A 113,162-nucleotide genomic window follows, 5' to 3' on the forward strand; every position below is an offset into this window, starting at 1 on the left:
CCATCTTGTCCTTGTCGTCCTTGACGGACGTCAGGAGCGCGGCCATGTACTCGGTCGGGTAGTTGGCCTTGAGGTAGGCGGTCCAGTAGGTGATGACGCCGTATGCCGCGGAGTGCGACTTGTTGAACGCGTAGTCGGCGAACGGGACGAGGATCTCCCAGAGCGTCTTGACCGCGTCCTTGGGATACCCGCGCTCGAGCATGCCGGCCTCGAAGCCCTCGAACTGGGCGTCGAGCTCGGCCTTCTTCTTCTTGCCCATGACCCGGCGCATGTTGTCGGCGGCGCCCAGCGAGTAGCCCGCCAGGACCTGGGCGATCGCCATCACCTGCTCCTGGTAGACGATCAGGCCGTAGGTCTCCCCCAGCACCGGCTCGAGCGCCTCGGCGAGCGCCGGGTGGATCGGCTCGATCGGCTGGCGCCCGTTCTTGCGGTGGGCGTACTTGTTGTGGGAGTCGGCACCCATCGGGCCGGGTCGGTAGAGCGCACTGACCGCGGTGATGTCGGCGAACTTGTCGGGCAGCATCGAGCGCAGCAGCGCGCGCATGCCCCCACCATCGAGCTGGAACACGCCCAGGGTGTCGCCCCGGCCCATCAGCTCGTAGGTGGCCCGGTCGTCGAACGGGAGCTCCTCGAGGACGACGACCTCGTCCTTGTTGGCCTTGATGTTGGCCAGCGCGTCCTCGAGGATGCGCAGGTTGGACAGGCCCAGGAAGTCCATCTTGACCAGGCCGAGCGACTCGCACATCGGGTAGTCGAACTGGGTGATCACCGCGCCGTCCTGCGGGCGGGCCATGATCGGCACGATGTCGATCAGCGGCTCGCTGGACATGATCACGCCGGCGGCGTGCACACCCCAGTTGCGGATCTGGCCCTCGAGCCCGACCGCCGTCTGGTAGATCGTGCGCACGTCGGCGTCGGACTCGTAGAGCGCCCGGAACTCGCCACCGTCGTTGTAGCGCTTGTGCTCGGGGTTGAAGATCTCCTTGAGCGGCACGCCCTTGCCCATGACGTCGGGCGGCATCGCCTTGGTGATCTTGTCGCCGATCGCGAAGCCGTGGTCGAGCACGCGCGCGGCGTCCTTGATCGCAGCCTTGGCCTTGAGCCGGCCGAAGGTGGCGATCTGCGCGACGCGCTCGGCGCCGTACTTCTCCGAGACGTACTGGATGACCTCGCCGCGGCGGGCATCGTCGAAGTCGATGTCGAAGTCGGGCATCGAGGGACGCTCGGGGTTGAGGAAGCGCTCGAAGAACAGGCCGTGCTCGAGGGGGCACAGGTCGGTGATGCTGAGCGCGTACGCCGCGATGGAGCCCGCACCCGAGCCACGGCCCGGGCCCACGCGGATGCCGTTGCGCTTGGACCACTGGATGAAGTCGGCGACCACGAGGTAGTAGCCGCAGTAGCCCTTCTGGGAGACGACCGAGAGCTCCATCTCGACCCGGTCCTTGACCTCCTGGGTCAGCTTGTCGCCGGGGTAGCGCGCCTCGATGCCGCGCCAGACCTCCTTGCGGAACCAGGACTCCTCGGTCTCGCCCTCGGGGATGTCGGCGCGGGCCATGTAGCCGCCGGTCGACTCGGTGAACTCGACCGAGCAGCGCTCGGCGATCGCGACGGTGTTGTCGCAGGCCTCGGGCATGCCGAACTTCCCGGCCCACAGCTCGCGCATCTCGGCGGCGGACTTGATGTAGTAGCCGCCGCCGTCGAACTTGAGCCGGTTGGTGTCGGAGAGCCGCTTGCCGGAGGCGACGCAGATGAGGGCGTCGTGGGCGTCGGCGTCCTCGGGGTTGTTGTAGTGGGAGTCGTTGGTGGCGATCGGCGGGATGCCGAGCTCCTTGCCGAGGCGCAGCAGGTCGTCGCGGACCCGCTTCTCGATGGAGATGCCATGGTCCATCAACTCCAGGAACACCGACTCCTTGCCGTAGATGTCCTGCAGCTCGGCCGCCTCGCGGACCGCCTCGTCCCACTGGCCCAGCCGCAGCCGGGTCTGGATCGCGCCGCTCGGGCAGCCGGTGGAGACGATGATGCCCTTGCTGTGCTCGGCGAGGATCTCCTTGTCCATGCGGGGCTTGAAGTAGTAGCCCTCGAGGCTGGACCGGGACGAGAGCCGGAACAGGTTGTGCATGCCCTCGGTGGACTCGGCCCACATCGTCATGTGGGTGTAGGCACCACCACCGGCGACGTCGTCGCCACCCTCCTCGGCGGCGTCGCCCTTGCCCCACCGCACCCGGCGCCGCTCGCCGCGCGGCGTGCCCGGGGTGATGTAGGCCTCGATGCCGATGATGGGCTGGACGCCGTACTTCTTCGCCTTGGAGTAGAAGTCGTAGGCGCCGTGGAGGTTGCCGTGATCGGTCATCGCGATCGCCGGCATGCCGAGGTCGTTGACGCGGGTGAACAACCCGTCGAGCAGCGAGGCTCCGTCGAGCATGGAGTACTCGGTGTGGACGTGCAGGTGGACGAAGTCCCCGGCGTCAGCAGCCATCGGTGGTTCGGCTCTCCTCAGGGTCAAGGGGCGGTCGCTCGGGGAAGAGGACCAGCCTACGTGACGGTCGCGCCGACTCTAGGACGACCCTCCGACAGATCCGGCCGGCCACTCCATGCGCAGGTCGGGTGCCCGTTCCTCGTTCCCGGAGCCGTCGGTGTGCTCGCGCTCGACCAGTCCGCGGGCGGCGTAGAAGGCCCGCGCAGGGGTGTTCTGCTCGAAGACCCACAGGCTGAACCCGTCGCCCAGTCGAGCCTTCACCAGGTCGAGCAGGGCACCGCCGACGCCGGTGCCCTGGTGGGCCGGGTCGACGTAGAGGTCGTTGAGCCAGGTCCGGGTGAACCGGGCGTAGCCGACGACCTGGCCGGCCGTCTCGGCGACCCAGTTCTCGGCCGTGCCGAAGTTCGCGGCGAGGTAGGCGCGGACCTCCTCGGGGCTGTGGATCCCGGGTGGCATCGCGGCCACGGCGCGGGCAGCGACCTGCACCGCGGCGATCCGCGGTACGTCGTCCGGCACCGCCGGGCGGAGCAGGAGGCCCGGGTCCGGGGACTCAGTGGGCGTCACGGATGACCTCGAGCGCGTGCGCGAGGTCGTCGGGGTACGACGACTCGTACTCGACGTACGCGTTCGTCTCGGGGTGCTCGAAGCCGAGCTTCACGGCGTGCAGCCACTGCCGCTCGAGACCGACCCGGCGGGCGAGCACCGGGTCGGCGCCATAGGTGAGGTCGCCGACGCAGGGATGCTTGAGCGCGCTCATGTGCACCCGGATCTGGTGGGTGCGCCCGGTCTCGAGGTGGATCTCGAGGAGGCTGGCGAAGCGGTGCGCCTCGAGCGTCTCGTAGTGGGTGACGCTGTGCCGGCCGTCCTCCATCACCGCGAACTTGTAGTCGAACCTCGGGTGCCGGCCGATCGGCGCGTCGACGGTGCCCTCGAGCGGGTCCGGGTGCCCCTGGACCAGCGCGTGGTAGGTCTTGTCGACCGTGCGGCGGCGGAAGGCGTTCTTGAGGACCGAGTAGGCGTGCTCGGACTTGGCGATCACCATCACCCCCGAGGTGCCGACGTCGAGGCGCTGGACGATGCCCTCACGCTCCTTCGCGCCGGAGGTGGAGATCCGGAAGCCGGCTCCGGCGAGGTGGCCCACCACGGTCGGCCCGCGCCAGCCCGGGGACGGGTGCACCGCGACGCCGACCGGCTTGTCGATCACGACGATCGCGTCGTCGTCGTGGATGATCTTGATCCCCTCGACCAGCTCCGGCACGACCTCGAGCGGGTCGGCCTCGGCCGGGATGGACACGTCGAGCACCGAGCCGCCGAGGACCCGCTCGCTCTTGCCGCTGACCGGAGCGCCGTCGAGGACGACCAGGTCCTGGGCGATCAGCTCGGCCGCGCGGGTTCGCGAGACGCCGAACAGCTGCGCCATCGCGACGTCGACCCGCTCGCCGTCGAGGCTGTCGGGCACCGGCAGGCTGCGGTGGTCGACTGTCGTCACGACTCCTCCTGGGTCTCGGGCGTCGCGGCCTTCTCGGCCTTGCTGCCGTCGAGGCTCACGCCCCGCAGCACCTGGAGCAGGATCAGGCCGACGCCGACGTTGATGCAGATGTCGGCGACGTTGAAGACCGGCCAGTTCGGCAGCATCAGGAAGTCGACGACGTGGCCCTTGAACGGCCCGGGCTCGCGAACCATCCGGTCGACCAGGTTGCCGTCGATGCCGGCCAGCAGCAGGCCCAGGCCGACGGCCCAGACCTTGCTGACCGCCCTGCGGCTGACCCACAGCACCACGAGGGTCGCGACGCAGGCCAGGCAGGTGATGGCGAGCGTGAACCGGGTGCCGAGGCTGAACGCCGCGCCGGGGTTGTAGGTCAGGTGCAGCTTCAGCAGCTCGCCGACGACCTCGCGGTCGGGCTCGCCTGCCAGGTGGCGCACCGCCAGCACCTTCGCGACCTGGTCGATCGCGACCATGGTCACGGCGACCGTGGCGAAGATCAGCCAGCTGCTCGGCTTGGCCAGCAGGCGCTCGTTGGTATGGCCGGGCCCGTCGTCGCGGTGGTCTACCGGCGTTCCTCGCGCTGCTTGCATGTCATGCACAGTGTGGCACGCGGAAACGCCATCAGCCGCATCTTGCCGATGGGGTTGCCGCACGACTCGCACACGCCGTACGTGCCGTCGTCGATGCGGGCCAGGGCCCGGTCGATCTGGGCGACCTTCTCGCGCTCGTGGTTGAGGACGGTGAGCTCGTGGTCACGCTCGAAGCTCGTCGCGCCGAGGTCGGCCTGGTCCTGGCCGGCGCCGTCGCCGGAGTCGCGCAGCAGCCCGCTGAGGTCGGCCTCCTGCTCCTCGAGGATCGTGGCGCTCGCCTCGCGCTGCTCGTGGAGCTCGGCCAGCACCTCGGCCAGCTCGGCGGCCGACCATGCCTCCTCGTGGTCGAGGACGACCAGGGACGCGGGGGTGGCCTTGCGTGCGGCTGCCTTCGTGGCCGGGGCCGACTTCTTCGCGGGTGCTGCCTTCTTCACCGGTGCTGCCTTCTTCGCTGGGGCTGGAGCGGCCTTCTTGGCGGGAGCCGCCTTCTTCGCGGGGGCCGGGGCTACCTTCTTGGCCACGGACGTCTTCTTCGCAGGAGCGGGTGCCGCCTTCTTGGCGGGAGCGGCCTTCTTGGCCGGAGCCGCCTTCTTGGCGGGAGCCGCCTTCTTCGCGGGGGCCGCGGCTGCCTTCTTGGCCGGGGCCGTCTTCTTGGCCGGGGCCGTCTTCTTGGCCGGGGCCGTCTTCTTGGCCGGAGCCGCCTTCTTGGCCGGAGCGGCGTTCTTCGCGGGGGCTGCCTTCTTGGCGGCCGCGGGTGCCGCCTTCGTGGCGGCGCTCTTCTTCGCCAGGACGTCGGTGCTCGCCGTGGCCTTCCGTGGGCGGATGATCTTCCGGGCGGCGGAAGCGGCCTGACCGGCCAACGACTTCTTCGTGCTGCGGGCCATTGAAGGACTCCTCGAAAGGCGGCGACCCACGCGCCAGCGAGCGGTGGGCGTGCTGCGGAGGGTAGCGGGTACGACGAAACCGTCCAAGGAGGCGCGCAGGGAGCGAGACCGGCCCGCAACGACGAACCGGCCGGCCCGCTGTGCGGGCCGACCGGTCCGGTCGAGCTGTCAGGAAGGTCGAGCCGAGCGGCTCAGGCCTCTTCCTCGCCGAGGATGGAGCGCAGCCGCTTGGGAGCGGGGGCCTCCTCGACCGGCGCCAGGGTGTCACCCGGCGTCTGCAGCGACTCGAGCTGCTGGGTGAAGTAGCTCTTGAGGCGCGAGCGGTACTCACGCTCGAAGGAGCGCAGCGTCTCGACCTCGGCGGAGAGCTTGTCGCGCTCCTTCTCGAGGTCGCCGAAGAGCTGGGTACGACGCTCGGCGGTCTCGGCGTCGAGCATCTCGGCGCGGGTGCGGGCGTCGGACTCGAGGCGGTCGGCCTTGACCTTGGCCTCGGAGGCCAGGCGCTCGGACTTGGTCCGGGCCTCGCCGACGATCTTGTCGGCCTCGTTCTTGGCGTCCTCGACGAGCTCGTCGGCGTTGCGCGTGGCGATCTCGAGCAGGCGGGCGGCGGCGTTGGACGCCTCCGGCACGGTCTCGACACGGATCGTCTCGACGCCACCGGCGACCGGGGCGGGCGCGGCGACGGGGGCCGCGACGACGGGCTCGACCGGAGCAGGGGCCACGACGGGAGCGGGAGCCGGGGGCTCGGGCAGGATCTCGGGCACCGGCGCCAGCTGGGTCGGAGCGTCGAAGGACGCGGACGACGACCCGGCCTGCGCGGCCGCGAGCTTCGCGCGGAGGTCGTCGTTCTCCTGGGTCAGCCGAGCGAGCTCAGCCTCGACCTCGTCCAGGAACTGGTCGACCTCGCCCATGTCGTAGCCCTCGCGCAGCCGAACCGGCGTAAAGCGCTTGTTGCTCACGTCCTCTGGCGTCAGGGGCATGGACCTCACCAATCTTTAAGAAGAATCTCGACGGTATGTCTTCACGAACCATAGCGCCTGCGCGGGCGAAGGCGGCATCCGCGGCCCGCCACTGGCGTCACAGGAGTACCAGAGCAGCCCTCAGAGCAACAGCGTGGAGCGGTTCACCGACAGCAGCACGTAGGCCAGGATCATGACCAGGATGAAGCTGATGTCGAGGGCGAAGTTGCCGATCCGGATCGGCTTGATCACGCGGCGCAGCCCGTTGATCGGCGGGTCGGTCACGCTGTAGGCCAGCTCCAGGAAGACCAGCACCGGGCCGCGGGGCTCCCAGCTCCGCGCGAACACCTGCACCCAGTCCGTGATGAAGCGCACCCACAGGAACGCGATGAAGGCGAACAGCACGCCCTCGATGATCCAGCCGACGATCGTCACGTCATCAAACCTATCGGGTCGATCGAACGCGGCGAGCCGCTGGATGGCTTCTCACCACGCCTGCTGCGCCACCTCGTCGCAGGCCACGGCGGGAACGTCGGACGAGGAGGCGCAGGGAGCGAGGAACGAGCGACCGGAGCCGAGGAGGTCGGCGCTTTCCGCCGTGCCGCCGTGTTGCCGCCAGGGCGACGCAACCATCCACCGAACTCGACCGCGTGGCCGGCAGCGTGGCGCGAGGAACGAGCGACACGCTCGGCCCAAAGAGGCTAGCTCTGGTTGAAGAAGCCGTCGGCGGCGATGGCCTGCTTGTCCTCGGCGGCGACGGTGACGTTCGGCGGCGAGAGCAGGAACACCTTGTTGGTGACCCGCTCGATGCTGCCGCGGGTCGCGAAGATCAGGCCGGCGGCGAAGTCGACGAGACGCTTGGCGTCGGCGTCGTCCATCTCGGTGAGGTTCATGATCACCGGGATGCCCTCGCGGTACTCCTCGCCGATCGAGCGCGCCTCGTTGTAGGTGGTCGGGTGCAGGGTCGTGATCCGGGAGAGCTCCGCGACGACCGGCTGCGGCGCGACCGCGACGGGGCGGCGACGCTCCTCGAGGTCGGCGACGCTGCCCGAGGTGCTGCTCGTGACGTTGGACGGCACCGCGCGGACGGGACGCTCCTGGCGGGGCTCGCGGACCTCGCGGCCGCGGGTCCGGTCGGTCGCCTCGTCGGCGTACTCGTCGTAGCCGGCCTCGTCATAGCCGGTGTCCTCCAGCAGGCCGAGGTACTCACCGATCCTGCGCATCGCACCGCTCATGACTGTTGCCTCCGTGATCCGCGTCCCCGGCAGGGGACGTCTGGTGGTGTTGTGGACATTACTGGACCGCAGGCCTCGTTCCGAGGACCGCGGAGCCAATGCGTACGTGTGTCGCGCCGACGGTGATCGCCGCCTCCAGGTCACCGCTCATCCCGGCCGACAGGACCGTCGCGTCGGGATGACGGGACAGGAAGTCGGCGCGGATCCCGGCCAGCCGGGCGAAGGCCAGCGCGGGGTCGTCGTCGAGCGGCGCGACGGCCATCAGCCCCCGCAACCGCAGCTCCGGGGTGCGGGCGACCTCGTCGGCGAGCGACGCGAGGGTCGCGGGGTCCGCACCGGCCCGGTGGTCGCGGCCCGGCGGGTCGAGGCTGACCTGGAGCAGGACGTCGACGACGCGGCCGGCGTCGGCGGCACCGCGCGCCAGCCGCGGGACCAGCGCGGCCCGGTCGACCGACTCGACGACGTCGGCGTACCGCGCGACGGCAGCGGCCTTGTTGGACTGCAGGCCGCCGATGAAGTGCCAGCGCAGGCCGAGGTCGGCGCACTCGGACGCCTTGGCCTCCGCCTCCTGGTGACGGTTCTCCCCCACGTCGGTGACGCCGAGGCCGGCGAGCAGCCGGACGTCGGAGGCCGGGAAGAACTTGGTGACCACGACCAGGGAGACCTCCTCGGCGCTGCGGCCCGCATCGGCGGCGGCGCGGGCGATCCGGTCGTGGACGGCGGCCAGGTTGGTGCGCAGCTCGTCTGCGCGCTGCGTGGTCACGACAGCCACACCAGTCCCGCGAAGCGGCCGGCGGCCGCGCCGTCGCGCCGGTAGGAGTGGAAGCGGTCGTCCTCGAGGGTGCAGCCGGGCACCGCGGTGACCGCCACGCCGGCGGCGCTCAGCTGGGCGGCGACGCCGGCCCCGAGGTCGAGGCCGGGGGTGCCCCAGCTGGTCTCGGCGTACGTCGCCGGCACCCGGGCCGCGACCTCGTCGCGCAGGGTGGCAGGAACCTCGTAGCACCGGCCGCAGATGTGGGGTCCGACCCAGGCGTGCAGGTCGGCGGCGCCGAGCTCCCGCATCCGCTCGACGGTGCGGGTGACGACGTCGAGCTCGACGCCGCGGCGACCGGCGTGGGCGACGCCCACGACGCCGGCACCCGGGTCGGCGAGGACGACCGGGACGCAGTCGGCGACCCGGACCATCAGCGCGAGCCCGCGCGCGGCGGTGACGAGACCGTCGGCCTCCGGCCCGCTGTCGTCGGCGTGCTCCACGGCGACGACGCCGTCGCCGTGGACCTGGTGCGCCCAGGCGACGGGTACGCCGATCGCCTCGGCCAGCCCGGCGAGCGCGGCGGCGAAGCCGTCGCCGCCGGCCAGGTCGATCGAGGCGTCCGTGAACGCGACCTCGACCCGGCCGCCGCTGCTGCGGGCCGGGTCGAGGTCGGTCGTCTCACGAAGGGCGAACACGGTCACTTCAGGAAGTCGGGCACGTCCAGGTCGTCGCCGTCGTCGAACTGCATCGGCGCCGGGGTGGTGCGGGCACCGACCGGCTGCGGCTCGGCGGGCGTCGCGGGCGCGGCGCTCTCGCGGGTCTGCGCGGGCTGGGCCTGCTGAGCCGCCTGGGAGGGGGCCTGGGACTGGGCGGGCGCGGTGCGAGCCGGGGCCGAGGTGGCCGGCGCCTGCTGGGCCGGGCGGCGTACGGCGGTCTCGTCGCGACGCTTGGGCAGGCCACCGTCGAAGCCGGCGGCGATGACGGTCACCCGGACCTCGTCACCGAGGGCGTCGTCGATGATCGTGCCGAAGATGATGTTGGCGTCCTCGTGCACCGCGTCGGCCACCATCGCCGCGGCCTCGTTGATCTCGAAGATGCCGAGGTCGGAGCCACCGGCGATCGAGAGCAGGACACCGTGGGCACCGTCGATCGAGGCCTCCAGCAGCGGGCTGCTGATCGCCATCTCGGCGGCAGCGAGCGCGCGGTCCTCGCCACGGGCCGAGCCGATGCCCATGAGCGCGGAGCCGGCGTTGCTCATGACCGCCTTGACGTCGGCGAAGTCGACGTTGATCAGGCCGGGCGTGGTGATCAGGTCCGTGATGCCGGAGACACCCTGCAGCAGCACCTGGTCGGCCTGCTTGAACGCGTCGAGCATGGACACGTTGCGGTCCGAGATCTGCAGCAGCCGGTCGTTCGGGATGACGATGAGGGTGTCGACCTCCTCGCGGAGACGCTCGATGCCCTCGTCGGCGGACTTCTTGCGGCGGGCGCCCTCGAAGGTGAACGGACGGGTCACCACACCGATGGTCAGCGCGCCGAGCGAGCGGGCGATCCGGGCGACGACCGGGGCACCACCGGTACCGGTGCCACCACCCTCGCCCGCGGTCACGAAGACCATGTCGGCGCCCTTGAGCACCTCCTCGATCTCCTCCGCGTGGTCCTCGGCAGCCTTGCCGCCGACGTCGGGGTTCGCACCCGCGCCGAGACCGCGGGTGAGCTCGCGGCCGATGTCGAGCTTCACGTCGGCGTCGCTCATCAGCAGCGCCTGCGCGTCGGTGTTGATGGCGATGAACTCGACGCCCTTGAGGCCGACCTCGATCATCCGGTTGACGGCGTTGACGCCGCCCCCGCCGATCCCGACGACCTTGATGATGGCCAGGTAGTTCTGTGCAGCTGCCACTTGCGGCTCCACCTCTCCGGTGTTGCGATGCGTTGGTATGTGTCCGTTCACCGACGTCGGCGGCCGGACCGCTTCCCCGTGGCCAGCCGGCGTGTCGTCACAACCCTTACCCTCAGCCTGAGGGTTATAGTTATGTCAACCTCGTCGTGGTCACGACAGTAGGGACGCCGCAGGGCGCGATGGCGCAGACACGCCGAGCCCCCCTGTCGGAATCACCGCTGACGAGGTGATTCCTGCAGCGTGCTCAGCTGGTGGTGGGGGCGCCGGGGACCGAGACGTCGTACACCTGCGCCTTGCGGTTGAGGAGCGAGAGCAGCACGGCGGCCTTGTCCTCGGCCTGGTCCGCGCTCCCCCAGCGCACCAGCCGTCCGTCCCGCAGGTGCAGGTCGATCTCGTCGACGCTGCGGACCTCGACGTAGTCGACGAGCTCGGTGATCGCGGGGTCGAGCACGACGACCACGGCCGCACCCTCGGCGAGGGCGTCCCCGTCGGCGCCGGGACCGACCTTGACGCGGGGCAGGCCGTCGGGGGCCTTGGCGAGGTGGCCGAAGGCGACGCCGGTGGCGTCGAGGTTGGTGAGCCGGTCGCCACGGTCGAGGACGGCGACGGGGGTGCGCTCGACGATGTCGATGCGGACGTCGTGGGGCCAGGTGCGCGAGACGTCGACCGACTTGACGGTGGCCAGGGACTTCAGGCGCACCTCGATCGCGTGCAGGTCGACGGTCGCCAGCGGCCCGCCGAGCGGGACGTCGGCGGTGGCGAGCACCTGCTTCTCGGACAGCTGCGCGTTGCCGACCACCTGGACGGAGTCGGCCCGCAGCCAGGAGGAGAAGTAGATCGCGTAGACGCCGAAGGCGACGGCGCCGACGAGCAGCACGGCGGCCAGGACGTAGCGCCAGGTGAGCCAGCGGCGGGCGCGCTGGCGGCGGGCGAAGGCGCGACGCATCCGGTCCTGCGGGGTCGGCCCCTTGCCCCTACCCCTCGCCATCGCCCCGCCTGCGGTCGGCCGCTTCGAGCGCGGCGACGACCTGCGGCGCGAGGGCGGTCACGTCGCCGGCGCCGAGGGTGAGGACCAGGTCACCGGGGCGGGCCAGTCCCACCAGGGTGGGTACGACGGCAGCCCGGTCCGGCACGTTCCGGACGCGGCCGGGGGCGAGCGGGACCGCGCGGGCCACCAGCGCACCGGTGACGTCGGGGTCGGGGTCCTCGCGGGCGACGTACACGTCCATCACGACGACCTCGTCGGCGGCGCCGAGCTCGCGGCCCATCTCCTCGCCGAAGATCCGGGTGCGGGAGACCAGGTGCGGCTGGAAGCACACGATCAGCCGGCCGTCGCCGACCAGCGAGCGGGCGGCCTCGAGGTCGCCGCGGATCTCGCTGGGGTGGTGGGCGTAGGAGTCGTAGACCCGGACTCCCCCGGCCGTGCCGACCGGCTCCATCCGCCGCTTGGCCCCCTGGTGCTTCGCGAGCCCGCGGATGAGCACGGCAGGCTCGAGGCCGAGCTCGAGGCCGACGGCGAGGGCGAGCAGCGCGTCCTGGGCGTAGTGGCGCCCCGGGACGGCGAGCTCCACGGTGCCGAGGTCGGCACCGTCGCTGGTCACCCGGAACCGGGTGCGGCCGCCCTCGATGACGAGGTCGTGGCCGCGCAGCCGGGCGTCGTCGGAGAAGCCGACGGTGCGGGTGGCGAGGTCGGCGCGGTCGGTGAGGGCGACCGGGGCGCGGGAGGCGAACTCGGCGAAGGCGGCCTCGTAGGCCTCCTCGGTGCCCCAGTGGTCGAGGTGGTCGGCGTCGACGTTGGTGATCACGCCGATCCGCGGGGTGTAGACGAGGAAGGCGCCGTCGGACTCGTCGGCCTCGACGACGGCGACCTCACCGGTGCCGTAGGCCGCGTTGGTGCCGAGCGCCTCGACCTCGGCGCCGATCGCGAAGGTGAGGTCGACGCCGGCCTCGCGCAGGGCCATCACCGTCATCGCGGTGGTGGTGGTCTTGCCGTGGGTGCCGGCGATGGCGACGACGTCCTTGCCGAGCAGCACGGACTGGAGCCCGGCCGAGCGCGGCCACAGCCGCAGGCCGCGCGCGAGCGCGGCGACGATCTCGGGGTTGTCCTCGCGGGCGGCGGTGGTCGCGACGACGGTGTCGACGCCGTCGAGGTGGGCCGCGTCGTGGCCGACGTGGACGGTGATGCCCTCGGCGCGCAGCGCCTGCACGACGGCCGAGTCGTTGGCATCGCTGCCGCTGACGACCACGCCGGCCTGGTGCATCAGCCGGGCGATGCCCGACAGCCCGGCGCCGCCGATGCCGACGAGGTGGACGTGACCCAGCCGGTCGGCCGGCAGGATCTCGTCGGGGACGGGGATCTTCACCTGGTGGCTCCGGCCACGTCGGCGATGATCCGGGCCAGCCGGTCGTCCGCGTCACGGGGCACGAGGTCGGCCGCCGCGGCCCCCATCCGGGCCAGCCGGTCGGTGTCGGTGGCCAGCGCGGGAACCGTGTCGGCGACGTAGTCGGCGGTGAAGGACGCGTCGTCGACCAGCAGCGCTCCGCCGGCCTCGACCACGGGACGCGCGTTGAGCGCCTGCTCGCCGTTGCCGATCGGCAGCGGCACGAAGATCGCGGGCACGCCGCTCGCCGCGGCCTCGACGACGCTCGAGGCGCCGGAGCGGCACACCATGACGTCGGCGGCGGCGAGGGCCAGGTCCATCCGCTCCACGAACGGCAGCACGACGTACGGGACCCCGGTCGGGACCGGCTCGGTCCAGCCCGGGTCGCTCGCGCCGTTGGGCCCGATCACGTGGAGCACCTGGACGCCCGCCGAGCCGAGGGCGGCCGCGGCGCCGCTGACGGCCTGGTTGAGCCGGCGCGCCCCCTGGGAGCCGCCGGTGACGACGAGCGTCGGCAGGTCGGGGTCGAGCCCGAAGAACGCGCGGGCCTCCGACCGCAGGGCCGGGCGGTCGAGGGTGGAGATCATCCGGCGGATCGGCAGGCCGACGTACTCACCGCCCTTGAGCGGGGTGTCGGGGAAGCTGACCGCGACCCGGTCGGCGATGCGGGCGCCGACCTTGTTGGCGATCCCGGGCAGCGCGTTCTGCTCGTGGACGACGAGGGGCAGCCTGCGGCGCCGCGCGGCGACGTAGGCCGGCATCGACACGTAGCCGCCGTAGCCGACGACCACGTCGGGGCGTACGTCGTCGACCACCTCGAGCGCGGCCTTGACGGCACCGCGCAGCCGCGCGGGCACGAGGGCCAGGTCCTTGCCGGGCTTGCGCGGCAGCGGGACGGGCGGGACCAGGCGCAGCGGGTAGCCGGCCGCGGGCACCACCTTGTTCTCCAGGCCACGCGGCGTGCCGAGGCAGGTGATCTCGGCGTCCGGGTCGAGTCGGCGCAGGGCGTCGGCGGTCGCGAGCAACGGAGAGGTGTGCCCCGCCGTACCCCCGCCGGCCAGAAGAATCCTCACTCGGCAGAACCTATCGCGCTGCCACTCAGGCGCTCAGACCGGCCGAACGGGCCCGGCGCCGCTGGGCGAGCGCACGCGCGGCGGCGGGCTCGCGGCGGGCGAACCCGATGACCAGGCCGAGCGCGCTCAGCGTCGGCAACAGGCTCGAGCCGCCGTAGGAGACGAGGGGCAGCGGGATGCCGATGACCGGCAGCAGGGCGAGCACCATGCCGACGTTGATGATCATCTGGCACAGCAGCCACACCACGATGCCGAAGGTGCAGTAGCGCACGAAGGGCTGCTTGGTCTCGCGCGCGACCCGGACGCCGGCGTAGGCCAGGACCAGGAACAGGCCGATGACGAGCAGGGTGCCGACCAGGCCGAGCTCCTCGCCGAGCACGGCGAAGATGAAGTCGGTGTGGGCCTCGGGCAGCTGGCCCCACTTCTGCTGGCTGGCGCCGATGCCCTCGCCGAGGACGCCGCCGCTGGCCATGGCGTACAGGCCGTGGGCCGGCTGCCAGCCGGTGCCGTGGTAGTCCTTGAACGGGTCGGCGAAGTTGGCGATGCGCGCCAGGCGGGTCGGGGAGGTCGCGGCCAGGCCGAGGGCGGCGACGGTGACGACGGCGAAGACCATGCCGAACAGACGGCCCGGGGCGCCGACCACCCAGAGCATCGCGACGAGCAGCGCGAAGAAGACGAGGGCGGTGCCGAGGTCCTTGCCGAGGACGACGAGTCCGGTCGCGAGCACCATGCCCGGCACCACCGGCACCAGCATCTGGTGCAGGTTGCCGAGCCGGCGCTCCTTGTTGGCGTAGATGTGGCTGGCCCAGATGATCAGCGAGAACTTGGCGATCTCGGAGGGCTGGATCTGGATCGGGCCGAGCACCAGCCAGTTCGTGTTGCCGTTGACCTCGCGCCCGGCGAAGCCGGTCAGGACCAGCAGCACGAGCGAGACCGAGAACGCCGGGTAGGCCAGGCCGCGGACCCACTTGACCGAGACCCGCGAGGCGATGAACGCGCACGGGACACCGATGAGCACCCACATCATCTGGCGGCGCACGATCGTGTAGGAGTCGCCGGTCTCGCGGTAGGCCCGCACGCTCGACGCGCTCAGCACCATGATCAGGCCGATCACCAGCAGCAGCGCGGTGGCGCCGAGGAGCAGGTAGTACGTCGTCAGCGGGCGGTCGAGCGCGTCCTTGAGGGCGCTCAGCCAGCCCGGCCGGCGGGTCCGGGCACGCACCAGTCCGAAGCGGATCCGCTCGGGCCCGGTCGCGGGAGAGTGGGCGGTGGTGATGTCTCTCCCCCTTGCTCCTGCTGTGCTGCGCTCAGCCCCTGACGTGGTCCTGCACCGCCGCGGCGAATGCGTCGCCCCGCGCGGCGTAGTCGGCGAACTGGTCCATCGAGGCACATCCCGGCGCCAGCAGCACGGTGTCGCCCGGCTGGGCGACCTCGGCTGCAGCGGCGACGACGCGCCTCATCAGGTCGAGCTCTCCGAGGGCTCCAGTCTCAGGGGTGTCCACCTCGATCACCGGCACATCGGGTGCGTGTCGCGAAAGCGCCTGCGCGATCACCGAGCGGTCCCGGCCGATCAGCACGGCCGCACGCAGCCGGCCGCCGACGGCGGTGACCAGGTCGTCGAAGGCCGCCCCCTTGGCCAGCCCGCCGGCGACCCACACGACCGGCTCGAAGGCGGCCAGCGAGGACGCGGCGGCGTGCGGGTTGGTGGCCTTGGAGTCGTCGACCCAGGTGATGTCGTCGTGCTCGGCGACGACCGCGATCCGGTGGCCGTCGGGGCGGAAGGACCGCAGCCCGTCGCGCACGGCGGACTGGCTGATGCCGTGCGCCCGCGCGAGTGCCGCGGCAGCCAGGGCGTTGGCCACGAAGTGCGGAGCCGTCGAGGCGAGGTCGTCGAGCGTGCACAGCTCGGCGGCACTGGTGGAGCGCTCCTCGATGAAGGCGCGGTCGACGAGGATGTCCTCGACCACGCCGAGCATCCCGACGGCGGGGGTGCCGAGGGTGAAGCCGATCGCGCGGGCACCCTCGACGACGTCGGCCTCGCGGACGAGCTCCTCCGTGGCGGGGTCGGCGGCGTTGTAGACGCAGGCGCGCTGGACGTTGGTGTAGATCCGGCCCTTGTCGCGGGCGTAGTCGTCCATCGAGTCGTACCAGTCGAGGTGGTCCTCGGCGACGTTGAGGACCGCTGCGCTCTCGGCCGACATCGAGTCGGTGTAGTGCAGCTGGAAGCTGGACAGCTCGACCGCGATGACGTCGTACGGCTCGGGGTCCATGACCGCCTCGGTCAGCGGCAGCCCGACGTTGCCGGCCGCGACGCTGCGCAGGCCCGCGGCGCGCAGGATGCTGTCGAGCATCTGCACCGTGGTGGTCTTGCCGTTGGTGCCGGTGATGCACAGCCAGGGAGCGGGGTTCTCGGGGTCGCGCAGCCGCCAGGCCAGCTCGACCTCCCCCCAGACCGGGATCCCGCGCTCGCGTGCGGCCACGATGATCGGTGCGTCGGGGCGGAAGCCCGGCGACACGACGAGGACGTCGGCCTCCTCGGGCAGGGTCGCGGTCGCCCCCTCGTGCACCTCGATGCGGGCGCCGAGCACCTCGAGCAGCTCGGCGCGCTCGAGGATCCTCGGGCTCACGGACTCGGCGACGGCGTGCACGGACGCGCCGAGGTGGAGCAGGTTGTCGACGGCCGCGGCGCCGCTGGTGCCGAACCCGGCGACGACGGCGCGCACGCCCTCCCAGGAGTCGGTGCGGCCGAGGGTGGAGACGTCAGGCATCAGAGACGAGAGACCCATTCGGCGTAGAAGATGCCGAGGCCGGTGGCGACGAAGAGACCGGTGATGATCCAGAACCGGATCACGACGGTCACCTGCTCCCAGCCGAGCATCTCGAAGTGGTGGTGGATCGGCGCCATCCGGAAGATCCGGCGGCCCTTGGTGAGCTTGAAGAAGCCGACCTGCATCATCACCGAGACCGTCTCGAGGACGAACAGGCCGCCGAGGACGACGAGCAGCAGCTCGGTGCGGGTCAGGATCGCGAAGCCGGCCAGCGCGCTGCCGAGCGCCAGCGAGCCGGTGTCGCCCATGAAGATCTTGGCCGGCGAGGCGTTCCACCACAGGAAGCCGAAGCAGGCCCCGGTGATCGCCGCGGCGATGATCGCCAGGTCGAGCGGGTCGCGGACGTTGTAGCAGGTGGCGCTCGGCTCCTCCTGGCAGAACTGGTTGCTCTGCCAGATGTTCACCAGCGTGTAGGCCCCGAAGACCATGACCGAGGCGCCGGCAGCCAGCCCGTCGAGGCCGTCGGTGAGGTTGACCGCGTTGCTGAAGCCGGCCACGAACAGCCAGATCAGCACGATCGCCAGGACCATCGGCAGCACGAACCAGTCCAGCTCGCGCAGGAAGGAGACCTTCTCGCTGGCCGGGGTGCGCCCGTGCGAGTCCTCGAGCATCGGCGAGAGGGCGAGCCAGCCGAAGACCAGCGCGATCACCGTCTGGCCGGCCATCTTGGCCTTGCTGCGCAGGCCGAGGCTGCGCTGCTTGTAGATCTTGATGAAGTCGTCGAGGAAGCCGACCAGCCCCATCCCGACGAACAGGAAGAGCAGCAGCAGTGCCGACGCGCTCGGCGCGGTCAGCGTGATCAGCTTGGCCGCGAAGTAGCCGATGACCGCGGCCAGGATGATGACCACCCCGCCCATGGTCGGCGTGCCCCGCTTGGTGTGGTGGCTGGTCGGACCGTCCTCGCGGATCTCCTGGCCGTAGCCCAGCTTGGTGAACGCGTTGATCGCCACCCGGGTGCCGAGCAGCGAGATCAGCAGGGCGATGCCACCGCCGAGCAGGATCGCTCTCACGCCGTCGTCTCCTCGGTGCTACTCATCAAGATCGCCTCTGCCACCACTTCCAAGGCGGCGCCGCGCGACGCCTTGACGAGGACGACGTCCTCCGCCCCGGCATTCTGCCGCACCCAGGCCGTTGCTTCGTCACGGCCGGCCGTGACGATCACCTCACCGGCCCCGGCCCGCGCGCCCTCGGCGATCGCGGAGGCGGCCTCGCCGACCACCACGACCACGTCGACACCCAGCCGGGCGGCGTCGGCGCCGACGGCTCGGTGGCCCGCGTCGTGCTCGCCGCCGAGCTCGCGCATCTCGCCCAGCACGGCGACCGTACGACGCCCGCGCGGGCCACCGACGGCCACGAGGGCCTCGAGGGCGGCCCGCATCGAGTCGGGGTTGGCGTTGTAGGAGTCGTTGATCACGGTCAGCCCGTCGGCGCGGTGGTGGACCTCCATCCGCCAGCGCGACGCGGAGGTCGCCTCCCCCAGGGCCCGGGCGACCTCGGCCAGGGCGAAGCCGGCGGCCATCGCCATCGCGGCGGCGGCGGTGGCGTTGGCGACCTGGTGGAGACCGGTCTGGAGCAGCTGGACGGGCGCGGACCGGTCGTCGTGCTCGAGGACGAAGCCGGGGCGGCCGAGATCGTCGAGGTGGACGTCACGCGAGCGCAGGTCGCCGGACTCGCCGAAGGTGACGACCCGGGCGCGGGTGCGGGGCGCCATGGCGGCGACCAGCGGGTCGTCGGCGTTGAGGATCGCGGTGCCGTCGGCCGGGAGCGCCTCGACCAGCTCGCCCTTGGCCCGCGCGATCTGGTCGCGTCCGCCGAACTCGCCGACGTGGGCCGTGCCGACGTTGAGCACGGCCGCGATCGACGGCGGCGCGATGTCGCACAGGTAGGACAGGTGGCCCACGCCGCGGGCGCCCATCTCGACGACCAGGAAGCGGGTGCCGGCGTCGGCACGCAGCACCGTGAGGGGCACGCCGAGCTCGTTGTTGTTGTTGGCGGCGGTCGCGACGACCGCGGCCTCGCCGGCGAGGGTGCGGAGCACGGCGGCGAGGTAGTCCTTGGTGCCGGTCTTGCCCTGCGAGCCGGTCATCGCCAGCACGGTGACGTCGAGCCGGTCGAGGACGTGGCGGGCGAGACGGCCCAGCGCGGCCACCGGGTCCGCCACGACGACGGTCGGCGCGGTCGTCGGGCGGCTGCCGAGCACCGCGTGGGCACCGTCGGCGTAGTCGTGGCCGTCGACCCGCTCCCCCACGACGGCGACGAACAGGCCGTCGGCGAGGGGCGTGCGGCTGTCGACGTACGCCGGGGCGGAGACGGTGACGTCGTCGCCGTGCAGGGTGCCGCCGACGACCTCGGCGATCACCGAGAGCGGGAGCGGGATCACGCGTCGCCCCCGGCCGGCAGCTCCGCGAGCAGCTCCCGGACCACCTCGCGGTCGTCGAACGGGTGGACGACGCCGGCGACCTCCTGGCCGGCCTCGTGGCCCTTGCCGGCGACCAGGACGACGTCGCCCGGGCCGGCACCGCGCAGCGCGGTCGCGATCGCCTCCCGGCGGTCACCGATCTCGAGGACCTCCGCACGGCCGATGCGGGCGCCACCGAGCACCTCGGCCCGGATCGCGGCCGGGTCCTCGGAGCGCGGGTTGTCGTCGGTGACGACGACCAGGTCGGCGAGCTCGGCGGCGATCGCGCCCATCACGGGGCGCTTGCCCCGGTCGCGGTCACCCCCAGCGCCGATCACGACGACCAGCCTGCCACGGGTCACGGGCCGCAGCGTCCGCAGCACGGCGTCGACCGCGTCGGGCTTGTGGGCGTAGTCGACCACGACGGTCAGGTCGCGGCCCGTCTCGATCCGCTCGAGGCGACCGGGTACGCCGCCCGCGCGGCCGATCCCGTCGGCCACCTGCTGCGGGTCGAAGCCCGCCTCGGCCGCGGCGGCGATCGCGGCCAGCGCGTTGGCGACGTTGAACTCGCCCGCCAGCGGGACGGATGCGCTCACGGTGAGGCCGCCAGGACCGTGGACGGTGAACGCCGAGCCGTCGGGGCGCTGGTCGACGTCGGAGACGGTCCAGTCGGCGGCGGTGCCGACGGCGTAGGTGCGAACCGGGACGGGCGCCTCCACGGCGAGCCGGCGGCCGTGCTCGTCGTCGACGCAGACCAGCCCGAGCCGCGCGTGCTCGGGGGTGAAGAGCCGCGCCTTGGCGGCGAAGTAGTCCTCGACGTCGGCGTGGAAGTCGAGGTGGTCGCGCCCGAGGTTGGTGAACACGGCGACGTCGAAGACGACCCCGTCGACCCGGCCCATCACCAGGGCGTGGCTGGAGACCTCCATCGCGCAGGCCGTGACGTCGAGCTCGCCCATCCGGGCGAACAGGCCGTGCAGGTCGGGCGCCTCCGGCGTGGTCAGCGCGGTCTTCACCTCCTCGCCGGCGATCCGGGTGCCGACGGTGCCGATCACGGCACTGCGCACGCCGGCCGCGAGCAGCCCGCCGTCGAGCAGCCGGGTCACCGTCGTCTTGCCCTGGGTGCCGGTGACGCCGATGGTGCGCAGCGCGGCCGCCGGGTCGCCGTAGACCAGGGCGGCGACGGCGCCCAGCACGCGGCGCGGGTCGTCGACGACGAGCGCCGGGAGCCCGGTCGCGGCGGCGAGGTCGGCCCCCTCGGCGTCGGTGAGCAGCGCGACCGCGCCGGACGCCGCAGCCTGCTCGGAGAAGGTCGCGCCGTGGGCGCGGGAGCCGGGCAGGGCGGCGTACAGGTCACCGGGCTGGACCCGGCGCGAGTCGAGGGTCATCCCCCGCAGCTCGACACCGGGATGGGACGCAGCGAGTCCCAGCGCCCGGGCGACGTCGTCGAGGGACGTCAGCGGCGGGTGGGCGGGGCGGGTGGCGGAGGCGCTCACCACTCGACCGGCGTCTGGTTGGGCTCGGCGCCGGTGGGGGCGACGCCGTAACGACGCAGGGCGTGGCTCATCAGCTTGGCGAACGCCGGACCGCCGACGCTGCCACCGCCGCTGCCCTCGCGCGGGTTGTGCACCACGACGTAGATCGTGAACCGCGGCGCATCGGCGGGGGCGAATCCGGCGAAGGACACGGTGAGGCTGCCGTCGTAGACACCGTTGACGACCCGCTGCGCGGTGCCGGTCTTGCCCGCGACGCGGTAGCCGGGGACCTGCGCCTTCGGCGCGACACCGGCGTCCGGGTCGACGACCCGCTCCATCATCAGCATGGTCTCGTGGGCGGCGTCGGCGCTGATCACCCGCCGGCTGGTGGCGACGTCGGTGCCGACCTCCGTGCCGGCGTCGGTGCGGGCCTCGCCCTTGACCAGGCTCGGGGCCACCCGGACACCGCCGTTGGCGATGGTGTTGACCGCGGTGATCATCTGCACCGCGTTGACCGACAGCGACTGCCCGAACGCGATGCGGTCGCCGACCTGGGAGGTCCAGGCGGCACCCTGCGGCAGGATGCCGCGGGTCTCGCCGTTGAGGCCGATGACGGTGCGCGAGCCGAGCCCGAACCGGGTGAGGTAGCCGCGCAGCTGACCGGGCTTGAACTGGTCGGCGGCGAGCACGGTGCCGACGTTCGACGACTTGGCCAGGATGCCGGCCAGGGTGAGCTTGATGGTGCCGTGGTCCCAGTAGTCGCCGATCGGGCGGTCCTGGCGGTGCAGCTGGCCGGGGACCTTGAAGCGCTGCTCCTTGAACGCCAGGCCCGAATCGACCAGGGAGCTGATGGTCAGCACCTTCTCGACCGACCCGGGCTCGTAGACGTCGGTGAGCGCGGAGGACTTGTAGAGCTCCTTGGGGTACCTCGCCGGGTCGGAGGCGTCGTACGTCGGGTAGTCGGCCAGCGCCAGCAGCTCACCGGTCCTGGTGTCCATGATCACGGCCATGCCGGACTCGCCGCCCGACTTCTGCACCGTCTGCTGGAGCACCCGCTGCGTGTAGTACTGCAGGTCGCGGTCGATGGTCAGCGTCAGGTTCTTGCCGTCGACCGCCGGGGTCACGGTGTTGTCGCCGAGAGGGATCTGGTTGCCGGCGCCGACCTCGTAGCGGGCCTCGCCGTCCTTGCCGGACAGGTAGGTGTTGAAGGAGTCCTCGAGCCCGGCGAGGCCGATGATCGCGGCGTCCTTGCCCTTCTTGCCGTTCTCGCCGAGGAAGCCGACGAGGTTCGCTGCCACCGTGTGGTTCGGGTAGACCCGCAGCGGGTCGCGCTCGGTCATCAGGCCGGCGAAGGGACGGCCCTTGTCGTCCTTGAACTTCTCCTGGACGTCGGCGACGACCTTCTCGGCCTTGCTGGCCGGCACCTGGCGGGCGATGTACTGGAACCGGCTGTCCTCGACCCGCAGCCTGCGCAGGGTCTCGAAGTAGTCGACGCCGAGCCGCTCGGACAGGATCGTGGCCAGCTCCGGCGCCACCGGGGCGGTCACCTTCGGGTCCGCCACGACCATCCGGCCGTCGACCGTGTCGGCCATCGGCTGGCCGTTGCGGTCGAGGATCTCGCCGCGGGTCGCGGGCAGTGCCACGACCCGCTGCCCCTCGGCGGCCGCCATCTTGGCGTAGGACCGCGGGTCGACGCCCTGCAGCTGGACCAGCCGCGCGGCGAACACCGAGAGCACCATCGCGATGAGCAGGAACCCGATCCGCATCCGGCGGTTCGGGGCGCCGCGCACGACCTCTGCGGTGCGGCGCCGAAGGCGGCTGGGGGTGGGGCGGCTCACGCGTTCCAACCTAGGCCGCAAGGGTCACTGAACCGTGGCGGGCACGCCGTCAGTGGTCGGCTTCACCTTGACCGGCGGCGGGTCGAGCTCGGCCGGGCGCTTGGGGCCGGGCGGCTGCAACGGGAGCCTGTCCGCGCCCGTGGCCGGCTGCGGGTCGCCGCTGATCTTGTCGGAGCCGAGGTGGATGACGCCGGCGCCGGTGGTGGGCATCACCATGCCGAGCCGCTCGGCCGCGGCGGCGACGTGGGCCGGGTCGTTGAGCGCCTGGATGTCCATCTCGAGCGCCTCCTGCTGCGCCCCGAGGTCGGTGGCCTGGTTGCGCAGCGCGGTCTCCCGGAAGGAGGCCTGCTGCATGGAGGTGTTGAACATCAGCAGGCCGACGACGCCGCCGAGCAGGATCACGCTGACGAACGTCACGAACGGCACCCGCGGCGCGCGGGTTCGCCGCCGTGGGACGACGGTCAGCCGGGCGCGCTCGAGGGCGGCCTGGGCGACCCGCGGCGCGACGTACGGGAGCCGGTTGCGGAGCGGTGCGGTGGAGGACATGTCTATTCGGCTCCCTTGCCAGACGACGTGCTCGGACGGGTGTTCGCGCGGATGCGCTCGATGGCGCGGAGTCGGACGGAGGCGGCGCGAGGGTTCTCCTCGACCTCCGAGGGCGTGGCCTGCTCGGCCCCCCGGGTGACCAGCCGGTAGGACGGCTCGGCACCCTCGGGCACGAACGGCAGGTCGTCGGGCACGTCGAGTCGGGTCGCGGCGGCGAAGGTCCGCTTGACCAGCCGGTCCTCGAGCGAGTGGTAGGACTCGACGACCACACGCCCGCCGACTCCGATCACGTCGACGGCGGCGGGCATCGCGCGCTGCAGCACCCGCAGCTCGTCGTTGACCTCCATCCGCAGCGCCTGGAAGGTGCGCTTCGCGGGGTGGCCTCCGGTGCGGCGGGCGGGCGCCGGGATGACGTCGTAGAGCAGCTCGACGAGCCGGGCCGAGCTGCTGAACGGCTCCACCTGGCGCTCGCGGACGACGGCGTCGGCGATGCGGCGCGCCATCTTCTCCTCGCCGTAGTCCCTGAGGACCCGGGCGAGATCGGCTGCGCTGTAGGTGTTAAGGACGTCGGCCGCGGTCGGACCGGTGTCGCCCATCCGCATGTCGAGGGGCGCGTCGACGGCGTACGCGAAGCCGCGCTCCGGCAGGTCGAGCTGCATCGAGGAGACACCGAGGTCGAAGAGCACCGCGTCGACCCCTCCGTCACGCGGCAGGCCCTGGTCGGCGACGACGTCGGCGATCTCGTCGTACACCGCCTGCACGCCGGTGAACCGGTCGCCGTACGGTGCCAGCCGCTCGCGGCTCATCGCGAGCGCCTGCGGGTCGCGGTCGATGCCGATCACGCGGGCCTGCGGGAGCCGCTCGAGGACGGCCTCGCTGTGGCCGCCGAGGCCGAGGGTGCAGTCGACGAGCACGGCGCCGTCGTGGTCGAGCGCGGGTGCGAGGAGTGCGACGACCCGGTCCAGCAGGACGGGGACGTGGCGGGGACTACGCCCTCCTGTCTCACTCATGCGGACCCCTCGACCCTGGGAATTGGCTCTGCGAACTGGTGCTGCCGGTAAATGCGGCGGATCCGCAGAGCCAGGTCCCGGCCCGCTCCCGCCCCGGTGTTCGGGGTGCCGTCTGGTGCCGGGGAAGGTGCCCCAGAAGGCGGGGTTCGGCAGGTCGCCTGTGGCCGGGGAAGGTGCTACAGGTGGCTGCCTGGGGAGCGGGAACGGGCTGAGACCTCGTCCTGCGGATCCGCTGTGCTGTTGTCAGGTGCTGCGTCGGACGAGCTAGTCGTCGTCCTCGTCGAGGTCGGCGAACTCCTCCAGGGCCTCGAGCTGGAACTCGCGCCAGGCGGCGGGGTTCCAGATCTCCAGGCGGTCCCGGACTCCGATCACGACGACGTCGCGCTCGAGTCCGGCGTACTCACGCAGGTGTGCCGGGATGCCGATCCGGCCCTGCTTGTCGGGGGTGCTCTCGTCGCCGCCGGCGAAGAGGACCCGGGCGTAGCGCCGGGCGGCGCGGTTGGTCATCGGCCGGGCGGCTTGCCGCTCGGCCTCCTCGGCGAAGACGTCGGTCGGCCAGACGACGAGGCACTTGTCCTGTCCCTGTGTGACCACGAGGCCCTCCGCCAGTCGATCCCTGAACTTCGCCGGGAGGAAGAGACGGCCCTTGTCGTCGAGCTTCGGGGTGTAGGTGCCCATGAAGAGCATCCGGGCCACCCCCAGCCGTCCCACCGGACTCCGCCGTCCTCCACTTTCCCCCACAGTACTCCACTTTCCCCCACCGTCAACCACCGACGCACCACTTCGCAGGGCGTTTCGCACCACCACGCGCGCTGAATGCGCAGGTCAGCGCGCTGGGAGCGCCGGTGGAGCGGAGTGGAGGAGAAGTGGAGCGCCGGTGGGGAGGCGCTGCGCGCCGGGAGTCGAGCGCCGGGAGTGCTGCCGCTCTTCCCACGGCGGCCGTAGGGTTGCTCCACCGCAGCGAGGTGGCTGCTGGAGAGAGGGAGAACAGCCGTGGAGTCGCCGAGCACCGATGTCGACACCGTTGCGCGCGTGGCCGGCAGGATCCAGGCCAACGTGGAGAAGGTGATCGAGGGCAAGGGAGAGGTCGTCTCGGCCGCGATCGTGGTCCTGCTGGCCGAGGGTCACCTGCTCCTCGAGGACGTCCCGGGCGTCGGCAAGACCATGCTGAGCAAGGCCCTGGCCCGCAGCATCGACTCCACCGTGCGCCGCGTGCAGTTCACGCCCGACCTGCTGCCGTCCGACATCACGGGTGTCTCGGTCTACAACCAGTCGACGAGGGAGTTCGAGTTCCGCCCGGGCGGGGTGTTCGCCAACATCGTCATCGGCGACGAGATCAACCGTGCCTCGCCCAAGACCCAGTCCGCGCTGCTGGAGTGCATGGGCGAACGCCAGGTGACCGTCGACAACGTCACCTACCACCTGGAGTCGCCCTTCATGGTCATCGCGACCCAGAACCCGGTCGAGATGGAGGGCACCTATCCGCTGCCCGAGGCGCAGCGCGACCGCTTCATGGCGCGGGTCTCGATCGGGTACCCGGTCCCCGCCGCGGAGATCGCGATGCTCGCCAACCACGGCGCGGTCAGCCCGCTCGACGACCTGGAGCCCGTGACCGACAGCGCCGAGATCCGCAAGATGTGCGCGATCGTCAGCCACGTGCACGTCTCGGACACCGTGCAGCGGTACGCCGTCGCGCTGACGGCCGCCACCCGGCACAGCCCCGAGCTGGTGCTCGGCGCCTCGCCGCGGGCGACGCTCCACCTGGTGCGCGCGGCCAAGGCCCGCGCCGCCCTGCACCGCCGCGACTACGTCCTGCCCGACGACCTGCGCGCGCTGGTCCAGCCGGTGCTCGCGCACCGGCTCCTGCCCAGCGCCGAGGCGGCGATCGGCGGGCGCAACGTGGCGGCGATCCTCGAGGGCATCGCCGCGCAGGTCCCGGTGCCCGAGCCGACCTCCTGACGAGGGACACGGTCAGCCCATGCGCCGGCACCTCTCCTCCCTGACCCTCCGCGGACGCGCCTTCGTCGCGGCAGGGGCGACCGCGGTCGTGTGCGCCGTCGGCTTCGACCAGCCGGCACTGACCCGGGTCGGGGTGCTGGTGCTGGCCCTCCCCCTGCTGGCCACCTTCGTGGTCAGCCGCCGCAAGCACGACCCGACGGTCGCGCGCACGGTCTGGCCCCGACTGCTCCGTGCCGGCGAGACCGCGCGGATCGACCTCACCATCGCCAGCGAGCGCAAGCGCTCCGACGGCGCCCTGCTGGTCGAGGACACCCTGCCCTACGCCCTCGGCGGCCGAGCGCGGTTCGTGCTGCAGGGCCTCGGCGGAGCGTGGGAGCGCACGGTGTCGTACCCGGTGCGCTCCGACATCCGGGGCCGGTACGTCGTCGGGCCGGTCGTCGCGCGGCTGGCCGACCCGTTCGGCCTGGTCGAGCGGCGCCGGCCGATCGGCGGGACCGCCCAGCTGACGGTGACCCCGCGCGTCGTCCCTCTCCCCGCGGTGCCGCTGACCGGCGGCTGGCAGGGCGCCGGCGAGCACCGTCCCCAGGCCTTCGCGTCCGGGTCCGCCGAGGACGTCAGCGTGCGCGAGTACCGGCGCGGAGACGACCTGCGCCGGGTGCACTGGCGCAGCTCCGCGCGCATCGGCGAGCTGATGGTGCGCCGCGAGGAGCAGCCGTGGGAGGCGCACGCCACCGTCCTGCTCGACAACCGGCGTCTCGCCCATCGCGGCCAGGGCCCGGCGTCCAGCCTCGAGGCGGCCGTGATCGCGGCCGCGTCGGTGGCGATGCACCTGGAGCAGCACGGATACGCCGTCCAGCTCTGCACCGCCGACGGGATCGGAGGCGGGGCTGCGGGCGACCCCACGCTCGGCGCGGAGCGCGCGCTCGAGCACCTCGCCGTCGTCGAGATGGCGCATCGCTCGACGCTCGACGTGACCTGGTCCGGCGAGCAGGCCCGCGGCGGCGTCGTCGTCGCCGTGCTCGGCGGCTTCCTGCCCGAGGACAACGCAGCCCTGCGCCGGATCCGGCACGACGCCGGCGCAGCCCTGGCCCTGGTGCTCGACGTCGACCAGTGGTCCCCCAGCCGCGCCGGGCTCGGTGCCGCCGCGGTGGCACCCGTGACGTCGCTGGCCTGGCGCGCCACCGCCCTCGGCCCGCGCGACCACCTCGACGTCGCCTGGCGCGAGCTCGGCCGGGCCCCCGTGCGCGGAGGTGCCCGCGCATGACCAGCGCCAGCCCGACGATCACCGACCGGCGGGGCCCGTTCGGGCCGGTGCTGCTGCTCGGCGTGGTCGCCGTGCTCACGACGTGGGCCGCCCTGACCGCGTGGCGCGGCTTCGTCGAGGCGCCCGGCAGCTACCTGCGCCCGCTCGCCGTCCTGGCCGGACTGCTGGCCCTGAGCGGAGCGACGCTGCGCTGGTCCGGCGCTCCCCGCGCGGTGACCGCCGTCGTCCAGGTCCTGCTGGCCACCGTGTTCGTGTCCCACCAGATCACCGGGTCGCTGGTCCCGGTCGGCGGCACCGCCGCCGAGATCTGGCAGTCGCTGGAGGCGTCGGTGCGCACCTCCCGCCAGTACGCCGCCCCGATCGGTGACCGCGTCGCCCCGGTGTGGCCGCTGCTCGTCGTCGCCGGGGCCGCCGTCCTCGTCCTGGTCGAGACCCTCGCCTGCACCCTGCGCCGCGTCCCCGCCGCGGGTCTCGGCCTGCTCGCCGTCTACGCGCTCCCCAGCGGCGTGCTCGACGGCGGACCGGACGCCACCAGCTTCCTCGGCGCCGCCGCCGGCTTCCTGGTCCTGCTCCACCTCGAGTCGCGCGAGCACCTGCTGCGCTGGGGCCGCACGGTCGGGCCCCAGCAGGACTCCGTGTGGCGCGGCAACCCGCTGCGCGAGGCGATGCGCGCCGGGGCCGGGCGGATCGGGGTCACCGCGACCGCGCTCGCGCTCGTCGTACCGCTGTTCCTGCCGTCGGTCGGCGTGAACGTGCTCGACCTCGGCACCGGCAAGGGCAACGGCGACATCCGGATCCGCAAGCCGATCGCCGACATGCGCCGTGACCTCGAGCGCGGTGCGGACGTGCCGCTCGTCGAGGTGCGCACCGACGACCCTGCGCCGTCCTACCTGCGCATCTCGGTGCTCAACCGCTACACCGGCGACGAGTGGAGCAGCGGTGACCGCGACGTCGCGCGCGCCGACCGGGCCAACGGGGCGGTCCCGCTGCCCGCCGGCCTCTCCGACGACGTACCGCGCACCACCTACGGCTACGACGTGTCGGTCACCGACGACCTCGACTCGACCTGGCTGCCCACGCAGTACCCCGTCGCCGAGGTCGACGCCCCCGGCGACTGGCGCTTCGACCCCTCGACGATGGACTTCCTGGCCGCCGACAACGACCTGGACACCCGCGACATCAGCTACACGATGAAGGGCGTCAGCCTCGACTTCGGAACCGACCGCGCGTTCTTCCGCGACTCCCGGACCGGCGACGTGTCCGAGGAGGTCCTCCACGTCCCCAGCACGCTGCCCCCGCTGGTGCGCACCCTGGCCCGCGACGTGACGTCCGGGGCCACGACGGACTACGAGCGGGCGTTGCTCCTGCAACGCTGGTTCCGCCAGGACGGCGGGTTCACCTACGACCTGCAGAAGGCCCCGAAGGGCACCGGCAACCAGACCCTCGAGGGCTTCCTGGCCCGCAACGGCCGGGTGGGCTACTGCGAGCAGTTCGCCTCCGCGATGGCCGTGATGGCAAGGGTGCTCGGCATCCCTGCCCGGGTGGCGGTCGGCTTCCTCCAGCCCGACCCGGCGGGTGACGACACCTGGGTCTACAGCAGCCACGACCTGCACGCCTGGCCCGAGCTCTACTTCGCCGGGTCCGGCTGGGTGCGCTTCGAGCCGACCCCGTCCGGCCGGGTCCAGCAGGTGCCCGCCTACACCCGGGTCCCCGTCGACGGCGGCAGCGACGACCCGCGGGGCGGCCCGAGCGCTGCGACCTCCGCCCCCTCCGGCGCCACCGGCACCGCCGCACCCAGCGCCGGTCCGAACCGGCGCCCCGAGATCGACCGCGACCCCGGCACCGCATCGGCCGGCAGTCGCCGGAGCCTGCCGCTGCCGCTGCTGATCGGCAGCGCGGTCGTGCTCGTGCTGCTGCTCGCCGGCCTCGCCGCCATCGGCGGCCCCACCACCGCCCGGACCCGCGGCCGCCGCAGCCGACTCGCCGGGACGCCCGACGACGTCTGGCACGAGGTCCGCGCCACGGCGGTCGACCTCGGCCTGCCCTGGCCCGCCGGCCGCTCCCCCCGCGAGGCCGGTGCCTTCCTGCTCGACCACCTCGCCACCCCGACCGATCGTCCGGACGAACGCCCGCGGACCGGGCCCGACGCCGCCCCCGAGGCCGCCGACGCCCTGGAGCGGCTGGTCCTGGCCGTCGAACGATCCCGGTACGCACGCCCCGGCGCGGTGGCCACGCTCGAGCACACGTCCGTCGCCGAGGACGGCGCCCTGGTCGTCGCCGCGCTGGAGGCCGGCGTCACGCCTCAGGCACGGCGACGCGCACGGTGGCTGCCGATGTCGGTCTGGCGGCGCTAGTCCCGACGCGGCGTCGGGACGGGCGGGCTCGGGCGGTGCCGGTGGACTCGGCTCAGAAACCGCCGCGGTCGCGGCGGCGACGCCAGCGGGCCTGGAGGGTCTCCATGAAGCTGGAGGAGCGGCCGTGGCCGCGGCCGTGGTGGCCGCGGCGACCGCCGTCGACGACGCCGAACCCGGACGGGTGCGCCGAGATGTTGGGGGCGGCTCCGCTGCGCTGGCCACGGATCGAGCCGAGCAGGATGGTTGCCGAGGCGAGCATGATCAGGAAGCCGGCGACGCCGACGGGCCAGTAGCCGCTGACGGCCCCGCCCATCATCACGGCGATGCCGCCGGCGAAGACCACGCCGGCGAGGATGGCGCGGCGGCGGGCTGCCTGGCGGAGGGTCGTGCCCCGGAGGGTGGACGCGAACTTCGGGTCCTCCTCGCTGAGGGCGCGCTCCATCTGCTCCAGCAGTCGCAACTCCTCTTCCGAGAGTGGCACCGAATCCTCCGACACGTGTGAGGCGGTTCGCCCGCCCGATGACTCTTTCTCCAAGTGTAGGCAGGCATCTCCAGCGGTGGTAGGCCGTCCCCCGAAATTGTCCGGTCGGCATCCGGGACGGTCACGACGGACCACGGGACCGACCATGCCGCGATCGGCTCACAGCAGGCTGGCCCGGCGTACGGCGGCACTGCCGAAGCGGTCGACGGCGCGGTCGACGGCGCGGTCGGCGTCGGGCCACCCGGGGTCGCGCTCACCGAGGGCCAGCTGGCGGCTGTCGGCCGGGCGCAGGCGGCGCAGGCCCTCGACCCGGACACCGACCAGGCGGACCGCAGGCGGGCGTGGGCCGCGGGCGTCGAGGAGGCCGTCGAGGAGGGGCACCGCGACGGCGTACACCTCCTGGGTGACGTCGGTCGGCTCGCGCAGGGTGCGGGAGCGCTGGACGGTGGTGAAGTCGGCGAAGCGGACCGTGACGGTGACCGTGCGGCCGGTGCGGCCGGCGCCGCGGACCCGGGCGGCGACCCGGGCCGTCAGCCGGAGCAGCTCACGGTGCAGCTGCGCCCGATCGCGTACGTCGACCGCCAGGGTGTGCTGCGATCCCATGCTGCCCTCGGGCTCGCCCTCCCCGAACCCGAAGACACCGGCACCACCGGGCACCAGCTCGGTGCGGTCGCTCCCCCACACCAGTGCGTGCAGGTGGCCACCGAGGTGGTGGCCCAGCATCCGCCGCAGCAGGTCGACCTCGATGGCGGCGACGTCGCCGACGGTGACCAGGCCGAGGCGGTGGAGCCGTTGGCGGGTGGCCTCGCCGACGCCGTAGAGGACTCCGACGTCGAGCGGGTGGACCTCGGCCACGAAGCGGTCGGGCGGGATCACCCGGACGCCGTCGGGCTTGGCCTGCCGGCTGGCGAGCTTGGCGACCGAGATGGAGGCGGCGATGCCGACCGAGCAGGTGATGCCGTGCTCGGCGCGGATCCGCGAGCGCAGCCGCTCGGCGATGACCTCGGGCGGCCCGAACAGCCGGACCGCGCCGCGCACGTCGAGGAAGGCCTCGTCGAGCGAGGTGACCTCGACCAGTGGGGTGACGGTGCGGAAGGTCTCCATGATCGCCTTCGAGACCGGCGTGAGCAGACCGAAGTCGGGCGGCATCGTGACGGCGTCGGGGCACAGGCGTGCGGCCTCGGCGCCGGACATCCCGGAGCGGATGCCGAAGCGGCGCGCGGGGTAGTTGGCGGACAGCACGACCCCGCGGTGCCCGCCGCCCACCACGACCGGGACGTGGTGGAGCTCGGGGCGGTCGCGGATCATCACGGACGCGTAGAACGCGTCCATGTCGACGTGCAGGATCGGGCAGGTGACGCTCACGACCCGCCCCCGGGCCGCGGGGGTCGGGTCCGCCGGGCGTCAGGAGGCGGAGTGCGCCAGGACGTGGAGCTGGGTGGCCAGCGGGAGGTACTCCGGGCGCTGGGCGACCGCACGCTCGAGGTCGACGAGGGCCGCGGCGGCACCGGGCTCCTGGTCGACCAGGGCCGCGGGCACCAGGTCGGCGAAGACCCGCACGGCGTGGACCGAGACCGCGCCGAAGCCGTGGTCGGCGAGCAGGTCGCGGACCTCGTCGACGGTGAATCGGCGACCGGTGCGGGTGTCGACGGGCTGCTGGTCGTCGAGCAGCTCGCGGGCCTGCTGGAAGTGGCCCGCCATGGCCCGGGTGATGACGGCGGCATGGCGCTGGCCGACGACGAGGCTGAGCAGGCCGTCCGGCCGGAGCACCTCGGCGATCCGCTCCAGCGCGAGGGACGGGTCGACCACCTCGAGCACGCCGTGGCACAGCACGACGTCGGCGCTGCCGGCGCCGACGACCTCGACGAGGTCGGCGACGTCGCCCTGCAGCCCGGAGACCTCGAGGTCGACCTCCCGCGCCCGGCGGGCCAGCGCCGCCAGGGCGTCGGGGCTGGGGTCGACCACACGCACCCGGTGGCCCGACTCCGCGAGCCGGACGGCGAAGCCGCCGGTGCCGCCACCGAGGTCCACCACGTCGCGGGGTCCACCCGCGAGCGCGGACTCGAGGGCGTCCCACACGACCGCGGTGCGGACCGATCCACGCTGCTCGCGAGAGGCCATGGCCCGAACACTAGTGGTCACCTCCCGGCGGCTCGGCCAGGCACTCCGTCAGCCGACGGCCAGGCCGGCGAGCTGCTCGCCGAGCGGGACGTGCGGGGTGAGGCCGAGCGACTGCTCGACGAGGGCGAGGAAGCGGTCCGCGTCGCGGACCAGGTCGTCGGCCTCGCGCTCGGTGGCGGCGCGGGTCGAGCCGGCCTCGGCCGCAGCGCGCTTGGCGGCGCCGGCCGCGAAGAAGGAGGCCCACTCAGCCAGCTCGGGTGCGACCTCGGCCAGCAGCACCCACGCGTTGCGCTGGGCGCGTCGGCGACCGGCCTCCGGTCGGGCCCGGGCGGCCAGCAGCGCGGCGGCGGCCCGAAGCGCGGCCACGTGGGCGCAGGCGTAGCGGGTGGCCACGTCACGGGCGGCGACCGCCTCGCTCAGCGATTCTGCCGACCGGATCAGGTAGTTGTGGGTGGTCGCCGGCAGCGTGTGCGGGCTGACCGTGAGAGGGGCGAACTGCTGGGCCACGGCGTCTTCTCCTCCGGATCTGTTCGAACAGGTGTTCGAATGATCCGAAGGTACACCGGGGGTCCGACACAGCTCAAGAGGAAGCGCGGCGCACGTACTCCCGGCTCTGGGGGTGCCACAGGAAGACCAGGGTCACGGCGCTGATCACGGCTGCGGCGATCGCCATGCCGTCGACCATCGTCGGCGGGTCGGTGCGCACGGTCCCGACCGCGACCACGATCACGCCGGCGACGATCGCGGCCAGGGAGTGCCGAGCCCAGTTGTAGCCGACCCGGAACAGCGCGATCAGCGTGAGCGACAAGACCGCGGTGACGCCGTACAGGACCAGGATCACGGGGACGAACTCGACCGGCCGGACCGTGCTGTCCCCCACCTGCATCGGCGACCAGACGCTGCCGAGGTCCTCGCGCTGGGTGACGACGAGCACGCAGACCAGCAGGCCGGCCGCGACCAGGGACCACAGCAGCCAGCACGCGATCACGACCGCGGGCGGCCGGGGCGTGACCTCGTCCGGCTGCGCGGCCTCCTGAGCGGCCTGCTGCTCGGCGTCGGTCTCGGGCATGGTTCCTCCAGTCCGTGGTGGGGTCGTGCTCGGTAGGGTCACCCCCATGTCGGCCGAGCATCCCTCGATCACCCGGTTCCGCGACGAGCACCAGCGCCGGGGCGGAACCGGCGAGATCGTCATTCTGCCCGACTCGGTCCACACGGCCGCACTGGCCGCCGAGGCCCTGGGCTGCGAGGTGGGGGCGATCGCCAACAGTCTCCTCTTCGACGCCGAAGGTACGCCGCTGCTCATCCTGACCTCCGGCGCGCACCGGGTCGACACCGCGCTCGTGCAGACCACGATCGGCGGACCGACGCTGCGCCGCGCCGAGCCGGAGTTCGTCCGCGAGCACACCGGCCAGGTGATCGGCGGGGTCTCCCCCATCGGCCACCCCGCGCCGGTGCGGACCTACCTCGACCCGTGGCTGCAGCGCCACGAGGTGGTCTGGGCGGCGGCCGGGCACCCGGCGGCGGTCTTCTCCACGACCTACGACGAGCTGCTCGCGCTGACCGGCGCCGAGCCCCTCGCCGTCGCGAAGGACTGAGGCGTGCGCATCGTCGTCGTCGGCGGCGGTCTCGGCGGCATGGCCGCGGCCGCCCGACTGGCCAAGCTGGGCCACGAGGTCGCGCTGCTGGAGGCGTCCGGCCGGCTCGGCGGGGCGCTCGCGCCGGTCGAGCAGGACGGGTACCGGTGGGACGCGGGGCCCACGAGCACGCTGCTGCCCGCCGCCCTGCGCGACCTGTTCCGCAAGTCCGGGCGTGCGCTGGAGAAGGAGCTGGAGTCCGACCTCGAGCCGCTGCCGGTGCTGCGCGAGCACCGGTTCGCCGATCGGACCTCGGTGCTGCTGCCCGGCGGCTCCCGGGCCGGCCAGATCGCGGCGTTCGACGCGCTCGGCCCCGGCCTCGGCGAGACGTGGGCCACCCACGTCGACGTCTACGGACCGGTGTGGGACGTGCTGCGCCGCCACTACGTCGAGGTCCCCTGGGACCCGCGCACCAAGGGCGCGGTCCCCAAGGAGCTGGACTCGATGTTCAACATCCGCGAGACGCTCCACAAGCGGCTGCGGCACGCGTTCCGCGACGAGCGGCTGGCCCTGGTCGCCGGGCACCCCGCGGTCGCCGAGGGGCACGACCTGCGCAACGTGCCGTCCTGGGTGGGCGTCACCGCCTACCTCGAGCAGTGCTTCGGCGGCTGGCAGGTGCCGGGCGGGATGGGGCGGGTCGTCGAGCTGCTGACCGCGCGCCTGGAGACCCGCGGCGTGCGGGTGCGCACCGGGCTCGAGGTCGAGGACCTGGTCCTGCGGGAGGGCCGCGCGGTCGCCGTGCGCACGGCGGTGGGTGACGCCGACGCCGACGCCGTCGTGGTCGCGATCGACCCGCGCCGGCTGCCCGTCCTGGCTCCGCACGTCGAGCGCACCATGCCCGCGATCCCGCCGGTCGTGTCGCACGTCGGGCTGGCCGGCGACGTACCCGACCTCCCGCACGAGCTGGTCATCCACGAGGAGCCGCTCCTGACCGTGCGTCCGGGCGGCAGCGCACCCGAGGGCGGCGCCGCGTGGACGATCCACGGCCGCGGCAAGATCGCCGAGGACCTCCTCGACGCCCTCGCGCGCCACAGGCTCGACGTCCGCGAGAACGTCGTGACCCGGGTCGACCTGTCGCCGCGCGACCAGGTGGAGCAGTGGCGCGGCTCGCCGATGGGCGTGCTGTGGCAGGGCCGCGGCACGGTCCGGCGCCGGATCGGTCCGGGCACCCCCGTCCCCGGTGTGTACGCCGCCGGCGCCCACACCGCTCCGGGCGCGGGCGTGCCGTTCGTGACCCAGTCGGCCGCGCTGGTCGCGCAGCTGATCGGCCCGGCCTGACCCGAGCGGCCGGCGTCAGACCGTGATCTGCAGCGCCTCGAAGATCTCGAGCGTCGCCTTGGACCGGTTCAGCGTGTAGAAGTGCAGGCCGGGCGCACCGCCGGCGAGCAGCTCGTCGCACAGCTCCGCGGCGATCCGGATGCCCTCGGCGCGCACGGCGGCCGGGTCGCCGTCGTACGCACTGATCCGCTCGACGACGTCCTCCGGGACGCTGGTGCCGATCAGCTCGCCCTGGCGGCGGATGGCGGCCAGGTTCAGGATCGGCATGATGCCCGGCAGGATCGGGATGTCGACGCCGCGGGCACGGACCCGCTCGACCAGGTCGAAGTAGTCGGACGCCCGGAAGAACATCTGGGTGACCGCGAACTCGGCGCCGGCCCTCGCCTTGGCGACGAGCACGTCGGCGTCGGCGTCGAGCGACTCCGCGGAGGGGTGACCCTCGGGGAAGGCGGCGATGCCGATCCGGAAGTCGCCGCGGGAACGGGCCAGCTCGACCAGCTCGACGGCGTAGTTGAGGCCGCCCTCGGTCGGGGTCCAGTCGGCGCGCGGACCCTCGTGCGGGTCGCCGCGCAGCGCCATGACGTGGCTCACGCCCTCGGCGACATAGGAGTCGAGGATGCCCTCGAGCTCGGCCCGGGTGTGGCCGACGCAGGTCAGGTGGGCCATCGGGACCAGGGAGGTCTCACGGGCGATCCGCCCGGTGATCGCGACCGTCTTGTCGCGCGTGCTGCCACCGGCGCCGTACGTCACGGACACGAAGGTCGGGCGGTAGGGCTCGAGCGCCCGGATCGCGTCCCACAGCTGCGCCTCACCCGCCTCGTCCTTGGGAGGGAAGAACTCGAAGGAGAACGAATGGCCGCCCTCACGGATGATCTCGCCGAGGGAGCGCCCAGCACCGGTGGTCATGTGCCGCAGTGTAGGTGGCCGGAGCGGGCCGGGGTCGGGCATCTCGTCAATCGCAGGTGTCACTAGGCTCACTCGGGTGACACAGCAGGCGTGGGACCCGACCCCCTTCCGGACCGAGGTCCAGGCCACCCTGGACGCCTTCCTCGCCGACCAGGCCACCCGGCTCGCGCCGCTCGGCGGGGACGCCGCGCGGCTGCTGTCCGAGGCGCGGGTCACCGTGTCGGGCGGCAAGCGGTTCCGGGCGGCGTTCTGCCACTGGGGGTACGCCGCGCTCGCAGGGGCGCCGGCCGGCGCCGACGCCGAGGCCGTGCGACGGGCCGCCGCCGCCCTCGAGCTGCTGCACGCGAGCGCGCTGGTCCACGACGACCTGATGGACGCCTCCGACACCCGCCGCGGCCGCTCCGCGACCCACCGCACGTTCGAGCGGGCGCACCGCGCCGACGGCTGGCGCGGCGACCCCGAGCAGTACGGCGCCGCCGCGGCGATCCTGCTCGGCGACCTGCTGCTGTCGTGGTCCGACGAGCTGCTGCGCCGCTGCGGCCTGGGCTGGGACCGGGTCGGCCCGGCCCTCGACGTGTTCGACCTGTGCCGCTCCGAGGTGATCGCCGGGCAGTTCCTGGACGTCTCGGTCCAGGCCCGCGGCCGCGCCGACGTCGCCCAGGCGATGACGGTGCTGCGCTACAAGTCGGCGAAGTACTCGATCGAGCGCCCGATCCACGTCGGCGCCGCGCTCGCCGGGGCCGACGCGGCCACCCTCGACCAGCTCAGCGCCTTCGGCCTGCCGCTCGGCGAGGCGTTCCAGCTGCGCGACGACGTGCTCGGTGTCTTCGGCGACCCGGCCACCACCGGCAAGCCCGCGGGCGACGACCTCGTCGAGGGCAAGCGGACCGTGCTGGTCGCGCTGGCGCTCGACCACGCCTCCCCCGCCGAGGCCGAGCGCCTCGACGCAGCGCTCGGCACCGCCCTGTCCGACACGGAGATCGCCGAGCTGCGCGCGATCATCGACGGCTGCGGCGCGCGCGCCGAGGTCGAGTCGATGATCGACGACCTCGCCCGGCAGGCCGTCGAGGCCCTGCACCGCGGCCAGGCCGACGCCGGCTGGGACGCCGAGGCCTGCCGGGTGCTCGAGCAGCTGGCCGCCGCGGCGACCCGCCGCGCGCACTGACACCGGTCCGGGCCAGCTGCTCCCTGTGAACCCGATCGACCGGCTCCCCGCGTCCCGCCCTGCCCGGGTGCTCGCCCTGGACGGGCTCCGGGGTGTGGCCGTGCTCGCCGTGGTGGGCTACCACCTGTTCCCGCACCGACTGCCGGGCGGCTTCCTCGGCGTCGACATGTTCTTCGTCCTGTCGGGCTTCCTCATCACCGCCCACCTGGTGCGCGACGCGGACGCCTCGGGACGCCCGCGCCTCGCGCAGTTCTGGGTGCGTCGAGCCCGCCGGATCCTGCCTGCACTGCTCGCGGTGCTGCTGGCGGTGACCGCGACCGCCGGGCTGCTCGGCGGCGCCCTGGAGGTGAGGCTGCGGCAGCAGGTGCTGGCGGCGCTGACGTTCAGCAGCAACTGGTACCAGGCCGGAGTGCCCTCGTCGTACGCCGACCGGTTCGAGGCGCCGGTGCTGCAGCACCTGTGGTCCCTGGCCGTCGAGGAGCAGTTCTACCTGCTGTGGCCGCTGCTGCTGTGGCTCCTGCTCACCCTCACCCGGCGCACCGGATCGCAGCGGCGCGGCCAGGCGGTCGCGCTCCTCGCCGTGCTCAGCGTCGCCGCGATGGCCGCCGGACACGTCGGCGGCGCGTCGCTCAACCGTCTCTACTTCGGCACGGACACGCACGGCTTCGCGCTGCTGGTCGGCTCGGCCGCGGCCCTGTGGACGGTCGAGGTGCGGCTGCGGACGGCGGTCGCGGCGGCGACCGGCACCCTGCTCGCGATCGCGGCGCTGCCCTGGGCCTCCCCGCTCACCTACCTCGGCGGCACGGCGGCCGTCGCGGGCGCCACGGCGCTCGTCGTGCTCCACGTCACGGCCGACTCACGGCGCCCCGACTGTGGCCGGTCGCCGGTCGCGATCGCACTGTCCGCTCGGTGGCTGCGCTGGGCCGGGGAGCGCAGCTTCGGCATCTACCTGTGGCACTGGCCGGTGATCGTGGTCCTGCTGCAGGTGGCGCCCGGCGTGCCGCTCGCCGTGGCCGCCGTACCGATCACCCTTGCGCTCGCAGCGCTGTCGTGGCGCCATCTCGAGCAGCCGGTGCAGCGGGTCGGCTACCGGGCGTCGGCCCAACGGGTGGCGGCGCTCGGGCGGCGCAGCGGACTGGTCGGGGTCGCCGTCAGCACCGTCGTCGCCGCGCTCGTCTCGGCCTCCGTCACCGCCGGGATCGGCAACTCCCGCGACCACAGTGCCCTGCAGGTGAGCCTCGACTCCGGCCGGGCCGCGATCGAGGCACACCGCGCGGCACCACCCGCCCCCGCGCCGGCACCCGGGCCGGCGCCGGGACCGGGACCGGCATCGTCGCCCTGGGCCGTGCCCGCGCCGAACGACGGCCGCGACCTCACCGTCATCGGCGACTCGGTCACCGTCGCCGCGGCGCCGGCGCTCTACGACCTGCTCCCGCAGGCCGACATCCGCGCCCGCGTGGGGATGCAGATGTGGAGCCTGGAGAAGCGGATCCGCGACCTGCGCAGGGCCGGCACCCTGCGACCGGTGGTCGTGATCGCGCTGGGCACCAACGGCGACTTCGCGGCGCACCAGCTCGCCGACGCCATCGGGGCCGCCGGGCCGGGACACCGGTTCGTCCTGGTCACGGCGAGCGGACCGCGATCGTGGATCGGTCCGGCGAACGCCAAGCTCCGCCACTACGTCCGCACGCACGAGAACGCCCGGATCGCCGACTGGGCCGCCCTTCGCTCCCGGGTCCCGGACTTCGCCGGCGACCGCATCCACCCCGGACCGCGGGGTGGAGCCGTGCTCGCCCGGCTGGTGTCCCGGACGGCCGCGTCGTTCTACACGTCCTGACCGGTCCGGGCTCAGGCCAGCAGGGGTACGGCGTCCGCGGGCCCGACTCCCCGGAGCAGCACCTCGACGGGGGGACCTGCCTCGCCCCGGTCCCCGAGGACCTCCACGACCAGCCCGAACCAGCGCGGCTCGGCACGGGCGAAGCCCGACCAGGCGTCCCAGAGCAGCACGGTCGGGCCGGCCAGGTCGCGCAGGCAGTCGTTGAGGGCGTCCAGGTTGGCGCCGTAGTGGTCGGGGAACCCGAGGGCGCTGCCGATCGCCCGGAGCACGTCGGCGCGGGCGTCGAGGGCCGCGCCGTCGACGTAGCCGAAGCCCCAGCCTGCGTGCTCGGCCGCGTGCTGCACGTCGGCGACGTCGAGCGCCGACTCCCACCGGTGCACACCGGGCGCCTGGCGCCCGGCCAGGACGGCTGCGAGACCGCTCACCCCGTCACCTCCGGATCCTCTCGAACGACTCGTAGTGGTCCGCGGTCCAGTACAGCTCGCCACGGTCGCCGGCGATGATCCGGCGCGCGCCGCGGTGGTCGAGGCCGGGGGTGTCGACGGTGTACTCCCGGTAGTAGCCCCGCGGCCGGTCCGGCAGCACGCCCTCGAAATTGCCGAAGGTGGAGCCGTCCTTGCCGGGGTAGCGGAACGGCCCGCCCGCATCGATCAGCTCGACCGTCTCGGCCGCCTCGGGCGGCAGGTCGGCCAGGTCGACGTACGCGATGCCGTCCTCGTCGCGCGGCGCCGACGGGCTCGGCCGCGCCGAGCGGGTGGACGTCGCCGTGGACGTGGGGCTCGGCGTGGGCGTGGCGCTCGCCGACGAGGTGACGCTGTCGCCCGCCCGCGACGGCTCGGCGTCGTCACCGCCGCGCGACTGCAGCCACCACACGGCGACCAGCAGGACGACGGTGATCGCCGTCGAGACGACCCGGGTCGTCCGGCGGTCCATCCTCGGCACGCGCAGCCTCAGAAGGCGAGCGCCTGGGCGCGGCGCTTGACCTCGGAGCCGCGGTTCTCGAGCAGCGCGTCGATCGGACGACCCGGCAGGTCGGCGTCGAGGAAGATCCAGGCGATGCACTCGCGGTCGTCGAAGCCGTTGTCGTGGAGCACGGTGAGCAGGCCGGGGAGACCCTTGACCGGCTCGCCGTGGACGAGGAAGAGCGCCGGGATCGCCTGCCGCTGCCCGGGGGCGGGCACGGCGGCGGCCAGCTGGTGGTCGCGCACCATCGTGCGCACCTTGGCCGGCGTGACCCCGATCAGGTCGGCGGCCTGGTCCCAGTCCAGCCAGTCCTCGACGAGGGCGGCGAGGTCGTGGTCGGCCAGTCGCGGTTCGCTCATGGGGCCATCTTCCCCCACGCGCGTGGGGAACGCCCGTCGGCGTGGCTTCGGGCGGGCGTGGCGCCTCCCCGTACGATGGTCGCTCCGGTCACCTTCCCCGGCCGGTCCAGCAGAACATGCACAGGAGGGTCGCTGTGCACGAAGACCAGCGCGCCCGCGGCGGCCACGCCGCGCGCCCCGGCGACCCCTCGTCCGGCCCCGCTGCGCCGTCGGCGTCCTCGAAGCGGGTGGAGGACCACCAGTTCGGCCGCCTGCTCGACGGCCGCTACCGGATCGGCATCCGGATCGCCCGCGGCGGCATGGCCAGCGTCTACGAGGCCCTCGACACGCGCCTCGACCGCACGGTGGCCGTCAAGATCATGCACCCCGGCCTCGGGGACTCGACCACGCACGACGACGACTCGTTCGCGCGACGCTTCGTCAGCGAGGCCCGGGCCGCGGCCCGCATCTCCCACCCGCACGTGGTGGCCGTCTTCGACCAGGGCCGCGACGAGAGCGACGGGACCGTCTACCTCGTCATGGAGTACGTCCCGGGCCACACCCTGCGCGACACCATCACCAAGGACGCCCCGATGTCTCCCGAGCGGGCGCTGGCCCTGCTCGACCCGGTGCTGTCCGCGCTCGGCGCCGCCCACCGCGCGGGCCTGATCCACCGCGACGTGAAGCCCGAGAACGTCCTGATCGCCACCGATCCCCATTCCGGGGCGAGCCGGGTCAAGGTCGCCGACTTCGGCCTGGCCAAGGCGGTCAGCGCCGACACCCAGCACACCGCGACCAACGGCGTGCTCATCGGCACCGTCTCCTACCTCGCCCCCGAGCTGGTGGTCGAGCAGCGGGCCGACGCGCGCGCCGACGTGTACGCCGCCGGCGTGATCTTGTTCGAGCTGCTGACCGGCACCAAGCCCCACACCGGCGAGACCCCGATCGCGGTGGCCTACCGCCACGTCCACGAGGACGTCCCGGCGCCGTCGAGCGTCGTGCCCGGCATCCCCGACTACGTCGACGCCCTCACCGCTCGGGCCACCACCCGCGACCCCAGCCTGCGCCCGGCCGACGCGACGGTGCTGCTGCACCACGTGCGCCGCGTCGTGCAGGCGCTCCACGACGGGGTGCGCTCCGACCCCGAGCTGGTCGCCGACCTGCTGCCCGCCGCCCGCGCCGTGGCGCCGGCGGAGGCCACCGACGTCGGCGGCGACACCACGCCCGAGCCGGTGTCCTCGCTGTGGGACGGCATGCCCGACCTGGTCTCCCCGGGGGCCTCGCCGGACCACGAGCGCACCTCGGTCATCGTCGAGCGCCCCCGACCGCCCGTCCCGGTCGCTCCCCTGCCGCCCCCGCCGGCACCCCCGAAGCAGCCCCGGCTCCCGCGCGAACGCAGGCCGGGCCGGGCCAAGGGCATCGCGGTGGCGCTGGTGCTCGTCCTCCTCGCGGCCGCGGTCGGCACCACCGCCTGGTGGGTCGGCTGGGGCCGCTACACGACCACCCCCGGCGTGATCGGGCTGGAGCAGGCCGCGGCCACCGCGAAGCTCGACAAGGCCGGTCTGGGTGCCGAGGTCGAGGAGGTCTACTCCGAGAGCGTCGCCAAGGGCGTGGTCATCACGACCGACCCGCGGCCCGGGGCGAAGATCCTGCCCGACGGCGAGGTCACCCTCACCGTCTCGCGCGGCAAGGAGCGGTACGACGTCCCGGACCTCGCCGGCAAGACCGTCGACGAGGCGACCGCGGCCCTGCGCGAGGTCAAGTTCGTCGCCGGCCAGCCCGTCGAGGAGTGGTCGGAGACCGTCGAGGCCGGCCGCGTGATCCGGTCCACGCCGGCGTTCGGGACCCCCGAGGCGCAGGGCCTGCCGGTCGGCACCTCGGTCACGTTGGTCGTCTCGAAGGGCCGCAAGCCGCTCAAGGTCCGCAGCTTCGTCGGCAAGGACGCCGACAAGGCGAAGCGGGTGCTGGGCAAGAAGGGCCTCGACGTCGAGGTCGTCGACGAGAAGTACAGCGACGACGTCGCCGAGGGCGACGTGATCAGCCAGACCCCCGAGTCCGGCACCCTCTACAAGGGCGACAAGGTCGAGCTGGTCGTCTCGAAGGGACCGGAGCTGGTCGTGGTGCCGGCGGTGCGGCTCAAGTCGACCGACGATGCGATCGCCATGCTCGAGGACCTCGGCCTCGTGGTCCGGGTCGAGCACGCCGACATCTACATCAACGGATCGGTCGCGTGGAGCACCGAGCCCGGCGGCGGCGCCAAGGTGCGCAAGGGCAGCACGGTCGTCCTCTATGTCGTCTGACCGCTCCGCGGTCGCCGGCAGCACCTCCCGTCGTACCGCCCTCCTGGCGACGCTCGCCCTGCTCGCGATGACCGCGTGCTGGGGCTCGACCTTCTTCCTGATCAAGGACCTGCTCGAGCGGGTGCCCACCGTCGACTTCCTGGCGGTGCGCTTCCTCCTCGCCGGTGGCGTGATGCTGCTGGTCGCGCCACGGGCGGTCGCGCGGCTCGCGCCCGACGTGCGCCGCCGGGCGCTGGTGCTCGGCGCGCTCTACGGCGTCGGCCAGATCCTGCAGACCGCGGGGCTCGCGCACACGCCGGCCAGCGTGTCCGGCTTCATCACCGGCCTGTACGTCGTCGCGACGCCGCTGTTCGCGGCCCTGGTCCTGAAGACCCGGATCACCCCCGCCACCTGGGGCGCGGTCGTGCTCGCCACGACGGGGCTTGGCGTGCTCACCCTCGACGGCCTCTCGATCGGGTACGGCGAGGCGATCACGCTCGTCGCCGCGCTGCTGTACGCCGCGCACATCGTCGCCCTCGGCGCCTGGTCGCGTCCCGTCGACGCCCTCGGCATGTCGATCCTGCAGATCCTGGTCATCGCCGCGATCTGCCTGGTCGCCGCGCTGGTCTCGGGCGAGCCGGGCATCGTGCTGCCCGAGCGGGGTGGCGACTGGCTGAACCTGGTCTACATGGCCCTGTTCGCCGGCGCCGCGGCACTGCTCGCCCAGACCTGGGCGCAGGCGCACCTTCCCGCGACCCGCAGCGCGATCATCATGAGCATGGAGCCGGTGTTCGCGGCGTTCTTCGCGGTGCTGCTCGGTGGCGAGTCGGTGACCGGGCGGATGCTCTGCGGCGGGTTGCTCGTCCTCGCCGCGATGCTCGTCGTCGAGCTGGTCCCGCGCCGTCATGTCGAGGGCGAGGTCACGCACCTGGCGGTGTGAGAGCGGCGTAGGGCGGCGTGAGGGTGGCCAGAGCCGCTGGGCAGGCGCACCATGGGGGGTGGGGGGACCAACCCTTGGGAGATGAACATGGCCGGTCACATCATCCACGTGCACAGCACGATCCCCGCCCCACCCGCCCAGGTGTGGGACGTCATCACCGACGTCGCCCACGCACCCGACGTGCTGCGCAGCGTCAGCGAGAGCGAGGTGCTCACCGAGGGCGAGTACGACGTCGGCACCACCTGGCGCGAGCGACGGACCCTGTTCGGGCACCACGGGCCCGAGCAGATCCAGGTCGTCGAGTCGGAGCCGGAGCGTCGTACCGTCGTGGAGGCGGAGGTCGGCAACGACATCATCCGCACCGCCTACCGCCTGACGCCGTCGGGTCCGGAGGCGACCGGGACCCGGCTGGCGATGACCACGACGGTCGAGATGAGCCACCGCTCGGTGCTCAGCCGGGCGATGTGGGCGATGTTCGGGGGCTTCAGCTACGACCGCACCCGCAAGGTGCTCGAGCACGACCTGGAGGACATCGAGGCGGAGGCCTGCCGACGCGCGAAGGCCGGCTGAGCGCACGGCCGATGACCGGGTGCTGACACCTCACCACTTCGTCGGGGTACGGTGAGCCCCGCGATGACCACCCCGACGGACTGCACCAGCTGCGGGCACGTGCTCGGGGTCGGCCGGTTCTGCACGAACTGCGGGCAGCCCGTTCCCGGCCGGCACCCGGAGGCGGCGCCCGCCACGAGCGCGCCCGTCGTACCCCCGCCGACCGGCCAGCTGCCACCTGCCGCGCGCTACCCGTTGTACGCCGACGCCCCGGCGTCGCCGCCCGGGCCCCCGCCGGCGGCACCTCCTGCGGTGACGACCCAGCTGGCGCCCCCGGTGCCGGCGTTCGCACCGCCGAGCGCCCCCGGCTCGCCCGCGCGGGCCGGCACGCCGTGGCTGCCGTGGCTGCTCGGGATCGTGGTCCTCGCGCTGGTCGCCGGCATCGGCACCTTCCTGCTGGTCAGCGGCGGCGGTGACGACCCCGACGCGAGCGACCGCTCGGCCCGGGGGCAGGGCACGGACGGCGCCGGACCGGTCACGCCGCCGAGCGCCGGCGCCTCCGGCGAGCCGCTGCCCGACAGCACCGGCACCGGCGGCCCGGTGGAGCCGCCCGCCACCGCCGACCTGCGCGACCTGACCTCGACGGCGAAGGCGGAGGTCCCGGCGACCGCGCCCGCGTCGCGCGACCGGCAGAACCACCCGGTCACCTACGTCGCGGGCAACATGCTCGACGGCAGGCCACGCACCGCGTGGCGGATGCCCGGGGACGGCACCGGCGCGACGCTGGTGTTCGACCTCGGCCGCGACGTCGTGCTGACCGAGGTCGGCCTGGTCAACGGCTATGCGAAGGTCGACGGCACCGACAACTGGTACCGCGGCAACCGGCGCATCCTCGCGGTGCAGTGGGAGTTCGACGACGGCACCCGGATCACCCAGGACCTCCGCGACCGGCAGGGCGTCCAGCTCCAGCCGGTCGGCCCGGTGGCGACGCGACGCGTCATGCTGCACCTGGTCGAGGTGAGCGCGCCCGGCAAGGGCCCGAACGGCCGGGACTTCACCGCGATCAGCGACGTGCGCTTGCGCGGGGCACCTGCCTGATCCTCAGGCCAGGCCGGCGAGGACCTGCGCGGCCTGCTCCGCGTCGGCACGGCCGACGTCGAGGTGGGTGACCAACCGGATGGTGCGCGCTCCGACGGCGCCCACGAGCACGCCCGCCTCACGGGCGCGGGCCACGAAGCCAGGGGCGTCCGCGACGTCGAAGGCGACGATGTTGGTGTCGACACCGGCGGGGTCGGTGCCGACGGCCTCGGCGAGCAGCCGGGCGTGGGTGTGGTCGTCGGCGAGCCTCTCGACGTGGTGGTCGAGGGCGTGCAGGCCCGCGGCCGCGAGGATGCCGACCTGGCGCATGCCGGCGCCGAGCCGCTTGCGGCGCACCCGGGCCTCCTCGACCACCGCCTGGGCGCCGAGCAGGAGCGAGCCGGCCGGGGCGCCGAGTCCCTTGGACAGGCACACCGCCATCACGTCGGCCACGGCGCCGTAGTCGGCCAGTGGTACGCCGGTCGCGACGTGGGCGTTCCAGATCCGCGCGCCGTCGAGGTGGACCTTGATCCCGTGGTCGTCGGCGAAGTCGCGGACGTCGTGCAGGTCGGCGATGGGGAGCACCGCTCCCCCGGCGAAGTTGTGGGTGTTCTCGACCGAGAGGGCGGCTGTCTGCACGAAGTACGGGCCCAGGTCGGGGGCGAACAGCTCCCCGACCGCCGCGAGGTCGACCTGCCCGCGCGGGTGCGACCACGTGCGCATGGTCAGCCCGCTGACCGCGCCGTGCGCACCGAGCTCGGCCCGGGCGACGTGGGCACGGGCCTCGCAGAGCACCTCCTGGCCGGGTGCGACGACGGCCGCGACCGCGAGCACGTTGGCCAGCGACCCCGTCGGCGTGAACAGCGCGGCCTCGTGGCCGAACAGCCCCGCCACCCGCTCCTCGAGCGCGCGGACGGTCGGGTCCTCGCCGTAGACGTCGTCGCCGACCTCGGCGGCCGCCATGGCGGCCCGCATCGCGTCCGTCGGCCGGGTGACCGTGTCGGAGCGGAGATCGATCACTTCTTGCCGAGCATCTGGGCGACCTGGAAGGCCAGCTCCAGTGACTGCACCCGGTTGAGGCGCGGGTCGACGACCGACTCGTAGCGGTGGGCCAGGCCCTGCTCGTCGAGCTCCTCGCCGCCACCGACGATCTCGGTGACGTCGTCGCCGGTGTTCTCGACGAGGATGCCGGCCGGCACCGTGCCGAGCGCGCGGTGCACGTCGAAGAAGCCCTGCACCTCGTCGAGGACGTCCTCGAAGCGGCGGGTCTTGTAGCCGTTGGAGGCCTCGAACGTGTTGCCGTGCATCGCGTCGCACACCCAGGCAACGTCGACACCCTCGGCGGTGACCTTCTCGACCAGCGCCGGCAGCCCGTCGCGGATCTTGCCCGCACCGAAGCGGGTGATGAACGTCAGCCGGCCCGGCTCGTTGGTCGGGTTGAGCTTGGCGGCCAGGGCCAGCGCGTCGTCCGCGGTCGCGCCGGGGCCCAGCTTGCAGCCGATCGGGTTGCTGATGTGGCTGAAGTACTCGACGTGCGCGCCGTCGATCTGGCGGGTGCGCTCACCGATCCAGACCATGTGGCCCGAGACGTTGTAGGGCTTCTCGGTGCGCGAGTCGATCCGGGTCATCGCGTGCTCGTACTCCATGAGCAGCGCCTCGTGGGAGGAGTAGAAGTCGACCCGGTGGAACTCCTCCGGGTCGGCGCCGATCGCCTTCATGAAGGTGAGCGCCCGGTCGATCTCGGCCGCCATCGCCTCGTAGTGCTGGCCCACGGGGCTGTTGCGGACGAACTCGGAGTTCCAGGTGTGCACCTGGCGCAGGTCGGCGTAGCCGCCGGTGGTGAACGCGCGCACGAGGTTCAGCGTGGAGGCCGAGGCGTGGTAGACGTCGAGCAGCCGCTGCGGGTCGGGACGGCGTGACTCGGGGGTGAACTCGAAGCCGTTGACCGCGTCGCCGCGGTAGGCCGGCAGGGTGACGCCGTCGCGGGTCTCGGTGTCCGACGAGCGGGGCTTGGCGTACTGGCCCGCGAGACGGCCGACCTTCACGACCGGGACGGACGCGGCGTAGGTCAGCACGACCGCCATCTGCAGCAGCACCCGCAGCTTGTTGCGGGTGTTGTCCGCGGTCGCGTCGACGAAGGTCTCGGCGCAGTCGCCTCCCTGGAGCAGGAAGGCCTCACCACGGCTGGCGGCCGCGATCTTCGCCTTCAGCTCGTCGCACTCGCCCGCAAAGACCAGCGGGGGCAGCGTGCGCAGACGTGCGACGGCAGCGGCCAGGGCCGCTGGGTCGTCGTACGACGGCTGCTGCTTCGCTCCGATGGCGTGCAACTGCTCGAGGGACGGAAGGCTGCTCACCGCCCAATCGTACCCAGTGGTCAGTCATCGGTCGGATCGATGTCCATGTGCTCGATGTCGGCGAAGTGACCGCCCTCGGGCTTGTGGAACAGGCGGGTCACCAACCACAGCACGATGCCGAGCCCGAGCAGGCCGGCGGCGATCTTGTACTGGATCATGTCGGCCTCGAGCCGGGCCCACGGGCCGAGCAGGTAGGCGCACAGGATGGCGCCGAGGACCGGCACCGCCGTCGGTGCCCGGAAGGCGTGCGGCCGGGACGGCTCGCGGCGCAGCACCAGGCAGGCGATGTTGACGATGGTGAAGACCGCGAGCAGCAGCAGTGCCGTGGTGCCGGACAGTGAGGCGACGATGGTGCTCTCGGAGCCGAGCCGCACGTAGGTGATCAGCCCGAGGGCCAGCAGGGTGGTGAACCCGATGGCGACGTACGGCGAGCGCCGGCCCGGCAGCACCCTGCCGAGCACCGGCGGCAGCACGTGCTGCTGGGCCATGCCGTAGATCAGCCGGCTGGCCATCAGCATGTTGATCAGCGCGGTGTTGGCGACGGCGAAGACCGTCATGAACGGGAAGACGTCGTCGATCGGCAGGTCCGGGGCGCCGATCTTGACGACGTCGATGAGGATGCCCGCCTCGGCGTTGGTCGGCGTGCCGATCTCGTCGGCGGGGATCACCGCGACGACGGAGACGGCGACGAGCATGTAGATGATCACCGCGATGCCGAGGCCGGTGAGCATCATCCGGGGGAAGATCCGCTCGGGGTCCTTGGTCTCCTCGACCATGTTGACGGAGTCCTCGAAGCCGACCATCGAGAAGAACGCGATCGCGGTGGCGACCGTGGCGGCCATGAACAGGCCCTTGTCGTCGGGGTTCTCGAAGACGGTGATCCGGTCGAGGTTCCCCTCGCCCTTGCCGATCACGTAGAAGCCGATGCCGATGACGATCGCGAGCGCGGACATCTCGACGAGGGTGAGCACGACGTTGAACTTCACGCTCTCCCCCACGCCGCGCAGGTTGATCAGCGCCAGGACCAGCATGAACCCGAGGGCCACCGTGAGCACCAGCCCGTTGCCCGGTGCGTCGTTGCCGAGCCCGATCAGCAGGTTGGAGGCCAGCAGGCCCGAGGACGTCGAGGCGCTCGTGATGCCCGAGCACACGACCGTGAAGGCGACGAGGAAGGTGATGAAGTGCAGGCCGAAGGCCTTGTGGGCGTAGAGGGCCGCACCGGCCGCCTGCGGGTACTTCGTCACCAGCTCCAGGTAGGAGAAGGCGGTGAGCGTGGCGATCGCGAACGCCACGAGGAACGGCAGCCAGGCGATGCCGCCGACCTGTCCGGCGAGCCGCCCGGTGACGGCGTACACGCCCGCACCGAGGATGTCGCCGACGATGAACAGCAGCAGCAGGCCCGGTCCGAGGACCCGCCTCAGCTCCGGCTGTCCCTGCTGTCCGGGCGCCGTGGCGCCGGTGGTCTCCGTCGTCATGGGGTGTCGTTCCTTCCCGAGATTGGAGGTGCTCCGTGCCTCACCTTCGCGCAGGGCGTGGCGGAACGGAAGCATTTGCCGGCGCCGGCGGCATGTCGCCGACCCGTGGCCCGGCGACGTCGAGCGCCTCGAGCAGGCCGAGGAACGCCCGTGCGAAGGGGTTGTCCGCGGTTCCGTGGGCCACCGCGCTCCAGTCCACCTGCTCCCGGACCGCTCGCGCCACCGGCAGCACCGCGGTGAAGTCGCAGGCGTGCTCCTCCAACGACCCGAGCTTGTCGGTCATCAGCACCGTCGCGGACAGCACCGGCATCCGTACCGACTCGACCTCGATCTCGTCCGCGTCGTCGAAGCGGGAGCGCAGGATCGACTCGTTGCGCACCCGGAAGATGACGTCGACCATCGCCTCGTCGACGAACACCTTGAACAGCCAGTCCTCCGGCGGTTGCACGACGTCGAGCCCGGACTCGGCCAGCACGTCCTGGACCCGCGCGGCGTCCTCCTCCGCGATCATGAAGTCGACGTCGTGGTCCGGCTCGGGTCCGCCCCGGGCCCACAGGCCGTAGCTGCCGGCGAGCGCGAACGGCACCCCGGTCTCCTTCAGCAGCACCGCCACCAGCTTCAACGCCTCCCGCAGGTGCCCGGAACCCCGGGCCCCCTCACCTGCCTCGCCCACCCGTCATCACCTCGCGCATCCTCGGCGAGCACGAGGTACCCGCCCGGGTGGGCGGCATCCGGGCGGGTACCACCGGCGCGATGCGCATCGTGACCTTCAACATCCTGGGCGGACGTACCGAGCACGACGACGAGGTCGACGTGGCGGTGCTGCAGGAGGCGATCCGCGACCTCGACGCCGACGTGCTGGCCCTGCAGGAGGTCGACCACCTGCTCCAGCGCTCGGGCTGCGCCGACCTGACCGCCCTCGCCGCCGAGGCGATGGGCGCGCCCCACCACCGGTTCGTGGCCGCCCTCGCCGGCAGCCCGGGAGCGACGTGGACAGCGGCGACCGGCGACGAGCAGCCCCACGACGCGGCGTACGGCATCGCGCTGCTGAGCCGCCTCCCGGTCACCGGCTGGCAGGTGGTGCGGCTGCCGGCCGTCGCGACGCCGGTGCCGATGTGGTTCGGCGGACGGGCCCGCCCGACCTGGGTGCGGGACGAGCCGCGGGTCGCCGTCGCCGCCACCGTCGCGGGCCCCGACGGGGCACTGACCGTCGCGACCACCCACCTGTCGTTCGTGCGGTGGTGGAACGGCCACCAGCTCCGGCTCCTGCTGCGCGCCCTGTCCGGTGCGCCGCGACCGCTGGTGCTGACCGGCGACCTCAACATGGGCCTGGCGCGGGCGGCCAGGCTGACCGGGCTGCACCCCCTGGCCGCGGAGGCGACCTTCCCGGCCCACGGGCCGGTCGAGCAGCTCGACCACGTCCTCGCCGAGCCGGCCGTCCCGGCGGTGGCCGAGGCGCGCCGGATGCGGCTCTCCGACCACCGGGCGCTCGTCGTCGACGTGGACCTCCCGGCGTCGCCGGTCAGGCGCTGAGCGGGACTCCGCGCACCATCACCTCGACCGGACGGCCCAGCGCCGTCGGGTCGGCTGCCAGGTCACCGTCGACGACGAGCAGGTCCGCCGCCAGTCCCGGCCGCAGCACCCCGGTCTCGGCGGCGAGCCCACAGGCGTCGGCTGCCCCGGAGGTTCCGGCGGCGAGCGCCTCGGCCAGCGGCCAGCCGGCCGTCGCCAGGTCGAGGACCGCGCGCCACGCGTTGCCGTGCGCCTTCGTCGGTGCGGCACCGGCGTCGACCCCCGGCACGACGCGTACGCCGTGGGACCGCATCCGGCCGACGTCGACGTACCGCTGGGCGAAGAAGGCCTCGATGTCGAGCCCGACGCGGGCCATGATCTCGACGACCGCGGGCGGCGGCGTGGGCAGCAGCGCCAGGACGGCCGGGTCGTTGCCCATCGTCGGGTCGACGACCACGCCCGCGGCCGCGGTGCGCTCGAGCAGGTCGTCGCTGAGCACGGCGCCGTCGGCCGTCACGCCGGTGAAGTGCTCGATGCCGTCGACACCGGCGGCGAGGGCGACCTCGATCGCCACCGCCGAGTGCGCGTGGGCGAGCACCGGGAGGCCACGGTCGTGGGCGGTCACGACCACCAGCCGCAGCGCCTCGACCGCGAACTGCGCGCCGATCATGTCGCTGCCCGGCGTGAGGAAGCCACCGCCGGCCATCACCTTGACCAGGTCCACGCCGCGGTCGGCGCGCTCGTGGACCGCCGCCGTCAGCTCGGCGTCGGTCGCGGCCTCCCCGCCGAGGTAGTGGCAGTGGCCTCCCGGGGTGGTGATCGGCGGACCGGCGGCGACCACGCGGGGCGTCGCCGGACCGGGCGCGTCCCGGAACGGCAGCGTCCGGTAGCCCCGGTCCCCGAGGTCGCGGACCGTCGTGACACCGGCGGCGGCCTGCGCCGCCAGCGAGCGGGCGACCTGGGCGTCGATCGCGTCGTCGTCCTGCACCCCGACCCGCTCGAGCGCACCGACGCTGCCGTCGGAGACCAGGTGGACGTGGGCATCGACGAGCCCGGGCAGCAGCGTCGCGTCGTACGCCGTGACGGGGCAGTCGTGGGGCACGGCGAAGTCCGCCGGCTCGACGCCGACGATCCGCTCGCCCTCGACCAGCACCGTCGCGCCGCCGGGGAGGAAGCGGTGACCGTCGAAGGCGCGGGGCGCCCGCCAGGCGTGCATCGGGCTACCCGAAGAAGACCTGCGCCTCGGCGTACTCCGCCGGGCTGACCAGCTTGAGCTCACCGGTGCCCTCGACGAGGGGCACCCGGACGATCGACGTGCCGCGCAGGGCCACCATCACGCCGTACTCGCCGTCGGCCACCGCGTCGATCGCCTGCAGCCCGAAGCGGGTCGCCAGCCAGCGGTCGAACGCCGAGGGCGTGCCGCCGCGCTGGATGTGGCCCAGGACGACGGCCCGCGCCTCCTTGCCGGTGCGCTGCTCGATCTCCTGGGCGAGGCGGTCCCCGATGCCACCGAGGCGGACATGGCCGAAGGCGTCCTTCTCGCCGCTGACCAGGGTCATGCCGGTGCCGTCGGCCGGCACGGCGCCCTCGGAGACGACGATGATCGGCGCGTACTCGCTGCGGAACCGGGTCTCGACGTGCGCGCAGACCGCCTCGATGTCGAAGGGCGCCTCGGGGATCAGGACGGCGCTCGCTCCCCCGGCGATGCCGGCATGCAGCGCGATCCAGCCGGCGTGCCGACCCATCACCTCGACGACGAGCACCCGGTGGTGCGACTCGGCGGTCGTGTGCAGCCGGTCGATCGCCTCGGTCGCGATGTTGACCGCCGTGTCGAAGCCGAAGGTGAAGTCGGTGCCGGACAGGTCGTTGTCGATCGTCTTGGGTACGCCGACCACCGCCACCCCGAGGTCGGCCAGCCTCGTGGCGACGCCCAGGGTGTCCTCGCCGCCGATCGCGACCAGCGCGTCGACCCCGGCTGCCGCGAGGTTGTCCTTGATCCGCTGCACGCCGTCGTCGATCGCGAACGGGTTGGTCCGCGACGACCCGAGGATGGTGCCGCCACGGGGCAGGATCCCCCGGCACTGCTCGATCCCGAGTGGCATCGTCACGCCCTCGAGCGGCCCGCGCCAGCCGTCGCGGAAGCCGACGAACTCGAAGCCGTGCTCGTTCACCCCCTTGCGCACCACGGCCCGGATGACGGCGTTCAGGCCCGGGCAGTCACCGCCACCGGTCAGGACTCCGACGCGCATGCGTCCCAACGTACGTCCGGTCCCGGTGAGGTATCTAGGCTCTGGGCATGACCTTCTCGATCGTGGCCCGCTCCGCCGACGGCGAGACGTGGGGCGTCGCCGTCGCGTCCAAGTTCCTCGCGGTCGGCTCGGCCGTCCCCGCCGCCGTCGCCGGTGTCGGCGCGCTCGCGACCCAGGCCGACGCCAACGTCGCCTACAAGGGCCTCGCCCTGTCCCACCTCGACGAGGGCGCCACCGCGCCGGTCGCGCTGCAGCGACTGCTCGAGGAGGACGAGGGCCGGGCGCACCGCCAGGTCGGCATCGTCGACCTCGACGGCAACGCCGCGTCCCACACCGGCACCGAGTGCATCCCGTGGGCAGGCGGCCGCACCGGCGACGGGTACGCCGTCCAGGGCAACTGCCTCGCCGGCGAGGAGGTCGTGGCCGCGATGGAGGAGGCCTGGCTGGCCGGCTCCGCCGACGCGCCGCTCCAGGACCGGCTGGTCGCCGCACTCGCCGCAGGCGACGCGGCCGGCGGCGACCGCCGTGGACGCCAGTCCGCCGCGATCCTCGTGGTCCGCGAGGGTGCCGGGTACGGCGGCCTGGACGACGTCGCCGTCGACCTCCGTGTCGACGACCACGCCACCCCCATCGACGAGCTGGTCCGGCTGCTCGACCTGCACGACCTCTACCTGACCGCCTCGACCGAGGACGAGAAGGTGCCCGTCGACGCCGCGCTGCGCGACGAGCTCGAGGCCTTCGCCACCGCCGCCGGCCACCGCGACTTCCACACCTGGGTCGGTACCGAGAACCACGAGATGCGGGTCGCGCCCGACCTCGCCTGGATCGACCGGCGGGTGCTGGCGATCGTGCGCGGCGACGGCTGATGCACGGGTTCACGTGGGAGGAGTCGTGCACGGCGTTCGCCGAAGCGGCTGGCTGGTTCGTCGCCACGACGGCCGCGGTCGGTGAGCGGTGGGCGGAGCCGGGCCTCGGCGAGTGGGACGTGCGAGCCCTCGTCGGCCACACCAGCCGCGCCCTGCTCACGGTCGAGGAGTACGCCGCCCGCCCCGCCGCGGCGGTCGAGCACCTCTCGGCGGGCGACTACTTCCGAGCCGCACGTGCGGTGGCGAACGGTCCCGACGTCGCCGAGCGCGGCCGCGCCGCGGGCGCCCAGCTCGGCGACGCCCCGGCTCCAGCGGTCGCCGCGATCGCCGACCGGGTGGTGGGCCGGCTCGCTGCCTTCGCGCCCGGACAGCTGGTCACGACCGTGGTGGGCGGGATGCGGCTCGCCGACTACCTGCCCACCCGGACCTTCGAGCTGACCGTCCACACGGCCGACCTGGCGCGGGCGCTCGGGCTGCCGGTCGACGTACCGGACACGGCGGCGGCGCAGTCGCTGGCGATCACGGCCGACCTCGCGGTCGGCAGTGGCCGGGCGGGCGCGCTGCTGCTCGCCGCGACCGGCCGCGACGGCGGCCTCAGCGTGCTCTGACCCGCGCCAGGGACTTCTCCGCCGCATCCCGCTCCGCGCTCGCCGTGCGCAGGTCCGCGCCGGCACCGTCGCGGACCTCCTCGGCCTCGGCCAGCTCCTCCTCGAGCGCCTCGGCCTGCTCCTCGAGATCGGCCAGGCGACGGCGCAGCTCGTCGGTCTCGGCCTCCAGCTGCAACGACCGGGCGGAGAGCCGGTCGACCTCGCCGGACGCGTCGTCGTGGGCGGCCCGCGCGGCGTCGTACTCCTCCTGGGCGGCAGCGAGGCGCTCCTCGGCGGCGGCGATCGCCTTGGCCGCCTTGTCCGGGTCCGGTACGACGTGCAGCTCGGGTGGCCCCGGACGCACGGCCTCGCGTGGCGTCGCGCTGAAGCCGAGCGCCTCCGGCAGCGCGACGGCGCTCGCGAGCGCGTCGGGGTCCATCGGCTCGAGGCCGGTCGTGTGCAGCGCACTGACCAGCAGGCCGCTGCGTACGGCGCGGCCGCACTCGGCGTCGACCATCGCGGCCGTGAGCGTGGCCTCCACCTGCTCGGCGACGGCCTCGGTGACCCGCAGCCCCTCCTCGGCCGCGATCCTGCGGGCCTGGGTGGTGACGGCGGCGGTGACCTGACGGCGCTGCTTCGTCAGCGCCCGCAGCTCGCCGGCCGACATCGCCTGCTGCGCCTCCCGGAGCGCGGCGCCGACGCTGAGGACCTGGTCGACCTGGGCTGCCTCGCGGCGTACCAGCAGGTCGACGACCCAGGCGGCGGTGCTGGGCTTGCGCAGCGCCTTGACCTGCGCGCCGAGCGGCGTGCCCTTGAGCTCCTTCGCCCGGGCGTCGCGCGCCGGCGTGAACTCCCCGAGCGGCAGGGCGTAGAGCTCGTCGGCGATCTCCAGCAGGTCAGCCACGTTCGGAGTCTTCCAGAGTCGTCACGGGCAGGGTCATCGCAGGCCGGCCCCGATCATCGCGACGGTGAGGTCGACCAGGTCGTCGCGGTCGACGCCCTCCGGCCGGGCGAGGGCGATCCTCAGGCAGGTGGAGACCAGGACGCCCATCAGCATGAACACCACCGCCTCGAGCTGCTCGGGGGCGAGGTCGGGCCGGTGCCGCCGCGGGAGGAGGGAGGCCAGCCGGTGCAGGTCGGCCTCGATCTCGGGGAGCACGTTGGCGTTGCTGCCGGCCGGGGTCTGGTTGACCATCGCGGTGATCACGCCGCGGTGCCGCTCGAACCCGTCGACCAGGGTGACCACGACCATCCGCAGCGCCGCGTCGAGGTCGAGCTCGAGCGCGTCGACGACACTGACCATGAGGTCGTCGCTGATCGCGTGCACGGCCTCCTCCCGCAGCACGGCGAGCAGCTCGGTGCGGTCGTTGAAGTAGCGGTAGAAGGTCCCGCTGCTCACGTGCGCGTCCCGGATCACCGCCGACGTGGTCAGCCGGTCGAGGCCGTCGCGGTCGAGGATGCGCACGGCGGTGTCGAGCAGCAAGCGCCGCGTCTGCACCGCGCGGTCCTGTCGGGGCCGGGCCCGCTGTCGCTCAACCACGCCGGTGCGCTCAGTCCTCGTCGGCGTCGAGGCCCTGCTCGATGACGTAGCGCGTCAGCTCGACCCGGTTGTGCATCTGCAGCTTGCGCAGCGTGTTCTGCACGTGGTTCTGCACGGTGCGGTGCGAGATGACCAGCCGCTCGGCGATGTCCTTGTAGGACACGCCCTTCGCGACCATCCGCAGGATCTCGGTCTCACGATCGGTCAGCCGCTCGCCCGGCGGCGTGGCCGGCTCGTTCATCCGTCGGAACTCGCCGAGCACCAGCGCGGCCAGCCCGGGCGTGAAGACGGTGTCGCCGTTCGCGACCCGGCGGACGGCGGTCAGCAGCTCCGCGCGCGAGGCGGACTTGAGCAGGTAGCCGGTCGCACCGGCCTTCACCGCCGCGAGCACGTCGTCCTGCTCGCCGGACGCCGAGAGGATGAGCACCCGCGACGACGGGTCGGCGGCCAGGACCTGCGCGGTGACCTCGACCCCGCTGGGACCGGGGATCTGCAGGTCGAGGACGACCACGCGCGGGCGCGTCGCGCCGAACCGGGCGATCGCCTCGTCGCCTGTCGCCGCCACGGCGACCACGTCGAAGCCGGCCGCCTGGAGGTCGCGCTCGACGGCGTCGCGCCACATCGGGTGGTCGTCGACGACCATCACCCGGATCGGGTCCGTCATGGGCAGGACCCTAGCCCGTGCCCGGCGGACGGGGGCTCGAGGGACGCCTACGGCAGGCGCTGGAAGCGGCCGCGGCGATGGAGCAGCGGGTCGTCCTCGTCGCCGACCACGACCTGCTCCAGCACCGCGGTGACCTCGACCGACCAGCCGACCTCACGCTCCCCCGCCAGCCGGACGCCGGCCCACGTCGTCGCGCCGGCGAGCCGTGGGCCGTGGGTCTCGGTGACGAAGTCGGCCTGGCGGAACGGGCCGCCGGGGGCGGGCGCCGTGCCGGCGAACGCCTCGGCGAGCTGTCGGTCGGCCCAGGTCAGCAGCTGGACCACGCCCCGACCGGACGTGCGCAGCGTGTCGAGCAGGTCCGAGTCGGGGTCGAGCAGCGCCAGCACGGCCGGCTCCGGGCCGAGCGCGACCATCAGCGAGGTGACCGTCAGCCCGGCGCGGTCGTGCCCCTCACCGGCGGTCCACAGGGTCACCGCGCCGCCGACCCGACCGCGGAAGCGCCGCGCCGGGTCCGGGTCGGCGTCGGCGAACGGATGCGTGGTGTGGATGGTCACGATCGCTCCTGCCGACGGGGTACGACGAAGGTCCACTCGGTGCCGTGGGCCCCGGTGTCGAGCGTGGCCGTCCCGCCGAGGTCGGCGACCCGGCCGCGGATCGACTCGACGACGCCGAGCCGCCCCTCCTGCTCGGCGGCCTCCAGCCGGCCCTCGGCGATGCCAGGGCCCTCGTCGCGCACGCTCACCTCGACCCGGTCGCCGAGGTCCTCGACGAGCACCCAGGCGCGGGCATCGGGGCCGACGTGGCGCTCGATGTTGTCGAGGCAGGCGCGCACGACCGCGGCCAGCTCGGTGACGGTGTGGGCGGGCAGCTCGACGACGCCGGCGGGCAGGCCGACCTCGGTGCCGGGCCGGGCGCCCAGCACGCCGAGGGCCCGTGCCAGGTCGGCGTGCCCGGCGAGGGCCTGCGGCGTCGCGCTGAGCGCGTCCTGCGAGCGGATGAGGGTGCGCAGCGCCCGCTCCTGGGCACCGGCCGCGCGCCCCAGCTCGCCTCCCTGGCGCTGGACGAGTGCGAGCACCTGCAGCACGCCGTCGTGCACGGCCCGGGCCAGCCGGGCCCGCTCCTGCGCCGCGGCGGCCTCCCGCTGGGCGAGGTCGCGCTCGGCCGCCATCGCCTTCAGCGACTCGCAGACGAAGCCGACCATCGAGCCGCCGAGCAGGATCAGGAAGACGTTGCCCCAGTCCTTCTGGGCGACGTGCGAGCGGGTGAGCAGGTCGACGGCTCCGAGCAGCACGGCCGCGATCGTGCCGCCCCGCCAGCCGTAGCGCACCGCCCACGCCAGCAGCGCACCGACGATCCAGTAGCCGGGGATGGTGGCCTGGAACCAGGGCCCCTTGACGACCGGCGTCGCGAGGAGCAGGGCGACGGCAAGCGCGAGGTCGACCAGCAGCACTGCGGGGACCCGGCGCTCCGGGGCGGCGTACACGAGGATCGCCACCGCGGTCGCGACCACCATCACCGCGACGCAGACCCAGCCGAGGACCGGGTGGTCGAAGTTGTTGCGGTAGGCGTTGAGGACGACGGTGTAGCCGAGGACGACGACGCGCAGGACCGCCAGGGCCCGGAACATCCGGTCCTCGACGGCGAGGGCCGCCCGGGTGGTCACCGCTCCCGCAGCCACGGCAGCGTCAGGACGCCAGCTTCTTGGGCTCGGACTTCGACTCGGACTTCGACTCCGCCTTCGCGCGCGAGGCGTACATGTCGACGTACTCCTGCTGGGAGAGCCGCATGATCTCGTACATGATCTCGTCGGTGATCGAGCGCAGGATGAAGCGGTCGTTCTCCATGCCGGCGTAGCGGGAGAAGTCGAGCGGCTTGCCGAAGCGCACGGTCGGGCGGGTGATCCGGCCGAACTTCTTGCCCGGGGGCGCCACCACGTCGGTGCCGACGACGGCGACCGGGATGACCGGGACGCCGGTCTCGAGGGTCAACCGCGCGATGCCGGTCTTGCCGCGGTACAGGCGGCCGTCGTGGGAGCGGGTGCCCTCGGGGTAGATGCCGAACAGCTCGCCCTCGGCCAGCACCCGCTTCGCGGACACCAGCGCGCCGGAGGCGGCGTCACCGCTGGTGCGGTCGATCGGGATGTTGCCGGTGCCGCTGAAGAAGTTCTTCTGCAGCCAGCCCTTGATGCCGGGCGAGGTGAAGTACTCGGCCTTCGCGACGAAGCGCACCATCCGCGGGATCACCAGCGGCATGAACAGCCAGTCGGCGTAGGAGAGGTGGTTGCTGGCGAGGATCGCCGGCCCCGTGGCGGGAACGTTCTCGACGCCTTCGGCCCGGGGGCGGAAGACGACCTTGAGCAGCGGCCCGAGGGCGACGAACTTCAAGAACCAGTAGAACAACCTCTTCGGACCTTTCCCCAGGGACCTGGCGCCTGCCCGGACCGGCGCCACTGTCACGGATCCTAGTGGTGCGTCCCGGAAATGGCTCACCCGTCCGCGCGCCCAGGGCACGCCGCCGTGCAAGCCACTCCCGGGACGCACCGCCGGCGTTGGTGCGGCACAATCTCGTCATGCCTGCGAGCACGCCCGACCGTGAGACCGACCAGACCGCCGCGCTGACCATCGCCGCCCGTCCGGAGCTGACGGGCGGGCGCCGGATCGGCGTGCTGCTCAGCCACGGCTTCACGGGCTCGCCCGCCTCGATGCGGCCGTGGGGCGAGCACCTCGGCGCACTGGGGTACGGCGTCGCCGTACCCCTGCTGCCGGGGCACGGCACCACGTGGCAGGAGCTCAACACCCTGCGCTGGGTGGACTGGTACGCCGCCCTGACCCGGGCCTTCGACACGCTGCGGGCCGAGCACGACGCGGTCGTGGTGGGAGGGCTCTCGATGGGCGGCGCGCTCGTGCTGCGGCTGGCGGCGGACCGGCCGGACGAGGTCGCCGGCGTGATGGTGGTCAACCCCGCGGTCGCGACCAGGCGGCTCGACGTGAAGCTGCTGCCGGTGCTCAAGCACCTGGTGCCGTCGTTCCCGGCGATCGCCAACGACATCAAGAAGCCCGGTGTCGACGAGAACGGCTACGACCGCACTCCGCTGAAGGCGATCCACTCGCTGATCCAGGCCTGGCCCTCGCTGCGCGCCGACCTGTCACGGATCACCTCTCCCCTGGTCTACTTCCGCTCCGCGGACGACCACGTCGTCGACGACGCCTCGGAGCCGCTGGTGCTCGGCGGCATCTCGTCGACCGACGTCACCCGGGTCGCGCTGCCGGAGAGCTTCCACGTGGCCACGCTCGACAACGACGCCCCGACGATCTTCGAGGAGTCCGCGGCGTTCGTCGCCCGGGTGAGCGCCGCATAGCCCGGGAACGGCTGCGGCCCGGGGCGTAACCTGAGGACGTGCAACGGGACGACCCGGACTACGACGCCGCCGCCTGGCAGGCGATCGTCGACAACTACGGCGAGCGTGTCGAGCTCGAGACGCCCGACCCGGCCGAGCACGACCCCGGCCCGGCGCCCGACGCCCGGGACGAGAGCCCGTACGACGACGCCTACGACGAGATCGACCTCGTCGAGGAGGACCGCTTCGTGCCCGACCAGCCCCCGCCGGTGCCCATCCCGCCGGCGGACCGCCTGCTCGCCTGGCTGGGCGTGTTCTGCTCGCCGACCATCCTGCTGGTGTTCCTCGTCCTCGGCGTCGGCATGCCGTCCTGGCTCGGCTGGCTGCTGGTCGCCTGGTTCGTGGGCGGCTTCTGCTACCTGGTGATCAGGACGCCGGGGTCTCCGCGTGATCCCTGGGACGACGGGGCACGCGTCTGATCGCCTGCCAGGCCGCTGCCAGGGCCGTGACGCACAGTCCGGCGAGCAGCAGGTTGCGTAGCGCGAGCACGCCCACCGCGGGGACGCTCCAGCCGGAGTGAGCCTCGATGAACGCCCGGTACGCGTGCGGGTACAGGACGTGGGAGAGCAGGGCGGCGACGAGCAGCACGATCGTCCAGCGCGCCAGGCGGCGGCGATCGGCGCCGTCCAGCAGCGCGAGCCCGGCGCACGCGACGGGGAGCAGCCAGAGCAGGTACTGCGGGCTCAGGACCTTGCCGCTGACCACGAAGGCCGACAGCGCGCCCACGGTCAGCCACACCGCGGCAGGTAGGCCCGCGCGGGCGTCCGGGATGCGGGTCCAGGCGAGCCCCCACAGGGCAACCAGCACAGCCGCGAGGAGGACGGTCACGACCGTGGAGACACGGAGCAGGGCCTCGGTCCAGGGCCCGTCGATCTCCCACGCGAGGGAGGGCGCGAAGGAGATCGCGGCGTCGCCGGGCGCCACCGCCCACCGCAGCATCGCCGGCGTGGCCGCGACGGACTCGATCTGGAGGCCCCGGTCGCCCTGGTAGGTCAACGGCGACACGATCCGGTCCCAGCCGCCGACCGCGACGCTCACCACCACCAACCCGAGCCCGGCCACCGCACCCGACAGCACCACCCGCGCCCGGCTCGCGGCCGGGGCCGCGAGGCCGGGCAGCACCAGCGCCGGGCTGTACTTCACACCGGTCGCGAGCACGGCCAGCACCGCGGCACGACGTGGAGCGTCGACCAGGGCGAACAGGGCGAGCGCCACGAGCACACCGGGAACCAGGTCGAACCGGGCATAGCTGATGGCGCCCAGTGCCGGGGTGGCGGCCAGCCACAGGACCGCCGGCATGCCACGTCCTCCCCGGCGGACGAGGGCCGACAGGAAGCCTGCGTCGAGCAGCAGCAGGAGCAGCAGGACGAGGACGTGGTAGGCACCGGTGGCCCCCGCCAGGGAGAGCAGACCGTACGGCGCTGCGAGCAGCAGGAACGCGGGCACCGGGTACTCCGCGAGGGTGCCGCCGACACCCTCGGCGCCGAGGTCGTCGAGACTGGCCCTGTAGTAGTTGAGGTCGGAGATCGACCCCGACTCCCCCGTCATCAGCAGCACCACGAGGGTCAGCCGGGTGAGCCCCCACCACGCCCAGAGCCGCACGGAGGTGGCGCTCACGAGCGGCCGTCCCGCGCGAGCAGAGCCGCGCCGATCGCGCCCGCACCGGGCCCGAGCCGCGCCGGCACGAGCGGTGGCACGGCGCGGTAGGCGGTGCCCTGCAGCGAGCCGGACAGGGCCGTGCGGGCCGGGTCGAGCAGCAGGTCGCCGACCGCGGACACCCCGCCGCCGACGACCACCAGCTCGGGGTCGAACGCCGAGACCAGCCCGGCGGCTCCCACGCCCAGCCAGGTGCCGACCGACGCGAAGGAGCTGAGCGCGACGCGGTCCCCCGCGCGGGCCAGCGCCGTGACCTCCGGGCCGTCGAGGTGCCGGCCGAGCGCCACCCGGGTCACCCGCTCGAGGGCGCGGCCACTGCAGTACTGCTCCCAGCAACCACGCAGCCCGCACTCGCAGGCCAGGCCGTCGGGCACGACCTGCATGTGGCCGAACTCCCCGGCGAGGCCGTGCGCGCCGCGCACGACCCGCCCGTCGAGCACGACCGCGCCGCCGATGCCGGTGCCGATGGTGATCAGGATGGCCGAGCGGACGCCCTGCGCGGCGCCCGCGACGAGCTCGGCGTGGGCCGCGCAGTTGGCGTCGTTGTCCAGCACGACGGGCAGCCCGGTGCGCTCGGCGAGCACACGGCGCACGGGTGCGTCCCGCCACGGCAGGTGGGCGCCGAACAGGAAGCGCTCCCCCTCCGCGTCGACCAGACCGGCGGCGGACACCCCGAGCGCACTCGGCTCGCGGTCGCCGTAGACGTCGCGCGCGGCGAGGGCGACCGCCTCCTCGACGGCGTCGGCTCCCGCGGACCGGCCGGGCATCGGCCGGGTCGCGGTGGCCTCGACCTCGCCGGCAGCGTCGATGCGCACGGCGAGCACCTTCGTCCCGCCGACGTCGACGCCGACCCAGGTCATGTCAGCCGCGCGCCAGGTCGGCCGCGCCGACCACGCCGGCGCGGTTGCCCATCGCGGCCAGCCGGATCTCGGCCTCGGGCCGGAAGCCCCGGCCGGTGAGCTCCCGCTCGAAGGCGGCGCGGATCGGGTCGAGCAGCAGGTCGTGGGCCTCGCTGACGCCACCGCCGATCACCACGACACCCGGGTCGAGCACGGCAGCGAGGGACGCGATCCCCTGGCCGAGCGCGTCACCGAGCACCGCGAGCCGGCCGACGGCGAAGGCGTCGCCGGCCTGGGCGGCCGCCGTGATCAGGGGTCCGTTGATCGCCTCGACGTCCCCACCGGCCCGTGCGAGCAGCCCGCTCGCTGCGGCAGGATCGGCGAGCACGGCCTCGCGGGTGTCGCGCACGAGCGCGGAGCCGCTGCCGTACTGCTCCAGGCAGCCGTGGTTGCCGCACCCGCACAGGCGTCCGTCGGGGACGAGGCGCAGGTGGCCGATCTCGCCGGCGACGCCGTGGGCCCCGCGCAGCAGGCGGCCGTCCGCGATCACGCCGCCGCCCACGCCGGTGCCGACCGTCACCATCAGCTGGTCGTCGTGGTCACGCCCGGCGCCGTACCGGAACTCACCCCAGGCAGCGACGTTGCCGTCGTTCTCGACGACCACCGGGAGCCCGATCAGGCGGCTGAGGTCCGCGCCGAGCGGCTCGTTGCGCCAGGCGATGTTGGGCGCGAAGAGGACCGTGGACCGGTCGGAGGCGATGTAGCCGGCAGCGCCGACGCCGACCGCGGTCACGGGGTGCTCGGCGACCAGCTTCGCCACCAGTCCGGCGACGGCAGCCTCGATAGCGGCCGGGTCGGTGGCCGGGGAGACCACCCGTGCCTCGGCGAGGACGGTGCCGTCCTCGTCGACGACCGCACCGGCGATCTTGGTCCCGCCGATGTCGATGCCGCAGGTCAGGGTGCCGCTCATGGCGTCGGCTCCTCGGGGTCGTCGAGGTCGATCCGCTGCACCTCGGAGGTCCGGGTGCCGCTCTCCGGCGGTGTCTCCATCAGGCTCGCCGCGGCCTGCAGCAGGGAGGATGCCGCCACCATCAGGTGGGCCTTGACCTCGGGCGAGGTCTGCCGGACGGCGTGGACCACCCGGCACACCGGGCAGTACTTGCACTCGACCGCGTCGGTCGCGATGTGCTCACCGACCTCGTGTGCCATCGCCGCGGCCTGTCCGGCGAGGTTGCCGAGTCCGCCGGCAGCGTCTCCCGTGTGCTGCTTCGCGAGGTCGGCGAAGGCACCGAGGAGCTTCATCGCCTCCTCGCCGACGCTGCCGATGTCGTCGGGCTTGCCGCCCGGGGTCTCGTCGTCGGTCATCGGGCATCCACCGGCTCGGGCTCGGCGAACCGCACACGGAGCTCTCCCTCGACCACGCTCGCGCCGGCCACCCGCAGCCGCGCCAGACCGGGCGGCAGCGTCAACAGGCGGCGGTACGAGCCGACCGTCAGCACGAGCTCGTCGCCGTTGCGGGCCAGGTCGACCTCCGAGCGGGACACGTTGGGCAGGGACAGGTGGGCGACGGCTCCCCCGTCGTCGCCGCGGGCGACCCGGAACGGCCCGTCGCCCGCGGGTACGGCGAGCGGGTCGGCGCCGTCGTACAGGTCGGCGGCGAGGACGCTGAGCGCCGGAACCCCCACCGGTTCGGCGGCCTGGTACTCCGAGGTCCACACCGGCAGTCCGCTGAACGACTGGGCGACCTCGCGCAGCACCGCTGCCTGGGCGGTGACCCAGCCCGCACGCCACGGGTCGTCGTCACCGGCCGGGAAGACCCGGTTGGCGACCACGCCGTCGACGCGGTACCCGAACAGGCACAGGCTGGTGTAGGCACGGCGGGCCTCGGCGAGCACGACCTGCTCGGGTGTGAGGACGAGCCGCACCGTCGACCCCGGCCCGGACAGCAGGGCGTGGACGTCGTCGAGCTCGCCGTGCAGGCGGGTGATCGCGTCGAACACGGCGTCACCGGGCATGGGTACGCCGGCCGCCCGGTTGAGCACCGGGCGCAGCGCCTTGACCAGCCGGCGCTGGATCGGCAACAGCCGCTCGAGGTACCAGCCGAGCGCCTCCGGCAGGGCCAGCAGGCGCAGGGTCTCGGCGGTCGGTGCGCAGTCGACGACGATCACGTCCCAGGCGCCGGATCGGGCGTGCTGGCGCAGCTCGAGCAGCGCGAGCACCTCCTCGGCGCCGGGGATGACCGTCATCTCCTCGGCCGCGACCGGGTCCATGCCCACCGCGTCGAGGACCGAGAGCAGGTAGCGCTGGATGTCGGCCCAGGACTGCTCGAAGCGCAGCTGGGCGTCGACCTGCTGCAGGAACAGGCCGGGTGCCACCTCGGTCGGCTCGGCTCCCGGGTGGGTCGAACCCGTCGAGACCGCGCCGTACGCATCGGCCAGGGAGTGCGCGGCGTCCGTCGAGATCACCAGTGTGCGCAGGCCCCGCGCGGCGGCGAGGGCCGCGGTGCCGGCGGCCACGGTGGACTTGCCGACGCCGCCCTTGCCGGTGAAGAGAACGATCCGCACAGGCAGACCTCAGGCGCCGGACTCGACGCGCTTCTTCAGGCCCTTGAGCGCAGTGTCGATCAGGATCTTCTCGCCCTTGCGCTTGAGCATGCCGATCAGCGGGATGGAGACGTCCAGCGCGAGCCGGTAGGTCACCTCGGTCGAGCCGCCGCGCTCGCGCAGCACGTAGGCACCTTCGAGCGCCTTGAGCATCTTGCCCTCGACGAGGGTCCAGGTGACCTGGCGGTCGCCGTCCCAGACGTAGGCGAGCGTGTACTCGTCCTTGATCGGCGAGACGTCCAGCGCGAAGAACACCTCGCGGGCCCGGCCGCCCTGCGCCGGGTCGGCTGCGTCGTAGGACGAGCGCACGTCGGCGACGGTGACGCCCTTGGCCCACTGCGGGTAGGCCGCGAAGTCCGCGATGACGGCCATCACATCGGCGGCGGGCGCGTCGACGACGATCGACGAGGACGTCTGTTCGGCCATGGCCGGAAGGCTACCGGACCCCGGCCGGGCGCCGACGGGTGCCGTCCACGCCGACCCCAACTCGGCGGTAACCTGCACGGGTGCGCGAGTACTCGACCCCGCAGACCATCGAGATCCCGACGACGGGCAACCTCACCGACGACGTGGTCCGCAACGCGGCCGAGGCGCCGCAGGCCGTCCAGTTCGGCCGGGCCAACGCCGAGGGCGGCTGGGACGACGTGTCGTGCGCCACCTTCCTCGCCGAGGTGTCGGCCGTCGCGAAGGGCCTGATGGCCGCAGGCGTCCAGGCCGGCGACCGGGTGGCCGTGATCTCGCGCACCCGCTACGAGTGGACCCTGCTCGACTACGCGATCTGGTTCGCCGGCGCCGCGACGGTGCCGATCTACGAGTCCTCCTCGGAGGAGCAGATCAACTGGATCCTCTCCGACTCCGGCGCCCGTGTCGTGGTCTGCGAGGACGCCGGCCACGGCGCCCGGGTCGAGGCCACCCGCGCCACGCTGCCGGCGCTCGAGCACCTGTGGACCATCGAGGACGGCGCGATCGCGACGCTGACCGAGCTGGGGACGGGCGTCAGCGACGCCGAGCTCGAGACCCGCCGGCAGGCGGCCGGCCCGGGCGACCTGGCGACGCTGATCTACACCTCGGGCACCACCGGCCGCCCGAAGGGCTGCATGCTCACCCACGACAATTTCCAGACCGAGCTCGGCGTCGCGGTCGCCGAGCTCGAGCGGCTCTTCGACGCCGAGGGCGCCTCGACCCTGCTGTTCCTGCCGCTCGCCCACGTCTTCGCGCGGATCATCCAGGTCGGCTGCATCAAGTCCCGCACCCGGCTCGGGCACAGCGCCGACATCAAGAACCTGCTGCCGCAGCTGGCGAGCTTCCAGCCCACCTTCATCCTCGCGGTCCCCCGGGTCTTCGAGAAGGTCTTCAACACCGCCTCGCAGAAGGCGACCGCCGACGGCAAGGGCAAGATCTTCGACCGGGCGGCGGAGGCTGCGATCGCCTACTCACGCGCCCTCGAGGGCGGACGCATCCCCGTCCGGGTGCGGGCGCAGCACGCCCTGTTCTCCCGGCTGGTCTACGGCAAGCTGCGCACGGCGCTCGGCGGCAGGTGCGAGTTCGCCGTCTCCGGCGGCGCGCCGCTGGGCGACCGGCTCGGTCACTTCTACCGCGGGATCGGGGTGACGGTGCTCGAGGGCTACGGCCTCACCGAGACCACCGCCGCACTCACCGTGAACCTGCCCGACGCCCAGAAGGTCGGCACCGTGGGCCGCCCGATCCCGGGCACCGCCGTACGGATCGCCGACGACGGCGAGCTGTTGTTCCGCGGTGGGCAGGTCTTCACGGGCTACTGGAACAACCCCGACGCGACGGCCGAGGCGATCGACGGCGACGGCTGGTTCCACACCGGTGACGTCGGCGAGGTCGACGACGAGGGCTTCGTGCGGATCACCGGGCGCAAGAAGGAGATCCTGGTGACCGCGGGCGGGAAGAACGTGGCCCCCGCCGTCCTCGAGGACCGCGTCCGGGCCTCCGCGCTCGTCAGCCAGTGCCTGGTCGTCGGCGACGGCCAGCCCTTCATCGCGGCGCTCGTCACGATCGACGAGGAGGCCTTCCCCGTCTGGGCCGAGCAGCACGGCAAGACCGGGAAGGTGGCCGACCTCGTCGACGACGAGGACCTGCGCGCCGAGGTCCAGGCCGCGATCGACGAGGCCAACAAGGCGGTGTCGAAGGCCGAGTCGATCAGGAAGTTCGCGATCCTGCCGACGGACTGGACCGAGGAGGCCGGCCAGGTGACGCCGAGCCTCAAGCTCAAGCGGAACGTCGTCATGCGCGAGTGCCGCGACGAGATCGCCGCACTGTACGGCTGACGGCCCCGATCCGCAGGACTCCGGCCCGTACCCCGCGGGACCTCGTGGGACATAGTCCCAACGGACCATCCGCCCGCCGGCGATCGGGCATCATTCTCCCCGAATTGGGGGTTTCGCTCACACCCCGAGCGGTGTCTTCGCTAGGTTCGCAATGCGCTGCAGCCGGGGAGCAGCGAACCATGCACATGGGGAGCGGGAGGGCTCTGAAGTGGACCGTCGCAGGTTGTTGCTCGTCGTGGCAGCGGTGATCGCCGCGCTCGGCGTCGGGCTCGTTTTCGTCTTCGCCCGCAGCGCCGAGTCGCGTGCAGCAGAGAAGTACCAGACGACGAAGGTCGTCACGGTCGCCGCCGGCAAGACCGTGCTTCCCGGCGAGAGCATCAAGTCGGCACTCGACACCGGCAAGCTCGCCGAGACCGCCGTTCCGCAGGGCCAGGTCCTCGACAACGCGCTGCGCCAGGGCGACCTCGGCGACCTCGACGGCAAGGTCGCGCTCACCACCCTGTACGCCGGAGAGCAGCTCCTGTCGACGAAGTTCGGTGGCGTCGGCGACCCGGTCGACGTGGCCTCGCTGCCGCTGCCCACGGGGATGATCGCGAAGCCGGAGTCGTTCGACCTGCCGGTGGGCTCCTTCATCGAGCCCGGCTCCCAGCTCGCCGTCTTCCTGACCGTCAACCCGAGCACGCCCACCTGCCTGCTCATCGACCGCGTCACCGTGATCTCGAAGGGCGCCCAGACCGAGACGGCCACCGACACCAGCGGCGACGGCGTCGCCGAGAAGGCCCCGGCCCTGCACCTCGCCGTGACCCAGGAGCAGTTCGAGTGGCTCCAGGACGGTCGAGAGCGCGGCGAGCTCTCCGTGGCCCTGCTCAACGCAGAGAGCGAGGTCCAGCTCGACAAGACCGGACCTTGCGCCACCATCCGCGACAGCGAGTGAGGACGACATGCCGGTTCTCGTCGAACAGGATCCGTCGCTCGTCGACAGCCTGGTGCGCGCCATGCCCACCGGTTCCCACGCGGTCGCGTCGACCGACCGCGCCGTGGCCTGGCTCGACCAGCACCAGGACGAGTACGTCGTGGCCCTCGGCCCGACCGTCGACCTCGGCGCGGCCCTCGCGACCGCCGAGGAGCTGCGCATCAAGCGCCCCACCGTCAGCGTCGTCCTGGTCCGCCACCAGTTCGACACCGAGGTCCTGACCAGGGCGATGCACGCCGGCATCCGCGACGTCGTCGTCGCGGGCGGCGACGAGAAGGCGCTGACCAGCGCCGTCGAGCGCGCCCACCAGCTCTACCAGGCACTGCGCGGACCGGGCGGCGCCCGTCAGCTCGGCCGGGTCGTGACCGTGTTCTCCCCCAAGGGTGGCGTCGGCAAGACGACGTCCTCGGTCAACCTGGCGCTCGCGCTCACCGACCGCGGCGCCCGCAAGGTGTGCCTGGTCGACCTCGACCTGGCCTTCGGCGACGTCGCGATCACGATGCAGCTGTTCCCGACCCACTCGATCGAGCAGGCCGTCGGCTCGGAGGACTCGATCGACCTCGCCATGCTCGAGGGCCTGCTGACCCGGCACCAGGACTCACTCACGGTCCTCGCGGCCCCGGCCCACCCCGACGTGCGCGAGCGGGTCACTCCCCTGCTGATCTCGCGGATCCTGCGGGCACTGCGCGACGGCTTCGACTACATCGTGGTCGACACGTCGCCGTCGTTCGACGACGCCACCTTGACGGCACTGGACGAGACCGACGAGTGCGTCATCGTGGCGACGCTCGACGTACCGACCCTGAAGAACGTCAAGGTCGCCCTCGAGACCATGGACATGCTGAGCATCGCCCGCGGTCACCGGCACCTGCTGCTCAACCGGGCCGACGACGAGGTCGGCATCAGCGTCGACAAGGTCGAGAGCATCCTCAACATGCCGGTCAGCGCGCAGGTCGCGACGGCCGTCGACATCGCCGCCGCCACGAACGCCGGCACGCCGATCGTCTCGCACAAGCCGGGCCACCCGGCGAGCCTCGCGTACGCGCACCTCGCCGCCGCGGTCACCGGTGAGCCGGTCCCCGCGCCGTCGTCGGGCACGGCCGTGCAGCCCGAGCCGCCCCGCTCGCGCGGCCTGTTCCGCCGGGGAAGGGGCTGATCGATGTCCAGCCTCTCCGAGCGCCTCGCCGCCGCACGTCGCGAGGCCGCCTCGCAGGGTCGCCACGCCGCCACCCCGAGCGCCGACGCCGAGGTCCTCGCCGACGTCGTGAGCGTCACCGAGCAGCCAGCGCCTGCACCGGTCGCGACCCACGCCGTCGTCGAGGCGCCGGCCCCGCACCGCAACCCCGGTCCGCTCTCGTCACGCGCTGCGGCCGCGGCCACCGACGGGAAGCCGGGCCGCCGCATGGCGGGCACCGAGAACGACCGTCTCGAGGACCTCAAGTCCAGCGTCCACACCGAGCTGATCAAGCAGCTCGGCCCGCACCTGTACGACGCCGAGATGGACCAGGACGAGCTCGACCAGACGGTCCGCTCGGTCCTCTCCGACGTGCTCGGCGCCCAGGACCGGCCGCTCAGCGCGGCCGACCGGGTCCGGGTCACCCAGGAGATCACCGACGACATCCTCGGCTACGGCCCGATCGACCCGTACCTGCGCGACCCCGAGGTCTCCGAGGTGATGGTCAACGGCCACGACGACGTCTGGCTCGAGCGCGACGGACGACTGGTCAAGGCCGAGGCGCACTTCGCGGACGAGGCCCACCTGCGCCGCACGATCGACAAGATCGTCTCGCGGATCGGCCGCCGCGTCGACGAGTCCTCCCCCATGGTCGACGCACGCCTGCCCGACGGCAGCCGCGTCAACGCCATCGTCCCGCCGCTGGCGATCGACGGTTCCGCGCTGACCATCCGGAAGTTCTCGACCGACCCGCTCACGGTGCAGGACCTGATCAACTTCGGGTCGCTGACGCCGCAGACCGCCGACTTCCTCGACGCCTGCGTGCGGGGGCGGCTCAACGTGATCGTCTCCGGCGGCACCGGCGCCGGCAAGACGACCACCCTCAACGTGCTGTCGTCGTTCATCCCGACCGACGAGCGGATCGTCACCATCGAGGACGCCGCCGAGCTGCAGCTCAAGCAGGACCACGTCGTGCGGCTCGAGTCCCGCCCCGCCAACATCGAGGGCAAGGGCGCCGTGACCATCCGCGACCTGGTCCGCAACAGCCTGCGCATGCGGCCCGACCGCATCGTCGTCGGCGAGGTCCGCGACGCCTCCGCGCTCGACATGCTCCAGGCCATGAACACCGGCCACGACGGCTCCATCTGCACCCTGCACTCCAACGGACCGCGCGACACGCTCGCCCGCATGGAGACGATGGTGCTGATGGCCGGAATGGACCTGCCGATCCGCGCCATCCGCGAGCAGGTGGCCTCCGCGGTCGACCTGATCGTGCACCAGACCCGGTTCAAGGACGGATCGCGCCGGATCACCCACATCACCGAGGTGGAGCGGATGGAGGGCGACATCATCACCCTCCAGGACATCTTCGTCTTCGACAACTCGGCCGGGTTCGACGAGAACGGCCGGATCCTCGGGCGCCTGCGCTCGACCGGCCTGCGGCCGAAGTTCGTCGAGAAGCTGGCCTACGCCAACGTCGCCGTCGATCCCACGATCTTCCGGACGGAACGCATCTGATGCCCGGGCAGCAGATCGTCCGTCGGGGCGCGGCGCTGCTGGTCGGCCCCGTCATCGCCCTGTTCGTCGTGCTCGCCGGCGCACCGGCGTACGCCGAGGACGGCGGCATCGCCCACGTCGAGTCCACCGGTGACGGCATCCGGATCCTGGTCGACGTCCCGTCCGGAAGCCAGGTCGACCTCGCAGGGGTGACCGCGACACTCGACGGCACGGCGCTGGACGCCTCCGCGAGCCACACGACGTCGGAGTCCGCGGTCAGGCGCACCACGGTGCTGGCCATCGACACCAGCAACTCGATGCGCAAGCAGGGTCGCTTCGAAGCGGCGCAGAAGGCCGCGTCGACCTACCTCGACACCGTGCCCGACGACGTCGAGGTCGGCATCGTGACCTTCGACAGCACCGTCGACGTCGCCCTCGAGCCGACCACCGACCGCGCCGCCGCGCGGACCGTCATCGACGGGCTCTCGCTGCAGCGCAACACGCTGCTGTACGACGGCATCATCGCCGCCACCGACGTCGCCGGCGACAGCGGCCAGCGCTCGATGCTCCTGCTGTCCGACGGCGCCGACGCGGGCAGCACCGCCTCGATCGAGGACGCCGTGGCCGCGATCAAGGACGCAGGCACCCGGGTCACCATCGTCGGGCTGGACCTCGCCGAGGACCAGCTCACCCCGCTGCGCACGATCGCGGACTCCGGCAAGGGCGAGGTGATCACCTCCAGCGGAGCCGCCCTCGCTGCAGCCTTCGCGGAGCAGGCCGAGGCACTGGCCGACCAGGTGCTCGTCACCGCCCCGCTCCCCGACGGGTTCTCCGCCAAGGTCGCCACCGTCGAGGTCAGCCTGCCGACCAGCGACGGCACGGCCGTCGTGGCCCGCAGCCTGGCCACCATCGAGGCCGCGAGCACCCCCGGCGCTGCCGCGCCGCTGCCCACCATCGCCGACCCGGACACCGGCTTCACCGCCCCGGGATGGCTGCTGTGGGTCGGCGTGGGCGTCTTCGCCGTCGGCCTGGTGTCGGTGGCGGTGCTGCTCGTCCCGGCCAAGCCGGCACCGATGAGCATCGCGGACCGTGTGACGGCGTACAGCACGCGGGTGACGGGGGTCGAGGACCTGGCCAGGAGGTCCAGCTCCTCGAAGCCCCAGGCCGACCCCGTCCTCGACCAGGCGAAGGCCGCCGCAGCCGAGATCCTGCAGCGCAACAGCGCCCTCAACGACCGGATGACCCGGCGGCTCACCGCCGCGGGCAGCGAGTTCAAGCCGTCGGAGTGGCTGCTGCTGCACATCGGTGCCGTGCTCGCCGGCGGCGTCGTGGGCCTGCTGCTCGGGCAGGGCAGCATCGTCCTCGGGCTGCTCTTCATGCTCGTCGGGTTCGCGTTGCCGCCGTTCTACCTGCGCTTCATGGCGGGGCGTCGCAAGCGTGCGTTCGACGCCGCGCTGCCCGAGGTTCTGCAGCTGCTGTCCGGCGCGCTGAGCGCCGGCCTGTCGCTGGCCCAGGCGGTCGACACCGTCGTCCGCGAGGGTCCGGAGCCGATCGCCTCGGAGTTCAAGCGCGTGCTGGTCGAGGCGCGGATCGGTGTCTCGATCGAGGACGCCTTCGAGGGCGTCGCCCAGCGCTTCGAGAGCAAGGACTTCGGCTGGGCGGTCATGGCCATCCGGATCCAGCGCCAGGTCGGCGGCAACCTCGCCGAGCTGCTCACCACGGTCGCCTCGACCATGCGCGAGCGCCAGTACCTGCGCCGGCACGTGCGCGCGCTGTCGGCGGAGGGCCGGCTCTCCGCGATCATCCTGTGCGCGCTGCCGATCCTGTTCGCGCTCTTCTTGTTCCTCACCAACCGTGAGTTCCTGCACCCGCTGGTCGCCGACATCCGCGGCTGGATCCTGCTCGGGTTCGGCGTGTTGTGGATGACGATCGGGTCCTTCCTCATGTCCCGCATGGTCAGGGTGGAGGCGTGATGCTGCTCCTGCTCGCATTCCTGCTGCTGTTGGCGGCGATCGCCACGATCGGCGCCGCGCTCGCCAAGGAGGCACCGGACGGTCTCGCGCGAGCGCTCCAAGCGCTGGAGCAGTCTGGCCAGGCCGGTCGCGAGATCGCCCAGGAGGCCGACCGTCCGTTCACCGAGCGGGTCCTGGCGCCCTTCCAGGCCCGCGCTCTGTCCCTGGGTCGGCGCATGACCGGCGCGGACAAGGCCGACCGGATCCGCCAACGCCTCGACTTCGCCGGGAACCCGCGCGGGTGGACCGTCGACCGCGTCCTGTCCATGAAGGTGATCTGCGCCGTGGCGCTGCCGGTCGTCGTCGTGGCCTACGGCGCCCTGCTCGGCGGCTCCTTCACGGTCCTGCTGGTCATCGCCCTGGCGAGCGCCGCGCTCGGCTTCTTCGGGCCCGACCTCTACCTCTACAACAAGGCCTCCCACCGCGCCGACCAGATCAAGCGCAGCCTCGCCGACGCGGTCGACCTGCTCACCATCAGCGTGGAAGCCGGCCTCGGCTTCGACGCCGCGCTGCAGCAGGTCGCACGCAACACCACGGGGCCCGTCGCGGAGGAGTTCTCCCGCGTGCTGCGGGAGATGCAGCTCGGCATGAGCCGCTCGGAGGCCCTCAAGTCGATGGGCGGGCGCAGCAACGTCGACGACCTCAACACCTTCGTCGGATCGATGGTGCAGGCCGACGCCTTCGGCATCCCCATCGCGCAGGTCCTGCGGGTCCAGTCGAACGAGATCCGGGTCAAGCGGCGTCAGTACGCCGAGGAGAAGGCCCAGCAGGTGCCGGTGAAGATCATGGTCCCGCTGATCCTGTTCATCCTGCCCTGCCTGTTCATCGTGGTGATGGGCCCTGCGGTGCTGAACGCGATCGACGCGTTCAACAACAAGTGAGCGGGCTGGTCCGGCACTAGGGTGGACACCATGCCGAGCAGTCAGACCTACGCCGTCGTCGGCGCGGCTCGCCTGTTCGCGCTGCTGGCGATCGGCGGGCCGATCGTCTGGCTCCACCAGGAGCAGGGGCTGCTCGCCCTCGCCGCCGTGAGCTGCGTGTGGGTCTACCAGGGCGTGACCGCCACGCGTCGCGATCTCGAGCTGTCGCTGAGCCCCATGACCGAGGCTGCGGCGATCGGCGTGATCTGCGCCCTGGCGATGGAGGACGCGCCGGTGATCCTGGCGGCGCTGGTCGTCCCGCCGCTCTACGCCACCGCCGTCGCCGGTGTGCGCACGATGTTCCGGACCGTGCTCGTCGAGCTGATCGCCGTCGTCGCGCTGGGGCTGATGTGGTGGGAGACGATCACGACCGACCAGGCGATCGCCATCTTCACCTGGGCGATGGCCGGCCTGGGACTCAGCCTGATCGCCGCCGTCACGTTCTCCTCCGACCGGGTCGCCGACCCGCTCGCGCCCTACCGCGACGCCCAGGAGCACCTCCGCCAGCTGATCGACCTCGCGGGCAGCCTCAGCTCCGGGCTCGACGTCGGCGCACTCGGCGGCGAGCTGCTCAGCCAGGTCAGCGACGACATCCCCAACCGCGCCCTGGTCCTGTACGTACCGCGCGGCGATGCGCTTGCACCGGTGGCCTCGACGGTCGAGCTCGCGACCGCGGACTCCGTCGCGACCGAGACCCTGGCCGGGGACGTGCGCCTGCAGGAGGCCGGCTCCTCGAAGCCGATCGAGATCGGCGAGGGCTTCGCCTTCCGCGTCAGCGACCAGGCGATCGTCGCAGGCCTCCGGCCGGCCGGAGCGGACACCTCGCGGTCCCTCCCCCTCAGCGCTGTGGCGCGCGACCTCTCGGACACGGCGGTCAAGCTCGACGCCGCACTGCTGTTCGCCCAGTTCCGCGACGCCGCGACCGCCGACGAGCGCAACCGGCTGGCTCGCGAGATGCACGACGGCGTCGCCCAGGACATCGCCTCCCTCGGCTACATCATCGACGCGCTGGCCGCGCGTCCGGCCGACGAGGCGCAGGCCAAGGCGCTCGGCATGCTGCGTGACCGCGTATCAAAGGTCGTCGCGGAGGTACGGCAGTCGGTGATGAACCTGCGTACCAGCATCGGCGAGAACGAGAGCCTGGGTGCCGCGATCAGCAATGTCGCGCGCCATCTCTCGGAGTCCTCGGGCATCCCGATCCGGGTCCGGCTCGACGAGCAGCCGACCCGGCTGCGGCCCGAGGTCGAGGCGGAGCTGTTCCGGATCGCCCAGGAGGCGATCAACAACGCGGTCAAGCACGCCCGCGCGACGTCGATCGACGTGCGCTGCCAGGTCTACGCGCCGGAGGCGATCATCACCGTCACCGACGACGGTGTCGGGTTGCAGGCGGCGCGCGCGGACTCACATGGCCTGAAGATCATGCGCGAACGTGCCAGACTGATCGGCGCGGAGCTCGTGGTCCGTGACAACGCCAGTCGGGGCCTCACCGTCTCGGTGGCCCTGAAGACCCCTCGGAGCGCGGTCGGCAGCGACGACTCCACGATCCTCACGGAGCAGCGATGAGTGACACGACGACCGTTCTCCTGATCGACGACCACGAGCTCATCCGCGACGGTCTCGGCGCCGTCATCGACCTCGAGCCCGACCTCAGCGTCGTGGCGACCGCGGGCTCGGTGATGGAGGGCATCCAGCGTGCTCGCGAGGTGCGCCCCGACGTGGTGATCACCGACCTGCAGATGCAGGACGGCACCGGCCTCGACGTGGTCCGCACGCTGCGCAAGGAGAACGACCAGGTCGGCCTGATCGTGCTCACCATGCACTCCGGGGACGAGCAGATCTTCGCCGCGATGCAGGCCGGGGCGTCCGGCTTCGTCGGCAAGGACGCCCCCTCCACCGAGGTGATCAAGGCCGCCCGCCACGCAGCCGTCTCGCCCAAGGCCTTCGTCTGCGCCGGTCTCGTCGGCGCCATGATGCGCCGCCAGTCGGCCGAGTCGACCGCGCTGACCGAGCGCGAGCACGACGTCCTGCTGCTGCTCGCCGAGGGGCTCAACGCCGCCGCGATCGGCGCCAAGCTCTACCTCTCGGAGTCGACGACGAAGTCCCACATCGCTCGCATCTACCAGAAGCTGGGGGCCGCCAACCGGGCCCAGGCGCTGGTCACCGCGATGCGGATCGGCCTGCTCTCGACGGTCCAGCCGTCCGCGCGCTGACGCGACTCCTGCACGTCGTGGATCGCTAGTCCGAAGTGACTAGCAGCGAGAAGACGAACTCCCGATCCGTCGTCTGACCTGGTCCGGCAGAGTGGTGTCCATCGGGGAAAGCACTCCCCGGGGACACGAAGAACCAGTGCACAGGGAGACCCCATGATCCAGTACCTCAACATCCTGCTGAACGGCCGCCTGGCCAAGATGGAGGAGCGGGGTGCGACCGCCGTTGAGTACGGCCTGCTGGTCGCGCTCATCGCCGCCGTCATCATCGCCGCGGTCATCCTCCTCGGCAACAAGCTCGACGACGCCTTCGGCAAGGTCAACAGCAGCCTCGGCGGCTGAGACCAGAACACGAACACCGTCTGCAACCGCGTCAAGGCAGCCTTGACGCGGTTGCGGCCTTTTCCGCCGCCTCTAGTTGGGAGACGACAGTGACCACTCCGACAGCCCCACCTGGTCCTTGCCAGCGGGGCGCGACCGCCGTCGAGTACGGACTGCTGGTCGCGCTGCTCGCGGCGGTGATCGTCTTCGCCGTGGTGAGCTTCGGAGGGGGCGTCGACGGCCTGTTCCGAAACACGAACGCCAGCTTCGACTCCGCGATCAGTCCGTAGCCCGAGCCTGGAACTGGTTGGCCAGCCCGATCCGCTGCAGCGCCGTCGGGTGGGAGCCGAACCACCACTGCGACCACGCCGGAGGTGTGGGGTCGGCGTGGGACCGCAGTGCCAGACGGCGCTGGAGGTCGACGAACGCCTGGGGGGCGTTGGTCACCTCCAGCGCCGTCTGGTCGGCCCTGGTCTCGATGAGCCGGCTGACGCCGTTCTGGACCGGCGCTGCGAGGAAGGTCGCGATCGCGACCAGCGCGAGCACCCGCGGCACGACGGACACCTCGTCGCCCCCGACCGTCCCCTCCCCGGCTCGCTCGCGGCGCGGGACGGACAGCAGGAAGCCCAGCAGCCCGACGCCGAGCGCCGCTCCCGCCGCTCCGAGCAGCGTCCCGGTGAGGACGTCGTCGTACTTCGCGTGGGCCAGCTCGTGGGCGACGACCGAGAGCGTCTCGTCGGTGGGCGTGCCGGACACGAGGTTGTCGTAGAGCACCACCCGGCGGCTGTTGCCGAAGCCCGAGACGTAGGCGTTCAACGTGGTCGTGCGCCGCGACGCGTCGGCGACCAGGACGTCGTCGACGTGGACGCCCTCCGCGTCGGCGAGCGCCAGCACCTCGCTGCGCAGCTGGCCCGCCGGCAGCGACTCGAAATCGTTGAAGACGGGCTCGACGACCAACGGGTAGGCGAACGAGCCGAGCACGACGAGGACCGCCGCCGCCAGGGCGGCCACCGCCGGCCACAGCCGCGGCAGCCGCCTCGTGCACGCGACGAGAGCCGCCACCGCGATCGAGGTGCTGATCACGGTGACCAGGTAGCCCTTGGCCTGGTCGGCTCCCCACTCGGCCCAGGTTCCGGCGACCAGGCCCTCGTGGAGCCCGAGCCGGCGCAGCGCGATGCCGAACGGCAAGGTGACCAGCTCACCGACGAGGGTGAGGCCGGCGACCACGACGACGACGCGGACCCACCACCAGCCGCGCAGGCGGGCCGCCCAGCGCCGGCCGGCCGGGCCGAAGCCCAGCCAGGCGGCCACCGCCAGGGAGACGGCAAGCCGCGACCAGCTCCAGATCCGTCCCCACAGCGCGTAGTGCTCACCGCGGTCGATCTGCGCCCGGGTGAAGACCGACGAGGCGGTCACCGGGTCCGGCAGGCCGCCGGGAACGGGGTGCCACGGCACGCGGCCGACAGCGACGAGGACGAAGGCGGCCGCACCGACCAGGACGGTTCCCAGCGCGACCCTGCGCACCGCCGACCGGTCGTCCACCACCACGTCCTCAGCCTGCCACGCCGGGCAACGACCGGAGCCGCTCCTGCCATGCGGCGGTGAGCTCGGGCTCGGTCCAGCCGGCGTGCTCCCGCAGTGCGGCGGCGAGGTCGCCGCTGTCGCGGACCTGCTCGTAGAGCTCGACCAGGGCCGGTTCGCCGGCGTGGTCGGCGAGGGTGACGCAGACCAGCCAGGCGGCCTCGTAGACACCGCCGAGGTGGCTGGCGGTCGGGTCGAACTCGCTGTCCGGCGGCAGCGCCTCCGGTACGCCGTCCTTGCGGACCTGCGCCGCGACCTGCCCGGCGGTCTTCGTCAGCGGCAGGTCGACGTCGCGCAGCGCGACGTAGTCGGCGAATCCCTCGACCAGCCACAGCGGTGCCTGACGGGCGCCGATCGCCCCGGTGAGCGCGTGGACGGCCTCGTGGGTCATCACCACCTGCGCCGCGACGGGGTCGAGGCCGTCGTACACGCTGCGGTTGAGGAACACGTGCACCGGGCTCCCCGGGGCCTGCGAGCCGTCGACGGGAGCCGTGACGGCGGCGATCGCCGAGTACTGGCCGGGAGCGGTGTCGAGGGTGGCCCGGAGTCCCTCGGGGTCGGCCGGGACCTCGACCACCAGCCCACCTCGACCGGGGACGACGGCACGCACCTGCGCCACCGCACGCCGCGCCGCCGTCAGGTAGGCCGGAGCCCGGGTCGGGTCGCCGGCGACCGCGACGAGGACGTCACCGGCGCGCTCGACCCTCAGCGGACCGGACAACCACAGCGGCAGCCGGGCGCCGGGCCCCCCGACCGCGGAGATGGACGCACCGTGGGCGGCGAAGGACACGGGCAGCTCGGTGCGGGCGGAGGCGGCGTCGTGGCCGTCGATGCGCCAGGTGACGGCGACCTGTCCGTCCCAGGCGTCCGAGCCACGGGTGCGGCCGGTCTCGGTGACGTAGCGCAGGGTCACGTCGGTCAGGCCGAGGGCTCCGGCGTTCGCGACGACCGCGCCCAGCAGGTCGCGGCTGCGTGCATCGGCGCCGAGGCCGGCAGCGGCCGACGTGTCACCGTCGTGGATCGCGTCCTGCAGCGCGGCCAGCGTGTCGGCCGCTGCCGCGGGATCGGCGACGTCGCTGGTCCTCGCCGGCGGCGGTGCGACGTACTCGTCCTTCGAGCACGCACCGGCGCCGAGGGCGACGACCAGGAGCGCTGCCGCGAGCGGGCGGAGCCGGGGGCTCACCCAGGCCGGACCGCTCCGGCGTAGGGCATCTCGTCGAGGTCGGAGACCTTGACGCCGGCGCCCGGGTTGGCCGCGTGCACGATCAGGCCGTTGCCGAGGTAGATCGCGACGTGGCTGATCGGGCTGTAGTAGAAGACGAGGTCGCCCGGCTGCAGGTCGCTCTTGGCGACGTGCGTGCCGCTGCCGTACTGGGCGCGCGAGGAGTGCGGCAGGCTGACGTTGGCCTGGGCGTAGGCCATCATCGTCAGGCCCGAGCAGTCGAACGCGTTGGGACCGGCGGCACCCCAGACGTAGGCGTCGCCGACCTGGGCGAGGGCGTACTTGATCGCCGCGGCGGCGCGGCCCGAGGCCGGGATGGTGGACGGGTCGATCGGGCGACCGGCGTTGCGCGAGAGGAACTCGGCGCGCTGCTCGTCCTCGAGCTTCGAGAGCAGGCCCTTGGCCTCGGCGAGCTTGGCGTCGGCGGTCTTCTTCTCCTCCGCCAGCGTCGCCTTGAGCTCCTTGATGTCGGAGCGGCGCTTCTCGGTCTGGTCCTTGCGGATGTCGTAGGCCTCGAGCTCGTCGCCGTAGTCGGCGAGGAGCGAGTCCTGGATCCCCTCCACCGTCGACATGGTGGAGAGCTCGTCGAGGAAGCCCTGGGTGTCGGAGGACAGGAGCTCGCCGGTCGCACCGAGGTCGCCGGACTGGTACTGCTGGATCAGCGAGTCGCGCACGTCGGAGCGGACACCGGCGAGAGCGTCGCCCTGACGGGACTGGTCCGACTCGAGGGAGGACAGGTCGCTGTCGAGCTCGGCGAGCTCGAGCTCGGCGTCGTTGTAGCGCTCGGCGGCCTGCTCGGACTCGTGGAAGAGCCGGTCGACCCGGGCCTTGACGGTCTCGATGTCGGGCTCGGCCTGCGCGGGGCTGCCGCTGATCGACAGCGTGATCGCTCCGGTGACGGCGAGTGCCGCGAGCGCAGCGGTGGTACGTGTCCGGCCGTTCAGCACGAGCTGGCGGTCCCCTCTGGTGTCGTACGCCTACCGGGTGAGCTGACGGGTTCGGGCACGACTCGCCCTACCCGCACTCCTCGCGCCGGCGATGGTCCGGTCGGACCCTCACCTTCGCGCCTCGAACGGGATTCACCCCAGAGTGGTTGGTTCCCCGGCTCCGGATCCCCGAGCTGGATCCGGACTCAGCGCGGTGCCCGCGCGGGTCGGTCGACCCACTTCCTCGGACACCTGAGGGTGCAGCCTAGTCGCGGCTCCCGGCGCCACCAAACCGGTCCGGCGCGTGTTGTGGATGATTGCACGCAACAACTGTCACGTGGGTCACACCAGCCCCTCCGGCCACGGCGGGGTCGGGTCAGGCGGACTCGACCTGGGGGCCGTCGACCGGCTGGACCAGCCGCAGCGGTGGCACCAGCCCTCCGTCGGCCAACGCCTCGAGGGCAGCCATCTCGTCGTCGCCGATCACCAGCTCGGGCGGTGGCCCGAGCAGCACCGTCACCACGCAGTCGTGGCAGGCCAGGCCTCGCACCACACAGGTGTCGCAGTCGATCCTCGTCATGCCTGCGAGGCTCGCAGGGACCCCCGACACAACCCGGCAGCCGGTCGCGAGGAACGAGCGAGCGGCGCGGGCCGGGACGGGTTGGGCAACCGTCGCTGCCGGGGAACGAGGCAGCGGCAGCGCGTCGAGGCCCGGTCAGCGTCGCGACACATGTCCACCACCTCCCCGAATGCGTCGGAGGTGGCGCCTACCGTCGCTCCCATGACCGCAGCACCTCTCACGCCCCGGTGGGATGCGCAGCGCAGCTTCGACGAGCTCGGCCGCCCCCTCCACGACGTCACCTTCTGCGTCGTCGACCTCGAGACCACCGGCGGCTCGGTCGCCGACGGCGACATGATCACCGAGATCGGCGCGGTCAAGGTCCGCGGCGGTGAGGTGCTGGGCGAGTTCCAGACGCTGGTCAACCCGCACACCTCGATCCCGGCGTTCATCGCCGTGCTCACCGGGATCACCAACGGCATGGTCGCCGACGCACCGCCGATCGGCGCGGCGCTGCCGGCCTTCCTCGAGTTCGCCGCGGGGTCCGTCCTGGTCGCCCACAACGCCCGGTTCGACGTGGGCTTCCTGCGTCACTTCGCGCGCGAGCAGGACATCGCGTGGCCCGACTTCGAGGTGCTCGACACCGTCAAGCTGGCCCGCCACGTGGTCGGCCGCGACGAGGCGCCCAACCACAAGCTCTCCTCGCTGGCCCGGGTCTTCCGAGCGGGCACCACCCCCAACCACCGGGCACTCGCCGACGCCCGTGCCACCGTCGACGTGCTGCACGGGCTGATGGAGCGCCTCGGTGGGCTCGGGGTGCAGACGCTCGAGGAGCTGCAGGGCTACTCCAGCAAGGTCGCGAGCGCCGCGCGCCGCAAGCGCCACCTCGCCGAGCACCTGCCGCACGCTCCCGGCGTCTACCTGTTCCGCGACGACAGCGCGCGGGTCCTCTACATCGGCACGTCCCGCGACTTGCGGCGCCGGGTCCGCAGCTACTTCACCGCCTCGGAGAAGCGCACCCGGATCGGCGAGATGGTCCAGATCGCGTCCTCGGTGAGCGGCGTCGAGTGCGCCACACCGCTGGAGGCGTCGGTGCGCGAGCTGCGCCTGATCGCCGAGCACAAGCCGCCCTACAACCGTCGCTCCCGCCATCCAGAGAAGGTCACCTGGCTCAAGCTGACCCGGGAGCCGTGGCCACGGCTCTCCCTGGTCAAGCGGGTCCTCGACGACGACGCCGACTACCTCGGGCCGTTCTCCTCGCGGGCGGCCGCGGAGAGCTCCCTCGCCGCGCTGCACGAGGTGTTCCCGATCCGCCAGTGCAACGACCGCTTCGGCCACCGACCGCAGCGCACTGCCTGCGTCCTGGCCGAGATGGAGCGCTGCCTGGCCCCCTGCGACGGCAGCGTCGACCCGCAGACCTACGCGGCCGTCGTGCGCCAGCTCAGGGACACCCTGCTCACCCGACCCGACGACGTCGTCGACCTGGTGCACGCGCGGATGTCGGCCCTGGCCGAGCAGGAGCGCTTCGAGGAGGCCGCCCACCACCGCGACCGGCTCGCCGACTTCGTCCGTGCTGCGGCCCGCACCCAGCGACTGACCGCGCTGACCGGCTGCCCCGAGGTGGTCGCCGCCCGCCGCGAGGACGACGGCCGCTGGGCCGTCCACGTCGTGCGCCACGGGCGTCTGGCTGCCGCCGGCGTGATCCCGGCCGGCGCCGACGCGGTCGCGTACGTCGAGGGCCTGCGCGCCTCGGCCGAGACCGTGCTGCCCACGATCGGCCCGACCCCCGCCGCGACAGCCGAGGAGTCCGAGCGCATCCTGCGCTGGCTGGAGTCCCCCGGCGTGCGGCTGGTCGAGGTGGTCGGCGAGTGGGCCTGCCCGGTGCAGGGCGCGGGTCGCCACGCGACGACGCTGCTCACCACTACTGTGGGCGCATGATCACCGCCATCGTCTTCGTCCAGGCCGAGACCGCGCGGATCCCGGAGGTCGCCGAGGCGATCGCGGCGCTCGAGGGCGTGAGCGAGGTCTACTCCGTGACCGGCCAGATCGACCTGATCGCGCTGGTCCGGGTCAGCTCCCACGACGACATCGCAGCGGTGGTCGCCGACCGGCTCAACAAGGTCGAGGGCGTCGTGGACACCGAGACCCACATCGCCTACCGCGCCTACTCCCGCCACGACCTCGAGGCGGCGTTCTCGCTCGGTCTCGACTGAGGATGACCGAACGAGCACAGGGCGAGCCCCGGTTCCCCCTGCTCGCCCGCGCCTACGCCCCGCTCGTGGCGCTGCTCCTGACCGCGCTCCTGACCGCGCTCGTGCGGCGTCCGCTGCGCGCGTTCGACACCTACTTCCACCTCCGCTTCGGCGAGGAGTTCCGGCGCGACTGGTCGATCGCGCACCCCGGTCAGCTCAGCTCGGCCTCCACCAACGACTGGGTCCCGACGCAGTGGCTGTCCCAGGTCGCGCTCGCGCGGATCGACGACTCCTCCGGTACCACGGGACTGGTGCTGGCCTTTGCGGCCGTCGTGGTCGCCTTCGTCGCGGCGACCTACCTGTTGCTGCGCCGCCACGCCGGCCCGGGGATCGCGATCACCCTCACGGTGGTGGTCGTCCTCGGGTGCCTGCCCAGCCTGTCCTTGCGCCCTCAGCTGCTCAGCTACCTCTTCCTCGTGGCGGTGCTGGCCGCGTGGGACGGCGCCCGCACCACGGGTCGACCTCCCTGGGCACTGATCCCCCTCGGCTGGCTGTGGGCGACCTGCCACGGGATGTGGCTCATCGGCGTGGCGGCCTGTGGGCTGCTGGCGGTCCTGGTGGTCGTCGAGCGGCGGCCGCGCCGGACCGGGGCCCTTGCCCTGCTGGCCGTCCCCGCCGGCATGCTCCTCGCCGCACTCGTGACGCCGGTCGGTCCGCGCCTGCTGACGGCCGTCCTGCTCGTCAACTCCCGCGCCGACTACTTCGCCGAGTGGGCGGCTCCGGAGCTGATCACCGTCGCTGCCGCGCCCGTGACCGTGCTCGCCGCGGCCGCCGTGCTCCTCCTGGTCCGGCGCACCGACGTGCGGCCGTACGACCTCGGCCTGCTCGCGATGGGCGGCGCGTTCGCCCTCTACTCAGACCGCACGGTGCCCCTGGCGCTGGTGACCCTGGCAGCGGTCGTCGCACCCGGGCTGAGCCGCTGGAGCGCCCACCGGCCGGTCGCCCGGACCGAGCTGGCGGTGGCGCTCGGCCTCGCCGCGGTGGTCATCGCCGTGGCGCCGAACCAGGGCCTCGTCGACGACTCGGCCGACCGGGTCCGGCCGTTCACCGCCCGGCTCGACGCGCTGCCTGCGGGCACCAGGGTGCTGACCGACTGGCCCGTGGGCGGTGTGCTGCTCCGGCTCGACCCCGGCCTCGACATACCCCTCCACGGCTACGGCGACGTCTACACCGACGCCGAGCTCGAGCGGTACGCCGACCTCGACCACCTCGAGCCCGGATGGGACCGCACCCTGGCCGCCCTCGCTCCCGGGGCCGCCCTGCTGCCGAACGACGCACCCCTCGCCTATGCGCTCGAGCGCGACGGGTGGAGCGTGGAGCAGCGCACCGAGGAGCTGGTGCTGCTCGCTCCCCCGGCGAGCTGAGCCCGCGTCAGCGACCGGCTGCCGCGACCCAGCGGTCGAGCGTGCCGCGCGCGGCGCCGGAGTCGATCGCCTCACCGGCGCGAGCGATGCCCGCCGCCAGCACCTCGTCGTACGGCGCACCGGGGGCGTCGTAGACGGCCAGAGCGGCACCCGCGTTGAGCAGCACCGCGTCGCGCACCGGACCGGTCTTGCCGTCGAGCAGCTCACGCACCACGCCCGCGTTGTGCTGGGCGTCACCACCGCGCAGGTCCTCGGCGCTCGCGCGTGCGATCCCGAAGGCCGTCGGGTCGACGGTGACCTCGGCGACCTCGCCGCCGTGGACCTGCCACAGCCGCGAGGTGGTCGTCGTGGTGAGCTCGTCGAGCCCGTCGTCACCGCGGAACACCCACGCGTCGACACCGCGGCGCGCGAACACACCGGCCATGACCGGGGCCAGCCTCACGTCGGCACACCCGATCGCCTGGGCGCCCGGTCGGGTCGGGTTGGACAGCGGGCCGAGCGCGTTGAACGCCGTGCCGATGCCGAGCTCCCTGCGCGGGACCGCGGCGTGCCGCATCGCCGGGTGGAAGGCGGCGGCGAAGCAGAACGTGATCCCCGCCTCGTCGACGACCTCGGCGACCCGGGCGACCGGCAGGTCGAGCCGGACACCGAGGGCCTCGAGGACGTCGGCCGTGCCGGCCTGCGAGGACGCCGACCGGTTGCCGTGCTTGACCACGCGCGCGCCGGCACCGGCAGCGACGATCGCGGACATGGTCGAGATGTTGACCGAGAAGGAGCGGTCACCGCCGGTGCCGACCACGTCGAGCAGCCGCCCGGGGACGGAGATCGGGGTCATCACCTCGTACATCGCGTCGACGAGACCGGTGAGCTCGTCGATCGACTCCCCCTTGGCCCGCAGTGCGACCACGAAGCCGGCGATCTGCGCGGGGGTCGCCTCACCGGCGAGGATCTGCCCCATCGCCCACGCGGACTGGGCAGGCGTCAGGTCCTCCCCGGCCACGAGGGCGCCGAGGACGTCGGGCCAGGTCGCCACGTCAGGCCGGGACGCGGGCCCGCAGCAGCGAGACCACGGCCTCCGCGAGCTGGATCGGGTCGAGCGGGTGCGGCACGGCGGCGTCGGCGCGCGACCAGGTCGCCAGCCACGCGTCCTGCGGCCGCCCGGTCAGCACCACGAGCGGCGGGCAGTCGAGGATCTCGTCCTTGAGCTGCTTGGCGATGCCCATCCCCCCGGCCGGGACCGCCTCGCCGTCGAGGATCGCGAGGGCCAGGCCACCGGCGTCCATGTTCTGGATGACCACGGGCTCGGTGGCGACCTCGACGTACTCCAGCTCCGGCAGGTCCGGGTGGGGACGGCGTCCCAGCGCCAGGATGACCTGCTCACGGGTGTGCACGTCGTCGCTGTAGACGAGCACCTTCAGGGTCTTGGGGGACGTCACCCGCGCGATGCTACTCGGACGGCGCCGGGTCCGCGGGGGTGACCTCGCTCGCGGCGCGTTGCCCCTGCCGCTCGAGGCGGTCGAGCCGCCGGTCCTCCCGCTCCGCCTCCTTCATCGACGAGCGCACCCACTGCGCGAACAGCACCACGAAGAAGACCAGGCCGACGAGGTCGCCTGCACCCCACAGGATGCCGCCGGCGAGCTTCTGGTCGTCGTACGGGTCCGGGAGCCACGCGCCGAGCGGCCCGTCGTGCAGCGACGGGTACCAGTCGCCGCCCAGCAGCGTCTTCTGTCCCATGATCGTGACACCGAGGAAGGCGTGGAAGGGCAGCGTCATCACCGTCAGCAGCACGCGGAACGGGTGCGCCACGCGGCCGGGCAGCGGGTCGACCCCGACGATCGGCCAGAAGAAGAGCGCACCCACGACGACCAGGTGCACGTGCATCATCTCGTGGACGTAGGTCGAGCGCAGCGACGCCTCGTACCAACCCGAGAAGTACAGCGCCCACGGCGAGATGACGTAGAGGCCGAAGGTCAGCGGCGGGAAGCCGAGCACCTTGGCCAGCCGGGAGTGCAGCAGCGTGAGCAGCCAGCCCCGCGGCCGGCGCGGCAGTGTGCGCAGGGCGAGCGTCACCGGCGCGCCGAGCGCCAGCGAGAGCGGCACCACCATCGACAGCACCATGTGCTGGACCATGTGGACGCTGACCAGGACGGTGTCGTACGCCGCCAGTCCGGACGACGTGGCGAGGTAGAACGCGAGCATGCCGACGCCCCAGGCGATCGAGCGACCGACCGGCCAGCTGTCCCCGCGCCGGCGCAGGGTCAGCACCCCCACGACGTACAGGCCCGTGGCCCACGCGGTGATGATCAGCGGCAGCGGCGCGATGCCCCACTGGGAGAGCAACGCCCCGGCGTCGAACGGCGGCAGGTCCTCGACCCCCGCACCGCCCGCGGACACCACCAGTCCCACCCGTCACCCCTCCGCCGATCGATCCCGGTTTCGGGACCCGTTCGAGCGTAGGTCGTGGGTGGTGAACGCCCAGAACGGGGGGTCGGGATGCCGTTGGGATCCGATACCGCCATAATGGCGCCCGTGGCGATCTCAGCTTCGGCAACTCTCCCGGCCTCGCGCCTGCACGGCCAGCACGACCGACCCAGCATGGTCGCGGTCGGCACGATCATCTGGCTGTCCAGCGAGCTCATGTTCTTCGCGGCGCTCTTCGCGTCGTACTTCACGATCCGCTCGGTCTCGCCCGAGATGTGGTCGGAGAACACGCAGCTGCTGAACGTGCCGTTCGCGTCGATCAACACCACGATCCTCGTGCTGTCGTCGTTCACCTGCCAGCTGGGTGTCTTCGCGGCCGAGCGCGGCCAGGTCTCGCGCGCCGGCTCGCTGCTCCAGGTCGGCAAGTGGGGCCTGCGCGAGTGGTTCATCCTGACCTACGTCATGGGCGCCATCTTCGTCGGCGGCCAGGCGCTCGAGTACGCCGAGCTCGTCCACGAGGGCGTCACGATCCCCCACGACGCCTACGGCACGATGTTCTACCTGACCACCGGCTTCCACGGCATCCACGTGACCGGCGGTCTCATCGCCTTCCTCTTCGTCCTCGGCCGCACGTACGTCGCCAGGCGCTTCACGCACGAGCAGGCGGTCAGCGCGATCGTCGTCTCGTACTACTGGCACTTCGTCGACGTCGTGTGGATCGGCCTGTTCGCGACGATCTACCTGATCAAGTGACACGGGGCACCCCGATGACGAAGAGCTGTTGGATCCTCCGGACTGACAAGGACTGAATGTGCGCCTTCTGAACCGTTCCGCCGGTCGACTCTCGCGGCACCGCCGCGGTCCGATCGCCGGACTCCTGGTGCTCGTCTGCGGCCTCCTGCTGACAGGTGGCCTCTACGCAGCGCTCGCGCCGGCCCAGGCCGACACCAGCCAGGACGAGGCGGCACTGGTCAAGGAGGGGCGTGAGCTCTTCCTGGTCGGCTGCGCCTTCTGCCACGGCCAGAACGGCGAGGGCGTCCTCACCCAGGGCGGCTCGCAGTACGGTCCAGCCCTGACCGACGTGGGCGCCGCGGCCGTCGACTTCCAGGTCGGCACCGGCCGCATGCCGATGGCCCAGCCCGGCGTCCAGGCGCCCCGCAAGGAGGTCGTCTACACCAAGGAGGAGACGGCTGCCCTCGCGGCGTACGTCGCCTCGCTCGGCACCGGCCCCGCCGTCCCCGACAAGGAGCTCTACTCCACCGAGGGCATGAGCCAGAAGGAGATCGAGGCGCTCGTCGTCCGCGGCGGCCAGATCTTCCTCGCCAACTGCACGGCGTGCCACAACTTCGAGGGCTCCGGCGGCGCCATGCCGCGCGGCGGCTTCGCGCCCAAGATCCGTGGCGTCGACTCGAAGCACATCTACGAGGCGATGCTGACCGGCCCCCAGTCGATGGACACCTTCTCCGACGGCAACATCCCGCCCGAGGACAAGAAGGCCGTCATCGCCTACCTCAACGAGCTGGACAAGGCCCCGAGCTACAGCGGCTTCACGCTGGGCGGCCTGGGTCCGGTGAGTGAGGGAATCATCGCGTGGATCGTTGGCATCGGCGTCCTGGTCGGCTTCGCCGTCTGGATCGCGGCCCACACCACCCGCTCGAGCAAGAAGAAGGACGAGGCGGCAGCGTGACCGACGCACACGACACCCACTCCGACCCGAGCGGGGGCGAGCTCGCGATTCCGATCGCGGACCCGGGCCTGCCGGAGCACCAGTGGCGGCCGACGGACGTCGACCCCGCCAAGGAGAAGCGCGCCGAGCGCCAGGTGGCCACGCTGTTCGGCCTCTCCGCGCTCGCGACGATCGGCTTCCTGGTCTCGTACTTCACCCTCGACGTGGGTGACGACTGGACCCTGATCGGCAACAAGGGCGCCTCGACGATCGCCCTGGGCGTCTGCCTGGGCCTCGCGCTGCTGTTCATCGGCGTCGGCATCATCCACTGGGCCCGCAAGCTCATGGCCGACCACGAGATGGTCGAGCTGCGTCACCCGGCGAAGTCCGCCGACGAGGACCGCGAGGTCGCCGTCCAGGCGCTCAACGACGGCATCGCGGAGTCGGGCATCGGCCGCCGGCCGCTGATCCGCAACTCCCTGCTCGGTGCGGTCGGCCTGCTCGGCCTCCCGGCCGTCGTGCTGCTGCGCGACCTGGGTCCCCTGCCGGGCGACAAGCTGTACCACACGATCTGGGGCAGCGGGACCAAGGAGAAGCCGATGCGCATCGTGCGCGACGGCATCTGGACCCCGATCCTGGCCTCGGACCTGGAGATCGGCGACCTGGTCAACTGCCAGCCCGACGCCCTCCACAACCCGGAGCGCTACGACATGGACCCGACCGAGGTCGAGGGCGTGAACGCCCAGGTCATCAAGTCCAAGGCGTCGCTGGTCCTGCTGCGGATGAACCCGGGCGACATCAAGCCGGGCAAGGACGCCCAGGGCAAGAGCCGGGAGAACTGGAGCGTCAACGGCATCGTTGCCTACTCCAAGATCTGCACCCACGTCGGCTGCCCGATCTCGCTGAACGAGCGGACGACCCACCACCTGCTGTGCCCCTGCCACCAGTCCACCTTCGACCTCGCCGACTCCGGCAAGGTGGTGTTCGGCCCCGCCGGCCGTCCGCTGCCGCAGCTGCCGATCGCCGTCGACGACGAGGGCTACCTGGTCGCGCAGAGGGACTTCGACGAGCCCGTCGGCCCGAGCTTCTGGGAGCGTGACTACTATGACCGTTGGTGACATGAGCAAGGTCGCCACGACCAACGGCACGACGCCCGCCACCACCAAGGGTGGCAAGGCTGCCGGCGCCATCGCCAACTGGGCCGACGAGCGCCTGGGCCTCGGCACGGCGATGAAGAAGAACATCCGCAAGGTCTTTCCGGACCACTGGTCGTTCATGCTGGGCGAGATCGCCCTGTGGAGCTTCGTCGTCCTGCTGCTGACCGGTGTCTTCCTGACGCTGTGGTTCGACCCGAGCATGACCGAGGTCCAGTACGACGGCGCCTACGACCCGCTGCGCGGCCAGCACGTGTCGTCGGCCTTCGCCTCGACGATGCACATCTCGTTCGACGTGCGTGGCGGCGTGCTCATGCGGCAGATGCACCACTGGGCCGCCATGATCTTCATCGCCTCGATGATGATCCACATGATGCGCGTCTACTTCACGGGCGCCTTCCGCAAGCCGCGCGAGCTCAACTGGGTCATCGGCTGCCTGCTGCTGCTGCTCGGCACGATCGAGGGCTTCACCGGCTACTCGCTCCCCGACGACCTGCTCTCCGGCACCGGCGTCCGGGCCGCGGACGGCTTCATGAAGGCCTCCCCCGTGGTCGGCTCCTACATGTCGTTCTTCCTGTTCGGCGGCGAGTTCCCGGGTGACTCGATCATCCCGCGCTTCTACGCCATGCACATCCTGCTCATCCCCGGCATCCTGCTGGCCCTGGTCGCGGCGCACATGCTGCTGCTCGTCTACCACAAGCACACGCAGTGGCCCGGGCCCGGCCGGACCGAGCAGAACGTCGTCGGCTACCCGATGCTCCCCGTCTACGCGGCCAAGGCCGGTGGCTTCTTCTTCATCGTGTTCGGCGTGATCACCCTGCTGGGTGGCCTGTTCTCGCTCAACCCGGTCTGGAAGTTCGGCCCCTACGACCCGTCGAAGGTGACCGCGGGCTCGCAGCCCGACTGGTACATGGGCTGGCCCGACGGACTGCTGCGCATCATCCCGGCCTGGGAGACGCACATCTGGGGCATCACCCTGTCCTGGAACGTGATGCTCCCGATCCTCGTGATGCCGCCGCTCATGCTGATGATCCTCATGGCGCTGCCGTTCCTGGAGGCCTGGATCACCGGCGACAAGCGGGAGCACCACCTGCTCCAGCGTCCGCGCAACGCTCCGACCCGCACCGCGATCATGGTCGCGCTGATGACCTTCTACGGCCTGTCCTGGGCCGCAGGCGGCAACGACATCATCGCGATCAAGATGCACCTGAGCATCAACGAGATCACGTACTTCATGCGGGCCGCGGTGTTCCTCGGACCGGTCATCGCCTTCATCATCACGCGCCGCTGGTGCATCTCGCTCCAGCGTCACGACGAGGGCAAGCTGCTCCACGGCTACGAGACCGGTGTCCTGGTCCGCTCCCCCGAGGGCGCGTACGCCGAGAAGCACCTGCCCCTCCCCGTGGGCAAGGCCTACACGCTCACGGCCCGCGACGACGACCCGACGCCGGAGACCGTCGAGGAGATCGACGCCTCGGGTGCCACCGGTCGCAGCGCACGCCTGCGCAAGCTGCGGGCCAAGCTGGCCACAGTGTTCTTCGCGGACAACGTCCAAAAGCCCACGGCCGAGGAGATCCACGAGGCGCAGCACCACGCGGAGCACGAGCTCCACGAGCTCGAGTCGCAGATCGCCGCCGGCCCCAACCGGCACGGTCCGGCAGAGCACTGAGCAACCAGCACGACCACAGCCGGCCCCGGCACCGCGTGATCGCGGTGTTCGGGGTCGCTGTGTTCCTGCTCTGCAGCCTGGGCACGTTGCACCCGCCGATCACCGGCGACGTGTGGTCGGCCGACCTCGGCGCCTGGCGCCTCGCCACGACCGGAACGCCCTGGATCGACGAGGTCTCCCCCGACCAGCTGCCGCCGTGGCCGGGAGTCGATGGCGTCGAGAGCAGCGGCCTGTGGACGGCGACGAACCCCGACAACGGGCACCGTGTGGTGGCGCGCAGTCCCGGACCGGTCCTCGCCGGGGTCCCGGCGTACGCGATCGCAGCGTTGCTCTCCGGGGACGGCACGGGCAGCTTCTCCGACGTCCCCGGCTCTCTCACGGCGGCGCTGCTGGTCGCGGCAGCAGCCACACTCCTCCTCCTGGCGACGGCGAAGCTGGTCGGTCACCGGGCGGCCCTCGCCTGCACCGCCGCCCTCGCGGTCGGCACGCCGCTGTGGAGCATCGCCGGCAACGACCTCTGGCCTCACTCCGTGGGTGTCCTGGGCATCGCGGGCATGGCCTGGGCGGCCTCCCGGGAGCGTTGGTGGCTCGTCGGCGTCCTGGGCGGCGTCGCTCTCGTCGGTCGTCTCCACCTGGCGGTGGCCGTCGCCGCCGTCGGTGTCGGCGTGGCCCTCGCTCGGCGCCGACCGGGCATCGCGCTCCGCGTCGCCGGCGGCAGCCTCCCCTTCCTCGCGGCGAGCTCGGCGTGGGGGCAGTGGCTGTACGGGAGCTGGAGCCCCACGACGGGGTACTCCTCGAGCACGCTCGGGGCGTGGCCGGCCTCACGGAGCTGGCCCGAGCGTGCCGGTGACCTGGCCGGGGTCCTCGTCTCCCCCGGTGTCGGCATCCTGGTCTGGACACCGTGCCTCTTGCTCCTCGTGCCGTTCCTTCGTGGCGCGTGGCGGGCAGCGCCCGACTGGGTGCGCGCGCTCTCGGCAGGCGGGATCGTGTACCTCCTCATCCAGGTGTACCTCAACCCGTTCCAGGGCGGCACCGGGTTCTGGGGCTACCGCCTCCCGCTCGAGACGCTGTGCGCGTGCTTCCCGCTCCTCGCTCTCGCCGCGGCACGGATGGGTCGCCGCGCCCGGACGGCAGCAGCCGTCCTCGTCGGGCTCCAGGTGGGCTTGCTCTCGATCGGGGTGCTGTTCGGTGCGGCCTCGACGGACGGGGACGGCGACGGCTCCGCGTGGCGCTACAGCCTCGCGCTCGACGCCCTGCGTGAGAACGCACCCGCCTTCCTCCTGATCCTCGGCGTGGGGGCAGGCGCGGCCTACCTCGCCGCACGGTGGCACAGGCCCGCGTCGACGCGGAGCAGTCGCCGCGCGGCCTAGTCAGAACGGGCTAGCGGTCCGCGGACTGTCGGCCAGACTTGGCCGGGACGGATGTCGCGGCGGCACCGTCGTCACTAACCTCGACGTCGTGAGCCCGTCCCCCGCCAGCGACCGCACCGTCGTCGTCGTGCCGATGTACAACGAGGCCGCGATGGTGGGCGCGGTGGTCACCGCGCTCCGCGAGGTGTTCCCCCACGTCGTGTGCGTGGACGACGGCTCGCGAGACGCCTCGTCGAGCGTCGCCCGCCACGCCGGCGCGACCGTCCTTCGCCACCCGGTCAACCTCGGGCAGGGTGCGGCGCTGCAGACGGGCTTCGACTTCGTGATGCGCCACACGGACGCCACCCACGTCGTCACGTTCGACGCCGACGGTCAGTACCTCGTGGCCGACGCCGTTACGATGGTCGACCTCGCCGACGCGACCGGGGTGGACATCGTCCTGGGCTCCCGCAACCTGGGACGGACCGAGGGACAGCCACTCGCACGTCGGATGCTCATGGCAGCCGCGCTCCGGTTCTCGCGAACGCTGACGGGCATCAGGCTGACGGACACCCACAACGGCCTGCGGGTCCTCAACCGCCGTGCGGTCGCAGCGATGAACCTGCGCCAGCGCGGCATGGCCCACGCCTCCGAGATCGAGTCCCGGATCGTCAGCGCCTCGCTCTCCTGGCGCGAGCACCCGGTCACGATGTGCTACTCGGACTACTCACGCAGCAAGGGTCAGTCGAACCTCAACGCGCTGAACATCCTCTACGACCTCGCCACCGACCGGCTCGGAGCACCCGCGTGATCATCCGGGTCTTCCTGCTGGCCAGCATCGTGCTGGCCGTCGTGTGGCTGCTGCGGACCCGCCCGTCGGGCAGCCGGTTGGCGATCATGCGCATCGCCGGGTTCCTCGTCGCCGCCGGGGCGGCAGCGAGCGTCATCGCCCCGGGGCTCGTCACCGATGCTGCACACGTCGTCGGCGTGCGCGAGGGACCCAACCTGATCCTCTACGTGCTCGTCGTGGTCTTCGTGTTCACCACGATCGTCCAGAGCCTGCGGATGCGCGAGATGGAGCGTCGCATCGCTCAGATCGCACGCGCACAGGCGCTCTCGGAGGTCGCGGCACCTGCCACGGTGGACGTGGAGAGCTGACGGGTCAAGCGAGCGGTCGGCGCGCCAGGATCCACACGTTGCGGCGCCAGCCCGGCAACCAGGTCAGGAGTGCCAGCACCCTCGGCCGTCTCTTGCGCGGGAACCACCCCGACACGATCCCCGTGCCGGGCGCCACGCTCTCGTAGGACACCCGGACGACCTCGAAACCGTGGTCGGCGAAGATCCTGCGCATCGAGGTGCGCGTCCACGGCCGGCGGTGGGTGTAGTCGTGCCAGGCCCAGCGCTGCGCATCGGGTGAGGACGCGAAGACCAGCCCACCGGGTCGCAGCACGCGGAAGGACTCGGCCACCACGCCCGCAGGATCCAGCAGGTGCTCGAGGACGTCCTTGAGGACGACGCCGTCGAAGTCCTCGTCGGGCAGCGGCAGTGGCTGCTCCAGGTCGGCCAGGCGTACGTCGACCCCGCGCGCCCGCGCAGCATCGACCGCTGCGGGGACGTGGTCGAGGCCGACGTAGGCCGGAAAGTCCTCGGACAGCCAACCGGTGCCGCAGCCGACGTCGAGCAGTCGGCTGCCCGGCTCGAAATGGCGCACGACGTCGCGGTAGTAGCCCGGACGCGCATGCCACTCGTGATAGCCCACGCGCGGGAGTCTAGTGGCCGGCCAGCCTGCGGTAGGCGCCGAGCGTGAGCCTCGCGGTGCGGTCCCACGTCATGCTCGCGGCACGCTCCAGGCCGGCACGCCGGAGCCTGTCGCGGAGCCCCGGATCGGCCACCACTCGGCGTACCGCTGCGGCGATCGCCGGAGCCGACCACGGGTCGAACCGGGCCATCGCCTCGCCACCCACCTCCCGAAGCACCGCGACGTCGGAGCCCACCACCGGGCACCCGGAGGCCATGGCCTCCAGGACCGGCAGGCCGAAGCCCTCGAACAGCGTCGGGAAGACGTAGCAGCTGGCCGAGGCGTAGAGCTCGGCGAGCTCAGCGGCGTCGATCCAGCCACGGAGCTCCACGTCGCGCTGCAGCCCGAGCCGTTCGACCTCGACGCGCAGCGGATCTGCTCCGTGACTTCCGGTGACGACGAGGAGCGGCCGCTCGGCCGCGGGGATGAGGGACCACGCCTCGACCAGGCGCGGGAAGTTCTTGTGGGGCATCCGGTTCCCACCGGTCAGCACGAACGGCCGGGCGGCGGTCCTGGGCCCTGCCGCCCGCACTGCCGGTGCACCCAGGGGTGCGATGTCGACGTCGCCGGGCGCACGACCGGTCAGGGCCGTGATGTCCGACGCTGTCGCGGCGCTGTCCGCGAGCAGCCGGTCGGCCGCCGCGATGGTCCGCAGCTGCAGGCGCCGCACCCCCTCGGACCGACCGCCGGGGACCCACTCCGGATGCTTGAGCGGCAGCAGGTCGTGAACCGTGACCACGGTCGGCAGGGCACGGAAGGCGGGTCCGAAGTTTGCCGGGCAGTGCAGCAGGTCGGCACCCAGGAGACGGGCGCGTGGGCCGACCGCGAGGGCGACGGCAGCCGCCCATTGCAGGCGGTTCTCCCCTGAGACCGGAAGGTGCACCAGCTCGCCCGGGAACCACCGGCCACGGCTCCCCCGGAGCTCGCGTCCAGCGATCCCGACCAGCTCCACCCCCGGCTGCTCGGCGAGCACGGGGAACAGCTCACGCGCGTAGCTCTCGGTGCCGCCCTTCCGACCGGTGAAGTAGACCAGCTCGACCGCCACGCGGAGCGACTCCGTCGTCATCGGCCGGCCGCCCGCGCCTCGATCAGCTCCAGGACGCCCCGGGCGGTGACGGCGACCGAACCGGCTCGGGCGTGGTCGTCGTACCAGGCGCGGGCACTGCTGCGCAGCGCCGAGCCGCCGTCGACCACGGAGAGGATCGCCTCGGCCAGGTCGTCCGCCGCTGTCGAGCGGGCGACCGCACCGTTGCGCCCCGGCACGACGAGCTCGACGGACGCGTTGTCCGGCCCGTCGACCACCACCACGGGAGTTCCCGCAGCGGCAGCCTCCACGACCACCAGGCCGTAGCCCTCTCGCTCCGAGGGATTGACCAGCACCGATGCCGTCCGCAGACCTGCGTCCAGCACGGAACGGTCGACGAAGCCCGGAAGGTCGACCACGTCGCGCAGACCGAGGCGCTCCACCTCGCTGCGGACGTGCTCCCGGGTCGGACCGTCCCCGTAGATCGTCGCCGTCAGGTCCGGCAGGACGGCGCGCGCGGCGGCGATCGCAGCAGGCAGTGCCTCGACGCGCTTGTCCTGGATGTGGCGACCGACGTAGACCACATGTGGAGTCGCGGGTGGCACGACGGCCGCCGCACCGTGGTCCTCGGGGAACACCAGTCCCGGACTGCGCAGCGGGAGGGACCTGAGGCCGCTCCGGCTCAAGCGGTCCGCGCTCAGCGCCGAGTGACACGTGGCTGACGGCGACAATCGCGCGGCCAGCCGTTGGAGAGCCCAGGCCACCCGGCCCATCACCGGACCGCTGTAGGCGCGCCAGCGCTCGGGCGTCCACACCTCGAGCCAGTCGCTCACCAGCACGACCGGGGAGCCGAGAAGGGCCAGGCGCGCGGCCGGCACGTTGGTCGCCGGCAGGGCGCTCACCACGACGGCGTCGTACCGTCGGCGATGGCGCACCAGGTGGAGGCACAGCCGGGCCGCGAAGCCGAGCGCAGGGCCCGCTCGACGAGCACCGGAGCGGTCATGCAGCCGGGCCCGGCCCGCGACCGCAACGACCTCGATGCCGGGGACCGTGGGCACCGGGCCGTCCCACTGCTGCCGCGTCAGGTAGCTCACCGAGTGTCCCTGCGCCGCGAACTCCTCAGCGAACGCTCTGTACTGCCGCTCACCACCCCCGAGGGTCCACGGGTAGAGGCAGTCGTAGGCGATGGCGATCCTCACGGACGTCCTCCGGGGCCGACCGTCAGCTCAGGGCGGATCCGGCGACGTAGTCGTTCCAGGAGACGTTCCAGTCGCCCCAGCCGTTGCCGGGCTCCATCGGGCGATCGGTGCCGACGTACTCGACGACGTCGCCGCGACGGGTCATGGAGTAGAGCCAGGCCGCGTTGTCGGTGCTCATGCCGGTGCAGCCGTGGGAGACGTTGGCGTGGCCCTGGGAGCCGACCGACCAGGGAGCAGCGTGGATGAACTCGCCGGAGCTGGTCAGCCGCATGGCCCACTTCACGTCGTCGATGTCGTAGGCCTCCGCGGAACCGCGGGCGATGCCGACGGTCTCGGAGTTCATCCGCTTCTGGGCGTACTTCTCCATGATGACCTTGACGCCGGAGCGGGTGGTGAAGCCGGCCTTGCCGGTCGTGATCGGCAAGGTGCGCAGCAGCTTGCCGTTCTCGAGGACCTTCATCTGGTGGGTGCGCGCGTTGACCTTGTAGACGTGGGCGGCCCCGATCTCGAAGTCGACCCTGCGGTCCTCCTGACCGTAGATGCCGCCGCCCGCGCTCACGCCGTTGACGCCGACGTCGACGCTGACCTTGGTCCCGGCCTGCCAGTAGGACTCGGGGCGCCAGTGCGCCTCCTTGCTGCTGACCCAGTACCAGGAGCCCGGCTGTGCGGGCGTGGAGGTGACCGTCATGTGCTTCTCGAAGCTCGCCTGGTCGGTGACCGGGAGGTCGAAGGTGACGATGACGGGCATGCCGACGCCGACCGTCTCGCCCTGAAGGGGCGCGATCGAGGCATAGGTCTGCTGGTCGAGGCTCAGCGACTGGGTCGTGAACGTCGAGACGCTCCGGACCTCCTTGCCGTCACCGTTGCGCGCCGTGGCGCGCACCCGGTAGCTGGTGGCGGGCTCGAGGCCGCCCGAGGCCACCCAGCGGGTGCCGTCGGCGCGCAGCTCGCCCTCGACCCGGCCGCCCTTCGACTTGAGGACCACCGAGGTCAGCGTGCCCTTCTCGGCCTTGACCCTGATCACCTTGTCGACGGGCACGCCGGAGGCGTCGTCCTTCACGTTGGTCGTCACGATCGCCTCGGAGGCGGCCGCGGCCGTGGTCTCGTCGCTGTCCGGGCCGTCGGCACCGGGGACGAATCCCGAGCCGTCGCAGGCGGTCGCGACGAGGGCGACGGCGGCCAGCAGGGCGGCGGCGCGCAGGGCGCGCGAGCGGGAGCGTGTCAGCGGGGAAGGCACGGAACGAGGGTACCTGCCGGGACCGACGATTCCCGGCTGGAGAGCACGTCGGCGGTGTCACACCGTGAGGTGGGACACCGCCGACGAGAGGCTGAGCGCAGGCTCAGTGGGCGTAGACGCCCCGGTAGTACTCGAAGATCCAGCCGCTGACCGCGATCGCGCCGAGCACGATGCCGATGATGAACAGCCACCAGGCGAGCACGGCGATCGAGAACACCATCACGCCGAGCGTCGCGGCGCACCACAGCGGCCACCAGGAGTAGGGCGGGAAGAAGCCCAGCTCGCCGGCGCCGTCGGCGATCTCGCCGTCCTTGAGGTCCTCCGGACGGGCGTCCATGCGGTTGGCGTGGAACCCGAGGTAGAGGGTGACCATGGCGCACAGCAGCGTGGTCATGACCAGCGCGGAGGTGCCGGTCCAGTCGGCACCGTGGTCACTGCCGTCGGTGATGAACCAGTAGGCAGGGCTGACCAGGACCAGGAAGACCGTGGTCACGCCGAAGATCCATGCTTCGACCTTCATCAGGCGTCGACCTCCTTGGCGCCGGCGCCCGCGGCGACCGGCTCGTCGTACATCTCGATGGCGGCGATCTCCGGGTGGTGGAGGTCGAACGCCGGCGACTCCGAGCGGATCCGCGGGATCGAGTGGAAGTTGTGGCGCGGCGGCGGGCACGAGGTGGCCCACTCCAGCGACCGGCCCCAGCCCCACGGGTCGTCGGTGTTGACGAGCGGTCCCTTGCGGGAGACGTAGACGTTGTAGAAGAACGGCAGCATCGAGGAGGCGAGGATGAACGCGCCGATCGTCGAGACCTGGTTCAGCGTCGTGAAGCCGTCACGCGGCAGGTAGTCGGCGTAGCGACGCGACATGCCCTCGATGCCCAGCCAGTGCTGGACGAGGAAGGTCGTGTGGAAGCCGATGAACAGCAGCCAGAAGTGGATCTTGCCGAGGCGCTCGTCGAGCATGCGACCGGTGAGCTTGGGCCACCAGAAGTAGAAGCCGGCGAACATCGCGAACACGACCGTGCCGAACACCGTGTAGTGGAAGTGGGCCACCACGAAGTAGGAGTCGGAGACGTGGAAGTCGAGCGGCGGGCTGGCCAGGATGATGCCGGTCAGGCCACCGAACAGGAAGGTCGTGAGGAAGCCGATCGACCAGAGCATGGGGGTGTCCATGCGCACGGACCCGCCCCACATCGTGCCGATCCAGTTGAAGAACTTCACGCCCGTCGGCACGGCGATCAGGAACGTCATGCCGGAGAAGAACGGCAGGTTGACGGCCCCCGTGACGAACATGTGGTGCGCCCACACGGCCACCGAGAGGATCGCGATGCCGAGCGTCGCGCCGACCAGGCCGATGTAGCCGAAGATCGGCTTGCGGCTGAAGACCGGGAGGATCTCGGAGATGATGCCGAAGAACGGCAGGGCGATGATGTAGACCTCGGGGTGCCCGAAGAACCAGAACAGGTGCTGCCACAGGATCGCTCCACCGTGCGAGGAGTCGAACACGTGGGCCCCGAGCTGTCGGTCGGCCTCGAGGGAGAGCAGGGCGCCGGCGAGGATCGGGAACGCGACCAGCACCAGGATCGCCGTGATCAGCACGGTCCAGACGAAGATCGGCATCCGGAACATGGTCATGCCCGGCGCTCGCATGCAGATGATCGTGGTGATGAAGTTGACCGCACCGAGGATGGTGCCGAGACCACCCATCCACAGACCCATGATCCACAGGTCGCCACCGACGCCGGGGCTGTTGACCGAGTCGGACAGCGGCGTGTAGGCGAACCAGCCGAACGAGGCGGCACCCTGCGGGGTGAGGAAGCCGGCGCCGGCGATCAGGCCACCGAACAGGTACAGCCAGTAGCTGAACATGTTGAGGCGCGGGAACGCGACGTCGGGCGCACCGATCTGCAGCGGCATGATCGCGTTGCCGAAGCCGAAGAACAGCGGCGTCGCGAACAGCAGCAGCATGATCGTGCCGTGCATCGTGAAGAGCTGGTTGTAGAGCTCCTCGTTGACGATCTGGCTGCCCGGGTAGGCGAGCTCGGACCGGATGAGCAGCGCCATGATGCCACCGGCGAGGAACCAGGCCATGGCGGTGCCGAAGTACAGGTTGCCGATCAGCTTGTGATCGGTCGTGGTCAGCGCGCGGACGATCTGCTGGCCGAGCGGCTTGCGCTGGCTGAGGTCCGCGGAACGCGCGAGAGTGGTCACTCGTGCTCTCCCTCGTCGTCGTTGATGGGCTGCTTGGCGTACTTGCCGCCTTCGACGGGCTCGTCCGACACGTGGTCGGGGTCCTTGGCGAGCCCGGCCAGGTAGGCCTCGTAGTCAGCCTCGGAGACGACCTTCACGTTGAAGAGCATCCGCGAGTGGTAGGCGCCGCAGAGCTCGTAGCACTTGCCGTCGTAGTCGCCGATCTCGGTCGGCGTCACCTGGTAGGAGTTCTTGTTGCCGGGGACGACGTCCATGCGCATCGCGAAGGCCGGGATGCCGAAGTTGTGGATCACGTCGGGGCTGCGGAGCTGGAACTCGATGGTCTTGTCGACCGGGATCACGAGGTCCGGGATGTCCTCACCGGTGCCGGAGACGAACACGTTCCTGCCCTCGTACGGCTGGTTGAAGGTCCACTGCCACTTCTGGCCGACGACCGTGACGACGACGTCCGGGTTCGGGTCGTGCTCGAGCGCGATGTTCTGCACGCGCACGGTCTGCGAGAAGAACGCGATGACCATGATGACCGGGAAGATCGTGTAGAAGATCTCGATCGGCAGGTTGTAGCGCGTCTGCACCGGGACCTCGTCGTCGCTGCGACGACGGAACCAGATCGGGACGCCGATGATGAGCGCCCACGTGATGACACCGGTCACCAGCGCGGCGATCCATGCGCCCTGCCACAGGTGCAGGATGTGCTCACCCTGCGTGGTCGTGATCTCCGGCATGCCGAACCGTTCCCACTGGGTATCGGTCGAGCAGCCGGACAGCGCGAGCGCGAGTACGACGAATCCGGCGAGCGGGGTCGCGCGACGGGTACGTCGCTGCGCGCCACGCGTGCGCTCGGGGTGCCACCAGCCCACGAACGAGCCTTCCTCTCGAGGGTCAGAACCACTGCGAACACTAGCGGAGTGCGACCCCGGCATGGTGGCGGGGTGGGTCTTCCGGGACGTGTGAGGCGTGGCACGAGCGCGGCACGAGCGTACGGACCCCGCTCAACTAGGGTTCGAACGTGAGCAGCACCTCCGAGGTCTACCTCGACTCGGCCTCGTCGTCCCCGGTCCACCCGGCGGCGCGGGACACCCTGCTGGCCGCCCTCGACCGCGGGTACGGCGACCCGCGTCGCCTGCACGCCGCCGGCCGCGACGCGCGGCTGCTGCTCGACAACGCCCGGGCCGTCGTGGCCGAGTGCCTCGGCGCCCGGCCGGACGAGGTCGGTTTCACCGCCTCGGGGACCGACGCCGTGCACCGGGGCCTGCTGGGCCTCACGGCCGCCACCGGGCGGGGCGGGATCGTGCACGGTGCGGTCGAGCACTCCGCCGTCCTCCACGCCGCCGCCTGGCGTCCCTCCCCCGCCCACGCCGCCATCCCGGTGGACGCGCTCGGCCACGTCGACGTCGCCGCGATGGCCGAGGCCGCGCGACGTCCCGGCGTGGGAGCCGTCGCGCTGCAGGCGGCCAACCAGGAGGTCGGGACGCTGCAGCCGGTCGACGAGCTCGACCTGCCGGCCGGCGTACCCCTGCTGGTGGACGCGGCGGCCGCTGCCGGGCACGTCCCGCTCCCCCGCCGCTGGGACGCGCTGACCGCATCCGCGCACAAGTGGGGCGGTCCGGCGGGGGTCGGCGTGCTGGTGGTGCGTCGTGGGACGCGGTGGACCACGCCGTACCCGGGCGACGACGGCCTGGACCAGCTGGGCGGTTTCCCGGACGTCCCGGCCGCGTTGGCCGCGGCTGCCGCACTGCAGGCGGTGCTGGCCGAGCGGGAGGAGGTCGCGGCGCGCCAGCACGCGCTCGTCGACCGCATCCGGGCGGCGGCCGCCGCCCTCCCCGACACCGAGGTCGTGGGCGACCCGGTGGCCCGGCTCCCCCACCTGGTGACGTTCTCGTGCCTCTACGTCGGCGGCGACGAGATCGTCTCGGCGCTCGCACGCCGGGGCTTCGCCGTCGCCAGCGGCTCCGCGTGCACCGCCTCGACCCTCGAGCCGAGCCACGTGCTGGCCGCGATGGGGGCGCTCACGCACGGCAACGTGCGGGTCTCCCTGGGCCGAGAGACCACTGCCGAACAGGTCGAGGCGTTCTGCGCCGCCCTCGCCGACGAGGTCGGCCGGATCCGCGGGGAGGCCGGGCTGTGACCACCGAGATCGACTGCCGCGACCTGCCGTGCCCGCGTCCGGTCATCGAGCTGGCGAAGGCGCTGCCCTCGGTGGAGGTCGGAGAGCTGCTCGCCGTGGTCGCCCGCGACCCGGCAGCACGGCACGACGTGCCGGCGTGGTGCCGGATGCGCGGACAGGAGTACGTGGGAGAGGAGCGCGCCGCGGACGGCGCGCCCCGCTACGTCGTGCGACGACTCAGCTGAGGTACTTGGCGACCTCGTCGGCCGCGTCGTCGCCGTAGGAGTCACGGATGCGCGCGACGAACTGCTCGTGGGTGAAGTCGTACTCCTGGGTGCCCACCGTCTCGACGACGTAGGCGGCGAGCACGCAGCCGACCTGGGCGGCCCGCTCGAGCGAGGCGCCCCACGACAGGGCCGCGAGGAAGCCACCCCGGAAGGCGTCGCCGACGCCGGTCGGCTCGACGGCTGCGACGTCCTTGGCGGCCGGGACCTCGAAGGAGGTGCCGTCGCTGGAGGTGACCCGGACACCGTCCTTGCCGAGCGTGGTGACCTGCAGGCCGACCTTGGAGAGGACCTCCTCGGCGCTCCAGCCGGTCTTCTTCTCGATGACGTGCGACTCGTACTCGTTGGAGAACAAGATGGCCGCGCCGTCGATCAGGTCGCGGATCAGGTCGCCCTCGGCGAACGCGAGCTGCTGGGAGCAGTCGGCGATGAACGCGTAGCCGCGCTGGCGGCACTCCTCGGTGTGCCGCTTCATGGCGTCGGGGTCGTCGGCGCCGATCAGGACGTACGTCGGCGCGCCGACCCGGTCGACGATCGGGAGCAGCTCGATCTGGCTGGCCTCGCTCATCGCGCCCGGGTAGAAGGACGCGAACTGGGCCATGGTGGTGTCGGTGGTGCAGACGAAGCGGGCGGTGTGCTTGCTCTCGGAGATGTGCACGGAGTCGCAGTCGACGCCGTTGCGCTCGAGCCAGGAACGGTAGTCGGCGAAGTCCTCGCCGGCCGCGCCGACGAGCACCGGGCGCAGCCCGAGCTTGGCCAGGCCGAAGCACATGTTGGGGGCAACGCCACCACGGCGGATCTCGAGGTCGTTGACCAGGAAGGAGACCGACAGCTTGTCGAGCTGCTCGACGACGAGCGAGTCGGCGAACTTGCCGCCGAAGGTCATCAGGTGGTCGGTGGCGATCGAGCCGGCGATCAGGAGGGAGCCCGTGGGTGCAGTCACGATACGAAAGGTTAACCGAGCCGTAGCCGTCGCGACGGCGTTCCCCCTGTGTCTACCCGGAAGTAACGCTTAGCGTCGAGACATGCCGCCGTACGAAGAGATCGCCAGCCCCGCCGAGCTCCACGCCGACTGCCAGGCCGTGAGCCGCCGTCTGCAGGACGCCGCCGTCAAGGCCACCCGCCCCGCCCCGAGCCTCCACTTCGACGAGCTCCCCCGCGAGGTCGCCAAGCGGGACATCCAGATCTCCGAGGCCGCCCAGCGCCTCGCCAACGCGCTGCACCTGCACCTCGACTGATCGTCGCGTCCCGCGTGCGCCGCGGGAACGACGAAGGCCCCAGCCGATCGGCTGGGGCCTTCGTCGTTGCAGTCGCGAGCGACCCTAGTTGAACGAGTCGCCGCAGGCGCAGGATCCCGTGGCGTTCGGGTTGTCGATCGTGAAGCCCTGCTTCTCGATGGTGTCGACGAAGTCGATGACCGCACCGTTGAGGTACGGGACGCTCATCCGGTCGACGACGACCGCGACGCCGTCGAAGTCGGTGACGACGTCGCCGTCGAGGGTGCGCTCGTCGAAGAAGAGCTGGTAGCGCAGGCCCGAGCAGCCGCCGGGCTGCACCGAGATGCGCAGGGAGAGGTCGTCACGACCCTCCTGCTCGAGCAGGCTCTTCACCTTCGTGGCCGCCACCGGGCTCAGGTTGATCTGGTCCTCACGGCGGTCGAAGTCCACCGGGGCCGCGACGGTCGTGGTCGCGCCGGGCGCCTCGTGGCTGTGGCCGCCTCCGCAGCAGCTGTCGCTCATGCTCACTCCAGTGTTAGTCAGGTCGGTGTTCGACTAGCCCAATGGTCGCACAGTCGTGGTTATTCCCCCCAGACGAGGACCGGCTTGACCACCGTCCCCGCCCGGGAGTCGGCCACGGCGTCGGCGATCTTCTCGAAGGGGTACGTCGTGACCAGGTGGTCCACGTCGAACCTGCCCGCCTCGCGCAGCGCGATCAGCTCGGGGATGGTGACCAGCGGGTCCGCCTCGCCCTCGATCGAGGAGCGCACGATCTTGCCGCTCGAGAGCAGGTCGATCGCGTCGATCGTGTACTCCGGCGCCCCCAGCCCGAGTGCGACCAGCACCCCGCGGGTGCGCAGCGAGCGCTGGGCCTGGAGCACGACGGCCGGGATGGCCGTGGTGTCGATGGCGTACCTCGCCCCGCCCCCGGTCAGCTCGCGGACCCGGTCCTCGACGGGTGCCGCGCCCTCCTCGGTCGGGTCGAGCGCGATCGCGCCGTAGCCCGCGGCCACGTCGCGGCGCGAGGCGACCGTGTCGACGGCGACGACCGTCTCCACACCGGTGCCCCGGGCGACGGCGATCGCCGCGAGCCCGACCGCGCCAGCGCCGTACACGACGATGCTGTCGCCGGGAGCCGGGTCGAGGACGTTGAGCACCGTGCCGGCACCGGTCTGGAAGCCGCAGGCGAAGGGCGCCAGCCGGGTCAGGTCGAGGGACTTGTCGACGACGACGCAGTTGTCGGCGTACGCCAGCGCGTGGCGGGCCAGGCTGGACTGGCCGAAGAAGCTGCCGAAGACCGTCTGGCTGTCCCCGTTCTCCTGCCGACGCGTCATCGTGGTCGAGCCGTCGGCGCGCATCCCCATGTAGTTGAGCAGCAGGGACTGCTCGCAGTAGCCGACGTCGCCTGCCTGGCACGGTCCGCACTGCCGGCACGAGCGGAAGCTGAGCACGACGTGGTCGCCGACCTCGATGCCGGCGACGGCGGCACCGACCTTCTCGACGACGCCGGTGCCCTCGTGACCGACGACGGTCGGCAGCATCTCCTGCGGCAGCATGGTCGGCACGGTCAGGTCGGTGTGGCACAGCCCGGTCGCGACGATGCGCACCAGGACCTCGTCGTCGCGGGGCTCCTCGAGCTCGACCTCGGCGGCGACGAAGTCGCCCCCGGGCTCCTCGACGAGGTAGGCAGTCGTCTTCACGCGTCACGCTCCAGCCAGAAGTAGTAGAGGTCGTCGATGCCGAACGTCGTGGCGAGCTTGCCGTTCATGATGCCCATGACGGTGTCGGCGTCGACCTTCTTGAAGTGGTCGAGGACGGGCAGCTTGTCGTAGACCATCGTGGCCGTGACCTCGCCGCGGAAGCCGACCGGCCACAGCGACGCCTCCCCGCCGCCACCGGCGGCCAGGTTGGAGTAGAGCTCCCCGTTCTCGTCGCGACAGACCAGCGGAACCGCCTCGAGCGGGCTGTCGAACCGCTTGCCGTGCCAGCGCACCTTCTCCAGCACGGCGCTGGCGACGTGGCCGGTGGCGAAGTCCCCGCCCCGCCAGGCGCCGAGCATCTCGTCGACCTCGACGGTCGCGAGGTCGGACCAGAGGGCGTCGAGATCGGCAGGGTCCGCGTGCTCGGCGGTCCGGAGGCCGTCGAAGCGGGTTCTGATGTCCGTCACACGAGCAATCTAGAACACGTTCCAGTTCGGGGACAGGGGGTCAGCCGGACCAGGTGCGCGCGACCCGGGCGGCGAGCTCGGTCAGCGCGCCCGAAGGGTCGCCGAAGGCCCGCTCCTCCCCCACGGCGTCCACCAGGGAGTACGCCGCGTCCATGCCGAGCGCCCGCATCTCCCGGGAGCCGACCAGCACCTGGCCGGCCAGCGCCACGCACGGGCGCAGCGCCTCGGCAGCGATCGCGGCGACCCCGGCCGGGACCTTGCCGGCCCGGCTGCTGAAGTCGAAGGCGCCCTCACCGGTGATCACCAGGTCGGCGTCCCGGGCCTGGCGGGCCAGGCCGACCGCCTCGGCCACCAGCTCGATCCCGGAGACGCGGGTGCCGCCCAGCAGCATGAGGGCGAAGCCGAGCCCGCCGGCGGCGCCGGCGCCGGGCTCGAGGGCGACCCTGCGGTCGGTGGCGGCCGCGAAGCTCTCCAGGAAGCCGTCGAGCAGCACCTGGGTCTCCTCGTCGAGGCCCTTCTGGGGACCGAAGGTCTTGCTCGCCCCGAACAGGCCGGTGAGCGGGTTGTCGACGTCGGTCGCCGCGATGATCTCGACTCCGTCGACCAGGCCGCGCGGGATGCTCAGGTCGACGCGGCTCACACCGTCGAGGAAGATCCCGCCGACGTCCAGCGCGACGTCGGCGTCGGCGCCGAGCGCCGCGAGCAGCCCCGCACCCCCGTCGTTGGTCCCCGAGCCGCCCAGCCCGACCACGACCCGGCGGGCGCCGGCGTTGACCGCCTCGAGGAGCAGCCGGCCGACGCCGACCGTCGTACCGAACTCGCCGAGCCTGCCCCCGGTCAGGTGGACGCCGCAGACCTGGGCGCTCTCGATGTAGACCGTGTCGCCGACCTGGAGGATGGTGGCGGGAACCTCGTGGCCCTGCGGCGCCTCCGCGACGACGGCCAGCAGCTCACCGCCGAGCGTCGCGTGCAGCACGTCGACGAAGCCGGGCCCACCGTCCGACATGGGTGCGAGCACGACCTCGTCGTCGGGTGCGTGCCGGCGCCAGCCGGCCGCGATGGCCTCGGCGGCCTCGACCGCCGTCAGGGTGCCCGCGAACTTGTCGGGGGCGACCAGGATCCGCATGGCGTCATCATGTCGGATCCCGGCCGCCCACCTCCGGCTAACCGAGCCGCGGGTCGCTGGTCCCGGGACGTCCCGACTCGACGTGCCCGGCGAGGGTGCGCACGAAGGACGTGCCGGGGATGGTGACGGTGACGTCGTACCAGCCACCGCAGGAACGGGTGTCGATGTCGACCTTCCCGCCCCGCAGCGTCAGCGGGCCGGCGTACGCGTCGCTCACCTCCACGGCTGCGTCGCCGTCGACGACGACCCGGACCTTGCCCGACCCGACACCGCCGCCGCGGCTCAGCGGCGCGAGGTCGACCAGGACCCGCTCGCCGGCCGTGCTGCCGGCGTACCGGCGGAAGAAGCCGTTGGGACCGTGCAGGTGGACGTCGTACTCGCCCTGCACGGGCAGCTCCACGTCGAGCCGCTTGCCTGCCTCGACCGTGTAGCTGTGCGGGTCGCCCGCGGGTGAGACCAGGCGAGCCTGGAGATGGGCGCCCAGGGAGCCGTCGTTGACCAGCTGCAGCCGCAGCGGAGCCGAGCCCCTCTCGACCACAGCGAGGTCGTAGCCGATCGGGCGGGCCGGGCGCACGCCCGGTTCCTGCGTGGGCAGGGCGCCCGCGGCAGGCGGCTTCGGGAAGTACGTCGGGTGGCGCAGCCGGTCCGTCGGCGCCAACGCGTCGGTGGCCGGCAGCGAGGGCACGGCCGGCTTCGCGGCCGAGAAGTCGAACGCGGAGGTCAGGTCGCCGGCGACCGCACGGCGCCACGGGGTGATCTGCGGCTCGCGGACCCCGAACCGCGCCTCGAGGAAGCGCAGCACCGAGGTGTGGTCGAAGGTCTCCGAGCACACGTAGCCGCCGGTCGACCACGGCGAGACGACGAACATCGGGACCCGCGGCCCCATGCCGTAGGGGCCGGGCTTCGCCCGCGGGTCGCCGCCGGCGTAGAACTCGTGCTCGGTCGTGACCGTCGAGGCACCCGGGACGAGCGGGCTGGTGGGGATGGGCGGGACCAGGTGGTCGAAGAAGCCGTCGTTCTCGTCGTAGGTGATGAACAGGGCCGTCCTCGCCCACACGTCCGGGTTGGCGGTGAGGGCGTCGAGGAGCTTGGAGATGTACCAGGCGCCGAAGTCGGTCGGCCAGTTCGAGTGCTCGGAGAACGCCTCGGGCGCCGAGACCCACGAGACCTGCGGCAGCCGGTCGGCGAGGACGTCGGCCGCGAGCAGCTCGAAGTAGTCCTGGCCGTCGCGGTTGCGGGTCCCGACGCGGGCCTTCTCGTAGAGGGGGTCGCCGGGCTGCGCGTTGCGGAAGGAGTTGAAGTAGAGGAGCGAGGTGTCGCCGTAGTTGCCGATGTAGGGGTCGGAGGTCCAGCCCCAGGAGCCGGCGTCGTCGAGCCCCGTGCCCTCGTCCTGGTAGACCCGCCACGAGACGCCCGCCTCCTCGAGGCGCTCGGGGTAGGTCGTCCAGTCGTAGCCGGTCTCGTCGTTGTAGAGGACCGGCCCGCCGCCCTTGCCGTCGTTGCCGGTCCAGCCGGTCCACAGGTAGTAGCGGTTGGGGTCGGTGTTGCCGATGAACGAGCAGTAGTAGGCGTCGCAGACGGTGAACGCGTCGGCGAGGGCGTAGTGGAACAGCGCGTCCTGGCGCTGCAGGTGGGCCATCGTCGCGGCGCCCTTCGCCGGCACCCACTTGTCGTGGTGGCCCTTGTTGATCGCCAGCTGGCCGTCGGGCCACGAGTGCGCGAGGCCCTGGAGGAAGGCGCCGCCGAGGTCCTCGGCGTCCGGGTGGAACGGCAGCAGCTCGCCGCCGCCACTCGTCGGCTGGTGCCACACCGACTTGCCCGACGGCAGCTGCACCGGGTGCGGGTCGCCGAAGCCGCGGACGCCACGCAGCGCGCCGAGGTAGTGGTCGAACGAGCGGTTCTCCTGCATCAGGATCACGACGTGCTCGATGTCGCGGATGGTGCCGGTACGACGGGCCGGCGCGACGGCGGCGGCCCGCTCGACGCTGCCGAGGAGGCCGGTGGTCAGGCCGGCGAGTGAGGTGGCTCCGGAGATCTGGAGGAACCGGCGACGGTCGAGCTCTGCCATGGGTGAAAAACCTTTCCGAGCGGTCAGCTTCTGGGGGCTTCCTGGGGCTCAGGTGAGCCGCTCAACGCTGGCAGCGGCCGGGGAACCCTCGACGAGGACGAGGCGTCCGGACGGTGAATGCCTAGAGTCGTGACGTGCTGATCCGACCGATGACCGACGCCGACGTAGCGGTGGCCGAGGAGATCAGCGACGACGCCTTCTTCGCCCTCGACACCGCCAGCCGGCTGCCGGCAGCACCGGCGCCCGAGCGCCGCTCCCCCGCGCAGCGCACGGCATGGCGGGCCCGTACCCGCGGCTTCCTCGCCTCCGACCCGGACGGCTCGTGGATCGCGGAGCAGGACGGCGAGGTCGTCGGCTTCGCCACCAGCTTCCTTCGCGAGCAGGTCTGGTGCCTGGCGACGTTCGCGGTGCGGCCCGGGCTGCAGGGCGCGGGGATCGGTGCGCAGGTGCTCGACGCAGCGGTGGCGTACGGCGCCGACGCGCCCCGCGGGATGCTCGCCGCATCGGTCGACCCGCGGGCGCTGCGCCGCTACCACCTGGCCGGGTTCCGGCTGCACCCCCAGCTCACGCTGCGCGGGTCGGTCGACCGCTCCGCGCTTCCGGTGGTGACCGGGGTGCGCGACGGCGGCCCGGACGACGCGGCCTGGATGGACGACCTCGACCGGCTGCGTCGCGGCGGACCGCACGGTCCGGACCACGAGCGACTGATGGCCGCCGGGAGGCTGGTCGTGACCACCGACCGGTCGGGCTACGCGTACACGAACGGTCGGGTGCTGGCCTTGCTCGCCGCGCGTGACGAACAGGCCGCGCAGACCCTGCTGTGGGAGTGCCTCGCCGGCGCCGAGGAGCGCTACGAGCTGTCCCACGTGACCTCGGCGAACTACTGGGCGGTCGAGGCAGCCCTGGCCGCGCGGCTGGACCTGGTCGCCCGCGGCTACCTCGGCCTGCGCGGCATGGCCCCGCCGTCGCCGTACGTGCACCACGGGGCGCTGCTGTAGCGCTCCGCGCCCAAACTAGGATGAGGACATGACCACCGTGGACCTCCCGCTGCTGCCGCTGGGCCGTGGCACGGACGCGCTCTCCGAGCGCGGCGTCGACTGCCCCGGCGACCTGCCGGCGCCCTCCGACCCGGACCTGGTCGCGCGCGCCCGCGCGGCCAAGGAGAAGCTCGGCGACCGGCTGTTCGTGCTCGGGCACCACTACCAGCGCGACGAGGTCATCCAGTTCGCCGACGTCACCGGCGACTCCTTCAAGCTCGCCCGTGACGCCGCGGCGCGCCCGGACGCCGAGTTCATCGTCTTCTGCGGCGTGCACTTCATGGCCGAGTCGGCCGACATCCTGACCGGGCCCGACCAGAAGGTGATCCTCCCCGACCTCGCCGCCGGCTGCTCGATGGCCGACATGGCGCGGATCGCCCAGGTGGAGCGCGCCTGGGACGCGCTCGCGGCGGCGGGGGTCCAAGACGTCGTCGTACCGGTCACCTACATGAACTCCAGCGCCGACATCAAGGCCTTCTGCGGCCGCAACGGCGGCGTCGTGTGCACCTCGTCCAACGCCGAGGTCGCCCTCGACTGGGCCTTCCAGCAGAAGGGCGAGGACACCAAGGTCCTCTTCCTCCCCGACCAGCACCTCGGCCGCAACACGGCCGTGCTCCAGCTGGGCTACTCCCTCGACGAGTGCGTCGTGTGGAACCCGCTGCTGCCCAACGGCGGGCTGAGCGCCGAGGAGCTCGCCGGCGCCCGGATGATCCTGTGGAAGGGCCACTGCTCGGTCCACGGCCGGTTCTCCGCCGACGTCATCGACGAGCTGCGCGCCAAGGTCGAGGACCTCAACGTCCTGGTCCACCCCGAGTGCCAGCACGAGGTCGTGCTCAAGGCCGACCTGGTCGGGTCCACCGAGTTCATCATCAAGACCATCGAGGCGGCGCCCGCCGGCTCGAGCTGGGCGATCGGCACCGAGCTCAACCTCGTGCAGCGCCTCGCCAACGCGCACCCGGACAAGAACATCATGTTCCTGGACCGCAACGTCTGCTACTGCTCCACCATGAACCGGATCGACCTGCCCCACTTCGTGTGGGCGCTGGAGAACCTCGTCGAGGGCGTCGTCGTCAACCAGATCGAGGTCGACGCGCAGACCGAGGCCGACGCGCTGACCGCCCTCCAGCGGATGCTGGACCTGCCCGGGAAGTCCCACCGTGACTGACGCCCTCCCCCCGTGCCCGCAGTGCTCGAGCGAGTACACCTACGAGATGGGCGACCTGCTCGTCTGCCCGGAGTGCGCCCACGAGTGGTCGCCCGCCGAGGCGGCAGCAGCCGCCGAGGAGGAGGCGTCCGCGGGCGCCGTACGCGATGCGAACGGGAACCCCCTCGCCGACGGCGACGACGTGATCGTGGTCAAGGACCTGCCGGTCAAGGGAGCACCCAAGCCGATCAAGTCCGGCACCAAGGTCCGCAACATCCGCCTCGTCGCCCCCGACCTCAGGGTGGGCGACCACGACATCGACTGCAAGGTCGACGGCTTCGGTCCGATGCAGCTCAAGTCCAGCCTGGTCCGGAAGGCCTGATCGTGTTCAAGCGCACCAAGTCCCCCGTCACCCCCGAGGCGACCTCGTCGGCCGCCACGGACGGCAAGGTCGGCGGCAAGGGCCGTCCGACGCCGACCCGCAAGGAGGCCGAGGCCGCGGCCAGGGCCCGCGCCAAGGCGCCCACCGACCGCCGTGAGGCATCGCGCCGTCAGCGGGAGTTCCGCGCCGAGGAGAGCCGCAAGATCCGTCAGGGCATGAAGAGCGGCGACGAGCGCTACTTCCTGCCCCGCGACAAGGGTCGCGTCCGCCGGTTCATCCGCGACTACGTCGACCGCCGCTTCTCCATCGTCGAGATGGTCATCCCGCTGATGATCATCGGCCTCATGCTCGGCTACACCGGCAGCTCCGCGCTCGTGCAGGCGTCCAGCATGGTCCTGCTCGCCACCGTGCTGTTCGTCGTGACCGACATGCTCATCCTGCGCTTCCGGCTGCGCCGCGAGCTCAAGGCCCGCTTCCCCGACGAGCCGCTCAAGGGCACGACCTACTACGCACTGACCCGGTCGATGCAGATGAAGTTCATGCGCCTGCCCAAGGCGCGGATCAAGATCGGCCAGCCGCTGCCCGAGGACTACGACAGGTAGGTTCCCGCCTGACCAAGCATGCGCTAGGTTTGCGGCGCATGAAGGTCATCGCTGCCCTGCACGGCCCCGGTCCTGCCCTGCTCGAGCCCGCGTTCCGCGCGGAGGTGGCCGCGACGGGCGCCACCCGGCTGCAGGTCAACGTCGACGACGACGCGGTCGCGCCGGCGATGCGGTTCGGCCCGGGTGCGCCGATCACCGCCGTCGTCGCGGTGTGGACGGATCGGGCCGCGGCCGGGCTGCTCGACGTCGTACGGCGCCACGACCCCGACGCCCACGCATGGGCCGTCGAGGAGCGCGAGCCGCTGGTCCCGCCCGCGGTGGCCGACGGGGCGCGCGCCGACGCGCTGGCGAACCTCGCGTTCCTGCGCCGCCCGTCGTCGATGCCGCACGCGGAGTGGCTCTCCGACTGGCTCGACCGGCACACGCAGGTGGCGATCGACACCCAGGGCACCTTCGGCTACGTCCAGAACCCGGTCGTCGAGCACCTCACCGACGGCGGCGGCGACGTGACCGGCATCGTCGAGGAGCTGTTCTCGATGACGGCGATGACCGACCAGCACGCGTTCTACGGCAGCGGCGGCGACCAGGAGGAGCTCGAGCGCCGGTTCACGACGCTGATGGACAGCTGCGCCCGGTTCGGCGCGGCAGAGGGACTCGACCTGGTGCCGACCAGCCGCTACCTGTTCTCGCTCTGATCCCGTCTCAGCCGAGGATCTCCGAGCGGCGCGGCGAACGGGTGAGCGACGGGTCGGTCGTCACGACGCCGTCGAGCGCCCGGTCGATCGCGGCGAGCATGTCGGCGTCCAGCGTGACCCCGGCCGCCTTGACGTTCTCGGTGACCTGATCGGGCCGGCTGGCGCCGATGATCGCGGCCGAGACGTTGGGGTTGTGCAGGACCCAGGCGACCGCGAGCTGCGCGAGCGAGAGCCCGGCCTCGTCGGCGATGGGCTGCAGCAGCTGGACCCGCTCGAGGACGTCGTCGCGCAGCCAGCGGCTGATGTCGTTGGCTCCGCCCTTCTCGTCGGTGGCACGGGAGCCGGCCGGGGGCGGCTGGCCGGGACGGTACTTGCCCGTCAGCACGCCCTGGGCGATCGGCGACCACACGATCTGGCCGATGCCGAGCTCCTCGCAGGTCGGCACCACCTCGGCCTCGATGACCCGCCAGAGCATGGAGTACTGAGGCTGGTTGGACACCAGCGGCACCCGGAGCTCTCGGGCCAGCTCGGCGGCCGCCCGGATCTCCTCGGCACGCCACTCCGAGACCCCGATGTAGAGCGCCTT

The 113,162-nt window shown here is 72.4% G+C and carries 115 protein-coding genes and 1 riboswitch (2 of these 116 cut by a window edge); of the genes, 44 read left to right on the forward strand and 71 right to left on the reverse strand.

Annotated features, from left to right (window positions below; genetic code table 11):
- The 23 genes from dnaE to mraZ form a co-directional block, all read right to left on the reverse strand.
- Positions 1 to 2,476 carry the 5' portion of a DNA polymerase III subunit alpha gene (gene dnaE, locus BJ958_RS08855; RefSeq protein ID WP_179726499.1) on the reverse strand. The gene continues 1,088 nt to the left of window position 1, outside the view, so the window shows 2,476 of its 3,564 coding nt (coding positions 1–2,476); it begins with the start codon at positions 2,474 to 2,476; its stop codon lies off the left edge, out of view.
- A 78-nt stretch (positions 2,477 to 2,554) separates the two neighbouring features.
- The gene (locus BJ958_RS08860; RefSeq protein WP_179726500.1) at positions 2,555 to 3,040 is read right to left on the reverse strand and encodes a GNAT family N-acetyltransferase; all 486 of its coding nucleotides are present in this window, start codon (positions 3,038 to 3,040) and stop codon (positions 2,555 to 2,557) included.
- The gene (locus BJ958_RS08865; RefSeq protein ID WP_179726501.1) at positions 3,027 to 3,965 is read right to left on the reverse strand and encodes an RluA family pseudouridine synthase; all 939 of its coding nucleotides are present in this window, start codon (positions 3,963 to 3,965) and stop codon (positions 3,027 to 3,029) included. Before BJ958_RS08865 ends, BJ958_RS08860 begins: the two co-directional genes overlap by 14 nt.
- Positions 3,962 to 4,552 (reverse strand): signal peptidase II, encoded by a 591-nt coding sequence (gene lspA / locus BJ958_RS08870; RefSeq protein ID WP_179726502.1) that lies wholly within the window; start codon positions 4,550 to 4,552, stop codon positions 3,962 to 3,964. The genes BJ958_RS08865 and lspA overlap by 4 nt, the downstream gene beginning before the upstream one ends.
- Positions 4,525 to 5,436 carry a TraR/DksA family transcriptional regulator gene (locus BJ958_RS08875; RefSeq protein ID WP_179726503.1) on the reverse strand — a complete coding sequence of 304 codons (912 nt, stop codon included), beginning with the start codon at positions 5,434 to 5,436 and terminating at the stop codon, positions 4,525 to 4,527. Before BJ958_RS08875 ends, lspA begins: the two co-directional genes overlap by 28 nt.
- Before the next feature lie 191 nt (positions 5,437 to 5,627).
- Positions 5,628 to 6,416: a DivIVA domain-containing protein gene (locus tag BJ958_RS08880; RefSeq protein ID WP_179726504.1), complete on the reverse strand. Its 789-nt coding sequence runs from the start codon at positions 6,414 to 6,416 to the stop codon at positions 5,628 to 5,630.
- A 120-nt stretch (positions 6,417 to 6,536) separates the two neighbouring features.
- Positions 6,537 to 6,830: a YggT family protein gene (locus BJ958_RS08885; protein WP_179726505.1), complete on the reverse strand. Its 294-nt coding sequence runs from the start codon at positions 6,828 to 6,830 to the stop codon at positions 6,537 to 6,539.
- Between the two features lie 266 nt (positions 6,831 to 7,096).
- A complete protein-coding gene (locus BJ958_RS08890; RefSeq protein WP_179726506.1) occupies positions 7,097 to 7,630 on the reverse strand; it encodes a cell division protein SepF in 534 nt (177 codons plus the stop codon).
- Positions 7,631 to 7,688: 58 nt separating this feature from the next.
- Positions 7,689 to 8,393, reverse strand: coding sequence for a YggS family pyridoxal phosphate-dependent enzyme (locus BJ958_RS08895; protein ID WP_179726507.1), 705 nt, complete (start codon positions 8,391 to 8,393; stop codon positions 7,689 to 7,691).
- Positions 8,390 to 9,079 carry a peptidoglycan editing factor PgeF gene (gene pgeF, locus BJ958_RS08900; protein WP_179726508.1) on the reverse strand — a complete coding sequence of 230 codons (690 nt, stop codon included), beginning with the start codon at positions 9,077 to 9,079 and terminating at the stop codon, positions 8,390 to 8,392. The genes BJ958_RS08895 and pgeF overlap by 4 nt, the downstream gene beginning before the upstream one ends.
- Before the next feature lie 2 nt (positions 9,080 to 9,081).
- Entirely contained in the window at positions 9,082 to 10,284 is a 1,203-nt protein-coding gene (ftsZ, locus tag BJ958_RS08905) for a cell division protein FtsZ (RefSeq protein WP_179726509.1), read from the reverse strand.
- Positions 10,285 to 10,528: 244 nt separating this feature from the next.
- The gene (locus BJ958_RS08910) at positions 10,529 to 11,272 is read right to left on the reverse strand and encodes a cell division protein FtsQ/DivIB (RefSeq protein WP_179726510.1); all 744 of its coding nucleotides are present in this window, start codon (positions 11,270 to 11,272) and stop codon (positions 10,529 to 10,531) included.
- Positions 11,259 to 12,647 carry a UDP-N-acetylmuramate--L-alanine ligase gene (gene murC, locus BJ958_RS08915; protein WP_179726511.1) on the reverse strand — a complete coding sequence of 463 codons (1,389 nt, stop codon included), beginning with the start codon at positions 12,645 to 12,647 and terminating at the stop codon, positions 11,259 to 11,261. The genes BJ958_RS08910 and murC overlap by 14 nt, the downstream gene beginning before the upstream one ends.
- Positions 12,644 to 13,738: an undecaprenyldiphospho-muramoylpentapeptide beta-N-acetylglucosaminyltransferase gene (gene murG / locus BJ958_RS08920; RefSeq protein WP_179726512.1), complete on the reverse strand. Its 1,095-nt coding sequence runs from the start codon at positions 13,736 to 13,738 to the stop codon at positions 12,644 to 12,646. Before murG ends, murC begins: the two co-directional genes overlap by 4 nt.
- 25 nt (positions 13,739 to 13,763) lie before the next feature.
- On the reverse strand, positions 13,764 to 14,960 hold the full coding sequence (gene ftsW / locus BJ958_RS08925) for a putative lipid II flippase FtsW (RefSeq protein WP_273516165.1): 1,197 nt from the start codon (positions 14,958 to 14,960) through the stop codon (positions 13,764 to 13,766).
- 85 nt (positions 14,961 to 15,045) lie between these two features.
- Positions 15,046 to 16,506, reverse strand: coding sequence for a UDP-N-acetylmuramoyl-L-alanine--D-glutamate ligase (murD, locus tag BJ958_RS08930; protein WP_179726513.1), 1,461 nt, complete (start codon positions 16,504 to 16,506; stop codon positions 15,046 to 15,048).
- Entirely contained in the window at positions 16,506 to 17,576 is a 1,071-nt protein-coding gene (gene mraY / locus BJ958_RS08935; RefSeq protein ID WP_179726514.1) for a phospho-N-acetylmuramoyl-pentapeptide-transferase, read from the reverse strand. Before mraY ends, murD begins: the two co-directional genes overlap by 1 nt.
- Positions 17,573 to 18,946, reverse strand: a complete 1,374-nt coding sequence (locus BJ958_RS08940; RefSeq protein ID WP_179726515.1) for a UDP-N-acetylmuramoyl-tripeptide--D-alanyl-D-alanine ligase — start codon at positions 18,944 to 18,946, stop codon at positions 17,573 to 17,575. Before BJ958_RS08940 ends, mraY begins: the two co-directional genes overlap by 4 nt.
- Complete coding sequence (locus tag BJ958_RS08945; protein ID WP_179726516.1) at positions 18,943 to 20,457, reverse strand: UDP-N-acetylmuramoyl-L-alanyl-D-glutamate--2,6-diaminopimelate ligase; 1,515 nt, start codon at positions 20,455 to 20,457, stop codon at positions 18,943 to 18,945. Before BJ958_RS08945 ends, BJ958_RS08940 begins: the two co-directional genes overlap by 4 nt.
- Entirely contained in the window at positions 20,454 to 22,274 is a 1,821-nt protein-coding gene (locus tag BJ958_RS08950; protein WP_343052617.1) for a peptidoglycan D,D-transpeptidase FtsI family protein, read from the reverse strand. The genes BJ958_RS08945 and BJ958_RS08950 overlap by 4 nt, the downstream gene beginning before the upstream one ends.
- 24 nt (positions 22,275 to 22,298) lie before the next feature.
- The gene (gene ftsL / locus BJ958_RS08955) at positions 22,299 to 22,820 is read right to left on the reverse strand and encodes a cell division protein FtsL (RefSeq protein WP_179726517.1); all 522 of its coding nucleotides are present in this window, start codon (positions 22,818 to 22,820) and stop codon (positions 22,299 to 22,301) included.
- A gap of 2 nt (positions 22,821 to 22,822) precedes the next feature.
- The gene (gene rsmH / locus BJ958_RS08960; protein ID WP_179726518.1) at positions 22,823 to 23,830 is read right to left on the reverse strand and encodes a 16S rRNA (cytosine(1402)-N(4))-methyltransferase RsmH; all 1,008 of its coding nucleotides are present in this window, start codon (positions 23,828 to 23,830) and stop codon (positions 22,823 to 22,825) included.
- A gap of 264 nt (positions 23,831 to 24,094) precedes the next feature.
- The gene (gene mraZ / locus BJ958_RS08965) at positions 24,095 to 24,541 is read right to left on the reverse strand and encodes a division/cell wall cluster transcriptional repressor MraZ (RefSeq protein WP_425489756.1); all 447 of its coding nucleotides are present in this window, start codon (positions 24,539 to 24,541) and stop codon (positions 24,095 to 24,097) included.
- 321 nt (positions 24,542 to 24,862) lie between these two features.
- On the opposite strand from mraZ, the gene BJ958_RS08970 reads away from it, so the two are divergent.
- The 3 genes from BJ958_RS08970 to BJ958_RS08980 are packed head-to-tail and all read left to right on the forward strand — an operon-like array spanning position 24,863 to position 29,407.
- A complete protein-coding gene (locus tag BJ958_RS08970; protein ID WP_273516154.1) occupies positions 24,863 to 25,789 on the forward strand; it encodes an AAA family ATPase in 927 nt (308 codons plus the stop codon).
- A 19-nt stretch (positions 25,790 to 25,808) separates the two neighbouring features.
- Positions 25,809 to 27,053, forward strand: coding sequence for a DUF58 domain-containing protein (locus BJ958_RS08975; RefSeq protein WP_179726520.1), 1,245 nt, complete (start codon positions 25,809 to 25,811; stop codon positions 27,051 to 27,053).
- Positions 27,050 to 29,407 carry a transglutaminase TgpA family protein gene (locus tag BJ958_RS08980; protein WP_179726521.1) on the forward strand — a complete coding sequence of 786 codons (2,358 nt, stop codon included), beginning with the start codon at positions 27,050 to 27,052 and terminating at the stop codon, positions 29,405 to 29,407. The genes BJ958_RS08975 and BJ958_RS08980 overlap by 4 nt, the downstream gene beginning before the upstream one ends.
- A 52-nt stretch (positions 29,408 to 29,459) precedes the next feature.
- Here BJ958_RS08980 and BJ958_RS08985 read toward each other — a convergent pair whose 3' ends face one another.
- From BJ958_RS08985 to BJ958_RS09005, 5 genes are all read right to left on the reverse strand, one after another.
- On the reverse strand, positions 29,460 to 29,888 hold the full coding sequence (locus tag BJ958_RS08985) for a DUF3040 domain-containing protein (protein ID WP_179726522.1): 429 nt from the start codon (positions 29,886 to 29,888) through the stop codon (positions 29,460 to 29,462).
- Positions 29,889 to 30,047: 159 nt separating this feature from the next.
- Positions 30,048 to 31,253 (reverse strand): DNA polymerase IV, encoded by a 1,206-nt coding sequence (gene dinB, locus BJ958_RS08990; protein WP_343052618.1) that lies wholly within the window; start codon positions 31,251 to 31,253, stop codon positions 30,048 to 30,050.
- A 39-nt stretch (positions 31,254 to 31,292) separates the two neighbouring features.
- Positions 31,293 to 32,009: a methyltransferase domain-containing protein gene (locus BJ958_RS08995; protein WP_179726523.1), complete on the reverse strand. Its 717-nt coding sequence runs from the start codon at positions 32,007 to 32,009 to the stop codon at positions 31,293 to 31,295.
- Between the two features lie 48 nt (positions 32,010 to 32,057).
- Positions 32,058 to 32,516: an SAV_6107 family HEPN domain-containing protein gene (locus BJ958_RS09000; protein WP_179726524.1), complete on the reverse strand. Its 459-nt coding sequence runs from the start codon at positions 32,514 to 32,516 to the stop codon at positions 32,058 to 32,060.
- 73 nt (positions 32,517 to 32,589) lie between these two features.
- Positions 32,590 to 33,078: a hypothetical protein gene (locus BJ958_RS09005; RefSeq protein ID WP_179726525.1), complete on the reverse strand. Its 489-nt coding sequence runs from the start codon at positions 33,076 to 33,078 to the stop codon at positions 32,590 to 32,592.
- Positions 33,079 to 33,124: 46 nt separating this feature from the next.
- On the opposite strand from BJ958_RS09005, the gene BJ958_RS09010 reads away from it, so the two are divergent.
- Complete coding sequence (locus BJ958_RS09010; protein ID WP_179726526.1) at positions 33,125 to 33,604, forward strand: YbaK/EbsC family protein; 480 nt, start codon at positions 33,125 to 33,127, stop codon at positions 33,602 to 33,604.
- 3 nt (positions 33,605 to 33,607) lie between these two features.
- Positions 33,608 to 34,921, forward strand: a complete 1,314-nt coding sequence (locus BJ958_RS09015; protein ID WP_343052619.1) for a phytoene desaturase family protein — start codon at positions 33,608 to 33,610, stop codon at positions 34,919 to 34,921.
- A gap of 15 nt (positions 34,922 to 34,936) precedes the next feature.
- Here the strand turns inward: BJ958_RS09015 and metF are convergent, their stop codons facing one another.
- Positions 34,937 to 35,827 (reverse strand): methylenetetrahydrofolate reductase [NAD(P)H], encoded by an 891-nt coding sequence (gene metF, locus BJ958_RS09020; protein ID WP_179726527.1) that lies wholly within the window; start codon positions 35,825 to 35,827, stop codon positions 34,937 to 34,939.
- Between the two features lie 76 nt (positions 35,828 to 35,903).
- Between metF and BJ958_RS09025 the strand changes: the two genes are divergently transcribed.
- Entirely contained in the window at positions 35,904 to 36,992 is a 1,089-nt protein-coding gene (locus tag BJ958_RS09025; protein ID WP_343052621.1) for a polyprenyl synthetase family protein, read from the forward strand.
- A 25-nt stretch (positions 36,993 to 37,017) separates the two neighbouring features.
- Positions 37,018 to 38,829 carry an acyltransferase family protein gene (locus tag BJ958_RS09030; protein WP_179726529.1) on the forward strand — a complete coding sequence of 604 codons (1,812 nt, stop codon included), beginning with the start codon at positions 37,018 to 37,020 and terminating at the stop codon, positions 38,827 to 38,829.
- 11 nt (positions 38,830 to 38,840) lie between these two features.
- Here BJ958_RS09030 and BJ958_RS09035 read toward each other — a convergent pair whose 3' ends face one another.
- The 3 genes from BJ958_RS09035 to BJ958_RS09045 are packed head-to-tail and all read right to left on the reverse strand — an operon-like array spanning position 38,841 to position 40,151.
- Positions 38,841 to 39,254 (reverse strand): barstar family protein, encoded by a 414-nt coding sequence (locus BJ958_RS09035; RefSeq protein WP_179726530.1) that lies wholly within the window; start codon positions 39,252 to 39,254, stop codon positions 38,841 to 38,843.
- Between the two features lie 4 nt (positions 39,255 to 39,258).
- Entirely contained in the window at positions 39,259 to 39,762 is a 504-nt protein-coding gene (locus BJ958_RS09040; protein ID WP_179726531.1) for a guanyl-specific ribonuclease, read from the reverse strand.
- 17 nt (positions 39,763 to 39,779) lie between these two features.
- On the reverse strand, positions 39,780 to 40,151 hold the full coding sequence (locus tag BJ958_RS09045; protein WP_179726532.1) for an Rv2175c family DNA-binding protein: 372 nt from the start codon (positions 40,149 to 40,151) through the stop codon (positions 39,780 to 39,782).
- Positions 40,152 to 40,285: 134 nt separating this feature from the next.
- Between BJ958_RS09045 and pknB the strand changes: the two genes are divergently transcribed.
- The 4 genes from pknB (at position 40,286) to BJ958_RS09065 (ending at position 44,996) form a co-directional block, all read left to right on the forward strand.
- Positions 40,286 to 42,430, forward strand: coding sequence for a Stk1 family PASTA domain-containing Ser/Thr kinase (pknB, locus tag BJ958_RS09050; RefSeq protein WP_343052622.1), 2,145 nt, complete (start codon positions 40,286 to 40,288; stop codon positions 42,428 to 42,430).
- Positions 42,420 to 43,349, forward strand: coding sequence for a DMT family transporter (locus BJ958_RS09055; RefSeq protein ID WP_179726534.1), 930 nt, complete (start codon positions 42,420 to 42,422; stop codon positions 43,347 to 43,349). The genes pknB and BJ958_RS09055 overlap by 11 nt, the downstream gene beginning before the upstream one ends.
- 87 nt (positions 43,350 to 43,436) lie before the next feature.
- Positions 43,437 to 43,919: an SRPBCC family protein gene (locus BJ958_RS09060; protein WP_179726535.1), complete on the forward strand. Its 483-nt coding sequence runs from the start codon at positions 43,437 to 43,439 to the stop codon at positions 43,917 to 43,919.
- A 63-nt stretch (positions 43,920 to 43,982) separates the two neighbouring features.
- Positions 43,983 to 44,996, forward strand: a complete 1,014-nt coding sequence (locus tag BJ958_RS09065; protein WP_179726536.1) for a discoidin domain-containing protein — start codon at positions 43,983 to 43,985, stop codon at positions 44,994 to 44,996.
- A gap of 3 nt (positions 44,997 to 44,999) precedes the next feature.
- Here the strand turns inward: BJ958_RS09065 and BJ958_RS09070 are convergent, their stop codons facing one another.
- The 4 genes from BJ958_RS09070 to BJ958_RS09085 are packed head-to-tail and all read right to left on the reverse strand — an operon-like array spanning position 45,000 to position 49,477.
- A complete protein-coding gene (locus BJ958_RS09070) occupies positions 45,000 to 45,995 on the reverse strand; it encodes a GntG family PLP-dependent aldolase (RefSeq protein WP_179726537.1) in 996 nt (331 codons plus the stop codon).
- Positions 45,992 to 47,329 (reverse strand): class II 3-deoxy-7-phosphoheptulonate synthase, encoded by a 1,338-nt coding sequence (locus tag BJ958_RS09075; RefSeq protein WP_179726538.1) that lies wholly within the window; start codon positions 47,327 to 47,329, stop codon positions 45,992 to 45,994. Before BJ958_RS09075 ends, BJ958_RS09070 begins: the two co-directional genes overlap by 4 nt.
- A 20-nt stretch (positions 47,330 to 47,349) precedes the next feature.
- A complete protein-coding gene (locus BJ958_RS09080; RefSeq protein WP_179726539.1) occupies positions 47,350 to 48,804 on the reverse strand; it encodes an APC family permease in 1,455 nt (484 codons plus the stop codon).
- Positions 48,805 to 48,844: 40 nt separating this feature from the next.
- On the reverse strand, positions 48,845 to 49,477 hold the full coding sequence (locus tag BJ958_RS09085; RefSeq protein WP_179726540.1) for a nucleotidyltransferase domain-containing protein: 633 nt from the start codon (positions 49,475 to 49,477) through the stop codon (positions 48,845 to 48,847).
- Between the two features lie 80 nt (positions 49,478 to 49,557).
- Here BJ958_RS09085 and BJ958_RS09090 point away from each other — a divergent pair, with 80 nt between their 5' ends.
- Entirely contained in the window at positions 49,558 to 50,337 is a 780-nt protein-coding gene (locus BJ958_RS09090; RefSeq protein ID WP_179726541.1) for an endonuclease/exonuclease/phosphatase family protein, read from the forward strand.
- On the opposite strand, the gene BJ958_RS09095 is transcribed toward BJ958_RS09090, so the two are convergent.
- Positions 50,327 to 51,532 (reverse strand): amidohydrolase family protein, encoded by a 1,206-nt coding sequence (locus tag BJ958_RS09095; RefSeq protein WP_179726542.1) that lies wholly within the window; start codon positions 51,530 to 51,532, stop codon positions 50,327 to 50,329. The two genes, BJ958_RS09090 and BJ958_RS09095, sit on opposite strands and share 11 nt — an antisense overlap.
- A gap of 4 nt (positions 51,533 to 51,536) precedes the next feature.
- Entirely contained in the window at positions 51,537 to 52,565 is a 1,029-nt protein-coding gene (locus BJ958_RS09100) for a 6-phosphofructokinase (protein ID WP_179726543.1), read from the reverse strand.
- Positions 52,566 to 52,612: 47 nt separating this feature from the next.
- On the opposite strand from BJ958_RS09100, the gene BJ958_RS09105 reads away from it, so the two are divergent.
- On the forward strand, positions 52,613 to 53,431 hold the full coding sequence (locus BJ958_RS09105; RefSeq protein WP_179726544.1) for a DUF1028 domain-containing protein: 819 nt from the start codon (positions 52,613 to 52,615) through the stop codon (positions 53,429 to 53,431).
- Positions 53,431 to 54,039 carry a maleylpyruvate isomerase N-terminal domain-containing protein gene (locus BJ958_RS09110; protein WP_179726545.1) on the forward strand — a complete coding sequence of 203 codons (609 nt, stop codon included), beginning with the start codon at positions 53,431 to 53,433 and terminating at the stop codon, positions 54,037 to 54,039. The genes BJ958_RS09105 and BJ958_RS09110 overlap by 1 nt, the downstream gene beginning before the upstream one ends.
- On the opposite strand, the gene BJ958_RS09115 is transcribed toward BJ958_RS09110, so the two are convergent.
- Genes BJ958_RS09115 through BJ958_RS09140 form a run of 6 tightly spaced genes read right to left on the reverse strand, consistent with a single transcriptional unit; the run spans position 54,026 to position 58,606 of the window.
- Positions 54,026 to 54,922 carry a hypothetical protein gene (locus BJ958_RS09115; RefSeq protein ID WP_179726546.1) on the reverse strand — a complete coding sequence of 299 codons (897 nt, stop codon included), beginning with the start codon at positions 54,920 to 54,922 and terminating at the stop codon, positions 54,026 to 54,028. The genes BJ958_RS09110 and BJ958_RS09115 overlap by 14 nt on opposite strands.
- A 33-nt stretch (positions 54,923 to 54,955) precedes the next feature.
- Positions 54,956 to 55,516, reverse strand: coding sequence for a TetR family transcriptional regulator (locus BJ958_RS09120; RefSeq protein WP_179726547.1), 561 nt, complete (start codon positions 55,514 to 55,516; stop codon positions 54,956 to 54,958).
- A gap of 52 nt (positions 55,517 to 55,568) precedes the next feature.
- Positions 55,569 to 56,222: a response regulator gene (locus BJ958_RS09125; RefSeq protein WP_179726548.1), complete on the reverse strand. Its 654-nt coding sequence runs from the start codon at positions 56,220 to 56,222 to the stop codon at positions 55,569 to 55,571.
- A 47-nt stretch (positions 56,223 to 56,269) separates the two neighbouring features.
- A complete protein-coding gene (locus BJ958_RS28455; protein ID WP_179726549.1) occupies positions 56,270 to 56,776 on the reverse strand; it encodes a flavin reductase in 507 nt (168 codons plus the stop codon).
- Complete coding sequence (gene macS / locus BJ958_RS28985) at positions 56,773 to 57,900, reverse strand: MacS family sensor histidine kinase (RefSeq protein ID WP_179726550.1); 1,128 nt, start codon at positions 57,898 to 57,900, stop codon at positions 56,773 to 56,775. The genes BJ958_RS28455 and macS overlap by 4 nt, the downstream gene beginning before the upstream one ends.
- A gap of 7 nt (positions 57,901 to 57,907) precedes the next feature.
- Positions 57,908 to 58,606, reverse strand: a complete 699-nt coding sequence (locus BJ958_RS09140) for a lysophospholipid acyltransferase family protein (protein WP_425489757.1) — start codon at positions 58,604 to 58,606, stop codon at positions 57,908 to 57,910.
- A gap of 185 nt (positions 58,607 to 58,791) precedes the next feature.
- Here BJ958_RS09140 and BJ958_RS09145 point away from each other — a divergent pair, with 185 nt between their 5' ends.
- Positions 58,792 to 59,580: an alpha/beta hydrolase gene (locus BJ958_RS09145; RefSeq protein WP_179726552.1), complete on the forward strand. Its 789-nt coding sequence runs from the start codon at positions 58,792 to 58,794 to the stop codon at positions 59,578 to 59,580.
- Between the two features lie 38 nt (positions 59,581 to 59,618).
- Positions 59,619 to 60,038, forward strand: a complete 420-nt coding sequence (locus BJ958_RS09150; protein ID WP_179726553.1) for a hypothetical protein — start codon at positions 59,619 to 59,621, stop codon at positions 60,036 to 60,038.
- Here the strand turns inward: BJ958_RS09150 and BJ958_RS09155 are convergent.
- The 6 genes from BJ958_RS09155 to BJ958_RS09180 are packed head-to-tail and all read right to left on the reverse strand — an operon-like array spanning position 59,986 to position 65,143.
- Entirely contained in the window at positions 59,986 to 61,236 is a 1,251-nt protein-coding gene (locus BJ958_RS09155; protein ID WP_179726554.1) for a glycosyltransferase 87 family protein, read from the reverse strand. The two genes, BJ958_RS09150 and BJ958_RS09155, sit on opposite strands and share 53 nt — an antisense overlap.
- The gene (locus BJ958_RS09160; protein ID WP_179726555.1) at positions 61,233 to 62,135 is read right to left on the reverse strand and encodes an ROK family protein; all 903 of its coding nucleotides are present in this window, start codon (positions 62,133 to 62,135) and stop codon (positions 61,233 to 61,235) included. Before BJ958_RS09160 ends, BJ958_RS09155 begins: the two co-directional genes overlap by 4 nt.
- 1 nt (position 62,136) lies before the next feature.
- Complete coding sequence (locus BJ958_RS09165; protein WP_179726556.1) at positions 62,137 to 63,084, reverse strand: ROK family glucokinase; 948 nt, start codon at positions 63,082 to 63,084, stop codon at positions 62,137 to 62,139.
- Positions 63,081 to 63,479 carry a hypothetical protein gene (locus tag BJ958_RS09170; RefSeq protein WP_179726557.1) on the reverse strand — a complete coding sequence of 133 codons (399 nt, stop codon included), beginning with the start codon at positions 63,477 to 63,479 and terminating at the stop codon, positions 63,081 to 63,083. The genes BJ958_RS09165 and BJ958_RS09170 overlap by 4 nt, the downstream gene beginning before the upstream one ends.
- Positions 63,476 to 64,678, reverse strand: coding sequence for a TRC40/GET3/ArsA family transport-energizing ATPase (locus tag BJ958_RS09175; RefSeq protein ID WP_179726558.1), 1,203 nt, complete (start codon positions 64,676 to 64,678; stop codon positions 63,476 to 63,478). Before BJ958_RS09175 ends, BJ958_RS09170 begins: the two co-directional genes overlap by 4 nt.
- A 9-nt stretch (positions 64,679 to 64,687) precedes the next feature.
- Positions 64,688 to 65,143 carry an SRPBCC family protein gene (locus BJ958_RS09180; RefSeq protein WP_179726559.1) on the reverse strand — a complete coding sequence of 152 codons (456 nt, stop codon included), beginning with the start codon at positions 65,141 to 65,143 and terminating at the stop codon, positions 64,688 to 64,690.
- 80 nt (positions 65,144 to 65,223) lie between these two features.
- Here BJ958_RS09180 and BJ958_RS09185 point away from each other — a divergent pair, with 80 nt between their 5' ends.
- From BJ958_RS09185 to BJ958_RS28465, 10 genes are all read left to right on the forward strand, one after another.
- Positions 65,224 to 67,014: an AMP-binding protein gene (locus tag BJ958_RS09185; RefSeq protein ID WP_179726560.1), complete on the forward strand. Its 1,791-nt coding sequence runs from the start codon at positions 65,224 to 65,226 to the stop codon at positions 67,012 to 67,014.
- Positions 67,015 to 67,237: 223 nt separating this feature from the next.
- Positions 67,238 to 67,948 carry an RcpC/CpaB family pilus assembly protein gene (locus tag BJ958_RS09190; protein WP_179726561.1) on the forward strand — a complete coding sequence of 237 codons (711 nt, stop codon included), beginning with the start codon at positions 67,238 to 67,240 and terminating at the stop codon, positions 67,946 to 67,948.
- A 7-nt stretch (positions 67,949 to 67,955) separates the two neighbouring features.
- Positions 67,956 to 69,143, forward strand: a complete 1,188-nt coding sequence (locus tag BJ958_RS09195; protein ID WP_179726562.1) for a CpaE/TadZ family protein — start codon at positions 67,956 to 67,958, stop codon at positions 69,141 to 69,143.
- A gap of 3 nt (positions 69,144 to 69,146) precedes the next feature.
- A complete protein-coding gene (locus tag BJ958_RS09200; protein ID WP_179726563.1) occupies positions 69,147 to 70,679 on the forward strand; it encodes a TadA family conjugal transfer-associated ATPase in 1,533 nt (510 codons plus the stop codon).
- A complete protein-coding gene (locus tag BJ958_RS09205) occupies positions 70,679 to 72,631 on the forward strand; it encodes a type II secretion system F family protein (protein WP_179726564.1) in 1,953 nt (650 codons plus the stop codon). Before BJ958_RS09200 ends, BJ958_RS09205 begins: the two co-directional genes overlap by 1 nt.
- Entirely contained in the window at positions 72,631 to 73,551 is a 921-nt protein-coding gene (locus tag BJ958_RS09210; protein WP_246319385.1) for a type II secretion system F family protein, read from the forward strand. Before BJ958_RS09205 ends, BJ958_RS09210 begins: the two co-directional genes overlap by 1 nt.
- A 30-nt stretch (positions 73,552 to 73,581) precedes the next feature.
- Complete coding sequence (locus BJ958_RS09215) at positions 73,582 to 75,153, forward strand: sensor histidine kinase (RefSeq protein ID WP_179726566.1); 1,572 nt, start codon at positions 73,582 to 73,584, stop codon at positions 75,151 to 75,153.
- Complete coding sequence (locus tag BJ958_RS09220; protein ID WP_179726567.1) at positions 75,150 to 75,800, forward strand: response regulator transcription factor; 651 nt, start codon at positions 75,150 to 75,152, stop codon at positions 75,798 to 75,800. Before BJ958_RS09215 ends, BJ958_RS09220 begins: the two co-directional genes overlap by 4 nt.
- A gap of 153 nt (positions 75,801 to 75,953) precedes the next feature.
- Positions 75,954 to 76,139, forward strand: coding sequence for a Flp family type IVb pilin (locus BJ958_RS09225; RefSeq protein ID WP_141798325.1), 186 nt, complete (start codon positions 75,954 to 75,956; stop codon positions 76,137 to 76,139).
- An 89-nt stretch (positions 76,140 to 76,228) separates the two neighbouring features.
- On the forward strand, positions 76,229 to 76,408 hold the full coding sequence (locus BJ958_RS28465; protein WP_179726568.1) for a Flp family type IVb pilin: 180 nt from the start codon (positions 76,229 to 76,231) through the stop codon (positions 76,406 to 76,408).
- Here BJ958_RS28465 and BJ958_RS09235 read toward each other — a convergent pair.
- From BJ958_RS09235 to BJ958_RS09250, 4 genes are all read right to left on the reverse strand, one after another.
- Complete coding sequence (locus BJ958_RS09235; protein WP_273542056.1) at positions 76,398 to 77,666, reverse strand: M48 family metalloprotease; 1,269 nt, start codon at positions 77,664 to 77,666, stop codon at positions 76,398 to 76,400. The genes BJ958_RS28465 and BJ958_RS09235 overlap by 11 nt on opposite strands.
- A 4-nt stretch (positions 77,667 to 77,670) precedes the next feature.
- Complete coding sequence (locus BJ958_RS09240; protein WP_179726569.1) at positions 77,671 to 78,882, reverse strand: hypothetical protein; 1,212 nt, start codon at positions 78,880 to 78,882, stop codon at positions 77,671 to 77,673.
- On the reverse strand, positions 78,879 to 79,868 hold the full coding sequence (locus tag BJ958_RS09245; protein ID WP_273516107.1) for an NlpC/P60 family protein: 990 nt from the start codon (positions 79,866 to 79,868) through the stop codon (positions 78,879 to 78,881). The genes BJ958_RS09240 and BJ958_RS09245 overlap by 4 nt, the downstream gene beginning before the upstream one ends.
- A 25-nt stretch (positions 79,869 to 79,893) precedes the next feature.
- Positions 79,894 to 80,059: riboswitch (cyclic di-AMP (ydaO/yuaA leader) on the reverse strand.
- Between the two features lie 164 nt (positions 80,060 to 80,223).
- The gene (locus tag BJ958_RS09250) at positions 80,224 to 80,427 is read right to left on the reverse strand and encodes a hypothetical protein (RefSeq protein ID WP_141798321.1); all 204 of its coding nucleotides are present in this window, start codon (positions 80,425 to 80,427) and stop codon (positions 80,224 to 80,226) included.
- A gap of 201 nt (positions 80,428 to 80,628) precedes the next feature.
- Between BJ958_RS09250 and BJ958_RS09255 the strand changes: the two genes are divergently transcribed.
- Genes BJ958_RS09255 through BJ958_RS09265 form a run of 3 tightly spaced genes read left to right on the forward strand, consistent with a single transcriptional unit; the run spans position 80,629 to position 84,022 of the window.
- A complete protein-coding gene (locus BJ958_RS09255; RefSeq protein WP_246319025.1) occupies positions 80,629 to 82,344 on the forward strand; it encodes a DEDD exonuclease domain-containing protein in 1,716 nt (571 codons plus the stop codon).
- A complete protein-coding gene (locus BJ958_RS09260; RefSeq protein WP_139621662.1) occupies positions 82,341 to 82,619 on the forward strand; it encodes an Lrp/AsnC family transcriptional regulator in 279 nt (92 codons plus the stop codon). Before BJ958_RS09255 ends, BJ958_RS09260 begins: the two co-directional genes overlap by 4 nt.
- Before the next feature lie 2 nt (positions 82,620 to 82,621).
- Positions 82,622 to 84,022 (forward strand): hypothetical protein, encoded by a 1,401-nt coding sequence (locus BJ958_RS09265; protein WP_179726571.1) that lies wholly within the window; start codon positions 82,622 to 82,624, stop codon positions 84,020 to 84,022.
- Positions 84,023 to 84,029: 7 nt separating this feature from the next.
- On the opposite strand, the gene trpD is transcribed toward BJ958_RS09265, so the two are convergent.
- Genes trpD through BJ958_RS09280 form a run of 3 tightly spaced genes read right to left on the reverse strand, consistent with a single transcriptional unit; the run spans position 84,030 to position 86,428 of the window.
- Positions 84,030 to 85,055, reverse strand: coding sequence for an anthranilate phosphoribosyltransferase (trpD, locus tag BJ958_RS09270; protein ID WP_179726572.1), 1,026 nt, complete (start codon positions 85,053 to 85,055; stop codon positions 84,030 to 84,032).
- A 1-nt stretch (position 85,056) separates the two neighbouring features.
- On the reverse strand, positions 85,057 to 85,458 hold the full coding sequence (locus tag BJ958_RS09275; RefSeq protein ID WP_204835246.1) for an Rv3143 family two-component system response regulator: 402 nt from the start codon (positions 85,456 to 85,458) through the stop codon (positions 85,057 to 85,059).
- 10 nt (positions 85,459 to 85,468) lie between these two features.
- A complete protein-coding gene (locus tag BJ958_RS09280; RefSeq protein WP_343052623.1) occupies positions 85,469 to 86,428 on the reverse strand; it encodes a cytochrome c oxidase assembly protein in 960 nt (319 codons plus the stop codon).
- Positions 86,429 to 86,542: 114 nt separating this feature from the next.
- Here BJ958_RS09280 and ctaE point away from each other — a divergent pair, with 114 nt between their 5' ends.
- The 7 genes from ctaE (at position 86,543) to BJ958_RS09315 (ending at position 93,439) form a co-directional block, all read left to right on the forward strand.
- Positions 86,543 to 87,196: an aa3-type cytochrome oxidase subunit III gene (gene ctaE / locus BJ958_RS09285; RefSeq protein WP_179726573.1), complete on the forward strand. Its 654-nt coding sequence runs from the start codon at positions 86,543 to 86,545 to the stop codon at positions 87,194 to 87,196.
- 58 nt (positions 87,197 to 87,254) lie between these two features.
- The gene (qcrC, locus tag BJ958_RS09290; RefSeq protein WP_179726574.1) at positions 87,255 to 88,130 is read left to right on the forward strand and encodes a cytochrome bc1 complex diheme cytochrome c subunit; all 876 of its coding nucleotides are present in this window, start codon (positions 87,255 to 87,257) and stop codon (positions 88,128 to 88,130) included.
- Entirely contained in the window at positions 88,127 to 89,227 is a 1,101-nt protein-coding gene (gene qcrA / locus BJ958_RS09295) for a cytochrome bc1 complex Rieske iron-sulfur subunit (RefSeq protein ID WP_179726575.1), read from the forward strand. The genes qcrC and qcrA overlap by 4 nt, the downstream gene beginning before the upstream one ends.
- A gap of 1 nt (position 89,228) precedes the next feature.
- Positions 89,229 to 90,932, forward strand: coding sequence for a cytochrome bc1 complex cytochrome b subunit (qcrB, locus tag BJ958_RS09300; protein ID WP_246319026.1), 1,704 nt, complete (start codon positions 89,229 to 89,231; stop codon positions 90,930 to 90,932).
- Positions 90,933 to 90,976: 44 nt separating this feature from the next.
- Positions 90,977 to 92,302 carry a hypothetical protein gene (locus BJ958_RS09305; RefSeq protein ID WP_179726577.1) on the forward strand — a complete coding sequence of 442 codons (1,326 nt, stop codon included), beginning with the start codon at positions 90,977 to 90,979 and terminating at the stop codon, positions 92,300 to 92,302.
- 88 nt (positions 92,303 to 92,390) lie between these two features.
- Positions 92,391 to 93,092: a glycosyltransferase gene (locus BJ958_RS09310; protein WP_218865658.1), complete on the forward strand. Its 702-nt coding sequence runs from the start codon at positions 92,391 to 92,393 to the stop codon at positions 93,090 to 93,092.
- Positions 93,089 to 93,439: a DUF2304 family protein gene (locus tag BJ958_RS09315; protein ID WP_179726578.1), complete on the forward strand. Its 351-nt coding sequence runs from the start codon at positions 93,089 to 93,091 to the stop codon at positions 93,437 to 93,439. The genes BJ958_RS09310 and BJ958_RS09315 overlap by 4 nt, the downstream gene beginning before the upstream one ends.
- A 4-nt stretch (positions 93,440 to 93,443) precedes the next feature.
- Here BJ958_RS09315 and BJ958_RS09320 read toward each other — a convergent pair whose 3' ends face one another.
- From BJ958_RS09320 to ctaC, 7 genes are all read right to left on the reverse strand, one after another.
- Positions 93,444 to 94,040, reverse strand: a complete 597-nt coding sequence (locus BJ958_RS09320; protein WP_179726579.1) for a methyltransferase domain-containing protein — start codon at positions 94,038 to 94,040, stop codon at positions 93,444 to 93,446.
- Positions 94,041 to 94,050: 10 nt separating this feature from the next.
- Positions 94,051 to 95,145: a glycosyltransferase family 4 protein gene (locus BJ958_RS09325; protein ID WP_179726580.1), complete on the reverse strand. Its 1,095-nt coding sequence runs from the start codon at positions 95,143 to 95,145 to the stop codon at positions 94,051 to 94,053.
- Complete coding sequence (locus BJ958_RS28990; RefSeq protein WP_179726581.1) at positions 95,142 to 96,302, reverse strand: glycosyltransferase; 1,161 nt, start codon at positions 96,300 to 96,302, stop codon at positions 95,142 to 95,144. Before BJ958_RS28990 ends, BJ958_RS09325 begins: the two co-directional genes overlap by 4 nt.
- A gap of 22 nt (positions 96,303 to 96,324) precedes the next feature.
- The gene (locus tag BJ958_RS09335) at positions 96,325 to 97,539 is read right to left on the reverse strand and encodes a L,D-transpeptidase (protein ID WP_343052624.1); all 1,215 of its coding nucleotides are present in this window, start codon (positions 97,537 to 97,539) and stop codon (positions 96,325 to 96,327) included.
- Positions 97,540 to 97,642: 103 nt separating this feature from the next.
- Complete coding sequence (locus BJ958_RS09340) at positions 97,643 to 98,059, reverse strand: cytochrome c oxidase subunit 4 (protein ID WP_179726582.1); 417 nt, start codon at positions 98,057 to 98,059, stop codon at positions 97,643 to 97,645.
- Positions 98,059 to 99,747: an aa3-type cytochrome oxidase subunit I gene (ctaD, locus tag BJ958_RS09345; protein ID WP_179726583.1), complete on the reverse strand. Its 1,689-nt coding sequence runs from the start codon at positions 99,745 to 99,747 to the stop codon at positions 98,059 to 98,061. Before ctaD ends, BJ958_RS09340 begins: the two co-directional genes overlap by 1 nt.
- Positions 99,744 to 100,607, reverse strand: coding sequence for an aa3-type cytochrome oxidase subunit II (gene ctaC / locus BJ958_RS09350; protein ID WP_273516092.1), 864 nt, complete (start codon positions 100,605 to 100,607; stop codon positions 99,744 to 99,746). The genes ctaD and ctaC overlap by 4 nt, the downstream gene beginning before the upstream one ends.
- Positions 100,608 to 100,756: 149 nt before the next feature.
- Here ctaC and BJ958_RS09355 point away from each other — a divergent pair, with 149 nt between their 5' ends.
- Positions 100,757 to 101,875, forward strand: coding sequence for an aminotransferase class V-fold PLP-dependent enzyme (locus BJ958_RS09355; protein WP_179726585.1), 1,119 nt, complete (start codon positions 100,757 to 100,759; stop codon positions 101,873 to 101,875).
- Positions 101,872 to 102,099 (forward strand): sulfurtransferase TusA family protein, encoded by a 228-nt coding sequence (locus BJ958_RS28470; protein WP_179726586.1) that lies wholly within the window; start codon positions 101,872 to 101,874, stop codon positions 102,097 to 102,099. Before BJ958_RS09355 ends, BJ958_RS28470 begins: the two co-directional genes overlap by 4 nt.
- Here the strand turns inward: BJ958_RS28470 and BJ958_RS09365 are convergent.
- Positions 102,092 to 103,024, reverse strand: a complete 933-nt coding sequence (locus tag BJ958_RS09365) for a carbohydrate kinase family protein (RefSeq protein ID WP_179730077.1) — start codon at positions 103,022 to 103,024, stop codon at positions 102,092 to 102,094. The two genes, BJ958_RS28470 and BJ958_RS09365, sit on opposite strands and share 8 nt — an antisense overlap.
- A 139-nt stretch (positions 103,025 to 103,163) precedes the next feature.
- On the opposite strand from BJ958_RS09365, the gene BJ958_RS09370 reads away from it, so the two are divergent.
- Positions 103,164 to 103,376: a hypothetical protein gene (locus BJ958_RS09370; protein ID WP_179726587.1), complete on the forward strand. Its 213-nt coding sequence runs from the start codon at positions 103,164 to 103,166 to the stop codon at positions 103,374 to 103,376.
- 84 nt (positions 103,377 to 103,460) lie between these two features.
- Here BJ958_RS09370 and erpA read toward each other — a convergent pair whose 3' ends face one another.
- The 5 genes from erpA to BJ958_RS09395 are packed head-to-tail and all read right to left on the reverse strand — an operon-like array spanning position 103,461 to position 108,716.
- Positions 103,461 to 103,877 (reverse strand): iron-sulfur cluster insertion protein ErpA, encoded by a 417-nt coding sequence (gene erpA / locus BJ958_RS09375; protein WP_246319027.1) that lies wholly within the window; start codon positions 103,875 to 103,877, stop codon positions 103,461 to 103,463.
- A gap of 59 nt (positions 103,878 to 103,936) precedes the next feature.
- The gene (locus tag BJ958_RS09380; protein ID WP_179726588.1) at positions 103,937 to 105,055 is read right to left on the reverse strand and encodes an alcohol dehydrogenase catalytic domain-containing protein; all 1,119 of its coding nucleotides are present in this window, start codon (positions 105,053 to 105,055) and stop codon (positions 103,937 to 103,939) included.
- A complete protein-coding gene (locus BJ958_RS28995; RefSeq protein WP_218865660.1) occupies positions 105,052 to 105,522 on the reverse strand; it encodes a DUF4334 domain-containing protein in 471 nt (156 codons plus the stop codon). Before BJ958_RS28995 ends, BJ958_RS09380 begins: the two co-directional genes overlap by 4 nt.
- A 40-nt stretch (positions 105,523 to 105,562) precedes the next feature.
- Positions 105,563 to 106,648: a glycerate kinase family protein gene (locus tag BJ958_RS09390; RefSeq protein ID WP_179726589.1), complete on the reverse strand. Its 1,086-nt coding sequence runs from the start codon at positions 106,646 to 106,648 to the stop codon at positions 105,563 to 105,565.
- A 37-nt stretch (positions 106,649 to 106,685) separates the two neighbouring features.
- Positions 106,686 to 108,716 carry a phosphocholine-specific phospholipase C gene (locus BJ958_RS09395; RefSeq protein ID WP_179726590.1) on the reverse strand — a complete coding sequence of 677 codons (2,031 nt, stop codon included), beginning with the start codon at positions 108,714 to 108,716 and terminating at the stop codon, positions 106,686 to 106,688.
- A 134-nt stretch (positions 108,717 to 108,850) separates the two neighbouring features.
- Here BJ958_RS09395 and BJ958_RS09400 point away from each other — a divergent pair, with 134 nt between their 5' ends.
- From BJ958_RS09400 to BJ958_RS09420, 5 genes are read left to right on the forward strand one after another with little or no spacing between them, the layout of a single operon-like run.
- A complete protein-coding gene (locus BJ958_RS09400) occupies positions 108,851 to 109,714 on the forward strand; it encodes a GNAT family N-acetyltransferase (RefSeq protein WP_343052625.1) in 864 nt (287 codons plus the stop codon).
- A 28-nt stretch (positions 109,715 to 109,742) separates the two neighbouring features.
- Entirely contained in the window at positions 109,743 to 110,918 is a 1,176-nt protein-coding gene (gene nadA, locus BJ958_RS09405) for a quinolinate synthase NadA (protein WP_179726591.1), read from the forward strand.
- The gene (locus BJ958_RS09410) at positions 110,911 to 111,279 is read left to right on the forward strand and encodes a zinc ribbon domain-containing protein YjdM (protein ID WP_179726592.1); all 369 of its coding nucleotides are present in this window, start codon (positions 110,911 to 110,913) and stop codon (positions 111,277 to 111,279) included. The genes nadA and BJ958_RS09410 overlap by 8 nt, the downstream gene beginning before the upstream one ends.
- A 2-nt stretch (positions 111,280 to 111,281) precedes the next feature.
- On the forward strand, positions 111,282 to 111,881 hold the full coding sequence (locus BJ958_RS09415) for a DUF3043 domain-containing protein (RefSeq protein WP_179726593.1): 600 nt from the start codon (positions 111,282 to 111,284) through the stop codon (positions 111,879 to 111,881).
- Positions 111,882 to 111,919: 38 nt separating this feature from the next.
- Positions 111,920 to 112,576: a hypothetical protein gene (locus BJ958_RS09420; protein ID WP_179726594.1), complete on the forward strand. Its 657-nt coding sequence runs from the start codon at positions 111,920 to 111,922 to the stop codon at positions 112,574 to 112,576.
- Between the two features lie 7 nt (positions 112,577 to 112,583).
- Here BJ958_RS09420 and BJ958_RS09425 read toward each other — a convergent pair whose 3' ends face one another.
- Positions 112,584 to 113,162, reverse strand: partial view of an aldo/keto reductase family protein gene (locus BJ958_RS09425; RefSeq protein ID WP_179726595.1) — the 3' portion only. The gene runs 432 nt beyond the window's last position; 579 of the gene's 1,011 nt are visible here — the last part of the coding sequence; its start codon lies beyond the right edge, outside the window; it ends in the stop codon at positions 112,584 to 112,586.

It is taken from the genome of Nocardioides kongjuensis (assembly GCF_013409625.1).
Classification (GTDB): Bacteria; Actinomycetota; Actinomycetes; order Propionibacteriales; family Nocardioidaceae; genus Nocardioides; species Nocardioides kongjuensis.

Excerpts from the sequence above, each read along its gene's own strand:
- BJ958_RS09110 (WP_179726545.1), top strand. The coding sequence starts at position 53,431 with ATGCACGGGTTCACGTGGGAGGAGTCGTGCACGGCGTTCGCCGAAGCG.
- BJ958_RS09195 (WP_179726562.1), top strand. The coding sequence starts at position 67,956 with ATGCCGGTTCTCGTCGAACAGGATCCGTCGCTCGTCGACAGCCTGGTG.
- BJ958_RS08980 (WP_179726521.1), top strand. The coding sequence starts at position 27,050 with ATGACCAGCGCCAGCCCGACGATCACCGACCGGCGGGGCCCGTTCGGG.
- BJ958_RS08975 (WP_179726520.1), top strand. The coding sequence starts at position 25,809 with ATGCGCCGGCACCTCTCCTCCCTGACCCTCCGCGGACGCGCCTTCGTC.
- BJ958_RS09065 (WP_179726536.1), top strand. The coding sequence starts at position 43,983 with ATGACCACCCCGACGGACTGCACCAGCTGCGGGCACGTGCTCGGGGTC.
- qcrB (WP_246319026.1), top strand. The coding sequence starts at position 89,229 with ATGAGCAAGGTCGCCACGACCAACGGCACGACGCCCGCCACCACCAAG.
- BJ958_RS09010 (WP_179726526.1), top strand. The coding sequence starts at position 33,125 with ATGTCGGCCGAGCATCCCTCGATCACCCGGTTCCGCGACGAGCACCAG.
- BJ958_RS09060 (WP_179726535.1), top strand. The coding sequence starts at position 43,437 with ATGGCCGGTCACATCATCCACGTGCACAGCACGATCCCCGCCCCACCC.
- metF (WP_179726527.1), bottom strand. The coding sequence starts at position 35,827 with ATGACCACCGGTGCTGGGCGCTCCCTCGGCGAGATCATCCGTGAGGGC.
- BJ958_RS09420 (WP_179726594.1), top strand. The coding sequence starts at position 111,920 with ATGAAGGTCATCGCTGCCCTGCACGGCCCCGGTCCTGCCCTGCTCGAG.
- murD (WP_179726513.1), bottom strand. The coding sequence starts at position 16,506 with ATGCCTGACGTCTCCACCCTCGGCCGCACCGACTCCTGGGAGGGCGTG.
- BJ958_RS09090 (WP_179726541.1), top strand. The coding sequence starts at position 49,558 with ATGCGCATCGTGACCTTCAACATCCTGGGCGGACGTACCGAGCACGAC.
- BJ958_RS08890 (WP_179726506.1), bottom strand. The coding sequence starts at position 7,630 with ATGAGCGGTGCGATGCGCAGGATCGGTGAGTACCTCGGCCTGCTGGAG.
- BJ958_RS09080 (WP_179726539.1), bottom strand. The coding sequence starts at position 48,804 with ATGACGACGGAGACCACCGGCGCCACGGCGCCCGGACAGCAGGGACAG.
- nadA (WP_179726591.1), top strand. The coding sequence starts at position 109,743 with ATGACCACCGTGGACCTCCCGCTGCTGCCGCTGGGCCGTGGCACGGAC.
- BJ958_RS09220 (WP_179726567.1), top strand. The coding sequence starts at position 75,150 with ATGAGTGACACGACGACCGTTCTCCTGATCGACGACCACGAGCTCATC.
- BJ958_RS09170 (WP_179726557.1), bottom strand. The coding sequence starts at position 63,479 with ATGACCGACGACGAGACCCCGGGCGGCAAGCCCGACGACATCGGCAGC.
- BJ958_RS09005 (WP_179726525.1), bottom strand. The coding sequence starts at position 33,078 with ATGCCCGAGACCGACGCCGAGCAGCAGGCCGCTCAGGAGGCCGCGCAG.
- rsmH (WP_179726518.1), bottom strand. The coding sequence starts at position 23,830 with ATGAGTGAGACAGGAGGGCGTAGTCCCCGCCACGTCCCCGTCCTGCTG.
- BJ958_RS09040 (WP_179726531.1), bottom strand. The coding sequence starts at position 39,762 with ATGGACCGCCGGACGACCCGGGTCGTCTCGACGGCGATCACCGTCGTC.
- BJ958_RS09160 (WP_179726555.1), bottom strand. The coding sequence starts at position 62,135 with ATGACCTGGGTCGGCGTCGACGTCGGCGGGACGAAGGTGCTCGCCGTG.
- BJ958_RS08880 (WP_179726504.1), bottom strand. The coding sequence starts at position 6,416 with ATGCCCCTGACGCCAGAGGACGTGAGCAACAAGCGCTTTACGCCGGTT.
- BJ958_RS09205 (WP_179726564.1), top strand. The coding sequence starts at position 70,679 with ATGCCCGGGCAGCAGATCGTCCGTCGGGGCGCGGCGCTGCTGGTCGGC.
- BJ958_RS09100 (WP_179726543.1), bottom strand. The coding sequence starts at position 52,565 with ATGCGCGTCGGAGTCCTGACCGGTGGCGGTGACTGCCCGGGCCTGAAC.
- ftsL (WP_179726517.1), bottom strand. The coding sequence starts at position 22,820 with ATGTCCTCCACCGCACCGCTCCGCAACCGGCTCCCGTACGTCGCGCCG.
- BJ958_RS09340 (WP_179726582.1), bottom strand. The coding sequence starts at position 98,059 with ATGAAGGTCGAAGCATGGATCTTCGGCGTGACCACGGTCTTCCTGGTC.
- BJ958_RS09260 (WP_139621662.1), top strand. The coding sequence starts at position 82,341 with ATGATCACCGCCATCGTCTTCGTCCAGGCCGAGACCGCGCGGATCCCG.
- BJ958_RS09395 (WP_179726590.1), bottom strand. The coding sequence starts at position 108,716 with ATGGCAGAGCTCGACCGTCGCCGGTTCCTCCAGATCTCCGGAGCCACC.
- BJ958_RS09265 (WP_179726571.1), top strand. The coding sequence starts at position 82,622 with ATGACCGAACGAGCACAGGGCGAGCCCCGGTTCCCCCTGCTCGCCCGC.
- BJ958_RS08875 (WP_179726503.1), bottom strand. The coding sequence starts at position 5,436 with ATGGCCCGCAGCACGAAGAAGTCGTTGGCCGGTCAGGCCGCTTCCGCC.
- BJ958_RS09215 (WP_179726566.1), top strand. The coding sequence starts at position 73,582 with ATGCCGAGCAGTCAGACCTACGCCGTCGTCGGCGCGGCTCGCCTGTTC.
- BJ958_RS09105 (WP_179726544.1), top strand. The coding sequence starts at position 52,613 with ATGACCTTCTCGATCGTGGCCCGCTCCGCCGACGGCGAGACGTGGGGC.
- BJ958_RS09055 (WP_179726534.1), top strand. The coding sequence starts at position 42,420 with ATGTCGTCTGACCGCTCCGCGGTCGCCGGCAGCACCTCCCGTCGTACC.
- BJ958_RS09145 (WP_179726552.1), top strand. The coding sequence starts at position 58,792 with ATGCCTGCGAGCACGCCCGACCGTGAGACCGACCAGACCGCCGCGCTG.
- BJ958_RS09180 (WP_179726559.1), bottom strand. The coding sequence starts at position 65,143 with ATGGCCGAACAGACGTCCTCGTCGATCGTCGTCGACGCGCCCGCCGCC.
- BJ958_RS09210 (WP_246319385.1), top strand. The coding sequence starts at position 72,631 with ATGCTGCTCCTGCTCGCATTCCTGCTGCTGTTGGCGGCGATCGCCACG.
- lspA (WP_179726502.1), bottom strand. The coding sequence starts at position 4,552 with ATGCAAGCAGCGCGAGGAACGCCGGTAGACCACCGCGACGACGGGCCC.
- BJ958_RS09325 (WP_179726580.1), bottom strand. The coding sequence starts at position 95,145 with ATGACGACGGAGTCGCTCCGCGTGGCGGTCGAGCTGGTCTACTTCACC.
- BJ958_RS08910 (WP_179726510.1), bottom strand. The coding sequence starts at position 11,272 with ATGGCGAGGGGTAGGGGCAAGGGGCCGACCCCGCAGGACCGGATGCGT.
- BJ958_RS09250 (WP_141798321.1), bottom strand. The coding sequence starts at position 80,427 with ATGACGAGGATCGACTGCGACACCTGTGTGGTGCGAGGCCTGGCCTGC.
- BJ958_RS09365 (WP_179730077.1), bottom strand. The coding sequence starts at position 103,024 with ATGACCTTCGGCGGCAAGTTCGCCGACTCGCTCGTCGTCGAGCAGCTC.
- BJ958_RS09095 (WP_179726542.1), bottom strand. The coding sequence starts at position 51,532 with ATGCACGCCTGGCGGGCGCCCCGCGCCTTCGACGGTCACCGCTTCCTC.
- BJ958_RS09045 (WP_179726532.1), bottom strand. The coding sequence starts at position 40,151 with ATGAGCGAACCGCGACTGGCCGACCACGACCTCGCCGCCCTCGTCGAG.
- BJ958_RS09390 (WP_179726589.1), bottom strand. The coding sequence starts at position 106,648 with ATGCGGATCCTGGTCGCCCCCGACAAGTTCGCGGGCACCCTGACGGCG.
- BJ958_RS08995 (WP_179726523.1), bottom strand. The coding sequence starts at position 32,009 with ATGGCCTCTCGCGAGCAGCGTGGATCGGTCCGCACCGCGGTCGTGTGG.
- erpA (WP_246319027.1), bottom strand. The coding sequence starts at position 103,877 with ATGAGCGACAGCTGCTGCGGAGGCGGCCACAGCCACGAGGCGCCCGGC.
- BJ958_RS09200 (WP_179726563.1), top strand. The coding sequence starts at position 69,147 with ATGTCCAGCCTCTCCGAGCGCCTCGCCGCCGCACGTCGCGAGGCCGCC.
- BJ958_RS09165 (WP_179726556.1), bottom strand. The coding sequence starts at position 63,084 with ATGAGCGGCACCCTGACCTGCGGCATCGACATCGGCGGGACCAAGATC.
- BJ958_RS09125 (WP_179726548.1), bottom strand. The coding sequence starts at position 56,222 with ATGACGGACCCGATCCGGGTGATGGTCGTCGACGACCACCCGATGTGG.
- BJ958_RS09225 (WP_141798325.1), top strand. The coding sequence starts at position 75,954 with ATGATCCAGTACCTCAACATCCTGCTGAACGGCCGCCTGGCCAAGATG.
- ctaE (WP_179726573.1), top strand. The coding sequence starts at position 86,543 with ATGGCGCCCGTGGCGATCTCAGCTTCGGCAACTCTCCCGGCCTCGCGC.
- BJ958_RS09370 (WP_179726587.1), top strand. The coding sequence starts at position 103,164 with ATGCCGCCGTACGAAGAGATCGCCAGCCCCGCCGAGCTCCACGCCGAC.
- BJ958_RS09255 (WP_246319025.1), top strand. The coding sequence starts at position 80,629 with ATGACCGCAGCACCTCTCACGCCCCGGTGGGATGCGCAGCGCAGCTTC.